The organism is Rhodococcus koreensis (assembly GCF_900105905.1).
Taxonomy (GTDB): domain Bacteria; phylum Actinomycetota; class Actinomycetes; order Mycobacteriales; family Mycobacteriaceae; genus Rhodococcus_F; species Rhodococcus_F koreensis.
The window spans coordinates 4,067,617-4,182,404 of record NZ_FNSV01000005.1 but is presented as its reverse complement, the minus strand read 5'-3'; the positions used below and the strand labels follow the sequence as shown (position 1 = coordinate 4,182,404).

Annotated in this window: 110 protein-coding genes and 1 riboswitch (2 of these 111 only partly in view); of the genes, 71 read left to right on the top strand and 39 right to left on the bottom strand. The window is 67.5% G+C overall.

Going from position 1 to position 114,788, the window contains the following annotated elements:
- The 4 genes in view from dacB to hpt are tightly spaced (at most 19 nt apart) and all read left to right on the top strand, a layout consistent with a single transcriptional unit that may run on beyond the window.
- Positions 1-1,330, top strand: partial view of a D-alanyl-D-alanine carboxypeptidase/D-alanyl-D-alanine endopeptidase gene (gene dacB, locus BLV94_RS23590; protein ID WP_072947397.1) — the 3' portion only. 56 nt of this gene lie to the left of the window's left edge; 1,330 of the gene's 1,386 nt are visible here — the last part of the coding sequence; its start codon lies beyond the left edge, outside the window; the stop codon is at positions 1,328-1,330.
- Positions 1,330-2,376, top strand: a complete 1,047-nt coding sequence (locus BLV94_RS23585) for a zinc-dependent metalloprotease (protein ID WP_072947349.1) — start codon at positions 1,330-1,332, stop codon at positions 2,374-2,376. The genes dacB and BLV94_RS23585 overlap by 1 nt, the downstream gene beginning before the upstream one ends.
- Before the next feature lie 19 nt (positions 2,377-2,395).
- A complete protein-coding gene (gene tilS, locus BLV94_RS23580; RefSeq protein ID WP_072947350.1) occupies positions 2,396-3,376 on the top strand; it encodes a tRNA lysidine(34) synthetase TilS in 981 nt (326 codons plus the stop codon).
- Between the two features lie 4 nt (positions 3,377-3,380).
- Positions 3,381-3,935: a hypoxanthine phosphoribosyltransferase gene (gene hpt, locus BLV94_RS23575; RefSeq protein ID WP_072947351.1), complete on the top strand. Its 555-nt coding sequence runs from the start codon at positions 3,381-3,383 to the stop codon at positions 3,933-3,935.
- 10 nt (positions 3,936-3,945) lie between these two features.
- Here hpt and BLV94_RS23570 read toward each other — a convergent pair whose 3' ends face one another.
- Positions 3,946-6,084, bottom strand: coding sequence for a serine/threonine-protein kinase (locus BLV94_RS23570; protein ID WP_072947352.1), 2,139 nt, complete (start codon positions 6,082-6,084; stop codon positions 3,946-3,948).
- 164 nt (positions 6,085-6,248) lie between these two features.
- Here BLV94_RS23570 and BLV94_RS23565 point away from each other — a divergent pair, with 164 nt between their 5' ends.
- The 18 genes from BLV94_RS23565 (at position 6,249) to BLV94_RS23480 (ending at position 24,604) form a co-directional block, all read left to right on the top strand.
- Positions 6,249-7,595 (top strand): amidase, encoded by a 1,347-nt coding sequence (locus BLV94_RS23565; RefSeq protein WP_072947398.1) that lies wholly within the window; start codon positions 6,249-6,251, stop codon positions 7,593-7,595.
- A gap of 212 nt (positions 7,596-7,807) precedes the next feature.
- Positions 7,808-10,096, top strand: a complete 2,289-nt coding sequence (ftsH, locus tag BLV94_RS23560; RefSeq protein WP_072947353.1) for an ATP-dependent zinc metalloprotease FtsH — start codon at positions 7,808-7,810, stop codon at positions 10,094-10,096.
- Positions 10,097-10,156: 60 nt separating this feature from the next.
- Entirely contained in the window at positions 10,157-10,774 is a 618-nt protein-coding gene (gene folE, locus BLV94_RS23555) for a GTP cyclohydrolase I FolE (protein ID WP_043826734.1), read from the top strand.
- The gene (gene folP / locus BLV94_RS23550) at positions 10,771-11,628 is read left to right on the top strand and encodes a dihydropteroate synthase (RefSeq protein ID WP_083395653.1); all 858 of its coding nucleotides are present in this window, start codon (positions 10,771-10,773) and stop codon (positions 11,626-11,628) included. Before folE ends, folP begins: the two co-directional genes overlap by 4 nt.
- Positions 11,621-11,983, top strand: coding sequence for a dihydroneopterin aldolase (folB, locus tag BLV94_RS23545; RefSeq protein ID WP_072947354.1), 363 nt, complete (start codon positions 11,621-11,623; stop codon positions 11,981-11,983). The genes folP and folB overlap by 8 nt, the downstream gene beginning before the upstream one ends.
- The gene (gene folK, locus BLV94_RS23540) at positions 11,980-12,492 is read left to right on the top strand and encodes a 2-amino-4-hydroxy-6-hydroxymethyldihydropteridine diphosphokinase (RefSeq protein ID WP_072947355.1); all 513 of its coding nucleotides are present in this window, start codon (positions 11,980-11,982) and stop codon (positions 12,490-12,492) included. The genes folB and folK overlap by 4 nt, the downstream gene beginning before the upstream one ends.
- Positions 12,493-12,512: 20 nt before the next feature.
- Positions 12,513-12,980 (top strand): DUF3180 domain-containing protein, encoded by a 468-nt coding sequence (locus BLV94_RS23535; RefSeq protein WP_179377657.1) that lies wholly within the window; start codon positions 12,513-12,515, stop codon positions 12,978-12,980.
- Positions 12,981-13,050: 70 nt separating this feature from the next.
- Positions 13,051-14,028, top strand: a complete 978-nt coding sequence (locus BLV94_RS23530; RefSeq protein WP_072947357.1) for a DUF6779 domain-containing protein — start codon at positions 13,051-13,053, stop codon at positions 14,026-14,028.
- 147 nt (positions 14,029-14,175) lie between these two features.
- Positions 14,176-15,102, top strand: a complete 927-nt coding sequence (locus tag BLV94_RS23525) for a Rossmann-like and DUF2520 domain-containing protein (protein ID WP_072947358.1) — start codon at positions 14,176-14,178, stop codon at positions 15,100-15,102.
- A gap of 5 nt (positions 15,103-15,107) precedes the next feature.
- A complete protein-coding gene (panC, locus tag BLV94_RS23520; RefSeq protein ID WP_072947400.1) occupies positions 15,108-16,043 on the top strand; it encodes a pantoate--beta-alanine ligase in 936 nt (311 codons plus the stop codon).
- Positions 16,044-16,061: 18 nt separating this feature from the next.
- Positions 16,062-16,508: an aspartate 1-decarboxylase gene (gene panD, locus BLV94_RS23515; protein ID WP_072947359.1), complete on the top strand. Its 447-nt coding sequence runs from the start codon at positions 16,062-16,064 to the stop codon at positions 16,506-16,508.
- Between the two features lie 3 nt (positions 16,509-16,511).
- Complete coding sequence (locus tag BLV94_RS23510) at positions 16,512-17,327, top strand: type III pantothenate kinase (protein WP_072947360.1); 816 nt, start codon at positions 16,512-16,514, stop codon at positions 17,325-17,327.
- Positions 17,328-17,449: 122 nt separating this feature from the next.
- Positions 17,450-17,983: a cysteine dioxygenase gene (locus BLV94_RS23505; RefSeq protein WP_072947361.1), complete on the top strand. Its 534-nt coding sequence runs from the start codon at positions 17,450-17,452 to the stop codon at positions 17,981-17,983.
- Positions 17,980-18,402 (top strand): rhodanese-like domain-containing protein, encoded by a 423-nt coding sequence (locus tag BLV94_RS23500; RefSeq protein ID WP_012691510.1) that lies wholly within the window; start codon positions 17,980-17,982, stop codon positions 18,400-18,402. The genes BLV94_RS23505 and BLV94_RS23500 overlap by 4 nt, the downstream gene beginning before the upstream one ends.
- Positions 18,403-18,545: 143 nt before the next feature.
- Entirely contained in the window at positions 18,546-20,057 is a 1,512-nt protein-coding gene (lysS, locus tag BLV94_RS23495) for a lysine--tRNA ligase (protein ID WP_072947362.1), read from the top strand.
- Positions 20,058-20,195: 138 nt separating this feature from the next.
- Complete coding sequence (locus BLV94_RS23490; protein ID WP_072947363.1) at positions 20,196-20,546, top strand: histone-like nucleoid-structuring protein Lsr2; 351 nt, start codon at positions 20,196-20,198, stop codon at positions 20,544-20,546.
- 99 nt (positions 20,547-20,645) lie between these two features.
- Positions 20,646-21,581, top strand: a complete 936-nt coding sequence (locus tag BLV94_RS23485) for an esterase/lipase family protein (RefSeq protein WP_072947364.1) — start codon at positions 20,646-20,648, stop codon at positions 21,579-21,581.
- 485 nt (positions 21,582-22,066) lie between these two features.
- Positions 22,067-24,604 carry an ATP-dependent Clp protease ATP-binding subunit gene (locus BLV94_RS23480; RefSeq protein ID WP_072947365.1) on the top strand — a complete coding sequence of 846 codons (2,538 nt, stop codon included), beginning with the start codon at positions 22,067-22,069 and terminating at the stop codon, positions 24,602-24,604.
- A 68-nt stretch (positions 24,605-24,672) separates the two neighbouring features.
- On the opposite strand, the gene BLV94_RS23475 is transcribed toward BLV94_RS23480, so the two are convergent.
- On the bottom strand, positions 24,673-25,254 hold the full coding sequence (locus tag BLV94_RS23475) for a TIGR03086 family metal-binding protein (RefSeq protein WP_072947366.1): 582 nt from the start codon (positions 25,252-25,254) through the stop codon (positions 24,673-24,675).
- Between the two features lie 61 nt (positions 25,255-25,315).
- Between BLV94_RS23475 and BLV94_RS23470 the strand changes: the two genes are divergently transcribed.
- Both BLV94_RS23470 and BLV94_RS23465 read left to right on the top strand, forming a co-directional pair.
- On the top strand, positions 25,316-26,266 hold the full coding sequence (locus tag BLV94_RS23470; RefSeq protein ID WP_072947367.1) for a helix-turn-helix transcriptional regulator: 951 nt from the start codon (positions 25,316-25,318) through the stop codon (positions 26,264-26,266).
- A gap of 39 nt (positions 26,267-26,305) precedes the next feature.
- Complete coding sequence (locus BLV94_RS23465) at positions 26,306-26,743, top strand: OsmC family protein (RefSeq protein ID WP_005244949.1); 438 nt, start codon at positions 26,306-26,308, stop codon at positions 26,741-26,743.
- Positions 26,744-26,750: 7 nt separating this feature from the next.
- Here the strand turns inward: BLV94_RS23465 and BLV94_RS23460 are convergent, their stop codons facing one another.
- From BLV94_RS23460 to BLV94_RS23440, 5 genes are read right to left on the bottom strand one after another with little or no spacing between them, the layout of a single operon-like run.
- Positions 26,751-27,086 carry an SH3-like domain-containing protein gene (locus BLV94_RS23460; protein WP_072947368.1) on the bottom strand — a complete coding sequence of 112 codons (336 nt, stop codon included), beginning with the start codon at positions 27,084-27,086 and terminating at the stop codon, positions 26,751-26,753.
- The gene (gene scnC, locus BLV94_RS23455; protein WP_072947369.1) at positions 27,083-27,772 is read right to left on the bottom strand and encodes a thiocyanate hydrolase subunit gamma; all 690 of its coding nucleotides are present in this window, start codon (positions 27,770-27,772) and stop codon (positions 27,083-27,085) included. Before scnC ends, BLV94_RS23460 begins: the two co-directional genes overlap by 4 nt.
- Positions 27,769-28,068, bottom strand: a complete 300-nt coding sequence (locus tag BLV94_RS51595) for an SH3-like domain-containing protein (RefSeq protein ID WP_072947370.1) — start codon at positions 28,066-28,068, stop codon at positions 27,769-27,771. Before BLV94_RS51595 ends, scnC begins: the two co-directional genes overlap by 4 nt.
- The gene (locus BLV94_RS51590; RefSeq protein WP_072947371.1) at positions 28,065-28,508 is read right to left on the bottom strand and encodes an SH3-like domain-containing protein; all 444 of its coding nucleotides are present in this window, start codon (positions 28,506-28,508) and stop codon (positions 28,065-28,067) included. Before BLV94_RS51590 ends, BLV94_RS51595 begins: the two co-directional genes overlap by 4 nt.
- A gap of 22 nt (positions 28,509-28,530) precedes the next feature.
- Positions 28,531-28,725, bottom strand: a complete 195-nt coding sequence (locus BLV94_RS23440; RefSeq protein ID WP_072947372.1) for a CbtB domain-containing protein — start codon at positions 28,723-28,725, stop codon at positions 28,531-28,533.
- A 236-nt stretch (positions 28,726-28,961) separates the two neighbouring features.
- On the opposite strand from BLV94_RS23440, the gene BLV94_RS23435 reads away from it, so the two are divergent.
- A complete protein-coding gene (locus tag BLV94_RS23435) occupies positions 28,962-29,627 on the top strand; it encodes a DsbA family oxidoreductase (RefSeq protein WP_072947373.1) in 666 nt (221 codons plus the stop codon).
- On the opposite strand, the gene BLV94_RS23430 is transcribed toward BLV94_RS23435, so the two are convergent.
- Positions 29,624-30,079 (bottom strand): hypothetical protein, encoded by a 456-nt coding sequence (locus tag BLV94_RS23430; RefSeq protein WP_072947374.1) that lies wholly within the window; start codon positions 30,077-30,079, stop codon positions 29,624-29,626. The genes BLV94_RS23435 and BLV94_RS23430 overlap by 4 nt on opposite strands.
- A gap of 143 nt (positions 30,080-30,222) precedes the next feature.
- Between BLV94_RS23430 and BLV94_RS23425 the strand changes: the two genes are divergently transcribed.
- A complete protein-coding gene (locus BLV94_RS23425) occupies positions 30,223-31,167 on the top strand; it encodes a DUF5996 family protein (RefSeq protein WP_072947375.1) in 945 nt (314 codons plus the stop codon).
- A 40-nt stretch (positions 31,168-31,207) separates the two neighbouring features.
- Here the strand turns inward: BLV94_RS23425 and BLV94_RS23420 are convergent, their stop codons facing one another.
- The 3 genes from BLV94_RS23420 to BLV94_RS23410 form a co-directional block, all read right to left on the bottom strand.
- Positions 31,208-32,008: a CbtA family protein gene (locus BLV94_RS23420; RefSeq protein ID WP_072947376.1), complete on the bottom strand. Its 801-nt coding sequence runs from the start codon at positions 32,006-32,008 to the stop codon at positions 31,208-31,210.
- Positions 31,999-32,193 carry a CbtB domain-containing protein gene (locus BLV94_RS23415; RefSeq protein ID WP_005244930.1) on the bottom strand — a complete coding sequence of 65 codons (195 nt, stop codon included), beginning with the start codon at positions 32,191-32,193 and terminating at the stop codon, positions 31,999-32,001. The genes BLV94_RS23420 and BLV94_RS23415 overlap by 10 nt, the downstream gene beginning before the upstream one ends.
- A 23-nt stretch (positions 32,194-32,216) precedes the next feature.
- A riboswitch (cobalamin riboswitch) is annotated at positions 32,217-32,349 on the bottom strand.
- 50 nt (positions 32,350-32,399) lie between these two features.
- Positions 32,400-32,714 (bottom strand): antibiotic biosynthesis monooxygenase family protein, encoded by a 315-nt coding sequence (locus tag BLV94_RS23410; protein WP_012691525.1) that lies wholly within the window; start codon positions 32,712-32,714, stop codon positions 32,400-32,402.
- Positions 32,715-32,746: 32 nt separating this feature from the next.
- Between BLV94_RS23410 and BLV94_RS23405 the strand changes: the two genes are divergently transcribed.
- From BLV94_RS23405 to BLV94_RS23385, 5 genes are all read left to right on the top strand, one after another.
- Positions 32,747-33,502: an alpha/beta fold hydrolase gene (locus BLV94_RS23405; RefSeq protein ID WP_072947377.1), complete on the top strand. Its 756-nt coding sequence runs from the start codon at positions 32,747-32,749 to the stop codon at positions 33,500-33,502.
- Between the two features lie 62 nt (positions 33,503-33,564).
- Positions 33,565-34,023 carry a helix-turn-helix domain-containing protein gene (locus BLV94_RS23400; RefSeq protein ID WP_072947378.1) on the top strand — a complete coding sequence of 153 codons (459 nt, stop codon included), beginning with the start codon at positions 33,565-33,567 and terminating at the stop codon, positions 34,021-34,023.
- A 19-nt stretch (positions 34,024-34,042) separates the two neighbouring features.
- Positions 34,043-35,233 (top strand): PIN domain-containing protein, encoded by a 1,191-nt coding sequence (locus BLV94_RS23395; protein WP_095863006.1) that lies wholly within the window; start codon positions 34,043-34,045, stop codon positions 35,231-35,233.
- A gap of 147 nt (positions 35,234-35,380) precedes the next feature.
- Positions 35,381-36,400, top strand: coding sequence for a methyltransferase (locus tag BLV94_RS23390; protein WP_072947380.1), 1,020 nt, complete (start codon positions 35,381-35,383; stop codon positions 36,398-36,400).
- A 58-nt stretch (positions 36,401-36,458) separates the two neighbouring features.
- On the top strand, positions 36,459-37,652 hold the full coding sequence (locus BLV94_RS23385; RefSeq protein WP_072947381.1) for an ATP-grasp domain-containing protein: 1,194 nt from the start codon (positions 36,459-36,461) through the stop codon (positions 37,650-37,652).
- A 25-nt stretch (positions 37,653-37,677) separates the two neighbouring features.
- Here the strand turns inward: BLV94_RS23385 and BLV94_RS23380 are convergent, their stop codons facing one another.
- The 5 genes from BLV94_RS23380 to BLV94_RS23360 form a co-directional block, all read right to left on the bottom strand.
- On the bottom strand, positions 37,678-38,937 hold the full coding sequence (locus BLV94_RS23380; protein ID WP_072947382.1) for an ATP-grasp domain-containing protein: 1,260 nt from the start codon (positions 38,935-38,937) through the stop codon (positions 37,678-37,680).
- 125 nt (positions 38,938-39,062) lie between these two features.
- Positions 39,063-39,881 carry an aminotransferase class IV gene (locus BLV94_RS23375; protein ID WP_244163653.1) on the bottom strand — a complete coding sequence of 273 codons (819 nt, stop codon included), beginning with the start codon at positions 39,879-39,881 and terminating at the stop codon, positions 39,063-39,065.
- 36 nt (positions 39,882-39,917) lie between these two features.
- Complete coding sequence (locus BLV94_RS23370; protein ID WP_072947384.1) at positions 39,918-40,844, bottom strand: hypothetical protein; 927 nt, start codon at positions 40,842-40,844, stop codon at positions 39,918-39,920.
- A complete protein-coding gene (locus tag BLV94_RS23365) occupies positions 40,810-44,253 on the bottom strand; it encodes an ATP-binding cassette domain-containing protein (RefSeq protein ID WP_072947385.1) in 3,444 nt (1,147 codons plus the stop codon). The genes BLV94_RS23370 and BLV94_RS23365 overlap by 35 nt, the downstream gene beginning before the upstream one ends.
- Entirely contained in the window at positions 44,247-45,299 is a 1,053-nt protein-coding gene (locus BLV94_RS23360) for a cupin domain-containing protein (RefSeq protein ID WP_072947386.1), read from the bottom strand. Before BLV94_RS23360 ends, BLV94_RS23365 begins: the two co-directional genes overlap by 7 nt.
- Before the next feature lie 217 nt (positions 45,300-45,516).
- Here BLV94_RS23360 and BLV94_RS23355 point away from each other — a divergent pair, with 217 nt between their 5' ends.
- Both BLV94_RS23355 and BLV94_RS23350 read left to right on the top strand, forming a co-directional pair.
- A complete protein-coding gene (locus BLV94_RS23355; protein ID WP_072947387.1) occupies positions 45,517-46,773 on the top strand; it encodes a tryptophan 2,3-dioxygenase in 1,257 nt (418 codons plus the stop codon).
- A gap of 23 nt (positions 46,774-46,796) precedes the next feature.
- Complete coding sequence (locus tag BLV94_RS23350; protein WP_244163651.1) at positions 46,797-47,771, top strand: methyltransferase; 975 nt, start codon at positions 46,797-46,799, stop codon at positions 47,769-47,771.
- Here the strand turns inward: BLV94_RS23350 and BLV94_RS23345 are convergent.
- Positions 47,749-48,651: an HhH-GPD family protein gene (locus BLV94_RS23345; protein ID WP_072947389.1), complete on the bottom strand. Its 903-nt coding sequence runs from the start codon at positions 48,649-48,651 to the stop codon at positions 47,749-47,751. The genes BLV94_RS23350 and BLV94_RS23345 overlap by 23 nt on opposite strands.
- Before the next feature lie 100 nt (positions 48,652-48,751).
- On the opposite strand from BLV94_RS23345, the gene BLV94_RS23340 reads away from it, so the two are divergent.
- Together BLV94_RS23340 and BLV94_RS23335 are read left to right on the top strand one after the other, a co-directional pair.
- Complete coding sequence (locus BLV94_RS23340; RefSeq protein WP_074933799.1) at positions 48,752-49,378, top strand: carbonic anhydrase; 627 nt, start codon at positions 48,752-48,754, stop codon at positions 49,376-49,378.
- 59 nt (positions 49,379-49,437) lie between these two features.
- The gene (locus BLV94_RS23335) at positions 49,438-50,202 is read left to right on the top strand and encodes a hypothetical protein (protein WP_072947402.1); all 765 of its coding nucleotides are present in this window, start codon (positions 49,438-49,440) and stop codon (positions 50,200-50,202) included.
- Here the strand turns inward: BLV94_RS23335 and BLV94_RS23330 are convergent.
- Genes BLV94_RS23330 through BLV94_RS23320 form a run of 3 tightly spaced genes read right to left on the bottom strand, consistent with a single transcriptional unit; the run spans position 50,195 to position 54,062 of the window.
- The gene (locus BLV94_RS23330; protein ID WP_072947403.1) at positions 50,195-51,157 is read right to left on the bottom strand and encodes an asparaginase; all 963 of its coding nucleotides are present in this window, start codon (positions 51,155-51,157) and stop codon (positions 50,195-50,197) included. The two genes, BLV94_RS23335 and BLV94_RS23330, sit on opposite strands and share 8 nt — an antisense overlap.
- Before the next feature lie 14 nt (positions 51,158-51,171).
- Positions 51,172-52,617, bottom strand: a complete 1,446-nt coding sequence (locus BLV94_RS23325) for an amino acid permease (RefSeq protein WP_072947404.1) — start codon at positions 52,615-52,617, stop codon at positions 51,172-51,174.
- Positions 52,614-54,062, bottom strand: coding sequence for an aspartate ammonia-lyase (locus tag BLV94_RS23320; RefSeq protein WP_072947405.1), 1,449 nt, complete (start codon positions 54,060-54,062; stop codon positions 52,614-52,616). Before BLV94_RS23320 ends, BLV94_RS23325 begins: the two co-directional genes overlap by 4 nt.
- 218 nt (positions 54,063-54,280) lie before the next feature.
- Here BLV94_RS23320 and BLV94_RS23315 point away from each other — a divergent pair, with 218 nt between their 5' ends.
- Positions 54,281-55,000, top strand: a complete 720-nt coding sequence (locus BLV94_RS23315) for a FadR/GntR family transcriptional regulator (protein ID WP_072947406.1) — start codon at positions 54,281-54,283, stop codon at positions 54,998-55,000.
- Between the two features lie 17 nt (positions 55,001-55,017).
- Here BLV94_RS23315 and disA read toward each other — a convergent pair whose 3' ends face one another.
- A complete protein-coding gene (disA, locus tag BLV94_RS23310; RefSeq protein WP_012691546.1) occupies positions 55,018-56,103 on the bottom strand; it encodes a DNA integrity scanning diadenylate cyclase DisA in 1,086 nt (361 codons plus the stop codon).
- Positions 56,104-56,188: 85 nt separating this feature from the next.
- Here disA and BLV94_RS23305 point away from each other — a divergent pair, with 85 nt between their 5' ends.
- On the top strand, positions 56,189-56,752 hold the full coding sequence (locus tag BLV94_RS23305) for a PaaI family thioesterase (protein WP_072947407.1): 564 nt from the start codon (positions 56,189-56,191) through the stop codon (positions 56,750-56,752).
- Between the two features lie 6 nt (positions 56,753-56,758).
- On the opposite strand, the gene radA is transcribed toward BLV94_RS23305, so the two are convergent.
- Together radA and BLV94_RS23295 are read right to left on the bottom strand one after the other, a co-directional pair.
- Positions 56,759-58,141: a DNA repair protein RadA gene (gene radA / locus BLV94_RS23300; RefSeq protein ID WP_072947408.1), complete on the bottom strand. Its 1,383-nt coding sequence runs from the start codon at positions 58,139-58,141 to the stop codon at positions 56,759-56,761.
- Between the two features lie 46 nt (positions 58,142-58,187).
- The gene (locus BLV94_RS23295; RefSeq protein ID WP_072947409.1) at positions 58,188-58,820 is read right to left on the bottom strand and encodes a copper chaperone PCu(A)C domain-containing protein; all 633 of its coding nucleotides are present in this window, start codon (positions 58,818-58,820) and stop codon (positions 58,188-58,190) included.
- Positions 58,821-59,083: 263 nt separating this feature from the next.
- Here BLV94_RS23295 and carD point away from each other — a divergent pair, with 263 nt between their 5' ends.
- Genes carD through rlmB form a run of 5 tightly spaced genes read left to right on the top strand, consistent with a single transcriptional unit; the run spans position 59,084 to position 63,124 of the window.
- On the top strand, positions 59,084-59,572 hold the full coding sequence (gene carD, locus BLV94_RS23290) for an RNA polymerase-binding transcription factor CarD (RefSeq protein ID WP_005262216.1): 489 nt from the start codon (positions 59,084-59,086) through the stop codon (positions 59,570-59,572).
- Between the two features lie 18 nt (positions 59,573-59,590).
- Positions 59,591-60,271, top strand: a complete 681-nt coding sequence (gene ispD, locus BLV94_RS23285) for a 2-C-methyl-D-erythritol 4-phosphate cytidylyltransferase (protein WP_072947410.1) — start codon at positions 59,591-59,593, stop codon at positions 60,269-60,271.
- The gene (gene ispF / locus BLV94_RS23280; protein ID WP_005244898.1) at positions 60,271-60,747 is read left to right on the top strand and encodes a 2-C-methyl-D-erythritol 2,4-cyclodiphosphate synthase; all 477 of its coding nucleotides are present in this window, start codon (positions 60,271-60,273) and stop codon (positions 60,745-60,747) included. Before ispD ends, ispF begins: the two co-directional genes overlap by 1 nt.
- 11 nt (positions 60,748-60,758) lie before the next feature.
- Positions 60,759-62,153, top strand: a complete 1,395-nt coding sequence (cysS, locus tag BLV94_RS23275) for a cysteine--tRNA ligase (RefSeq protein WP_072947411.1) — start codon at positions 60,759-60,761, stop codon at positions 62,151-62,153.
- A 2-nt stretch (positions 62,154-62,155) separates the two neighbouring features.
- Positions 62,156-63,124, top strand: coding sequence for a 23S rRNA (guanosine(2251)-2'-O)-methyltransferase RlmB (gene rlmB / locus BLV94_RS23270; protein WP_072947412.1), 969 nt, complete (start codon positions 62,156-62,158; stop codon positions 63,122-63,124).
- A gap of 13 nt (positions 63,125-63,137) precedes the next feature.
- On the opposite strand, the gene BLV94_RS23265 is transcribed toward rlmB, so the two are convergent.
- The gene (locus tag BLV94_RS23265) at positions 63,138-64,019 is read right to left on the bottom strand and encodes a 5-oxoprolinase subunit C family protein (protein WP_072947415.1); all 882 of its coding nucleotides are present in this window, start codon (positions 64,017-64,019) and stop codon (positions 63,138-63,140) included.
- 47 nt (positions 64,020-64,066) lie between these two features.
- Here BLV94_RS23265 and BLV94_RS23260 point away from each other — a divergent pair, with 47 nt between their 5' ends.
- Complete coding sequence (locus BLV94_RS23260; RefSeq protein ID WP_072947413.1) at positions 64,067-64,756, top strand: ZIP family metal transporter; 690 nt, start codon at positions 64,067-64,069, stop codon at positions 64,754-64,756.
- Positions 64,757-64,760: 4 nt separating this feature from the next.
- Here the strand turns inward: BLV94_RS23260 and ald are convergent, their stop codons facing one another.
- The gene (ald, locus tag BLV94_RS23255) at positions 64,761-65,867 is read right to left on the bottom strand and encodes an alanine dehydrogenase (protein ID WP_072947414.1); all 1,107 of its coding nucleotides are present in this window, start codon (positions 65,865-65,867) and stop codon (positions 64,761-64,763) included.
- Positions 65,868-66,164: 297 nt separating this feature from the next.
- Between ald and BLV94_RS23250 the strand changes: the two genes are divergently transcribed.
- Positions 66,165-66,692, top strand: coding sequence for a winged helix-turn-helix domain-containing protein (locus BLV94_RS23250; protein ID WP_208613698.1), 528 nt, complete (start codon positions 66,165-66,167; stop codon positions 66,690-66,692).
- Entirely contained in the window at positions 66,671-67,246 is a 576-nt protein-coding gene (locus tag BLV94_RS23245; RefSeq protein WP_143051382.1) for an IS630 family transposase, read from the top strand. Before BLV94_RS23250 ends, BLV94_RS23245 begins: the two co-directional genes overlap by 22 nt.
- A 40-nt stretch (positions 67,247-67,286) precedes the next feature.
- Here the strand turns inward: BLV94_RS23245 and BLV94_RS23240 are convergent, their stop codons facing one another.
- Positions 67,287-68,894 carry a PucR family transcriptional regulator gene (locus BLV94_RS23240; RefSeq protein ID WP_072939605.1) on the bottom strand — a complete coding sequence of 536 codons (1,608 nt, stop codon included), beginning with the start codon at positions 68,892-68,894 and terminating at the stop codon, positions 67,287-67,289.
- Between the two features lie 141 nt (positions 68,895-69,035).
- Here BLV94_RS23240 and BLV94_RS23235 point away from each other — a divergent pair, with 141 nt between their 5' ends.
- The 3 genes from BLV94_RS23235 (at position 69,036) to BLV94_RS23225 (ending at position 75,349) form a co-directional block, all read left to right on the top strand.
- Positions 69,036-70,553: a CoA-acylating methylmalonate-semialdehyde dehydrogenase gene (locus BLV94_RS23235; protein WP_074933797.1), complete on the top strand. Its 1,518-nt coding sequence runs from the start codon at positions 69,036-69,038 to the stop codon at positions 70,551-70,553.
- Positions 70,554-70,573: 20 nt separating this feature from the next.
- Entirely contained in the window at positions 70,574-71,962 is a 1,389-nt protein-coding gene (locus BLV94_RS23230) for an aspartate aminotransferase family protein (RefSeq protein WP_072939519.1), read from the top strand.
- A 129-nt stretch (positions 71,963-72,091) separates the two neighbouring features.
- Complete coding sequence (locus tag BLV94_RS23225) at positions 72,092-75,349, top strand: NAD-glutamate dehydrogenase domain-containing protein (protein ID WP_072939516.1); 3,258 nt, start codon at positions 72,092-72,094, stop codon at positions 75,347-75,349.
- Positions 75,350-75,411: 62 nt separating this feature from the next.
- On the opposite strand, the gene BLV94_RS23220 is transcribed toward BLV94_RS23225, so the two are convergent.
- Positions 75,412-76,908 (bottom strand): APC family permease, encoded by a 1,497-nt coding sequence (locus BLV94_RS23220; protein ID WP_072939513.1) that lies wholly within the window; start codon positions 76,906-76,908, stop codon positions 75,412-75,414.
- A 252-nt stretch (positions 76,909-77,160) separates the two neighbouring features.
- On the opposite strand from BLV94_RS23220, the gene BLV94_RS23215 reads away from it, so the two are divergent.
- Positions 77,161-77,622, top strand: coding sequence for an Lrp/AsnC family transcriptional regulator (locus BLV94_RS23215; RefSeq protein WP_072939510.1), 462 nt, complete (start codon positions 77,161-77,163; stop codon positions 77,620-77,622).
- 2 nt (positions 77,623-77,624) lie between these two features.
- Here the strand turns inward: BLV94_RS23215 and BLV94_RS23210 are convergent, their stop codons facing one another.
- A complete protein-coding gene (locus BLV94_RS23210; RefSeq protein WP_174705467.1) occupies positions 77,625-79,151 on the bottom strand; it encodes a gamma-aminobutyraldehyde dehydrogenase in 1,527 nt (508 codons plus the stop codon).
- A gap of 291 nt (positions 79,152-79,442) precedes the next feature.
- On the opposite strand from BLV94_RS23210, the gene BLV94_RS23205 reads away from it, so the two are divergent.
- The 7 genes from BLV94_RS23205 (at position 79,443) to BLV94_RS23175 (ending at position 87,703) form a co-directional block, all read left to right on the top strand.
- A complete protein-coding gene (locus tag BLV94_RS23205; RefSeq protein WP_072939507.1) occupies positions 79,443-80,822 on the top strand; it encodes an aspartate aminotransferase family protein in 1,380 nt (459 codons plus the stop codon).
- Positions 80,823-80,935: 113 nt separating this feature from the next.
- Complete coding sequence (locus BLV94_RS23200) at positions 80,936-82,423, top strand: APC family permease (RefSeq protein ID WP_072939504.1); 1,488 nt, start codon at positions 80,936-80,938, stop codon at positions 82,421-82,423.
- Positions 82,424-82,615: 192 nt separating this feature from the next.
- Positions 82,616-83,455: a polysaccharide deacetylase family protein gene (locus BLV94_RS23195; RefSeq protein ID WP_072939502.1), complete on the top strand. Its 840-nt coding sequence runs from the start codon at positions 82,616-82,618 to the stop codon at positions 83,453-83,455.
- On the top strand, positions 83,452-84,957 hold the full coding sequence (locus BLV94_RS23190) for a C45 family autoproteolytic acyltransferase/hydrolase (protein ID WP_072939500.1): 1,506 nt from the start codon (positions 83,452-83,454) through the stop codon (positions 84,955-84,957). Before BLV94_RS23195 ends, BLV94_RS23190 begins: the two co-directional genes overlap by 4 nt.
- Complete coding sequence (locus BLV94_RS23185) at positions 84,954-85,724, top strand: SDR family NAD(P)-dependent oxidoreductase (RefSeq protein ID WP_072939497.1); 771 nt, start codon at positions 84,954-84,956, stop codon at positions 85,722-85,724. Before BLV94_RS23190 ends, BLV94_RS23185 begins: the two co-directional genes overlap by 4 nt.
- A gap of 19 nt (positions 85,725-85,743) precedes the next feature.
- Positions 85,744-86,769 carry an aromatic ring-hydroxylating oxygenase subunit alpha gene (locus BLV94_RS23180; RefSeq protein WP_072939592.1) on the top strand — a complete coding sequence of 342 codons (1,026 nt, stop codon included), beginning with the start codon at positions 85,744-85,746 and terminating at the stop codon, positions 86,767-86,769.
- Positions 86,750-87,703, top strand: a complete 954-nt coding sequence (locus tag BLV94_RS23175; RefSeq protein WP_072939495.1) for a PDR/VanB family oxidoreductase — start codon at positions 86,750-86,752, stop codon at positions 87,701-87,703. The genes BLV94_RS23180 and BLV94_RS23175 overlap by 20 nt, the downstream gene beginning before the upstream one ends.
- A 41-nt stretch (positions 87,704-87,744) precedes the next feature.
- Here the strand turns inward: BLV94_RS23175 and BLV94_RS23170 are convergent, their stop codons facing one another.
- Both BLV94_RS23170 and BLV94_RS23165 read right to left on the bottom strand, forming a co-directional pair.
- A complete protein-coding gene (locus tag BLV94_RS23170; protein WP_072939492.1) occupies positions 87,745-88,365 on the bottom strand; it encodes a 5-oxoprolinase subunit B family protein in 621 nt (206 codons plus the stop codon).
- A complete protein-coding gene (locus tag BLV94_RS23165; RefSeq protein WP_072939489.1) occupies positions 88,365-89,123 on the bottom strand; it encodes a LamB/YcsF family protein in 759 nt (252 codons plus the stop codon). Before BLV94_RS23165 ends, BLV94_RS23170 begins: the two co-directional genes overlap by 1 nt.
- Before the next feature lie 129 nt (positions 89,124-89,252).
- On the opposite strand from BLV94_RS23165, the gene BLV94_RS23160 reads away from it, so the two are divergent.
- The 4 genes from BLV94_RS23160 (at position 89,253) to BLV94_RS23145 (ending at position 92,199) form a co-directional block, all read left to right on the top strand.
- Positions 89,253-90,431 carry a PPE domain-containing protein gene (locus BLV94_RS23160; RefSeq protein WP_072939590.1) on the top strand — a complete coding sequence of 393 codons (1,179 nt, stop codon included), beginning with the start codon at positions 89,253-89,255 and terminating at the stop codon, positions 90,429-90,431.
- Positions 90,428-91,189: an ESX secretion-associated protein EspG gene (locus BLV94_RS23155; protein WP_072939487.1), complete on the top strand. Its 762-nt coding sequence runs from the start codon at positions 90,428-90,430 to the stop codon at positions 91,187-91,189. Before BLV94_RS23160 ends, BLV94_RS23155 begins: the two co-directional genes overlap by 4 nt.
- Before the next feature lie 63 nt (positions 91,190-91,252).
- Complete coding sequence (locus BLV94_RS23150; protein WP_072939484.1) at positions 91,253-91,666, top strand: hypothetical protein; 414 nt, start codon at positions 91,253-91,255, stop codon at positions 91,664-91,666.
- Between the two features lie 23 nt (positions 91,667-91,689).
- Positions 91,690-92,199, top strand: coding sequence for a DUF3558 family protein (locus BLV94_RS23145; protein ID WP_072939588.1), 510 nt, complete (start codon positions 91,690-91,692; stop codon positions 92,197-92,199).
- A 74-nt stretch (positions 92,200-92,273) separates the two neighbouring features.
- Here BLV94_RS23145 and BLV94_RS23140 read toward each other — a convergent pair whose 3' ends face one another.
- The 3 genes from BLV94_RS23140 to BLV94_RS23130 are packed head-to-tail and all read right to left on the bottom strand — an operon-like array spanning position 92,274 to position 95,000.
- Positions 92,274-93,167, bottom strand: coding sequence for a metal ABC transporter permease (locus tag BLV94_RS23140; protein ID WP_072939481.1), 894 nt, complete (start codon positions 93,165-93,167; stop codon positions 92,274-92,276).
- Complete coding sequence (locus tag BLV94_RS23135) at positions 93,164-94,042, bottom strand: metal ABC transporter ATP-binding protein (RefSeq protein WP_072939478.1); 879 nt, start codon at positions 94,040-94,042, stop codon at positions 93,164-93,166. The genes BLV94_RS23140 and BLV94_RS23135 overlap by 4 nt, the downstream gene beginning before the upstream one ends.
- 13 nt (positions 94,043-94,055) lie before the next feature.
- Positions 94,056-95,000, bottom strand: a complete 945-nt coding sequence (locus tag BLV94_RS23130; protein WP_072939476.1) for a metal ABC transporter solute-binding protein, Zn/Mn family — start codon at positions 94,998-95,000, stop codon at positions 94,056-94,058.
- Between the two features lie 138 nt (positions 95,001-95,138).
- On the opposite strand from BLV94_RS23130, the gene BLV94_RS23125 reads away from it, so the two are divergent.
- Complete coding sequence (locus BLV94_RS23125) at positions 95,139-96,227, top strand: LacI family DNA-binding transcriptional regulator (RefSeq protein WP_072939473.1); 1,089 nt, start codon at positions 95,139-95,141, stop codon at positions 96,225-96,227.
- A 13-nt stretch (positions 96,228-96,240) separates the two neighbouring features.
- Here the strand turns inward: BLV94_RS23125 and otsB are convergent, their stop codons facing one another.
- Positions 96,241-98,781: a trehalose-phosphatase gene (gene otsB / locus BLV94_RS23120; protein ID WP_072939471.1), complete on the bottom strand. Its 2,541-nt coding sequence runs from the start codon at positions 98,779-98,781 to the stop codon at positions 96,241-96,243.
- A 68-nt stretch (positions 98,782-98,849) separates the two neighbouring features.
- A complete protein-coding gene (gene kstR / locus BLV94_RS23115; RefSeq protein ID WP_005566090.1) occupies positions 98,850-99,488 on the bottom strand; it encodes a cholesterol catabolism transcriptional regulator KstR in 639 nt (212 codons plus the stop codon).
- 94 nt (positions 99,489-99,582) lie between these two features.
- Here kstR and BLV94_RS23110 point away from each other — a divergent pair, with 94 nt between their 5' ends.
- The 6 genes from BLV94_RS23110 (at position 99,583) to BLV94_RS23085 (ending at position 106,600) form a co-directional block, all read left to right on the top strand.
- Positions 99,583-101,745 (top strand): acyl-CoA dehydrogenase family protein, encoded by a 2,163-nt coding sequence (locus BLV94_RS23110; protein ID WP_072939468.1) that lies wholly within the window; start codon positions 99,583-99,585, stop codon positions 101,743-101,745.
- 83 nt (positions 101,746-101,828) lie between these two features.
- Entirely contained in the window at positions 101,829-102,869 is a 1,041-nt protein-coding gene (locus BLV94_RS23105; RefSeq protein ID WP_072939466.1) for an acyl-CoA dehydrogenase family protein, read from the top strand.
- Entirely contained in the window at positions 102,854-104,005 is a 1,152-nt protein-coding gene (locus tag BLV94_RS23100) for an acyl-CoA dehydrogenase family protein (protein WP_072939465.1), read from the top strand. The genes BLV94_RS23105 and BLV94_RS23100 overlap by 16 nt, the downstream gene beginning before the upstream one ends.
- Positions 104,006-104,019: 14 nt before the next feature.
- Positions 104,020-105,015 carry a bifunctional MaoC family dehydratase N-terminal/OB-fold nucleic acid binding domain-containing protein gene (locus BLV94_RS23095; RefSeq protein WP_072939463.1) on the top strand — a complete coding sequence of 332 codons (996 nt, stop codon included), beginning with the start codon at positions 104,020-104,022 and terminating at the stop codon, positions 105,013-105,015.
- Positions 105,012-105,434 (top strand): MaoC family dehydratase, encoded by a 423-nt coding sequence (locus BLV94_RS23090; protein ID WP_072939460.1) that lies wholly within the window; start codon positions 105,012-105,014, stop codon positions 105,432-105,434. The genes BLV94_RS23095 and BLV94_RS23090 overlap by 4 nt, the downstream gene beginning before the upstream one ends.
- A complete protein-coding gene (locus BLV94_RS23085) occupies positions 105,431-106,600 on the top strand; it encodes a lipid-transfer protein (protein ID WP_072939458.1) in 1,170 nt (389 codons plus the stop codon). Before BLV94_RS23090 ends, BLV94_RS23085 begins: the two co-directional genes overlap by 4 nt.
- On the opposite strand, the gene BLV94_RS23080 is transcribed toward BLV94_RS23085, so the two are convergent.
- Complete coding sequence (locus tag BLV94_RS23080) at positions 106,572-107,681, bottom strand: flavin-containing monooxygenase (RefSeq protein ID WP_072939456.1); 1,110 nt, start codon at positions 107,679-107,681, stop codon at positions 106,572-106,574. The two genes, BLV94_RS23085 and BLV94_RS23080, sit on opposite strands and share 29 nt — an antisense overlap.
- Positions 107,682-107,790: 109 nt before the next feature.
- The gene (locus BLV94_RS23075) at positions 107,791-109,431 is read right to left on the bottom strand and encodes a helix-turn-helix transcriptional regulator (RefSeq protein ID WP_072939585.1); all 1,641 of its coding nucleotides are present in this window, start codon (positions 109,429-109,431) and stop codon (positions 107,791-107,793) included.
- A gap of 149 nt (positions 109,432-109,580) precedes the next feature.
- Here BLV94_RS23075 and BLV94_RS23070 point away from each other — a divergent pair, with 149 nt between their 5' ends.
- Complete coding sequence (locus BLV94_RS23070; protein WP_072939455.1) at positions 109,581-110,537, top strand: ATP-binding cassette domain-containing protein; 957 nt, start codon at positions 109,581-109,583, stop codon at positions 110,535-110,537.
- Complete coding sequence (locus BLV94_RS23065; protein WP_072939452.1) at positions 110,534-111,352, top strand: ABC transporter permease; 819 nt, start codon at positions 110,534-110,536, stop codon at positions 111,350-111,352. Before BLV94_RS23070 ends, BLV94_RS23065 begins: the two co-directional genes overlap by 4 nt.
- Before the next feature lie 80 nt (positions 111,353-111,432).
- Here BLV94_RS23065 and BLV94_RS23060 read toward each other — a convergent pair whose 3' ends face one another.
- Complete coding sequence (locus tag BLV94_RS23060) at positions 111,433-112,014, bottom strand: nucleotidyltransferase family protein (protein WP_072939449.1); 582 nt, start codon at positions 112,012-112,014, stop codon at positions 111,433-111,435.
- Positions 112,015-112,133: 119 nt separating this feature from the next.
- Here BLV94_RS23060 and BLV94_RS23055 point away from each other — a divergent pair, with 119 nt between their 5' ends.
- A complete protein-coding gene (locus BLV94_RS23055) occupies positions 112,134-113,078 on the top strand; it encodes an alpha/beta fold hydrolase (RefSeq protein ID WP_072939447.1) in 945 nt (314 codons plus the stop codon).
- On the opposite strand, the gene BLV94_RS23050 is transcribed toward BLV94_RS23055, so the two are convergent.
- On the bottom strand, positions 113,075-113,974 hold the full coding sequence (locus BLV94_RS23050) for a LysR family transcriptional regulator (protein ID WP_072939445.1): 900 nt from the start codon (positions 113,972-113,974) through the stop codon (positions 113,075-113,077). The genes BLV94_RS23055 and BLV94_RS23050 overlap by 4 nt on opposite strands.
- Positions 113,975-114,128: 154 nt before the next feature.
- On the opposite strand from BLV94_RS23050, the gene BLV94_RS23045 reads away from it, so the two are divergent.
- On the top strand, positions 114,129-114,788 hold the 5' portion of the coding sequence (locus tag BLV94_RS23045) for an NAD(P)/FAD-dependent oxidoreductase (protein WP_072939443.1). 645 nt of this gene lie beyond the right edge of the window; only the first 660 of its 1,305 coding nucleotides appear in the window; it begins with the start codon at positions 114,129-114,131; the stop codon falls past the right edge of the window.

The following is a 114,788-nucleotide window of genomic DNA, read 5'->3' as shown; positions in this document are numbered from 1 at the left end:
CGTCGTCGTGGTGCTCGCGATGGCCGCCGTGCTGGTGGTCGCGGTGAGCGCGCACAACGCGTCGGCGGGCCGCGGTGAACTGACGATCGCCCCCGCACCGGCGCCGATCATCGCGGCCCCGCAGGTCACGCCGGTCCCGGACGACGCGCCGATGCCGACTGCGCAGGGGATCGCGGCCGCGGTCGATCCGGCCGCCGCCAACCCCGACCTCGGCAAGTTCAGCGGAACGGTCGCCGACGCGGTCACCGGTCAGGTGTTGTGGAGCGTCAACCCGCAGACCCCGATGACGCCTGCGTCGACCACCAAGGTCCTCACCGCGGGATCCGCGCTGCTGTCGTTGCCGTCCGACCACCGCGTCACGACGAAGGTGGTGCAGGGGGCGACTCCCGGGGAGATCGTCCTCGTCGCCGGTGGTGATCCCACTCTCACCGCGAAGCCGGTCGGGGAGAACGGCTACTACCCGGGTGCGGCTCACATCTCGCAACTGGTCGATCAGATCCGGAACGCGGGCATCCAGGTGACGCGCATCGTGGTCGACACCGGCATCTACTCGGGCGACACCATGGCGCAGGGGTGGTTCCCGACCGATGTCGGCGCCGGATTCATCACCCCCACCGAGCCGATCATGATCGACGGCGGACGCGCCGACCCACTCGTGGACGAGTCGCCGCGCAGTTCGACGCCCGCGCTCGACGCCGGGCGGACGCTGGCCGGTGCGCTCGGCGTCGACCCGTCTGCGGTCGCGTCGGGCGTCGCGGCACCCGGCGCCGCCACCGTCGCGAGTGTGCAGTCCGCGCCGCTGCGCGACCGGTTGCGGCAGATGATGGAACACTCGGACAATGTGCTTGCCGAAGCGATCGGGCGGGAGGTTGCCATGAATGCCGGCGCGGAAGCATCGTTCGCGGGCGCCGTCGCGACCATCGGCCAGACCCTGTCCGGTGCCGGATTCGATCTGTCGGGGCTCACGCTGCACGACGCGAGCGGGCTGTCCGTGGACGACCGCATCGCACCGCACACGCTCGACCAGGTCCTGACGGCGTCCGCCGGGGAGGGGAATCCCGCCCTGCGGCCGATGCTCGACTACCTGCCGGTGGCCGGTGCCACGGGCAGCCTGTCGGACCGGTACGCGTCGGGGAACCGCACAGGCGCCGGATGGGTGCGCGCGAAGACCGGCACCCTGTCCACGGCCAGCGCCCTCGCCGGCTACGTGGTGGACCAGAACGGGCGCGTCCTCACGTTCGCGCTGATGTCCAACGACCGCCCGCCGGAGGTCAGCCGTCCCGCGCTCGACGCACTGGCGGCCGCGCTCCGCACGTGCGGGTGCGAGTGATGGCCGCCGAGGGAAATGCCTTCAGCGGTGCCGTCGACTGGAAACTCGCAGCCAGGACGGGAGTGAGGCTGGCGCGCAGCGGGCCCGCCACGTCGCGGTACACGGCCGAAACCGTGGTCGCGGAACTGGCCGACGCGTCGATGCGCGCGGAACTGCCCGTCCGGGAAGTCACCGGCCTCGCCGACGGACTGCCGGTGCCCACCGCCCAGATCCTCGATCGGGCGGGGTGGATCCACGCCGCCGCGCATTCGATGTCGCAACTCACCGGCGGCGACGCCGCCCCCGGCATGCTCCTCGGCAAGCCGGCGGGCATTCAGGCCGGCGCGATGCTCGCCTACCTGTCCTCGGCGATCCTCGGCCAGTACGACCCGTTCACCGGCGACAACGGGACCCTGCTGCTCGTCGCGCCCAACGTGGTGTCCGTCGAGCGCACACTGCGGGTGCGGCCCAGCGACTTCCGGCTCTGGGTGTGCCTCCACGAGGTGACGCACCGGGTGCAGTTCTCGTCGTCACCGTGGCTCACCGGGTACATGCAGGAGTCGGTGGAGACCCTCGGATCCGCCGAGGACGAGTCGATCACCGACATGGTCGGCCGGTTGTCCTCCGCGCTGCGCGACCGTGGGCGCACGGAGCCCGACGAGTCGGGTGCGCCGGGCGGCATCGTCGGACTCCTGCGCGCGACCCAGGCCGAGCCGCAGCGTGAGGCACTCGACCGTCTGCTGGTGCTCGGCACCCTCCTCGAGGGGCACGCGGACCACGTGATGGACGCGGTCGGTCCCGCGGTCGTGCCGTCGGTGGCCGCCATCCGCGCGGCCTTCGACAGCCGGCGCCGCCGCAAGAGCAACCCGGTGCAGCGCGTCATCCGGGCGCTGCTCGGAATGGACGCAAAAATGGCGCAGTACGTGCGCGGCAAGGCGTTCGTCGACGCTGTCGTGGACAAGGTCGGGATGGACCGGTTCAACGTCGTGTGGACGGGCCCCGACACGTTGCCCCGGCTCCCGGAGATCGACGCGCCGGACACCTGGGTGTCCCGGGTGCTGGGCTGATTCGCGAAGGACTGAGCCGGTGACAGTGCTTCCCGAGGAGCCGGCGATCCTCGAGGTTCGTCACGGGGTGCGGCGCTGGATCGCGGCACACGCGCCGGACGGCGACGTCGCGGTCGCTCTGTCGGGCGGCGCCGATTCACTGGCACTGACCGCGGCGGCCGCCGCCGAGGCGCGTTCGGCTATCGCCCTGGTCGTCGATCACCGGCTGCAGCCGGGGTCGGACGCCGTCGCCGACGAGGCGGCAGCGCGTGCCCGGGCCCTGGGCTGCGCGTCCGCCGAGGTGCTTCCCGTCGACGTCACCGGAACCGGCGGGCTCGAGGCCGCCGCCCGGCAGGCCCGCTACCGGGCCCTCGACTCGGCGCGCGGAACCCGCCCGGTGCTGCTGGGGCACACCCTCGACGATCAGGCCGAAACGGTGTTGCTGGGGCTGTCGCGCGGTTCGGGCGGTCGATCCATCTGGGGAATGAGCCCCTACGACAGCCCGTGGGGCAGGCCGCTGCTGGACGTGCGACGCGCGGTGACCCGGCAGACCTGCGCGGAACTAGGCCTGCGCCCGCACGAGGATCCGCACAACAGTTCACCCGACTTCGTCCGGGTGCGGCTGCGCGCCGAGGTGCTGCCGCTGCTGGAGGACGTCCTGGGCGGCGGCGTCGCCGGGGCCCTCGCCCGCACCGGCGAGCACCTGCGCGAGGAAGGGGCGGTCCTCGACGCGCTGGCCGCCGACGCCGGAGCGAACGTCGTGGTGGACGGCGAAATCGACGCGGCCGTGCTCGCTCTGTCGGCGCCACCCGTCCGCCGGCGGGTGCTGCGCAGCTGGCTCCTCGCCGCTGGTGCGCGCGGTCTCGGAGATACCCAGCTGCGGGCCGTGGACGACCTCGTCGCACGGTGGCGCGGACAGGGACAGGTAGCGATCGGGGGCGGAACTCCGGACGCGAGGTTGGTGGTCCGACGGCGACGTGGCAGGCTGAACGTCGGATTGGACGACCGACGAAGGGTTTGATCGCGTGTACGAAGGCGACATCGCATCGGTACTGATCTCCGAGGACGAGATCCGTCGACGTACCGTCGAACTGGCCGAGGAGATCGCCAAGCGCTACCCGGAGGGCGCCCCGGAAGGGGATCTGCTCCTGGTGGGTGTCCTCAAGGGCGCCATCTTCTTCATGACCGACTTCGCGCGGGCCCTCCCCATCCCCACCCAGATGGAGTTCATGGCCGTCAGCTCCTACGGGTCGTCCACGTCGTCCTCGGGTGTCGTGCGCATCCTCAAGGACCTCGACAAGGACATCGCCGGCCGCCACGTGCTGATCGTCGAGGACATCATCGACTCCGGTCTCACGCTGTCCTGGCTGATGCGCAATCTCTCGACGCGGAACCCGGCGTCGCTCGAGGTCGTCACGCTGCTGCGCAAGCCCGACGCCATCAAGGTCGACATCAACGTCGCGAACGTCGGCTTCGACATCCCCAACGAATTCGTCGTCGGCTACGGCCTCGACTACGCCGAGCGTTACCGCGACCTGCCGTACATCGGAACGCTCGAGCCCTCCGTCTACGGCGGCTGAACCCCGCCCGTCAGCGGACGGGTTCGTGGGACACGGCGAGCTCCAGCGCCCGCAGATCCTGCTCCAGCTGGCGGAACAGCCAGTACACACCGACGAACGCGAAGATGCCGCCGACGCACAGGATGCGGACGGCGATGATCACCAGCGTGATCTCGTCGGGCGACAGGAACGTCACCCCGGCCACACCGGCCAGCGGAACCGACGCGGCCACCGCGAGATACAGCGTGCTGCGGCGGTCGAGTCCACGCAGTTTGTGCGCGTCGGCACTGCTGGCGATGTCCTGCGGTAGCAGGGTCGGGTAGATGCAGCGCACCGCGAAGAACGCCACCACGAAGAACGGGTACGCCACCGACACCGCACCACACACGATCAGCGACGCGATGAAGTGCACGTACGCGCCCGGCGGCACGTTCCCCGCCGCCAATTGCAGGGAAATCGGATAGGCGATTCCCGCGATCACCCACAACCCGAACACCACGAGCACCACGCGGTCGCCGAGCAGCAACGTGTCGGTGCGGGCTCGGGCCAGGGTCTGGCGGTCGTACGTCCGGCCCTTGCGCAGACCCCGCGGAACCAGCAGCGGGTAGCGGCACCAGTAGAGCAGCATGATCGCGCCCAACGGGAACGCGATCGAGTTGATCACCAACTGGATCCCCTCGAACGACTGCTGCGCCTCCGGCGTCAGATTGCTGATGATCAGCATCTTGTTGTGGTGATAGTTGTACGCGCCCGCGAGCGCGTTCGGCACCGCGATACCGAAAACCAGAATCGGAAGCGCGAAGCGGCGCAACCGCATGCGCCAACTGTTCGGCGGCGGATCGACGAGATCACGGGCCCGCGGGTTCAGGCACAGGTCGAACTGCTGGGCCAGTTCGGCGCCGGACGACCACCGGTCCTCCGGCTTCGGCGCCAGACACGTCAGCAGTACCCGGCGCAGCGACGGCGGGCAGTCGGCGGGCAACTGGTCCAGGAACTCCGGGTCGACGTCGCGGCTGCGGCTGTCCAGCATCGCCTCGAGTGCGGCGAGCGACTCGCTCGACACGTCCTCGTCCTGGAACGGACGCCGCCCGCACATCAGCTCCCACAACATCACCCCGAGCGCGAAGATGTCGCTGCGGGTGTCGAGGTCCGCCGCCGTTCCCGGCATTCCGCGGTGACACGCCTCGAGTTGCTCGGGGGACATGTAGGCCAGGGACCCGCCGAAGTAGGCGAGCGGTGACGCCCCGGTGACGGTGTCGCTGAAACTGATGTTGAAATCGGCGAGCTTGGGCACACCCTCCGCCGTCAGCAGGATGTTGGCGGGTTTGATGTCGCGGTGCAGGACGCCGCGCTTGCCTGCGTAGTCGAGGGCCTCGGCCAGTCGCCGTCCCAGCCACGCGATCGTCTCGGGCCAGGTGAGGGACGCGATCTCGTCGCGCACACTCGAGTCGGTGGGCCTGAGTTCGCCCTTCTCCCGCATTTCCTCGTCGACGACGTCGAGCAGCAGGCTGCCGGTCCGCTCCCGCTCGGGGGTGACGCGCACGCGCCGCAGAACCCGCAGCAGGGTGCCACCCGGCAGGTACTGCATGTAGAGCAGGCGCAGTTGACGGTCCTCGAGCAGCCGCTGGTCGAACACGCGGACGATGTAGTCGTGGTCGAGTTGCGCGAGGGTCTGCGGCTCGTTGCCCTTGTCGTGGGAGATCTTCACCGCGACGAGACGCTGCATCGACCGCTGGCGTGCGAGGAACACGCGGCCGAACGCGCCGCTGCCCAGCCCCATCAGCAGATCGAAGTCGTCGACCTGCTGCCCGACCTCCACGTCGTCGAGCGCCGCATTGCCGGGCGGCATGGTGATGAGCGTGTCCGGCTGCCGGGCGGTCACGGTCGGACGGGCCTCCGCGGTCTGTTCGGCGGCAGCGGTTCGCTCGGCCTCCGCGGTCTGTTCGGCGGCAGCGGTTTGTTCGGACGCGGCGGTCTGTTCGGCGGACGCGGTCTGCTCGGCGGTCATCGTCCGTGCCGACAGTGCTTGCTCAGCCGTCACCGTCGACGGGCCGGCCGCGACCGTCGCTTCGCTGCTCTCGTGTTCGGAGTTCGTGACTCCGACGGTCCGTTCGGCAGAGTCCGATCCAGCGGCCGATCCGTCTCTGCCCGACCCGTTTCCTCTGGTCATTGCACATCGAGGGTTCTACTGGGCGGGTTCTCTGGGCACATCGAGGTTGTCTGGAGCGGTGTGAAGAGTCCCATCCAGGGACAAGCGAATGGTAACCCCGCAGACCTACCGTATCCAGCGCGAATACTCGAAATCGCTGCTGCGCTGCACCATATACTCGGATGATGGGGGACTCCCCGTTCACCTCAGCCGTCGTCGTCGCCGAGCAGGTCCGCTCGGGCGTCTCGAGCCCGATGGAGCAGGTCGAGGCCGCGCTCGCGGCCATCGCGGAGCGTGAACCGAAGATCCAGGCGTTCGCCGCGGTCCTCGGCGACCAGGCCCGAGCCGAAGCGCTGGCCCTGTCCCGCCGACCGGATCTGGCCACTCTTCCACTGGCCGGAGTGCCTGTCGCGATCAAGGACGTCATCCCCGTGGCCGGGCTGCCGATGCGCGAGGGATCAGGCGCGACCAGCGCCGAACCGAGGGCCGCCGACCATCCGGTCGTGGCGCGACTGCGGGCGGCGGGAGCGGTGGTGGTGGGGCTGACGACCCTCCCCGAACTGGCGGTGTGGGGAACCACCGACGCGCCCGGCCGCATCACCCGCAACCCGTGGAATCCGTCCCGGACCTGCGGCGGCTCGTCCGGGGGAGCGGCCGCCGCCGTCGCCGCGGGAATGGTGCCGCTGGCGCACGGGACCGACGGTCTGGGGTCGATCCGCATCCCGTCGGCGAACTGCGGAGTGTTCGGTATCAAACCGGGCAGGGGAGTCGTGCCGTCCGAACTCGGCGCCACCTCCTGGTTCGGCATGGCCGAGAACGGGCCCATCGCCACGACCGTCGACGACGCCGCCCTCATGCTGTCCGTGATCGCCGACCGTCCCGAACTCGCAAGGATCGGGCCGTCGGAGCCACTGCGGATCGCGGTGGCGTCGGGGTCGCCGACGTTCCTGGCCACGGTCGATCCGCAGTGGCGGGACGCGGCCGTGCGTGCGGGGACGGAACTGACCGGCTCGGGCCACGACGTGAAGCCCGCGACGTTGCCGTACCCGGTCAACCTGATTCCGGTTCTCGCCCGCTGGACGGCGGGAACGGCCGCCGACGCGGAGGGCCTCGACCGCAGGCGACTGCAGCCGCGGACCCGCAGGCACGTCGCGCTGGGTCGCGCGCTGGGCCGGTTCGTCCGCCCGCAGCAGGTGAACAGGCTCGAGGACTCGCTGCGCGCCTTCTTCGAGAACTACGACGTGGTGATCACCCCCGCGCTCGCGCAGCCGCCGCTCGCGGCGACGACGTGGAGCGAGCGGTCGTGGTTGTCGAACATCGTGGCCAACGTGCGGTACGCCCCGCTCAGCGCGCTGTGGAATCTCGTCGGCTGGCCGGCGGCCAGTGTCCCCGTCGGCACGCACTCGCATTCGGGCACCCCGCTGGCCGTGCAGATCGCGGCGCCACCCGGCGGCGAGGCCAGAATCCTGGCCCTCGCCGCCCACATCGAGCGGGTCGGCGGCGGCTGGCCGAGGGTCGCGCCTACGCGGTGAACTCCCGCACATCCGAACCCGGATCGAGGCGGAGGGAACCGATGGGCTGCCGCGCGCGTTGAACGAAATAGAGACCGCTCGCGACAGCGGTTGGCTGCTACCTGGAGTCGCCGGGGTGCCTTCGCGGTAACCTGGTTTGTCCGGTTGGCAGCCGGAAGGCGCACCCGGAAGACCCGCACTCTCGAAAGGACCGGCCATCTCGGCCGACCTGTATGAACCGTAAGACTGTGTTTCGAAACCTGGCGATAGTTGCCGGCATCCTGCTGGTGATCTACGCCTTCAGCTACTTCGGCAACGACACGCGCGGCTTCAAGGGTGTCGACACCTCCGTGGCGATCGCGCAGCTCGACGCGAACAACGTCGAGAAGGCGCAGATCGACGACCGGGAGCAGCAGGTGCGCCTGTGGCTGAAGGACGGCAACGACGCCACCGACGGCAAGACCGAGATCCTCGCCAAGTATCCGGCGTCGGCGTCGGAGCAGATCTTCAACGAGATCTCCGACAAGGGCCTGCAGAGCTACAACACCACGGTCACGCAGGAGAGCTGGCTCACGTCCATCCTGCTGTTCGTCCTGCCGATGGTGATCCTGCTCGGCATCTTCTTCTTCGTGATGAGCCGCATGCAGGGCGGCGGCCGCGGCGGCGTCATGGGCTTCGGCAAGTCGAAGGCCAAGCAGCTGTCCAAGGACATGCCGAAGACGACCTTCGCCGACGTCGCGGGTGCGGACGAAGCCGTCGAGGAGCTGTACGAGATCAAGGACTTCCTGCAGAATCCGGCGCGCTACCAGGCACTGGGCGCGAAGATTCCCAAGGGTGTCCTGCTCTACGGTCCTCCCGGAACCGGTAAGACCCTGCTCGCCCGCGCGGTGGCAGGCGAGGCCGGTGTCCCGTTCTTCACGATCTCCGGTTCGGACTTCGTCGAGATGTTCGTCGGTGTCGGTGCGTCCCGCGTGCGCGACATGTTCGACCAGGCCAAGCAGAACAGCCCCTGCATCATCTTCGTCGACGAGATCGACGCCGTCGGACGCCAGCGTGGCGCCGGTCTCGGTGGCGGTCACGACGAGCGTGAGCAGACCCTCAACCAGTTGCTGGTGGAGATGGACGGCTTCGGTGACCGCACCGGCATCATCCTGATCGCCGCCACCAACCGCCCCGACATCCTGGACCCGGCGTTGCTGCGTCCGGGCCGCTTCGACCGGCAGATCCCGGTCGGCGCCCCCGACCTCGCCGGCCGTCGCGCCATCCTGAAGGTGCACTCGCAGGGCAAGCCGATCGACCAGCACGCCGACCTCGAGGGCCTGGCCAAGCGCACCGTCGGAATGTCGGGTGCCGATCTGGCCAACGTCATCAACGAGGCGGCGCTGCTCACGGCCCGCGAGAACGGCACCGTCATCACGGAGGCAGCGCTCGAGGAGTCCGTCGACCGTGTCGTCGGCGGTCCGCGCCGCAAGAGCCGCATCATCAGCGAGCACGAGAAGAAGATCACCGCGTATCACGAGGGCGGGCACACGCTCGCCGCGTGGGCGATGCCCGACATCGAGCCCGTCTACAAGGTCACCATCCTCGCCCGCGGCCGCACCGGCGGTCACGCGATGACGGTGCCCGAGGACGACAAGGGCCTGATGACACGGTCCGAGATGATCGCCCGCCTGGTCATGGCGATGGGTGGCCGCGCGGCCGAGGAACTCGTGTTCCACGAGCCCACCACCGGTGCGTCCTCCGACATCGACATGGCGACGAAGATCGCCCGGTCGATGGTCACCGAGTACGGCATGAGCGCCAAGCTGGGTGCCGTGCGGTACGGCCAGGAGGGCGGCGACCCGTTCCTGGGCCGGTCGATGGGGCAGCAGTCCGACTACTCCCACGAGGTCGCGCGCGAGATCGACGAAGAGGTCCGCAACCTCATCGAGGCCGCGCACACCGAGGCGTGGGCGATCCTCAACGAGTACCGCGATGTGCTGGATATCCTGGCCACCGAACTGCTCGAGCGGGAGACCCTCACCCGCAAGGATCTCGAGAAGATCTTCCACAGCGTCGAAAAGCGCCCCCGGATTACGGCGTTCAACGACTTCGGCCACCGGACCCCGTCCGACAAGCCGCCGGTCAAGACGCCGCGGGAACTCGCGACCGAGCGCGGCGAGCCGTGGCCCCAGCAGCCCGAACCGGTGTTCGCGCAGCAGCAGTCGCAGCAGGCCCCGCCGCAGCAGCACTACCCGCAGCAGGCGCCCGCCAACGGCTACTCGCAGCCGGCTCCGGCCCGGCCGCAGGGCGGCATGACGCAGCCGCGTCCCGACTACGGCGCCCCCGCGGGATGGTCGGCTCCGGGCTGGCCGCCCCGCGATCCGGGCAACCAGAGTCCGGAGGGGCAGTACCCCGGCAACCAGGGGCCGGGGACCAACCAGGGTCCGGGGAACCAGTGGAATCCGCCGCACGAGCAGCGGGGCACCGGGGACGACGATGCGCAGACGAGGGCCTGGAAAGGACCGGACGGATCGAACTGATCCGCCCGACACTAGGCTGTTGCTTCGGGACGATCGGTCCCGGTACTGGAGGAGTTTCGGTTGTCGGTGAATCATCTCGGTAGTGAGCCCGTGGCACTCGAGACAGGCCGGGTGTTCGATCAGCCGCGTGCCGAGGCTGCGGTGCGGGAACTGCTGATCGCGATCGGTGAAGACCCTGATCGTCCCGGACTCCGCGATACGCCCGCCCGCGTGGCGCGGTCGTACCGCGAGGTCTTCGCGGGCCTGTACACCGATCCGGACACCGTGTTGAACACGACGTTCGACGAGGGGCACCAGGAGTTGGTGCTCGTCCGCGACATTCCGCTGTACTCCACGTGTGAGCACCACCTCGTGTCGTTTCACGGGGTCGCGCACGTCGGGTACATCCCGGGCCGGACGGGCAAGGTGACCGGGCTGTCGAAGCTGGCCCGCGTGGTCGACCTGTATGCCAAGCGCCCGCAGGTCCAGGAGCGTCTGACCAGCCAGATCGCCGACGCCGTCATGCGCAAGCTCGATCCGCGCGGTGCGATCGTGGTCATCGAGGCCGAGCACCTGTGCATGGCGATGCGGGGGATCCGCAAGCCTGGTGCGAGTACCACCACCTCCGCGGTGCGTGGTCTGCTCCAGTCCAGCGCGGCCTCACGTTCCGAGGCTCTGGACCTTATTCTGCGGAAGTGACCGTGATCGAGCTGCCCTCACCGGGCCGCACCGTGGTGATGGGGATTCTCAACGTCACCACCGATTCCTTCTCCGACGGCGGACGCTTCCTCGATCGTGACGCGGCGCTCGAACGCGGTCTCGCGTTGAAGCGTCTCGGCGTCGACATCGTCGACGTCGGCGGCGAGTCCACCCGGCCGGGCGCGGCGCGGGTCGATCCGGACGTCGAGGCCGGACGGGTCGCACCCGTCATCGCGGACCTGGTGGCCGAGGGCATCTGCGTCAGCGTCGACACGATGCGGGCGTCCGTCGCGGAGGCCGCGATCGGCGCGGGCGCGTCGATCATCAACGACGTCGCCGGTGGTCGTGCCGATGCGGCGATGGCGTCGGTGGTCGCGGATGCCGGAGTTCCGTGGATCCTGATGCATTGGCGTTCGGCCGGCGACTACGTGCACCGCGGTACCGCCGACCACTACGACGACGTGGTCCGTGAGGTCCGGGACGAACTGATGACGCAGGTCGACCTTGCCGTGAAGGCCGGGGTGGATCCGGGCTCGCTGGTGCTGGATCCGGGTCTCGGTTTCGCGAAGAACTCCGATCACAACTGGGCGCTGCTGAAGGCGCTGCCCGAGTTCAACGAGCTGGGATTCCCCGTTCTCGTCGGCGCATCCCGCAAGCGGTTCCTGGGTTCGCTGCTCGCGGATGCGGACGGCGAACCCCGTCCCCCTGCGGGCCGGGAGACCGCGACCGCCGTCGTGTCGGCGCTCGCCGCGACCCACGGAGCGTGGGGAGTGCGTGTGCACGACGCACAGGCCTCGCTCGACGCCATCGCGGTCGCCGAGGCCTGGACGAGGGGTGCAGCCGGACGTGAGTGATCGAATCGAGTTGCGCGGATTGAAGGTTCGCGGCAATCACGGTGTCTTCGACCACGAGAAGCGGGACGGTCAGGACTTCTACGTCGACATCACCGTCTGGATGGACCTCGCGCCCGCCGCGGCGTCGGACGACCTCGGAGACACCCTGGACTACGGCGGCCTCGCCGAGCGTGCGGCCGCGATCATCGCGGGCCCCTCCCGGGACCTGATCGAGACCGTGGCGGCCGAGATCGCGGACGGGGTGATGACCGACCCCCGCGTCCGGAGCACTGAGGTGGTGTTGCACAAGCCGTCCGCGCCGATCCCGCTGACCTTCGCGGACGTCGCGGTGGTGGCGCACAGGTCGAGACCATGAGTCGCGCGGTGCTGTCGATCGGGTCGAACGTCGGCGACAGCCTTGCCCACCTGCAGTCCGTCCTCGACGGTCTGGGTGACGCGGTCGTTGCGGTGTCCCCGGTGTATTCGACGGCGCCGTGGGGCGGCGTCGAGCAGCAGGACTTTCTCAACGCGGTCCTCGTCGCCGACGATCCCGCCCTCGACGGCTACGGCTGGCTGCGGCGTGGGCAGGAACTCGAGGCCGCCGCCGACCGGGTGCGGGTGAAGCGGTGGGGTCCGCGCACGCTCGACGTCGACGTCGTCACGTGCGACGACATCCGCAGCGACGACCCGGAACTGACGTTGCCGCACCCGCGAGCTCACGAACGTGCCTTCGTGCTGATTCCGTGGCTGGACGTCGAACCCGACGCCGCGTTGCCGGTCGACGGCACGACGACCCGCGTGGACGCGCTGCTGCCGCTGCTGGACGCCGAAGAGCGGGCCGGTGTGCACCGGACGGACCTCGCTCTGGACCGGCGGTCGCGATGAAGCCGGAGCCGACGGGCACGATGAAACCCACCCGCATCTGGGATCTGCTGTTCCTCGCCGCGCTCGCCGTCGCCGCCACCTGGATCCTGGTGCGCGTGTTCTACGGGTCGTTCCCGCCCATCCCCGTGTACGCGGGGGCGTCGTTGTATCCGGTCGCGCTGATCGAGGTCGTGCTCGCGTTCATGGTGCGATCCCGGGTCAGTAACCATCAGGTGGGTGACGGGCCGCGTCAGCTGCACCCGATCACCGCCGCCCGGGTTGCCGCTCTGGCCAAGGCATCCGCACTCGTCGGCGCCGCGACGGCCGGGGTGTGGGGAGGCTTCCTGCTGTACCTGCTTCCGCAGCAGTCGGTGTTGCGCGCCGCCGGCTCGGACAGTCCCGGCGCGTGGGTCGGTCTCGTCGCGGCACTGGCGCTCGTCGGTGCGGCGCTGTGGCTGGAACACTGCTGCCGCACCCCCGACGACCCCTCGGACGAGCCCGCGCATTAGGGCACAGGGGATCGCCGCAGGTCGGATGGAATGCGCGGTGCACCCTTCGCGGCCAAGTACCCTTGGCACCATGACGAATCCTGGTCGCCTCAAGTCTGCGCGCCGCAACAGGCGCAGCGCGAGCCAGATGATCGTTGCGGGTCTGCTCGCTCTCGCGGTGATCGCGTCCCTGTTCCTGATCTTCAGCGACAGCGTCCAACTCCTGCGCGTGGGACTGGTGGCCGCGCTCTGGGCCGCCACGGTCGGTGCCATCGCCATGACGAAGTACCGGCGCGAGTCGGCGCTCGACAAGGCGAAGGTCAGCGACCTGCAGACCGTCTACGAGTTGCAGCTCGAGCGGGAGATCTCGGCACGGCGCGAATACGAGCTCACCGTCGAGAAGCGGGTGCGCAGCGAAGTGCGTGCCGATGCAGAGGAACTCGCCGCGCTGCGCGCCGAACTCTCGTCGCTCCGCAAGAATCTCGAGGCACTGTTCGACGGCGCGATGCCGACCGAACGGATCGCGCTGCGGGCGGATTCGACGCGTGTGCAGGAACTCGCAGGCGGCTCGTACAGCAGCTATCAGCCGGCCGCCTCGGGCCTGTACATCCCGGGCGCGGGGCACGCCGCGGGAGCCGGGCATCAGAGCGGTTCCGCGCAGTCTTCGCATTTCGCGAATCCCGACGACGATCCGGTCACCGCCGAGACGTCCATCGTCGAGCCCGCCGGCGCCGGACAGACCGAACCCGAGATCGAGGTCGAACCGGAACCGGAGCCCACGCCGGAGCCTGTTGCCAAGATCGCGCCGGTCACCGCGCCCGCGCCCGTCGCGAAGGTCGCGCCCGCGCCTGTCGCCGAGCCGGAACCAGAGCCCACGGACCCCGAGCCGGAGCCCGAGGCGGCCGAGCCGGAGCCCGAGGGGCGGCGGGGCCGCAGGCGGGCGGCGGAGGACGACGACTCTTCGGGCGCGCACTCGAACGGGCTGTCCGTCGCCGAGATCATGGCCAACATGCAGTCCGCGTCGGGGGCGTCCCAGAGCGCCGGAGGCAGGCGTCGGCGGGCCGAATAGGCTCCGACTCGCCCGAGGATCAACCCGCACGGTGTGAGGCATATATCACTCTGCCTGCGCATGGCGGGCCGAGTTCGAGCCGGGCTATCCTCACCGTGGAACGTCTGGTACCCGCCGAGCGGGACTGGAACGAACGAGAGGACGAAGGTGACCTCTTTCGGGATCACTAATGGCCCTGCGCCTGCGAGATTGACGGTAGGAATCGTCTCCGCCGGCCGGGTCGGAACAGCAATCGGTGCCGCGTTGGAGCGGGCGGGTCACGTCGTCGTCGCCTGCTCGGCCGTCTCCGACGCGTCACGGCATCGGGCACGTACTCGGCTTCCCGAGACCGAGATTCTGCCGGTCTCGGAGGTCGCGGCCCGCTCCGAACTGCTCATTCTCGCTGTCCCCGACGCCGAACTGCCGTCGCTGATCGCGGGGCTGGCCTCGACCGGTGCCGTGCCGGGTCGCGCGATCGTGGCCCACACGTCCGGCGCGAACGGCATCGGGATCCTCGGCCCCCTCACCGAGCAGGGTGTCGTTCCGCTCGCGATTCACCCCGCGATGACGTTCACCGGCCACGACGAGGACACGGTCCGTCTCGCATCCGCCTGTTTCGGTATCACCGCCGCCGACGACATCGGCTACGCGATCGCGCAGTCGCTGGTTCTCGAGATCGGCGGCGAGCCGGTGCGGGTCCGCGAGGACATGCGGCCGCTGTACCACGCCGCTCTCGCTCACGGCAGCAACCACCTGGTCACGCTCGTCGTCGACGCCGTCGCCGCACTGCGAGTCGCGCTCGAAGGCCAGGAACTGCTCGGCCAGGAGTTGATCGGCGACGATCCGAACGGCCTGGCCGAACGAGTTCTGCAGCCGCTGCTGTCCGCGGCGCTCGACAACGCGCTGCGCCGCGGACCCGCGGCGCTCACCGGGCCCGTCGCCCGGGGCGACTCCGAGGCGGTGGCCACGCATCTGCGCGTCCTCGAGGAGGTCGATCCGCGGATTGCGGCCGGCTACCGGGCCCTCTCGCTGAGGTCGGCGCAGCGCGCCGGCGCCCCACCTGAACTGCTGGACATCCTGGAAGACCGGAGGTGAGCCCCGTGAGCGATCTGCAGGGCGGATACAAGCGCGGCGAACTGACCGTGCACCACGACCCGAGCGTGCTGACGCGGGTCTCGAAGGCGCTGCGCGGCGTCGGCCGCCAGGTCGCGCTCGTGCCCACGATGGGAGCCCTCCACACGGGTCACCTGGAACTGGTGCGGCAGGCCAAGCTCACCGGCGCGGTGGTGATCGTCTCGATCTTCGTCAACCCGTTGCAGTTCGGTGCCGGCGAAGACCTCGACGCCTACCCGCGCACCCTCGACGCCGATCTCGAACTGCTGCGTGAGGCCGGAGTCGAGCTGGCGTTCGTGCCGACCGCGGCCACCATGTACCCGGCCGGTCCGCGGACGACGATCCACCCCGGACCGCTGGGCGCAGAGCTGGAGGGCGCGTCCAGGCCCACGCACTTCGCGGGCATGCTCACCGTCGTCGCCAAGCTGCTGCAGATCGCCGCACCGCACGTCGCGTACTTCGGCGAGAAGGACTACCAGCAGCTGACACTGATCCGGCAGATGGTGACCGACCTGAACTTCGACGTCCGGATCTTCGGGGTGCCCACCGTGCGTGAACACGACGGACTCGCGCTGTCCTCGCGGAACCGCTACCTCGACGAGGATCAGCGGAACGCGGCGACGACGTTGTCCGCGGCCCTGATCGCCGGTGCCCACGCCGCGGCCGGGGGCGCCGAGGCGATCCTCGCCACCGCGCGCGAGGTGCTGGCGTCCACCCCCGAGGTGGAGGTCGACTACCTCGAGGTGCGGGGCGTCGACCTCGGTCCGGCCCCCGCGCGAGGCGATGGCCGGCTGCTCGTCGCCGCCAGGCTCGGAAACACCCGCTTGATCGACAACGTCGGTGTCGCCGTCGGCACCGGTTTCCTCGAACGTGACACCGAGGCCTCGGACGCGTCGGCGACAGACGAACTTCTTTCCCGCTAGAAGAGTAAGGACCGGAACATGTTTCGCACCATGATGAAGTCTAAGATCCATCGCGCCACCGTCACACACGCCGACCTGCACTACGTGGGCTCGGTGACGGTCGACCAGGATCTGATGGATGCCGCCGACCTCCTCGAGGGTGAGCAGGTGTGCATCGTCGACATCGACAACGGCGCGCGGCTCGAAACCTATGTCATCGCCGGCGAGCGGGGAAGCGGTGTCATCGGGATCAACGGTGCGGCAGCGCATCTGGTCAAGCCCGGCGATCTCGTCATCCTCATCGCCTACGGCGTCATGAACGAGCAGGAGGTGCGCGACTACGAGCCGCGCGTCGTGTTCGTCGACGCCGCGAACACGCCGGTCGAACTCGGTGCCGACCCGGCGCACGCGCCGGAGGGCTCCGGCCTGATCACCCCGCGCATGCTGTCGACGCTCGACGCCGAGCGCGAATCCAGTTTGGTGTAACCCGTGCTCCTCACCGTCGACGTCCGGAACACGAACATCGTTCTCGGACTGTTCACCGGTACCGGTGAACATTCGAAGTTGGTGCAGGACTGGCGGATGCGCACCGATGCGAGGATGACGGCCGACGAACTGGCGCTCATCTTCCGCGGGCTCCTCGGCGCGCACACCGATCAGATCACGGGGGTGTCCGCGCTGTCGACGGTGCCGTCGGTGCTGCGGGAGATCCGCGTGATGCTGACGCGGTACTGGGGGCACGTCCCGCACGTGCTGGTGGAACCCGGGGTGCGAACCGGTGTTCCGCTGCTCGTCGACAACCCCAAAGAGGTCGGCGCCGACCGGATCGTGAACAGTCTTGCGGCGCATCACCTCTACGACGCGCCGTGCATCGTGGTCGACTTCGGGACGTCCACGTGCGTCGACGTCGTGTCCGCGAAGGGTGAGTTCCTCGGCGGCGCCATCGCGCCCGGCCTCGAGATCTCCTCGGACGCACTCGCGTCGCAGTCGGCGGCGCTGCGCAAGGTCGAACTGGTGCGGCCGCGCTCCGTCGTCGGCAAGAACACCGTCGAATGCATGCAGTCGGGTGCGGTGTTCGGTTTCGCCGGCCTCGTCGACGGACTGGTCCGCCGGGTGCGCAGGGAACTGCCCGCCTTCTCCGGTTCCGACGTGGTGGTGATCGCGACCGGCGACCGTGCGCCGCTGATCATGCCCGAGACGGAGACCGTCGACGAGCACGAACCGGATCTCACGCTCGAAGGGCTGCGCCTGGTCTACGAGCGGAATCAGGCCCGCAAGGGAGCGCGTCGCAGTCCGCTCGACTGATGGGTTCCCTCTTCGCGGAAGTTATGTCAGAATGGTCCCCGTGAATCTCTGCACGAGTGCTCAGGAGTGTTGTCGAGGCTGAACGCTGCCTTGACCAATTCACACTTCTGGGAGTCTCTCTCGTGCTCGCAACGTATTCTTCTGCATCTGTACCCACCCGTCTTCGCCCGGCTGACCTGCTGCGCATCACCGATCAGGGTGCTTCCGAGGTCCTCGACGGCCGCCACGACGTCCTGCTCCCGCAGAGCTGGCCCACCGACGAGCGCTGGTCGACCCGGCTCTACTCGGACGACGACGTCGATGTCTGGCTGATCAGCTGGGTTCCCGACCGGAATACCGAATTGCACGACCACGCAGGATCTTTCGGTGCGCTCACCGTTCTCAGCGGCGCGCTGTCCGAGTTCCGTTGGGCGGGTGATCAACTGCGTCACCGCATCCTCGACGCCGGCGATCAGGCCTCGTTTCCGCTCGGCTGGGTCCACGACGTGGTGCGGGCGCCGGACGCACCCGGGGCACAGGCGGTGACGCCGACGCTGAGCGTGCACGCTTACTCGCCGCCATTGTCGGCCATGTCCTATTACGAGGTCACGGACCACGGCACGCTGCGCCGTACCCGGACCGAGCTCACCGATCTCCCCGAGGGCGGTTCGAAGTGAACATCGACCAGATGCTCGAAGAGGCCCGCACCAAGATCGACCGGATGTACGCGTTCGAGCTGCCCGAGGCCGTGGCGCGCGGCGCGATCGTGGTGGACATCCGCCCGCAGGCGCAGCGCGCGATCGAGGGGACACTGCCCGGCGCGCTCGCCATCGAACGCAACGTCCTCGAGTGGCGCTGCGATCCCACCAGCTCGGCGCACTTGGCGCTGGCCGTGGATCACGACGTCGAGTGGATCATCGTCTGCTCCGAGGGCTACACGTCGAGCCTCGCCGCGGCGGCCCTGCAGGAGCTGGGTCTCCACAAGGCGACCGACCTCGTCGGCGGGTACAAGGCGATCAAGGCGGCGGGGCTGCTGGGGTCGCTCATCGCGACGCAGCACTGCGTGCGGGAGTTGGCCACCGTCTCGGCGCACTGACGGCGAGCCGTCGGTCGGTGCTGACGGCGAGCCGTCGGTCGGTGCTGACGGCGAGCCGTCGGTCGGTGCTGACGGCGAGCCGTCGGGATGAACGCTGACCTCTGAATAGGGGCACGACCGGCTGTCGATTAGGCTGGTGACCCGTGAGTGAAGTAGCAGCCCAGCCAGTCGACGACACCCCCGAGCAGCTTCGGATCCGCCAGGAGAAGCGTGAGCGCATTCTCGCGGAGGGACGCCAGGCGTACCCGGTGTCGGTGGCGCGCACCCACTCGCTGGCGGAGATCCGCGCCAAGTATCCGGACCTCGAGCCCGACACGACCACGGGCGACCAGGTCGGTGTCGCCGGCCGGGTGATCTTCGTGCGCAACACGGGCAAGTTGTGCTTCGCGACGCTGCAGGAAGGCGACGGCACTCAGCTGCAGGCGATGATCAGTCTCGCCGCTGTCGGCGAGGACGCTCTCGTGTCGTGGAAGGCCGATGTCGACCTCGGTGACTTCGTGTTCGTGCACGGTGAGGTGATCAGCTCCCGTCGCGGTGAGCTGAGCGTGATGGCCGATTCGTGGCAGATTGCGTCCAAGTCGCTCCGGCCTCTGCCCGTTGCGCACAAGGAGATGAACGAGGAGTCCCGGGTCCGGCAGCGTTACGCCGATCTGATCGTGCGCCCCGAGGCGCGGGACAATGCGCGTAAGCGTGTGGCAGTGGTCCGTGAGCTCCGGAACGCGCTCGAGCGTCGCGGGTTCCTCGAGGTCGAGACGCCGATGCTGCAGACGGTGGCAGGTGGCGCGGCGGCCCGTCCCTTCATCACGCATTCCAATGCCCTCGACATCGACCTGTATCTCCGGATCGCCCCCGAACTGTTCCTGAAGCGGTGCGTCGTGGGCGGTATCGAGAAGGTTTTCGAGATCAACCGGAATTTCCGCAACGAGGGCGTCGACTCGACGCACTCGCCGGAATTCGCGATGCTCGAGACGTACGAGGCTTACGGCACATATGACGATTCGGCCGTCATGATCCGCGAACTCGTTCAGGAGGTGGCGCAGGCCGCTTTCGGTTCGCAGGTCGTCACTCTTGCCGATGGCACCGAATACGACCTGAGCGGTGAATGGAAGACCCTCGAGATGTATCCGTCGCTGTCGCAGGCGATCGGTGTCGAGGTCACTCCGGATACCACGGTCGAGGAATTGCTGGCTCTCGCCGAGAAGGTGGGCCTCGAAGTCCCGAAGGACAAGGGTTACGGGCACGGGAAGCTGGTCGAGGAACTGTGGGAGCACCAGTGCGGCGACCAGTTGTTCGAGCCGACTTTCGTCCGTGATTTCCCGGTCGAGACGTCACCGCTGACTCGTGACCACCGCAGCAAGGCCGGGGTGACCGAGAAGTGGGACCTCTACATCCGTGGGTTCGAGTTGGCCACGGGCTATTCGGAATTGGTCGATCCTGTGATCCAGCGTGAGCGGTTCGTCGATCAGGCGCGTCTCGCGTCGGCCGGCGACGACGAGGCGATGGCCCTCGACGAAGAATTCCTCGCCGCAATGGAGCAGGGAATGCCGCCGACCACCGGTACCGGAATGGGAATCGACCGTCTGCTCATGGCATTGACGGGATTGGGAATCCGCGAAACAATCCTCTTTCCCATTGTTCGGCCTTCTTCTCGCTGATTCGCTGGGGGTGAATTCGCGCGGATAAATTCGATCCATTCCTCGTATTCCGAATCGGAAGAACAGGGGTATGGTTACCTCGGGTCGTAGCTCACGTTGACGATGAGACGTCGCTTCATTCGAGAGGAATTTCATCCCATGGCTAAGAAGGTCACTGTCACCCTGATCGACGATGTCGATCAAGAGGCGTCTGCCGACGAGACGGTCGAGTTCGGACTCGATGGTGTTCAGTACGAGATCGACCTTTCCTCGGAGAATGCGGCGAAATTGCGCGAGCAGCTCGACGTGTGGGTTTCCCACGCGCGCAAGGTGAGCTCGCGCAAGCGCGGCAAAGCGGTGGCGGCCCCGGCCGTCACCAAGTCCCGAGTTTCGGTCGACCGGGAACAGAGCGCCGCTATCCGGGAATGGGCGCGCAAGAACAACAAAAAGGTTTCTGCGCGCGGCCGTATCTCCGCCGAAATTATCGAGGCCTACAACAAGGCGAACTGAAAGTTAGCTGGGAACAGAATTCGCTGATTCGCTCCGCAAGGCGACCTGGACTGTTACCGTCCCGCTCTGATCCGACATTCGGGGAGTCTGGGGGTAGCTGTGCGCCGCTGCGTGTCCGTTTCAGGGATTCTGTTCCTGGCTTTCGTTATGTGGGCCGGGGTGGCATCCGCAGCGCCTGCCTATCCGGTGCCGGATTCGTTCCTCGCCGGAGTGCCCCTCGAATTGGGAAATCCGGACGGTTCGGCCCCGGGCTCGAACGACTGGTCCTGCCGGCCGAGTGACGCGCATCCCGAACCGGTGGTCCTCGTCCACGGGACGGGAGGCGCGCGCCAGACCAACTGGGCGGTGTATGCACCCCTGCTCGCCAACGAGGGTTACTGCGTGTACTCCCTCACCTACGGCAACTTCCCCGACCTGCCCTGGCCGCTCGACGCGATCGGCGGAATGACGCCCATCGACACCGGCACCGCTCAGATCGCCGCGTTCGTCGATCAGGTGCTGGCGAGTACGGGCGCCGCGAAAGTCGACCTGGTGGGACATTCCCAGGGCACGGTGCAGGCGAACAATTACGTGAAGTTCTTCGGGGGTGCGGACAAGGTCGCGAAGATCGTGTCGCTCGCCCCGCCGTGGCAGGGCACGTACGGAAACGATCAGATCAGTGCAGGCCGGTTCCTGCGTTCGCTCGGCATCGACGACGCGGTGGCGGCAGGTTTCCCCGTCTGCCAGGCGTGTCCCGAGATGCTTCAGGGGTCGAAGTTCATCGACCGCATGCGCGCGGGCGGGGTCTACGTCCCCGGGATCGAGTACACGAACATCGTCACTCGCTACGACGAACTGGTCGTCCCGTACACGAGCGGCCTCGAGCCGGGGCCGCACACCATCAACATCGTCGTCCAGGACGGGTGCCAGCAGGACTATTCCGACCACGTCGCCGTCGCCGGCTCCGCCCGCGCCGCCGGTTTCGTCCTGAACGCGCTGGACCGCGACAATCCGCGCGTGGTGCCGTGCAGTTTCGTCGCCCCTGTCGCGGGGTAGCCCCCCGCGAGATCCATCTGCCGCCAGTTACCGGGGGAGGCCTGGGCAACCCGCTGGGTAACGCCGCCGACCCCGGCGGAAACGAATGGGTGGCGAACTCACAGCTCGTCGACATACCCTGTCCGGATACGCAGGTCTCGCCCCCTCGGGGAGCGGGCCGCCGGCCTCTATCGACCGGGTGCCCTTCACAGGCACCACCGGACCTGTTCGCTCCAGGCGTACAGCGAAGGGGAAACGATTGCCGGAGCTGGGGCGTTAAATACGAATAAGCAGGCGTGCTCGCCCACCTAAAGGGGTGGAGGGGCAGCAGGTCGATCGGCAGCCAACTAGAGTAATAGCTGGGGTCGTGGAACCTTCGTCGGTTGGGGGCTTCTGCCCTCGGAGCAGGCGCTGGCGATCTGCTTGTAGTGCCGGAGCGAAACGCGGCGAACAGGGACGAGACACCCGGTCTCGTGACTGCACGTCGGAAAGTGTGAGGGAGAGCGATGTTCGAGAGGTTCACCGATCGCGCACGGCGCGTTGTTGTCCTGGCTCAAGAAGAAGCCAGGATGCTCAACCACAACTACATCGGTACGGAGCACATCCTGCTCGGCCTCATTCACGAGGGCGAAGGTGTCGCTGCCAAGTCGCTGGAGTCGTTGGGCATCTCCCTCGAAGGAGTGCGCAGCCAGGTCGAGGAGATCATCGGCCAGGGCCAGCAGGCCCCGTCCGGCCACATCCCCTTCACCCCGCGTGCCAAAAAAGTCCTGGAGCTCAGCCTGCGCGAGGCACTGCAGCTCGGACACAACTACATCGGTACGGAGCACATCCTGCTCGGCCTCATCCGCGAGGGTGAAGGCGTCGCAGCGCAGGTTCTGGTGAAGCTCGGCGCCGATCTCAACCGGGTCCGTCAGCAGGTCATCCAGCTGCTTTCCGGTTACCAGGGCAAGGAGCCGGCCGAATCCGGCGGCACTCGTGGCGAGGCGGGCACCCCGTCCACGTCGCTGGTGCTCGACCAGTTCGGTCGCAACCTCACCCAGGCGGCCCTCGAAGGCAAGCTCGACCCCGTCATCGGCCGCTCGAAGGAAATCGAGCGCGTCATGCAGGTGCTGTCGCGCCGTACCAAGAACAACCCCGTGCTGATCGGTGAGCCCGGTGTCGGTAAGACCGCCGTCGTCGAAGGTCTCGCTCAGGCCATCGTCAACGGCGAGGTCCCCGAGACGCTCAAGGACAAGCAGCTGTACACGCTCGACCTCGGGTCGCTCGTGGCAGGCAGCCGCTACCGCGGTGACTTCGAAGAGCGCCTGAAGAAGGTCCTCAAGGAGATCAACACCCGCGGCGACATCATTCTGTTCATCGACGAGCTGCACACCCTGGTGGGTGCCGGCGCGGCCGAGGGCGCCATCGACGCGGCCTCGATCCTCAAGCCGAAGCTGGCCCGCGGTGAGCTGCAGACCATCGGTGCGACCACCCTCGACGAGTACCGCAAGTACATCGAGAAGGACGCCGCCCTCGAGCGCCGCTTCCAGCCGGTGCAGGTCGGCGAGCCGACGGTGGAGCACACCATCGAGATCCTCAAGGGTCTGCGCGACCGTTACGAGGCGCATCACCGCGTGTCCATCACGGACGGTGCACTCGTCGCCGCGGCCACCCTGGCCGATCGCTACATCAACGACCGCTTCCTGCCGGACAAGGCCATCGACCTCATCGACGAGGCCGGAGCACGGATGCGCATCCGCCGGATGACCGCACCGCCGGACCTCCGCGAGTTCGACGACAAGATCGCCGACGCCCGCCGCGAGAAGGAGTCCGCGATCGACGCGCAGGACTTCGAGAAGGCCGCGAACCTGCGCGACAAGGAGAAGACCCTCGTCGCTCAGCGTGCAGAGCGGGAGAAGCAGTGGCGTTCCGGTGACCTGGACGTCATCGCCGAGGTCGACGACGAGCAGATCGCCGAGGTCCTGGGTAACTGGACCGGCATCCCCGTGTTCAAGCTCACCGAGGAGGAGACCACCCGTCTGCTCCGCATGGAGGAGGAGCTGCACAAGCGGATCATCGGTCAGGAAGACGCGGTCAAGGCCGTCGCCAAGGCCATCCGTCGTACCCGTGCCGGCCTGAAGGACCCGAAGCGTCCGTCCGGTTCGTTCATCTTCGCCGGCCCGTCCGGTGTCGGTAAGACCGAGCTGGCCAAGTCGCTCGCCAACTTCCTGTTCGGTGAGGACGACGCTCTCATCCAGATCGACATGGGTGAGTTCCACGACCGCTTCACCGCGTCGCGGCTGTTCGGTGCCCCTCCCGGCTACGTCGGCTACGAAGAGGGCGGACAGCTCACCGAGAAGGTGCGCCGCAAGCCGTTCAGCGTGGTGCTGTTCGACGAGATCGAGAAGGCACACCAGGAGATCTACAACACCCTCCTGCAGGTGCTCGAAGACGGCCGTCTCACCGACGGTCAGGGCCGGACCGTGGACTTCAAGAACACGGTGCTCATCTTCACCTCGAACCTCGGCACGTCGGACATCTCCAAGGCAGTGGGTCTCGGCTTCACGTCCGGTAAGGGCGACGAGTCGAACTACGAGCGGATGAAGCTCAAGGTCCACGACGAGCTGAAGAAGCACTTCCGGCCCGAGTTCCTCAACCGCATCGACGACATCGTCGTGTTCCACCAGCTCACCACCGAGCAGATCGTTCAGATGGTGGACCTGATGGTTGCGCGCGTCGAGGTGGCCTTGAAGAACAAGGACATGACGATGGAGGTCACCGACAAGGCGAAGTCGCTGCTGGCCAAGCGTGGCTTCGATCCGGTCCTGGGTGCGCGGCCGCTGCGTCGCACCATCCAGCGCGAGATCGAGGACCAGCTGTCGGAGAAGATCCTCTTCGGCGAGGTCGGCCCCGGTCAGATCGTGTACGTCGACGTCGAGAACTGGGACGGCGAAGGCGCGGGCGAGGACGCGAAGTTCACGTTCCGCGGCGAGACGAAGCCGGTCACGGTGCCCGACGAGGTTCCGGTCGACCTGGCCAAGTCGGGCGCAGCCGACTCGGAGTAGTCGGGCAGTAGTCGAACGAGACGGGCCGCCGGTGGTTTCCACCGGCGGCCCGTTCGTGTGTGCGGGGTTCAGATGCTCTTGCGTCCCGACCAGTTGACGAGGCGCTCGGTGGGACCGGCGGTGGGGTGCGGCTCGACCACGTCCGCGAACGGCACGTGCCCGCCGCGTGGTTCCGCCGGGATCGCGCGCTGTGCGACGGCGAGCATGGCCTCCGCGAGTTCGGGGCGGGTTTCGGAGGGCTGGCCGGTGGCGACCGCCAGATCCCAGCCGTGCACGAGCGTCTCGTTGATGTAGCCCCAGATCGCGGCGCGGCCGGGGACGGTGCCCCACGGGGCGGTCACCGTTGCGTCGAGGCGGCTGTCGTCGGTCCAGACGGGCCACATGCGGTCGGCGGCCGACCGGTAGGCGTCCGCGTAGCCCTCGTCGGGGATGTCGGTGACGACGAGCGGAACGGTGGCCGGGTCGCCGCCCTCACCGATCACGCGGGCACGCTCCACGGTGGCGACGAGGTGGCCGAGCATGGTGCGGACGTCGAAGTCGGCGCACGGGGTGGATGCCGTCAACTGGTCCTCGCGGACGTTCTCGATGAGACCGGTGGTCCAGGTGAGGGCTTCGTGGTACAGGGGCCGGGGATCTGTCGTGTTTGTCATGAGGCAACTATCGCCGCAATACATGACATCCTCTGTCGTGTATTTCTGACAGACTTTCCGCATGCGCGCCGACCGTCTGCTCTCGCTCGTCCTCCTGCTCCGCAACCGTGGGCGAATGTCGGCTGCGGCGCTGGCCCGCGAACTCGAGGTGTCGCCGCGCACCGTGCTGCGAGACATCGATGCGCTGTCGACGGCGGGGATCCCGGTGTACGCCGAACGCGGCCGGGACGGCGGTTTCGAGTTGCTCCCGGGATTCACCACCGACCTCACGGGCCTGACCGTCGACGAGGCCAAGGCCCTGCTGGCGGCGGGCTCCGCGGTGACCTCGGAGTCGCTGGGCATGGCGCCGGCGTTCGCGTCGGCGATGCGCAAGGTGGTCGCGGCGATGCCGGACGCGCACCGGGCCGCGGCGACGAAGGTGGCGGAGCGGGTGTTCGTCACCCAGGGTTCGTGGCTGACCGATCCGGAACCGGTCGACGACCACCTCGGGCTGATCCAGCAAGCGGTGTTCGTGGGCAGGCGCCTGAGCATCCTCTACCCGTCGCGGGGCAACGAACCGGTGTGGCGGGTCATCGACCCGCAGGGTCTCATCCACGCGGGGGGACGGTGGTACCTGGTGGCGACGGACGCCGGCCGCGACCGGACGTACCGGCTCGAGCGGATCGCGGACGTCCGCGAACTCGACGAACCGGCACAGCGACCGGCCGACATCGACCTCGCCGCGATCTGGGAGCATCGCCGTTCGGCGTTCCGGGCACGCGGCACACCGATCGTCGTCGACGTTCTCGTCCGCCGGGAGTGCCGCGACGTTCTGGCGGAGCGTGCCTACGCCGTCCGATCCGAGCAGCCCGCCGACGGCGACCGGGTGCGCCTGGAAGTGGTGTTCGGCGACGACTCCCACGCGAGCGGCGTGCTGTGGTCGCTCGGCGAGGACGCAGAAGTGCTGGCGCCGGACGATCTGCGGGCCGCCCTGCGTTCCCGGGCGCTGCGGATGTGCGCCAGGTACGAGTAGGTTCGACACGTAAACCGAAGAACCACGAGAGGATGTGGCATGCCGACACGTACCGCACGGACCGCTTGGAACGGATCACTCGAACAGGGAAGCGGCCAGGTGGAACTCACCAGTTCCGGTGTCGCGACCTTCGACGTCTCGTTCCCGAAGCGCGCGGCGGAGGAGGCGGGTGGAACCACCAGCCCGGAGGAGCTGATCGCGGCGGCGCATTCGTCCTGCTACGCGATGCAGCTGTCCGCACTCATCGCGGAGGCAGGCGGAACCCCGCAGAGCCTCGAGGTGAAGGCCGATGTCTCACTCGGGCCGGACAACCCGGGTTTCAAGCTCACCGGCATCAAGTTGACGGTCCGCGGTGAGGTGGACGGGCTCGACGCAGACGGCTTCGCCAAGGCCGCTCAGGCCGCGAAGGAGTCGTGCCCGGTGAGCAAGGCACTCACCGGCGTCGAGATCACGTTGGACGCGGCACTCGAATCCTGAGTGCCGGCTACCGACGGTTGACCCGTGCGCGCACTTCCTCCATCTTCGCCTGGAGTTCGTCCGGGCTGATGACGCCCTTGTCCATCAGCGCGTGCGCGGTGGCGACGACGGACCGGGAGCGGACGGGGAAGTCGCGGTAGATGGTTTCGCCCAGCTGGTCCTCGGTGTGGCGCCTGTCGAGATTGTCCCAGGCGCCACGCCAGGACAGGCATTCCGCGGTGGCCTGCATGCTCGATTCCCACGGGTCGGGCTTGCGGTCGAGGTCCGGGAGCGTCACGTCGTCGCGAGTTGTCGCCGGTGTCAACGTGTTCAGGATGACGTCGTAGCCCCTGTCTGCCATCATCGCGCGGCTCCTCCGTTGTCCGAGGGTGGTGTGGTCGCCGTCCAGTCGACCTGCGGGACGGCGACGCCGATCATGGTGTCGCGGGTGACGATCGACGCCAGCTGTTCCTCACTCCACCCCTCGGTGCCTTCGGGGCGCATCGGCATCACCATAAATCGCGATTTCTGATTCGAATCATGCACGCGCACTTCGACGTCCGACGGGAAGTGCAGGCCGAACTCCGCGATCACCTCGCGGGGCCAGCGCACCAGCCGGCGGCGGTAGTTGGGTGTGCGGTACCAGTCCGGGGACATGCCGAGGACGGGCCGCGGATAGCACGAACACAACGTGCAGACGATGACGTTGTGCACTTTCGGGGTGTTCTCCAGTACGTAGAAGTACGTGTAGTCGCTCGGTGTGCCCGACCCGGTGGGGTCGCGCCAGTCGATCCCCACTTCCTTGCAGGTCTCGGTGCCGTCGGCCAGTAGGCGCTTCTTGAATTCCGGATCCACCCACGCCTTCGCGACCAACTTCGAACCACCCGACGGCCCTACCGATTCGGCCCATTCCGAGAAGCGCCGGTGATCCTCGCGGGAGAACAGTCCGTGTTCGATGGACAGTTCCCGGATGGCGGTTTCCAGGATCTCGAATTCGCTGACCTCCTCCGAGGCCTGGATCGGGGCGTGATCGTCGTGCGAATGCGTCATGTGTCGGCCTCTCCTGCCGGCTCGAGCCAGCGCTCGGAGCACTCGGTTTCCAAGGTGTCGATCTCGTATCCGGTGTAGCGGGGCCAGAGGTCGGTCTGCTGGAAGCGGACGACGTAGAACGGCTCGGTCCGGCCGTCGTCGACGCGTCCCCACGCCTCGTCCTCGGGGATCACCCACGCCGGGCGGTGTTCGACGACGACGCCGGTGTGCCCGCGGATGAATGCCTGCGTGCGGGTGTGGAACATCGACGTCGCATCCTTGACGGTGACGCGGTCGCCGATCTCGAACTTCGTCATGACCGGCCTCCCGCCGTAGGTCCGCCGGCGGTCCGGGCCCGCACTTCGTCGATCTTGGCGGAGAGTTCGTCCGGCGTGATCAGGCCCTTGTTGATGAGTGTCTTGGCAGCCACCGTGATCCACCGCGCGTAGTACGGCAATCCGAAGTAGAGCGTGGCACCCAGGTCGTTCTCGGCGCGACGGCGTTCCTCCGAGTTCCACACGCCCCGCCAGCCGAGGCATTCGCACGTGACGTACGTGCTCATCTCCCAGTCCTCTTCGACCTTCTCCTCGTACGCGACGGGAAGGGCGGGCTGGCCGCCGACGTCGTGCAGCACGTGCCGCAGCGCGTCGAACGCGGAATTGGGGAGGTAGTACGGCGAATCCATCTCTTCGTGATGGAGGGGGCCGTACCCCGCCACTCTGTTCGCCTGTGCTTCGAATTCTGCTGGAGAGTTCATCGCGCGCTCCGTAGGGGTGGAACTAGTGACAGGGGACTCCCAGGAGATGGCGTCCGTCGTGCATCAATTCGTGCAGGTACATGCCACTTCGGGAGATCGCACCCTGGTCGAAGCCGACCAGGTAGAGGGTGAGAAGTGAGAGCAGGACGACTCCGACGGCGATCAGCACGATTCCGACTGATTCGACGGACTTGCTCGGTGAAGAGACGTAAACCATGGCTACTCCTGGAGGAGTTCGGGTTCCGCAACCATCGGCCGTCGATTGTCCGGGCATCGCGACGAGCGCCCCTCGTTCAGCGGCACGATCGATACGACGTTACTCTCGCCGTGTCGACACCCTCACCGTACCGTTCGGTCGAATTCGGCGGGCGTAAATACACCACGGCGAGCCAAGACATCCTCTGAGCGGAACGAGCCGGAACAGAATCCGGCACCGATCTGTTCCACTGAACTGTGACGACACAGCAGAAGCACGACGGCGACATCGAGATCGAGATCTGGTCCGACGTGGCCTGCCCCTGGTGCTACATCGGCAAGCGCCGTTTCCTGTCGGCCCTCGACGAGTTCGAGGGGCGCGACCGGGTCAACGTGACGTGGCGGTCGTACCAGCTGTCCCCGGACACGCCGGTCGGGGAGCGGCGCACCGAACTCGACGCCCTGGTGGAGAGCAAGGGGCTGTCGGCGGAGCAGGTCCGTCAGATGTTCGGGCACGTCGCGCAGACGGCGGCCGACGAGGGTCTGCGACTGGACTTCGACACGGTCGTCGCCGCCAACACCTTCGACGCGCACCGGCTGATCCACCTCGCGGGCGACAGGCGAGATGCCGTGGTGGAGGGACTGTTCCGCGCCCACTTCGGTGAGGGCGCCGTGATCGACGACCGCGAGGTGCTCGTCGACATCGCGGCGCGGGCCGGGCTCGACGCCGACACGGTGCGCGCCGAACTCGATTCCGATGCCGGTGCGGACGCGGTCCGGGCCGATCTCGACACCGCTCGTGCGTTGCAGGTGTCGGCGGTGCCGTTCTTCGTCGCCAACCGCCGGGTCGCGGTATCCGGTGCGCAGCCGAAGGACGTGTTCCTGCAGCTCCTGACGCAGGCGAGCGCGGCGCCGGTCACCTAGCAGCGGGCGAAGTACCGGTTGGCGTCAGCCCGGAACATGAGTGCCAGTGCGGCGATCACCGCCGCGAGGTGCGTGAGCCGGGCGAGCGCGATCACCGCGACGTCGAGCGTCAGACCGGAGACGGCGGACATCGGGTCATCGCACGCCGTCATCCAGGCGATCGGCTCCGCCACGAGCGACGTGACGCCGAAGATGCCGAGGCTGATCGCGAGGACGCCCCGCGCCCACGCCCTGCCGCTGCGGAACCGGGTCATGACGAACAGCACCGCGGCGTAGACGAGAACACGGACCGCGAGTTGTCCGGCGAGCCCGGCGACGTCGGCGTCCGGATTCTCCAGTGCGGTGGACGCGTGTGCAATCGCCTCCACCACGCCGGCGAACAGGGCGAGCCCGAGCAGCCGGAACGCGTGTTCGACCGTCTGCGGGGCCGGTGGTGCGGTGCGAGTGGTCATGTCCCCAATGCTGGTATCGGTGACATCGCGGGCACATCACCCCGGGGAGTGGCGGCCACCCCTACTCGGGTATCGGTGCGGCACCTTGCCATCACTCCGGACGGGGAGCACATTGAAAAGCACGTCGTCGGCAGGGAGGCACTGTGCGCGAGCAGACACGATCCGGAGATGCATGGCCGGCGTTGAAGGTGGACGAGTGGACGTCGACGAGGGACACCCTGCACATGTGGACGCAGATCGTCGGGAAGATCCGCCTGGCCCACGCACCGCTGATCAACCACTGGTGGCAGGTGCCGCTGTACGTGAGCCCCCGCGGTCTCACCACGTCGACCGTCCCGTACGGCACCGAGTGTTTCGACATCGAATTCGACTTCGTCGACCATCGGCTGGTGATCCGCACGAGCGCGGGCGGAACCGGAACGGTTGCGCTCGAACCGAAGTCGGTGGCCGATTTCTATGCGGAGACGATGGACACGCTGGCCGAACTGGGCGTGACGACGACCATCCTGGCCAGGCCCAACGAGGTGGAGACGGCTGTTCCGTTCGCCGAGGACACGCAGCACTGCTCGTACGACGGTGAGTCGGTGCACCGGTTCTGGCGGCAGCTCGTGCAGGCGGATCGTGTGCTGCACGAGTTCCGTGCCCACTTCATCGGGAAGGTCAGTCCCGTGCACTTCTTCTGGGGTGCGCTCGACCTGGCCTGTACCCGGTTCTCCGGTCGAAGCGCGCCCACTCATCCTGGGGGAGCGCCGAACTGCGGCGACTGGGTGATGGTCGAGGGCTACTCACACGAGCTGAGCAGCTGTGGATTCTGGCCCGGCGGTGGCGTCGAGGGCGCGTTCTACGCGTACGCCTATCCGGAACCGGACGGCTTCGCCGACTACCCGGTCGGGCCGGACGGCGCGTTCTACAGCGCGGAGTTCCGGCAGTTCCTGCTGCCGTACGAGACCGTCCGCACCGCGGACGACCCCGATGCGGCTCTGCTGAAGTTCCTGCACAGCACGTACGATGCGGCCGCCGATCGGGGTGGCTGGGACCGGGCCGCCCTGGAGACGGACCCGGCCCGTTGGGACACCCATCCCATGTGAGTGGCACGGTGTGCTCCAGCACACCGTGCCACTCACATGGTCAGGCAGAGGCGTTCGCCGACGCGGGCGCCGTGGCCCGGGTGGCACGCTCCGTGAGGAACGCGAACACGAGTCCGAGAACCAGCCACAGCGTGGCCTGCGTCGCGAGGGACGACAGCCGGAACTGCCACAGCAGCACGGCGGGGAAGTCGTCACCCACTTCGTTGATCGTGGGCAGCACGAGGTATCCGATGGTCGCCACCACGAGGAACGCGACAACCGGCGCCGCGATCCGCACCGACAGGAACTCCTGCGCGGCGACGGCCTTCGCCGCGAAGACGGACGCCACCACGGCGAGCAGGCCCAGCGCGACTGCGGCAAGCCACAGCCAGGTGCGCTGGTTGATCGTCTCGGGGTCTCCGACGGCGGGCGGGTTGGCGGGGTACTTGAAGAACGGCACCGCCTCGATTGCCAGCCAGCCGAAGGCTGCCAGGCTCAGGCCGAGCGATGGTCCCGACAGCGTCGTCACCCGACGTGCGTAATTCGCGACGACGGCGAAGATCGCTCCGAGAGCCAGTCCGGCGAGGGACGTGGCGAGGAACAGTCCGAAGCGCTGCCCGTCGCGGCTGACCAGTGCGTCTTCCTCGTCGTGCGAGTGCCCGGCAGGCTCGTCCGCCTGGGTGGCGGCGTCGTGTGAGTGGCCTTCGGGTTCGGCGGCGCTGTGCGATTCCTCGATCGCGATGGCCGCGTCGATGTGCGACTCACCGAGAACGAACGCGACGCCACCGGCCAGGATGCCTGCGATCAGGCCGGCCAGCAGACCGCGGATGAGGAGTTTCGTGAAGGAATCGGTCAGTGGCATGGCAGACCCAGGAGGTGGCGGCCGTCGTGCATCAATTCATGCATGTACATGCCACTGCGCGAGATCGCGCCCTGGTCGAATCCCACGAGGTAGAGAGCGAGCATCGCGAACAGAACGATCGCGAAAGAGATGACGGCGAGACGGGTCGTGTCGACCGACGAGCCGGGTGCGTAGGCGAGTGCCATAGTTCCTCCTGGGATTTCGCGTCCCCTAGGTCCAGGCGATGGCCGCAGTATCTGGCTGTCGAGGTGGTTCCCGTGAAGGACTACTCCGATTTACAGTGGCGCGACCGCTCCGGGATTGCACCGGATTCCTGCCGAACCATCGCATTGTCCTGCGAACTTTTGCACCCGGCGGGCCGTCGTGTCAATCCTCGGCCCGCCCCCGCCGCTCAGCTCTTGTTCGCCGCCGCGACGTCGAGTACGACCTCGAACTCCAGCAGCGACGCCCCGGACGCCACCGGCTTCTTCCGCTCACCCGCATGTGCTTCCCGGGCCGGACCGTCGCGCCACGCCGCGAATGCCTCTTCGCTCTCCCACTGCGTGACGACGAAGTAGCGGTTCTCGCCCTGCACCGGACGCAGGAGCTGGAAGCCGAGGAAGCCGGGAGAGTTCTCCACGGCGTGCGCGCGCGCCGCGAAGCGCTTCTCGAGTTCGGGCCCCGCACCCTCGGGGATTTCGATTGCGTTGATCTTCACCACTGCCATGCGGGCGAGATTACTCCGCTAGCGTCGGAGTGGTGGCGGGTGAGAGTGCGTTGCACGACGAGGGTGGGACGGGACAGCCGATTCTGTTGCTGCACGGACTGATGGGCAGTGCCCGGACGTGGGGACGGCACGTGCCGTGGCTGCGCGAGCACGGCCACGTCTTCACGTTCGACGCCGCAGGCCACGGCAGGCCCGCGCCGTCGCGGTTGACGACGGAAGCATTCGTTGCAGATCTGTCCGCGGCTCTCGCGGCCTTCACCGAGCCGTGGGTGGTGATCGGCCATTCGATGGGCGCCCTGCACGCCTGGTGCCTGGCGGCCGAGCACCCGGACAAGGTGTCGGCGCTCGTCCTCGAAGACATGGCCCCCGACTTCCGTGGCCGCACCGCCGACGACTGGGCGGCGATGATCTCGAACTGGCCGCAGCCGTTCGCGACCCGGGAGGATCTGTTCGAGTTCTTCGGTCCGGTTGCCGGACAGTACTTCCTGGAGTCGTTCGAGAAGCGCGCCGACGGCTGGTACCTGCACGGCGACGTCGACACGTTCCGCGACATCTCGGCGGAGTGGGGCGACCGGCACTTCTGGGACCAGTGGGCGTCGATCACCGTTCCGGCCCTGCTGATCGAGGGGGAGTTCACCATCACCCCGGACGGTCAGATGCGGACCATGGCGGAGCGGCATCCCGGCGCCGAGTACGTCCGCATCGCGCAGGCCGGGCACCTCGTCCACGACGACCAGCCGGAGCAGTACCGGAAAGTGGTCGAGGAATTCCTCGACGAACTCGGCTGAGAGCCACCTCGTCCGCTGCTCAGGACATTGTGTGTTCGTTTTTTTCGTTTTATGGTTGAGGTATGGCCGCTCTGATGAACCACACGGTGTTGCCGCCGGGCGCCGACGATCGGGACCTTCTCACCGCGTTGAAGTTTGTTCTCGCTGGTCAGGGCGATGTGACGATCTCGACCCCGGAGGGTTCGGCGCCGTTGCCGGACAGTGTCCGCGGGTTGCTCGTCGACGCGGTCACGGCTCTGGATCGGGGGCAGGCGGTGACGGTGGAGCCGCACCGGACGGTGCTGACGACGCAGGAGGCAGCCGAACTGCTGGGCATTACCCGGCCGACGTTGGTGCGGTTGCTGGAGGCCGGGAAGATTCCGTACTCGTCGCCGGGCCGGCATCGGCGGGTGGAGTTGGCGGATGTGCTGGCCTTCCGACAACACGAGCGTGCGCGACGCGGTCAGGTGTTCGAGGAGATGGCGCACGAGGAAACCCCGGACCCCGGCGACGCCGCTGACGGCTTCGTCTCGACCCGCTGATCGAGGGGCAGGGCAACCGGTGGCTGCCTTTCGGGTGGTTCTCGACGCGTGCGTCCTGCTTCCGCAGGCTCTGAACAACCTGCTGCTCACCCTGGCCGATGCCGAGTTGTTCCGGCCGGTGTGGACGCCGGATCTGCTCGACGAGGTGGAGCACAACCTGGCCGGGGAGAGGTTCGGTAAGTCGCCGGAGCAGGCGGCGCGGCGGATCCAGCAGATGCGCAGAACGTTCCCGTTCGCGGAGGAGGAGTCACGCGGGTACCGCGAGTTGATTCCCGCGATGACCAACGATCCGAAGGACCGGCACGTCCTGGCCGCGGCGGTACGGTCCGGTGCGGCATTGATCGTGACCGCGAATCCGAAGGACTTCCCACCTGCGGCCCTCGACCCGTTCGACGTCGAGGCGATCCACCCCGACGAATTCCTCTGCGATCAGCTCGATCTGGACTCCGAAGCGGTGTTCGAGCGGATCCACGTGCTGGTCGCCCGGAATACGCTCCCGCCGCGCACGGTGGGGGAGCTGCTCGAGTTACTCGACCGGCTGACCCCACGGTTCGTCGACGCGGTCCGGGCATTGCTGGTCGACCGGGACGACGCCTCGGACCGCGGTGCGGTGCCGGCGGTGTCCGCCCTTCCGGAGCTGACCGACGAGCAGATCGACTCGTTGCCGCCCGAGGTGCGGCAGACGTACCGGCAGATTCGTGCGGTGGATCCGGCCGAACTGGTGCGGTTTCTCGGGCACACAGATCTGGTGAATGCGGCGTGGGCATTCCTGATGCCGGTGTGTGTGGACGGGGATCTGCTGTCGGTATGGCCGAACGTGGACCCCGACTTCCGGGCGGTACTCGCGCAGAAGTGGGTGCGTGACAACCACTATCAGATGACTGTTGACGGTTGGGACAGTGAAGCGGTTGAGGCGGCCCTTGCCGGGCCTGTGCCGGATCATCCGCTGTGGGTGCATTTCGAACGCGTGCATCTGCGGTCGTTCCGGGCGATGCTGCCGGATCCGGCGACGTGGGGAATCGGTTCAGCCACCAGGATGGTCGCCCCGGGGGTCGAGGCGCTCTACGTACTCGACGCCTCGGCGCTGGAGGGCGGCCTGTGGCAGCCGAACGATCCCCGGTACGTGTGCCCGGTCCTCATGCATCTCGTCGACGGGCGTTGGCTGGTGCGAAATCTGGGGTCGGAGTCGGACCCTGCGACTACCACCTGAACCTACGTCGGTGCGGGGCGGGGGTGAATGGTTGCCAGCCCCTGGGTATCTATCGCGCGACGCGGTGAAACCTCACGCTGGTTGAACGCCCGGGAGTCCGGGAGTTCCACGTATTGCTGTACTCCACGACCTATTCAAAGGCGCACAATGTACTTCGACTTCCGTGACAAGCCCGACCGTCTCTGTGTCAAAGAAATGGTTCACGGCTACAACATATCCAGCTGCTTGTTCGTAGCCGTCGAGCTGGAGCTCGCCGATCTGCTGGCGGCGGGCCCACTGGCGCTTGCCGACCTCGCCCAACGAAGCGGCACTGATCCCGATGCGCTGAATCGGATCCTCCGCCTGCTGATGAGCGCGGGGATTTTCTCCGTGGACGAGCAGGACAGATGCGCACTCACGCCGCGAGCCGAATTCTTGCGCAGGGATAATCCGGAATCGATCGCAAGCGAGGTGGAGCTCTTTGCCGGCGCAGAAACGTACCTGGCCTGGAGCGAGCTGCTCCAATGCGCTCGTACGGGGCAGACAGGATTCGGCCAGTTCTTCGGCAAATCCCTCTTCGAGTACCTGGCCGAGCACCCCGACTCCGCCCGGCGCTTCCATCTGGGCTGGCACGAGATCTCGATCCGCGCCGGTCTCGAGACCGCGGAGGCGATCGATTTCGCGGACAATCGGCACGTCGTCGATGTCGGCGGTGGCTACGGCATCGTGACCGCCCAGCTGTTGCGCAAATACGGTCATCTGCGGGGCACGATTTACGACCTGGAGTTCTCGCTGGCCAGGGCCGGTCACACCTTGCGGGAATATGGCGTCGATGAGCGGTGTGGCATTGTGCCCGGCGACGGTTTCACAGAGGTGCCTGGCGGGGGCGACGTCCATCTGCTCAAGAGCGTTCTCCACACGATGAACGACGACGACTCGGTACGTGTCCTCACCAATTGCGCGAACGCACTCGAGCCCGGCGGCAGGATCCTGGTGCTGGAGCGGGTGATCAGCGAGGACGGCGGATACGTCTGGGGAAATGTGGTGGACGTCGCCATGCTGGTCATGACGGGCGGCCGGGAGCGAACGATTCAGGACTACGCGCGCCTCTACGAGCGCGCAGGCCTCGGACTCACCGGCAGTACGCTCCTGCCCTGCGGCTTCAGCGTAATCGAGGGCCGGAAGTGAGACCGGCCGGACGAGCGCGACCTCCGGGAATCAGCGGACCTCGGGGAGCTGGGTCGGCATGGCTCACATCTTGATCGTCGGCGGACATGACGAGACTTTCCGAATGATCGAAGATCTACCGGTCGAGCTGTCTGTGTTTCAGAATTCCGAATCGGTCACCGCGCAGCAGGCCAGGCGCGCCCACCGGCTGTGCGTATTCGATTACCGCAACCATGCAGAGGCGCTCAGCATGGCGCGGGAGCTGCACGAGGTCGAACCCGTCGATGCCGTCGTGTCCTTCACCGAGCACGGCCTCATGCCGGCCGCCGTGATCAAAGAGGCATTGGGCATCAAGGGCAATGCGCGGGAAGCCGTCCGGTTGACCCGCGACAAGATCGCCATGCGCGAGCACCTGGCCGGTCGTGATCTCGGAGCTGTGCGGACCCGAAGCTGCCATTCGGCCTCCGAGGTACGGAGCTTTCTTCAGTCAGTGGGCGGCCCGATCATCGTCAAGCCGGCTGAAGGCGCCGGCAGCTCCGGTGTTCTTCGCGTCTCCAGCCTTGACCAGGTCGAATCCGCATTCGCCTGCTCTCGAGGCGAGTACCCCGGGCCGACCCTCGTCGAAGAGTTCATCGACGGCCCCGAATACAGCGTCGAATCCTTCACCATGGATGGCCGGCACGACATCATCGCAGTGACCGCAAAAACCACCACCGGCCCGCCACGGTATATCGAAACCGGTCATCTGATGCCGGCCGTGCTCGCGGTATCGGCCCTTGCCGAGCTCCGCGGTCTCGTCACCGATTTCCTCAGTTCGATCGGTCATTCCTTTGGGCCGGCCCATACCGAAGTGCGTATCGGTTCGGCCGGGCCCCGGATCATCGAGGGCAATACCCGTCCTGGAGGCGATTTCATTTGGGAGCTGGTGCACCGTGCGATGGGTCGCGATCTGGTCCGGGAGTCGATCTGTCATCTTGCCGGGCTGCCGCCGCAATCGCGAACACTCGGGCTTGGAGCAGGCTGCGTCGCATTCTTTGGTTACGAGAATGTGGTGATCGAACGCGTGCAGGGCATCGAGGCCGCGCGTCAGGCCGAGGGGATAATCCGGTTGCAGTGTTCTCTCGAACCAGGGCAACACCTCGGTCCGCTCCGGTCCTCTGCGGATCGTCAAGGTGTCATAGTCGCGGTCGGCACCGATCTCGTGGACGCCGAGCGCCGGTTGGCTGACGCGCAGGCTCGGATTCGGGTGGAGACGAGTCCGCTCCCGCACTGACCGGGCAGATTCATGTTCTGCCCGGTCAGCCAGGTGTGGGGCATTGCGTGGGCTGCTCGATCGGCACGACTTGCACGGTCGTCAGGATTTCGCGAATGAGTGAGGTCACTTCCGAGCTCGACCGGCCGGCGACGATGCCGCTGACGGGTAATTCGAAATCGAAATAGCTCACCGTCTCCGGAAGAGAAGCGCCCGCGTCCAGCTCCTTCCATCGAACAACGTCTGGGTGGGCTTGAAACCGTTCTCCACCCGATATCGCGCAGTACCGCGACGGAAGCAGGTGACCCGGGAACATGAAATCCCCGTAGACCGTGCTGCTCGCCGTACTTTCGAACCATCGTTTCAGTGGATTGATGTCGAGAGGTGACCAATCGAGGTTGCAGGCCAAACCGGCCGCGACCAAGTCGATGCCTGTGGCAAGCCGGAACGTCTCCTTGATATGTCCGCCGCCGGGGCGGGCGCCGACCTCCAGAAAAACCATTCCATCTGCGGCCTCGATCATTTCGAGATGAAATGGGCCATTGTCGATACCCACGGCCCGAAGGTACTCGACCGCTACCTTGCAACGCCCACCGTCGTCGTCGACTTGAATCGATCCCTGCGGAACTCCCTGGGCGAACTCGAGGCAAGTGCCCAGATATCTGCTGGCGACGATCGCCACCGGCGCACCGGCAAGCATCACGCCATCGAAGTGGAAGATCGGCCCCTCCACATATTCTTCGAGCTGGAAGCGTTCCGGATCCCAGTCCTCCAGACCTGTAGGGTGATTGAGAATCGCAGCGCCGGCGTCAGCGTAGGTGGCGAAAACGAAAACATCCTTGCTGGCGGTTCCATCGAGTGGTTTGAGCACCGTCTTCCCAGCCCAAGGAGCGACATCGGCGGACGCAGCGGTGAGCGCCTCGTCGCAGCGAACAAATCTGGGCACGCGAAGTCCGCATCCTGCGACCGCGGCTTTCATCGCTACCTTGTCGTTCACGATGTGGACCTGCTCCGGTGATGTCCCTTCTACTCCGAGGCTCCGTCTTATCTGCGCCGCCTCCATCATCTCGTATTGGGAGACGCTGATGACCCGGTCGAAGGCATCGTCGGTGGAGAACAGGGTGCGAACTTCCTCGGCCAGACCTGCTCGACCCGGGCGTTCAACCCTCGTGCAGGGAAGGTCGGGCGGCAGGGTCGCAAGTTGCGCGCTCGAGCCCACGTAGACGACATCGTGAATTCCATGATCGATGACACGATGGTATTCGATGAAGGAATACGGAACGCGATGGAGGATGAGCAGTTTCATTCGGAAGACCCCGCTGGATGGAATACCGTTCGGCAAATAGGACTTTCACCTTCCAGTACTATCCCGAGCCGACGGCCGTGAAGCAAGGAACCCTGGGGGGAAAGATCGCCCACCTTGTGTGGTCGTCATCGGATCGCGGACCGGCCGTTGGTCAAGCGCCGATACTCGGTTGCAATCGCATCGACCACTGCGGACTTCGCATACCGGATCTCGTCGATGTCGGAAACCCCCATGATTTCGATCGCAGTGCCACACAGAAATGCGGCGTCGAACGATCCGATCTCGTCGTAGGCGATGTCGCGTTCCGTTACCGAGAGCTTCAGTCGCGGACACAACTCATCGATGACCACCCTTCGGGTAATCCCGTCGAGGGCCAATTCGGCAGTGGGCGTGAACAATGCGTCTCCCTTGACGAAGAACACATTCGAGCCGCTCGACTCGCACACAGCGTCGGCTGTCGAGAGGAAGAGCACATCATCGTAACCGTCGGCCCGCCCGCGGTGGCTCAAGTAGCTCAACGCGTAGGTAGACGACGTTTTCGCCTGATACGGGTGGCACGAGGCGGGTGCACGCCGCCACGTTGCCGTAGAGAGCCGATAGTGCTCCGCGGCCGAATACGAAGGAAAGGGCAGCGCAAACAGGACCACCTTGCTGGACGAGCCCTGCGCCTTGAAACTCACATCGGTGTCGTCATAGAAGACCAAGCACTTGATGTACGCATCGGTAAGGTCGTTGGCCCTCACCAATTCGCGGCAAGCATCGGCCAAGTCCGCATCCGAATAGTGCACGGTGTGCCCGAACAACTCGGCGGACCGCCGCAACCTCGCTATGTGGTCGTCACATTTGAAGATGCTGCCGCCGTACGTGCGGATACCGTCGAACACCGATGTGGCATACGACAACCCATGGGTGGCAGGTGACAGGCTCACCTCGTCGAATCGCACGCATCGTCCATCTGCCCAGGCTATTTCGCTGATCATCTAGTCTCCAAGTCGCGATCTCGCGTAGTCCCGCATCGCCTGCGTACGCCGCGTGTTGACCGGAATCAGCCAGTTGTCCAGGTCGACAATGTGAATTGCGCCTACCCGGACCTTCGCGTCGATGGCGCCTCGGCCGAGGCAGACGTCCGCGAAACCCAGCCGATCCGCGAAATGATACATTTGGTAGTAGTCGGCGATGTACAGATTCAATCCGCGCGGAATTCGGTCATGGTCCAGTCCCCGAACGAGTTTCGTAAACACGCCACGGTGGTCGTCGGCGTAGCTCAGTGATCCGGCCAACGGAGTATTCGAATACTTGTCGTAGTCCAGCTTCACGAAGTATTTCTCACCTTCGGACGAGCCTGCCAGCATACGCAGCACATCGTTCGTATAGAGGTTCTTGGCGTGTCCGTATTTGGCCACATTCAAGGCCTGAAGGCAGGCGAAATCGCGCAGGACCCGATTGTCTTCTGCCACGTCCGAGAGACGGTGTATCTCGGTTGTGCACGCCGCCTCGGCCTTCCTCGTGAGCCTGACGATCGATTTGTATTGGCTGGCTCCTACCGCGGTTCGCAGGGCGAGGTCCACACTTCGCGAAGACCGGAAGAATGCCGCCTTCATGAATGGAACTGCAATGACGTCGGCGCGCCGGCGGCGATCGGATCTGCGAAGGGAAGGGACCAGCAACCAGTCGGCGGTTGACGCCAGGCTCGACAACTCCGCCAGTGCCCGATCGTCGGGCTCGTCGCACACGGGCATGTAGAAGTATCCGGGTGCGACGTACGCTCGCTCGTGGTGCAGGGCGTCATCGCTGCTCACGCTGCCCTGGAGTACCGCGTTCCAGTGCGCGATGTTCCTCAGCGGAAGTTGTGGCCGTGGAACGTTGTGACTGTTACAGAACGCATCGCGTTGGGGCAGCCATTCCATGGTCGTCCTCCTTTCCATTCCAGTTCCGATCGGCTCTCGTGTGCGACTGGCCGGAATTCTCGAGGAGGCGTCGCTCGCCGTTGAAGTGGAAGACTCGGCTGGCAAGTTCGGTCAGCCCGGGATTGTGCGTGATGATGAAGAAGAGCGTGTCCGGCAAGGCAGAAATCACGGCCTGCAATATCGAGAGCTCTGCTGCTGTACTCAACTCGGATGTTGCTTCGTCGAGAATTGCGATCGCCGGGCGATTGATCAACAGGTCGAGGAGCGCCAGCCGCTGCAGTTCCGTCTTGCTCAGATTCAACTGACCGGTGGCGGGGACGGGCTCGTCGAATCCGGACGGTAGTCGCCCGACGACGTCTGCCACGTCGAGATAGTCGACGACGCGAGCCAATTCGAGCGGTAACGGGCTGTTGAAGTGTTCGATCAATCTGCCTGGCTTGAAGATCGGACTCGACGTCAGGAGGAGGATGTCTCCGGCGTGGGAATTCGAGACGTATCCCGTCGTCCGGCCCAATGTCGAGAGGACGCCTGTTGTCGGCTGCAGACTGCCCACAACCAGCTTCGCAAATGTCGACTTGCCGACCCCGCTCGGCCCCATGATGACCACGACGTCTCGGCTGGCAAAGGACTCGGAAAGCTCTTCCAGCAGCACCGCCCCGGTGTGCGGCGCGACGTACGCTACCTCCGAAAACGACACGAGCGCTGCGTCGTCAACTGCTGAGCCGGTCCAGCACGGCGCCGGGCGGGTCGGAGGCGTGAGGAGGCGATCCGCGCTGTCGAGAACCTGTCTGAGGTCCACCAGGCAACGGCCCACTCGGGCGAAAACGGCGATGAGGCTGTACGAGAGACTGAGCGCGAGAACACCGCTGAGGCCGGATCCGCCGCCGACCTGGACAAATACGGTGGAGCCGACGACGACCGACAGGAAGAGCACACCCATCAAGTCGAGCTTGTAATTAAACCAGCGGCGCGCGCCCGCATTGTCCATCGAAGCGAAGGCGCGATTCATCAAACTCTTGTTCAGCCAATTGACGAGGGCCGAGTTGTCGCGTGCCAAATCGAATCTCGCTGAGCTCCAGGTAATGGCCTCGACCCGCTCCAACACGGTCGACGTCGTACCGATCTCTCTATCGTTGAAGTCCTGCAGTCGCCTTCCCGATCGCTTCGAACTGTGCCAGTAGGCGAAGCACATCCCGACAAGGGGCAGTAGGACGAAAATGTTCTTGCTCAATACGAACGCGGCGGTCGTGAGCAGCAATGTAACCGCACCCAGCGTATTCAGAAGTACTTCTGGCAGAAGTTCGTCGATACGTCGTTGATCCCATGTCAGTTTGCTCTGATAGTCCTGATCGACCTCGTCGAAGGCCGACCTGGAGGGCTTTGGACTCATGACGGTCGAGAAGTAATTCCGACACTTTCGGGATGCCGCCATGATGCTGCGTTTGACGATGAACAGGGAGGTGAAAATCGACAGGAGTGCCCCGGCGGACAGTGCGGCGATGAGGATTGTCGCTGCTGTCCGCGCATTCGTGGTCGAAATTCCGCTGGCAGCTGTGTAGTCACCGACAATTGTCAGAACGTCGCGGCACGCAAACAGGACGCATGCGACAACCGCGACCTTCGCGACGCCCAGGCTCATCAGACTGCGGCGTGACGAGGTCGAGAATTCCGGTCGGTCCACGCCCTGGGGACGGCGAGCGACCGACCGATCCTCGTGAGCGAGAGCCCCTGTACGGTCTCGAACAGGATTCGCCGCACGTGGTGTGAGGTTTCGCATCACCTCCACGACCTCGCCTCCGGCCACTACCCATATCTCGTCTGCGGCATCTTTTTCATCGGGCTTGTCCGTTGCATAAATGACCGTGGTGTCGTGCCACGGCCCGCGTAGAAGGGCGGCCAGCAGCCCATTCGCCAGGTCGTCGTCCAGCCCTGCTGTGGGCTGATCCAGGTACACGAACTTCGGTTCGGCCAATAGTGCCCGTGCCAGTTCCAGTCGCTTCCCCTGCCCGCGGGACACGTTCCAGCCCTCGGTCCGGTCGCGTGACTTGCTCGAGAGGTAGTCGCCGTAGAAGGTTTCGGGAAGTCGGGACAGTGTCAAGGCTCGACGGGCCTCGTCGTCGGTGAATTCGCTTCGATAGAGACACAAATTCTCGTAGAGCCCGCCAGGGAATATCCACGGTTCATCCGGTACGAAGAACGTTTTGCTGTTCACCTGGCTGCTGTGACGTGCACCGATTTTCAGAACGGATGTCTTGCCACTGCCCGCGGCGCCGACGACGGCGATGTGCTTGGCCGTTGTTGCCGGTAGGCGCGTTGCGGTCGCATCGGTGTCCAGCGGGTGCGGACTGGATAGATACTTCGCAACGTTGGTGTGCCCGACAATGCCCTGGGACAGACTCTGAACAATGAAGGGAATATTGTTGGCGACGGATTTCAAGCCTCCGACCAGCGCCATTGTGGACAACAGGCCTGCTGGATCGACGTAACCAAGGTGGGCCAGCTGGGTGAACACCGCGGCAAGCATGGCAACGATCGGAGTGAGTGTCGATATGAGGTTGATCCGCGCGATGAGACGCGCCGCTTTCAGGAGCGCGCGCTCCTCGCCATCTCGCTTGTCGGCATAGCGCCGAAACAGTTCGTCGTTCCAGTTCTTGAGCCACGCGAGCAGGCGATTGTTCAGCGAGAACAGGCCGACTTCGATGCGATCTGCCGCCGTCGCCGACAGTGCAGCGTGCGCGGCATTCAATTGTTTGGCGTTCCAGTAGATCACCGCGGAACTGACGAGAATCACCGACAGTGCCGCCAGAGCGCTCAGTCCCAACGCCACGAAGAAGTACGCGGACGTGAAGGTGATGGTTGCGAGTGCCAGAATGATGAAAATGAGTCCGGACCACGCGTTTTCGACGCGTGCTGCCTCCCGGTCCAGCAGCGTGACCAGGTCGGCCGGTTGGTCGGAAGGGGCATTGCTGCGTTTCTTGCGCAGCAGCCTTTGTTCTATGTATGTCCGGGCTCCGATGCCTACCACGTCGGCTTGCATGAAGGTGTGATTCAAGGCAAGCCACGCCAAGTAGGTCAGCACGATGCAGGTGATACCGAGCGTGAGGTTCGTCGTGAGTGCTGAATCGCCGGTGACGAGGTGCTGGATCAGCGATTTCAGCGTGATCGCAGCACCGAAGGCGCATCCTGCATTAATCGCGATGGCCACGAGCCCGAGCATGATGTCACGACGAAGTCCGCCGAAGACGGATCTGCTCAGTCGCTCGCCTCGGGGCGCGTTCACGCTGTCCCGCTGCGCCGCGTCACACCACCGCTGCCATCTGGCAAGGTGTGAGGCGTTGGGCACCGGGTCGAGTCGAGTTCGGGGTGTGGGAACCTCGAACCAGACGATTTTCCTGAGGACGCTCAGCATGTGGAGTACGTGGGGACCGCCGTGTCGGCCAAGGCGATCGACGCGATTCTGTCGCACAATTGCGTGATCATCTTCCATCCCTCGGCAAGTGCTTCACGGAGTTCTCGAATCTCGGCCGGCGTTGCTCGATCGAGCAGATCGATCCCCATACTCACGTGCTCGCCGTCTTCTTCTCCGTGTTCTTGGAAGTGCGGAATTGCCGGAAACGCTCGCGCCGCTTCCCGGTGCCAGATTTCGCCACTACCTTCCAGCACCACATGCATCAGCAGAGTGCGCACCATGTCGCTCCGGTACAGCATTTGATGCCTGAACCACTCCATTGTCGATACGAACGTCTCATCGGTGACCGGCGCGTGCGCTGAACCCCGTTGGTTGCGCAGGTTGTCGTTATGGCCCAGTTCCTCGACCAGATGGTCGAGCGCCACCTGCTTGTGCGCCGTATCGGTAGTCATCGCGACACGCAGGTGCAGCAGGTCCTGAAACACGTCCGACCAGGTCTGCTGGCAGTCGAGCAGCCGTTCCCGAACGTGTGGGTTGTCGAACGAGGGGTCGTCGATCAGCCGCAGCAGGCTGCTGGTTCCGAATTGCTGCAGGTACTTCTCGTTGTCCGCCAGGAGCACAGCCGCCCGATTCGGTACCTCGCCTGCAAACACTGCGTTGGGCTGCTCGGCGTCCTCGTAGAGTGCCTTGCCGTCGAACTGGATCGAGAGCGCCCAGAAACCGTCCTGGGTTCCTTCGAAGCCGTGCCAGGTGTCGCCGGGGACGAGGATCATGTCTCCCGCACCGACCTCCTGCTCTGCACTGCCCATCGTTCGTCCGGAGCCCTCGCAGATCAGGATCAGGCTGGGCTCCGGGTGCTTGTGCACCGCCAGCACCTCACCGCACTCCAACCTGACCCAGCTGATCGCCAAATTGCTGGAAGCAGGAATGAATTGCGCCAACTGAGGGTGCTGGCTGAATATCTTGACGACACCCAGGTTGTGGACGCTCCCGCCGACAACGGCTTCGTTGATCGTCTCGAGTGCGCTTCTGGCGATTATGTGCATAGATTTCTTCCTTCTGTGGGATCGACCTGCCTCGAGTTCTGTATCGCTCCCAATCCTGGGCACGTGCCTGCGGGCGGAACAGGCACCCCAGGGTTGAAAACGTCACCCCCCCAGCGGAAAGGGTGCCGCAAAGTCTCCCTAGGGTGTCTATCCGCATTCGCCGCGCGTCGTCGAAGATTGCTGAACACCGCAGTAAGGATGAGAGGCGGGTTTCGCATTGATTTCCGAAACGCTGCTCGAAGCCGAGCAGAAGTTTGTTCGTTCCGGCGTGATCGGCGTCGGGGGCACGTGCGTTCAGGCTGCTGAAGCGACGACCGATGAATTGTCTGGACGCAATATCGAGAATGCGCTCCGACAATGGGAGGCGGGGGACGCGGAGTTTCCCCATGCGGCCGTCGCGGCCCATTATCAGACGGTCGGGCGTAACGGGGTCCGGCCCCGCCTGGTCGCCATGCTGCAAAACTTCCATGACAACAACCGTGCGCATCATGTTCTCGGTGCCTGGCTACCGATGACGTTCGATGCCCAGAATGGCGACTATCTGTCATATGTCGGGCTCGACTATTTCGACCAGGTCGTCCGGTCCGATGACGCGCAGCGCGTGGACGCATTCGTTGCTGCCGCGGCCATGGACCTCGCGTTGCTGGAGGCGCGAGCACTCGGGAGGTCGGCACACGCACCCCAGGTGGTCCGGACGCGCGCAGTGACACGGGTCGTGACCCAACTCGACAGGCTCGCACCCGATTTCTCGCTCGAACCTTCCGTCGCTGCGGCCGGTCTCGCGGCGCTGGCTCAGCCGGGCGCCGACTACGGCCCGTTTGCTTCAGTCGCTGCGCCGGCGCTGAACAGTGTGCCCGAAGAGATCGGAAGTGCAGTTCGGCTGACGTTGCTGCCGACGACGCGCCTGCACGACGAGCAGATGTTCATCCGCTGCATCCAGATCTTCGAAGGTCTGTATCGGCAAGTCGCGACGGCGATTTCGAGGTCGATCCGTGACCTGCGCGACGGTCTTGCTGCAGCGGCGAAGGATCGCCTCGACCGGGCGTCGATCCGCCTCGAAGCGGTGCCTGCGCTCTTCCGGGTTCTCACGACGATGCCGGTTGACGCCTTCTCGATTATTCGCGGCTTCACGCATGGGCGGAGCGCGGTGCAGTCGCGCGCGTTTCGTGAGGTCGAGTTCGCTTGCGCTCCACCTGAGTCCCGTGACTTCGAGCACGTTGGGAAAATCGATGTCGGGGAGGATACATTGCAGGACGTCTATCTCGCGATGCGCAAGACGCATCCGGATGCACACGTTCTCGAGGAGGCGATGCGGCGCCTGGACCGTGCGTGGGTTGCGATGAAGCGCGGCCACTGGGGCATCACCCTGAAAGTCATCGGAACGGTGCCTGGCACCGGCGGGACGGCAGGCGCGTCGTATTTAAAACATGCTGCGATGACGTCACTCTTCCCGCGGCTGTCCGAGGTGGCGTGAACATGAGCGATATCAACCACCGAGTGAGAAAACAGATCATGGGATACATCGTGTCCCAATCTATTTCAGCCGTCTGTGAGCTGGGTGTGCCCGACCGACTGGCGGACGATGCGTGCTTGCTCGGCGATCTCGCGGCGAGCGTGGGCGCCGACGCCGACGCACTCGGTCGATTCCTGCGGGTCCTCGTCGCGGAAGGCTTGTTTGCGGAAGACGGTGGAGGGCGATTTGCGTTGACGGAGGCCGGTGAGCTTCTGCGGACAGACACTCCGGGCTCGCTTCGTCACTTGGTCGGCTTGATGTCGAACGAGGCCTACCTCGTGTGGGGGCACGCAGCGCATTCGATCCGGTCGGGGAAGGAATCGTTTTCAGCGGCGTTCGGCAAGCCGTACTTCGAATGGTTGTCCGAGAATCCGTCGGCAGCCGATGAGTTCGCACGGGGCCAAGCAGGGCTGGTCGAGCTGCGTTTGCTGCCCTTGCTCGACCACGACTGGTCTGACGTGGGAACGGTCGTCGACGTCGGTGGCGGGACCGGCGCGCTGATCACCCGGTTGCTCGATCGGCACGAGCATCTACGCGGAATTCTGTTCGATCTGCCTCATGTGGTAGCGGAAGCGCCGTCGACGTTCGGTTCGGCCGGCATCGGTGAACGAACGACAGTCGTGGGCGGAAGTTTCTTCGACGACGTCCCAGGCAATGGTGACGTGTACGTGCTGTCTCAGATTCTCCACGACTGGGATGACGCGTCCGCAGGCAAGATCCTCAGCAGTTGCCGGCAAGCGATCCCGCCAGGCGGACGATTGATGATTGTCGAGCAGGTCCTGCCGGAATCGGCGACAACCCACCCTATGGCTCTGCTGGATCTCCACATGCTGGTTCTCCTGGGAGGTCGCGAGCGCACGATCACCGAATGGCGCCGACTGTTGACCGACCACGGATTCACGCTGGATTCGATCACGCAAGGTCCGCGGTCATCCGTCATCGAAGCGGTTCCGGTGTGAGCTGGCTGCCCTCGCCCGCGAGGGCGAAGAGCCCGTCGTCGGTCTGCTCGACGAGGCCGTCGATCAGCAGGGAGTGGAGGGCGCGGTCGCGTTGCCCGGGGTCGTCGAGCCACACCTGGTCGAGCAGGACGCGTTCGACCGGGGCGGTGCTTTCGCGGAGTACGGCCATGAGCTTGCCGCGCACCTGACGGTCGGTGCCTGCGAATTTCTGCACCTTCCGGCGCTCTCCGGTGTGCGCGGGACGTCCGGCGTCGACCCAGGCGCAGTTCGGCAGCGGGCAGCGGGAGCATTCGGGGGAGCGGGCGGTGCAGACGGTGGCGCCGAGTTCCATCAGGGCCGCGGAGAACGTGGCGGCCCGGGCACGCGTCCGGGGGAGCAGGGTGGACACGTCGGCGAGGTCACGGGTCGTCGACGGGTTCCCGGGCTCCGCGCTGCCGTGCACGGCCCTGGCGACCACCCGCCGGACGTTCGTGTCGACGACGGGGACCCGCTGTCCGTAGGCGAAGCAGGCGACGGCCCGCGCGGTGTAGGCGCCGATGCCGGGCAGGCCGAGGAGGGTGTCGACGTCGCTCGGCACCACGTCGCCGTGTTCGGAGGCGAGCACACCGGCGCATTCGTGGAGTCGCAGCGCACGACGCGGGTAGCCGAGCTTCCCCCACGCGCGCAGGACGTCGGCCTGGCTCGACGCGGCCATGCGGGAGGGGACGGGCCAGCGCTGCACCCATTCCTCCCAGATCGGGGCCACCCGGACGACCGGTGTCTGCTGCAGCATGATCTCGCTCATCAGGATGTGCCAGGCGGTGACGCCGTCGCGGCGCCACGGCAGATCCCGGGCCTGGGCCTCGTACCAGTTGATCAGCGCGGAGGAGTCAACGGCCACTTCGTCCTCACAAGTCCCTTCGTTCACGGGTGAAACAGAATTTCCGGGGTCGTCATAATCCCGTCGCGACGGTGCCACACGCCCGGTGCACAATGATCCCATGCCTAATTCGAACCCGGTGTCCGCATGGAAAGCCCTTCGTCAGGGTAACGACAGATTCGTCAGCGGCACCTCGCTCCATCCCAGCCAGGGCGTCGCCGATCGGGCGAAGCTCGTCGGCGGCCAGCACCCCACGGCCGTCCTGTTCGGTTGCGGAGACTCCCGCGTCGCCGCCGAGATCATCTTCGATCAGGGTCTGGGCGACATGTTCGTCGTCCGCACCGCGGGTCACGTGATCGACGACGCCGTGCTCGGGTCCATCGAGTACGCGGTCGGCGTGCTGAACGTCCCGCTGATCGTCGTGCTCGGTCACGACAGTTGCGGTGCCGTGAAGGCGACGCTCGACGCCCTCGACGACGGCAACGTGCCGCCCGGCTTCATCCGCAGCATCGTGGAACGCGTCGCGCCGTCGATCCTCATGGGACGGCGAGAGGGCCTCAGCACCGTCGACGAACTCGAGGGTCGCCATGTGGTGGAGACCGGTGCGCTGCTCATGCAGCGTTCGCGGATCATCGCGGACAAGGTGGAGAGCGGCGCGTGCGCCATCGCGGGCGTCACGTACAAGCTGTCCGACGGCCGTACCCACCTGCAGGGCGCTGTCGGGGACATCGGTGAGCTCACGGACTGACCGCGACACGCCGCAGCCGCTGAGCCGTTGCCGCGCGACGCCGAACTACCGTTGACGTCGTGCTGGAACCGAATGGACCGTTGCCCCCCGAGATTTACTGGCGCCGCAGGGCGCTGGCGATCGGCGGCGCCATCGTCGTGTTGCTGCTCGTGGTGTGGTTGATCAACTCGCTGCGTGGTGGCGGTGACTCCGAGACGGATCCGGCGGCAGCGAGTTCGTCGTTGACCACTCCTGTGTCGATTTCCCCGACAGCCTCGGGTTCGTCCACGTCCAGCGGTGGTTCGGGCGGTTCCGGTGGCGGCGGCGGTGGCGCCGCTGCCGCCGGCGGCGAGGCGTCGTCGGGCACGTCCGGTTCGTCGGGGGCGTCGAGCAGCGGCGCCTCGAGCAGCGCAGCTCCCAGCGGTCAGCCGGTCGCTGCGGGACAGTGCCCGGACCAGTCGCTGGCCATCAAGGTGGCGGCAGACAAGCCGACGTACCTGCCCGGTGAGGAGCCGAGCTTCACGACGGTCGTCACCAACATCGGCACCACGCCGTGCGAACGCGATCTGGGCAGCAGCCTGCAGCAGGTGCTCGTCTACACGATCGACGGTGCCGTGCGCCTGTGGTCCAACATCGACTGCTTCCCGCAGTCCGCGGCCGATGCGCGCACCCTCGCCGCGGGCGAGCAAGCCCAGTTCACCGTGAAGTGGTCGGCCAAGACGTCTGCGCCCGACTGCCTGACGCAGCCGGAACCCCAGCGTGATCCGGTGGGGCCCGGCGCGTACACGGTGGTCGGGCAGCTCGGTCAGCTCCGCAGTGCGCCGGAGCCGTTCAATCTCAGCTGATCCTCGGTGCGGGGTCGATGCGTGAGCGTCGATCGAATTCCTTGTCGAGGTCGGTGTGCTCGGGGTCGGCGAGCAGCGCCGCGAGCAGGATGCGGGCCTGACCTGCTCTGAGGTCGGTGGAGAACAGTGCCCCCGCCGAGATGAGGTCGTGTCCGCCGCCCCCGCCGCCATACGTGGCGGAGGTCGGGCCGTGCGGCACCCGGGTGGTGACCACGACCGGGATTCCGGCGGACGTGCAGTCCCGGACCGCCTCGACGATCGCGGGGTTCGCGTTCCCGGATCCGAGCCCGTCGAGCACCAGCCCCCGGGCCCCGGCCGCAAGGCACGCGTCGATCTGGACGCGATCCGCGCCCGGATAGGCGGCCACGATGTCGACGCGGGTTCCGGAGATCGGATGCCACGACAGCGGATCGGGACGTTGCGGCAGCAGGTCGCCGGTGGGGTGGACGGATCGGAACGCGTCGAGGGACGTCGTGTCCGCCTTGCGCGTTCCGGACGCCCGGTGCAGGGCACCTCCGAACGCGATGAGGACACCCGCTCCGCGCAGGGCGGGGTTCGTTCCCGCGGCGATCGCGTCGGTCAGGTTGGCGCGGGCGTCGGATTCCGGATGGTCGAAGGTGCGCTGCGCACCCGTGAAGACCACCGGCCGCGGGTCGGCGTGGTGGAGGTCGACCAGGAATGCGGTCTCCTCCATGGTGTCGGTTCCGTGTAGCACGACCACCGCGTCGAGATCGGGGTCGCTCAGCTCCGAGGTGACGGTGTCGCGGACCCGGTCCATGTCGGCGAACGTCATGCTCGAACTGTCCTTCGACATCACGTCGACGACACGAATTTCCGTTCCGGCTCGGGTGCTGCCCAGCAGATCGGAGCCTGCGACCACGGGCCTGCTGACACCCTGCCCGTCCCGGGTGCTGGCGATGGTGCCTCCGGTGGTGACGACGGCGACTTTCGGCACTGTTGTCCTTCCTGCTAGGCGTTGGGGCGGTCGGATGCCAGGGTCCGGATGCGGTTCCTCGCGCCGTACCATCCGATCACCAGCAGCGGGGCGATGATCGCGATGGATCCGACGGTCCAGGTTCCGACCGGGTGATCGAATGCCATCAGTATGACGACGCATCCGAGGAAGACCAGGGTGAGGAGCCCGGTGTAGGGGGCGCCGAACATCCGGAAGCCGGGGCGGGTGAGGGTGCCGTCCTTCGCGAGTTTCCACAGTTTCAGCTGGCACAGCACGATGACGGCCCAGGCGCTGATGATCCCGAGTGCGGCGAGGTTCAGAACGATCTCGAATGCCTGCGTGGGAACGACGGCGTTGAGTCCGACGCCGAGCAGGATGACGAATCCGGTGAGGGCGATGCCGCCGTACGGAACTCCGGCCTTGTTCATCCGGGCGGCGAACGACGGGGCCGACCCGGCCATGGCCATCGAATGCAGTATTCGTCCGGTGGAGTACAGGCCGGCGTTGAGAGACGACAACGCGGCGGTGAGCACGACGAGGTTCATGATCGCGTCGGCGCCCTGCACATTGATGGAACCGAAGAACGTGACGAACGGGCTTTCGCCGGCGTGGTACTCGGTGTAGGGGAGCAGTAGCGACAGCAGCAGGACGGATCCGACGTAGAAGACGAGGATCCGGACGATGACCGTGTTGATCGCCTTCGGGATGACCTTCTGCGGGTTCTTCGTCTCGCCCGCAGTTGTTCCCACGAGTTCGATCGAGGCGTAGGCGAAGACGACGCCCTGGATCACCACGACGGCGGGCAGGATTCCGTTGGGGAAGAGTCCGCCGTTGTCGGTGATCATGCTGAAGCCCGACGAATGTCCTTCGATCGGCGTTCCGAACAGCACGAAGTAGATGCCGAAGCCGAGGAACGCGGCGAGGGCGACGACCTTGATGAGGGCGAACCAGAACTCCAGTTCGCCGAACACCTTGACGGAGACGAGATTCAGCCCGAGGACCAGTACGACTGCGGCGAGGGCGAAGACCCATTGGTCGACGTTTCCGAGCGGTGCCCAGTACTTCTTGAAGAAGTTCATGTACAGCGCGACTGCGGTGACGTCGACGACGGCCGTCATCGCCCAGTTCATCCAGTACAGCCAGCCCGCGGCGAAGGCCATCTTCTCGCCGAAGAATTCCCGCGAGTACGACACGAAGGACCCGGACGTGGGGCGATGCATCACGAGTTCGCCCAGGGCCCGCAGGATCAGGAAGGCGAAGAACCCGCAGAGGGCGTAGACGAGGACGAGTGCGGGGCCGGCCTGCTGGAGGCGTCCGCCCGCGCCCATGAACAGGCCGGTGCCGATCGCACCGCCGATCGCGATCATCTGGATCTGTCTCGGGCCGAGCGCTTTCCGGTAGCCGAGGTCTTCCTCGACGAAGATGTCGGCGCCGGAGGTGTCGTCCTTCTCGATCGTCACGAGACCACCTCCGCGGCAGCGGCGACGGGTGTCTGCCGTGGCGAACCGGACGCTCTCAGATTCGCGAGATGCTCGGGACTGAGGAGGCGGTCGAGTTCCTCACGGTCGAGCAGGCCCGCCTCGATCACGAGGTCGGCGACCCTGCGGCCGGAGACCAGCGCTTCCTGTGCGATCCGGGTCGAGGCGGTGTAGCCGATGTACGGGTTGAGCGCGGTGACGAGTCCGATGGAGTCCTCGACCCGGGCCCGCAGCAGATCGGCGTTGGCGGTGATGCCGAGTACGCAGCGGTCGGCCAGGATCCGGCAGGCGGCACCGAGGTGGCGCATCCCCTCGGACAGGGAGTGCACGATGATCGGTTCGAATGCGTTGAGCTGGAGCTGGCCGGATTCGGCGGCCATCGTGATGGTGACGTCGTTGCCGATGACCTCGTAGGCCACCTGGTTGAGGACTTCCGGGATCACCGGGTTGACCTTGCCGGGCATGATCGACGAACCGGCCTGTACCGGTGGGAGATTGATCTCGTTCAGGCCCGCGCGCGGCCCCGACGACAGCAGGCGGAGGTCGTTGCACACCTTCGACAACTTGACCGCGATCCGCTTGAGCACGCCGGAGAGGTGGACGAACTGACCGACGTCCTGGGTTGCCTCGACCAGGTCCGTGGCGAGGACGAGGGGGAGTCCGGTGAGTTCCCGGAGTGTGTCGCACGCCGCCTCGGCGTAGCCGGCGGGTGCGTTCAGGCCCGTGCCGATCGCGGTGGCGCCGAGGTTGATCTCGTGGACGAGGAGAGCGGCCTCGCCGAGACGGGCGCGGTCCTCGTCGATCATCACCGAGTACGTGGCGAACTCCTGGCCCAGCGTCATCGGCACCGCGTCCTGGAGTTGGGTGCGCCCCATCTTCACGGTGTCGGCGAACTCGACTGCCTTGGTCGCGAAGGCCTCCTGCAGGACCCGCATGGCGTCCAGCAGGTCGTCGATCGCGAAGATCGTCGCGATGTTGACCGCGGTGGGGTAGACGTCGTTGGTCGACTGGCTGAGGTTCACGTGCTCGTTGGGATGGAGTTCCGTGTACTCCCCGCGCCCGTGGCCGAGGATCTCGAGTGCCCGGTTGGCGATCACCTCGTTGGCATTCATGTTGGTCGACGTCCCGGCGCCGCCCTGGATGACGTCGACGACGAACTGCTCGTGCCAGCGGCCGTCGACGATCTCCCGGCACGCCTGTCCGATCGCGTCGGCCTGGCGGTGATCGAGGATCCCGAGTTTCTCGTTGGCGCTCGCCGCGGCCCATTTGACGTACGCGAGTCCGCGGATCAGGTAGGGGTTCGTGGAGATCGGCCGGCCGGTGATCGGGAAGTTCTCCACGGCCCGCAGCGTGTGGATTCCCCAGTAGGAATCCGCAGGCACTTGGCGGTCGCCGAGCAGATCGTGTTCTGTTCGCGTTTCGAGCACTTGATCATTCCTCACGGGGATTCGCGCGAGCCGTTGCTCTGCACGGATGCGGTGGACGGAGTCTGCTGCTCGAAGAGGTAGACTCCCCGGTCGAGCCACCCGGCTATCCACCTGCCAGGCTGTCAGACAGGTGCAATTGTTACCTCGCTCACTCGCAGGCGTCAACCCCGGGGTGTCCCGTATTGACGTTGCGGTCGGTGCGTGAGCAGAATGTCTGTATGAACCTGTCGGACAGCTGGGCAGCCAGGCGCCCTGTCACGGCGCGGGTCAGCGCCGCGGAGGCGGTCCTCGCAGACCTCCGTGACGCGATCACCTCGGGTGAGCTGTCGGTCGGTGAACGACTTCCGTCCGAAGCGTCCCTCGCGGCGCGGCACGGGGTCAGCCGGTCGGTGATCCGGGAGGCCCTGCGGTCCTGTCATGCGCTCGGACTCACGGAGACGAAGTCGGGCCTCGGGACGTTCGTCGTCAGCGATTCGATCGCCCGCGACCTCGACTTCGGGAACTACGCGGCCAACGAACTCGTCGAGGCACGCCCCCACGTGGAGATTCCCGCCGCCGGATGGGCGGCGCAACGGCACACCGGCGAGGACCTCGCCGCCCTGCGCGGCCTGGTGGACCAGATGCGGGACGAGGACGACCCCCTCGTGTGGGTGTCGCTGGATGCACAGTTCCACGCGTACATCGCCCGGACGAGCCGGAACCGCGTATTCGAATCCGTGATCGTCGACATCCGCGAAGCCCTCACCCGCCAGTCCGAAACGCTGAATCTGGTTGCGGGACGGCAGCAGAAGTCGAACGACGAGCACGACCGGATCGTGGACGGCATCGCATCCGGAAGCTACGACAAGGCCGCCCGCGCCATGGCCGAACACCTGGACGCGGTGCGGGTCGCACTGGAATCCGTGGTCGGAGAAGACAGCCCGGACCACCGACGGTGAACTGCGACCACCGACGACTAGTCGTACGGGCCGGAGATCGACGTCTCGGCGAGCCGGGACAGGCCCTCGCGGATGTGGCGCGCCCACAGCCCGCCGATCCCCTCCACCGACTGCAGGTCGGCGGCCGTCGCGGCCAGCAGTGACTGCAGGGTTCCGAACGAGCCGACGAGCCGGTGAATCTGGTTGAACTGCAACCGGGGAACGCGAGTGAGGACGCGGTAGCCGCGGGGGCTCATCGGCGCCTCGAGCGCCTCGATGGTGCCCGGGTAGCCGAACGCCCGCGCCAGCGTCGTGAGGTCGAGAAGGTCTGCGTCCGTGATCCTGTCGAGCGCGGTGAGCGACTTCTCGACGTCCTCGGCGGGCGCCGGGCCGGAACCGGCCAGATAGTCGCGCACGATGAGTTCCCTCGCCACGTCGTTGTCGCCGACGAGTTCCTCGAGTTGCAGTGCGAGCTGCCGCCCGTCCGTCCCGAGTTCGAGCACGTCCTGCTCGATCTCGACGGACACGCGCCGCACCATCTCCAGGCGCTGCACCACGGTCAGGGCGTCGCGGAGCGTGACGAAATCCTCGATCTCCACCACCGACAGCTGGCGGGTCACCTCGTCGAGCCGCGCCTTGTACCGCTCGAGGGTGGCGACCGCCTGATTGGCGCGCGACAGGATCGTGGCGGACCCGTCGATGACGTGCCGGATGCCGCCGACGTACACGCTGACGATGCTCATCGACTGGCTGACCGACACCACCGGGTATCCGGTTTGCATGGCCGTCCGCTCGGCGGCGCGGTGACGGGTGCCGGACTCGACGGTCGGGATCTTGTGGTCGGGCACCAGTTGGACGTTGGCGCGCACGATGCGGGACCCGTCGGTGGACAGGACCACGGCGCCGTCCATCTTCGACAGCTCACGCAGGCGGGTCGGGGCGAACTCCACGTCGAGTTCGAAGCCGCCGTCGCAGATCTCTTCCATCTGCTCGTCGTAGCCGAGGACGATCAACGCACCGGTGCGGCCGCGCAGAATGCGTTCCAGGCCGTCGCGAAGTGCAGTTCCGGGAGCCAGCCGGGCAATCGTTTCGCGCAGTGCAGACGACGACTCGGCATCGTTCATCGCGCAATACTCCCGCTGAGGTAGACGTCACTTGTCGGGGACCGCCGCGGAAACACGTCCGGACCCGCGTTTAGATTACCTATCCATGAGTGGTACCTGGACTTTGCCCGACGACCTGACCCTGCCCGGCCGGGTCGGCAGCTTTCCCGCCGCAGGTCAGCCGGTGCCGCACCACTGGTCGAGGTGCTTCGGGTGCGGAGACCAGTCGCCCGCCGGCATGTCGATGAGCTTCACGGCCGGGAACGGGCTCGACGTGTGGGGCCGGCTCGAGGTGGCACCCCGCTACCAGGGCGGTCCGGGAGTGATCCACGGCGGCATCCTGTCGACAGCGTTCGACGAGGCGCTGGGCATGGTGTGCCGGTCGATCGTCGACGGACCGGTGGTCACCGGGCATCTCGAGATCGACTTCGCCAGGCCCATACCGCTGGGTTCCGTCCTCGAATTCCACGCGCGGGTCGACGGGTCGATCCGGCGCAAGGTGTACGCGAGCGCCGAGGCGCGCATCGTCGAGGGGCCCACCGCCGACCCTGGCGTGGTGGTGGCGACGTCGAGGGGGCTGTTCCTCACCGTCACGGCCGAGCACTTCGAAAAGACGAAGGACTTCGTGGACGGCGTGCCGGAGCGCCCGTTCGGAACCTCGTCGATCTGAGCAATCTCACCGCAGCGACGCGATCGCTGCTCCCAGGTTCCCGACCTCGGTGACCTTCATACCCTTCGGCGCCGCCCCGGAGTCGAGGGGAACGATGGCGCGGGTGAACCCGAGGCGGTGCGCCTCGGCGAGCCTGCGCCCGACGCCGGGCACCCGGCGAACCTCACCGGCCAGTCCCACTTCGCCGAGGATCACGAGCCCGTCGGGAACGGGACGGTCCTTCACCGCGGACGCGACGGCGAGGGCCAGCGCCAGGTCAGCGGACGGCTCGGTCATCCGCATCCCGCCGACGGTGGCGGCGTAGACGTCGTTCTTCGCGATCGGCACCCCGCACCGGCGGTCGAGCACGGCCAGGACCATGGCCACCCGGGCGCTGTCGAGTCCGCTCACGGCGCGCCGGGGTGCGGGCATGGACGTGGCCGCGACGAGTGCCTGCACCTCACCGAGGAGTGGCCGTTTGCCGTCCATCATGACGGTGACGGCGGTTCCGGGAACGGCTTCGGCGCGGTGGTGGAGGAACAGTCCGGACGGGTCGCTGATTCCGGCGATGCCGTCTTCGCGCAGTTCGAAGCAACCGACCTCGTCGGCGGCACCGAAACGGTTCTTGACGCCGCGCACCATCCGCAGCGTCGAATGCTTGTCGCCCTCGAAGTGCAGCACCACGTCGACGAGATGCTCGAGCGACCGCGGACCGGCGACCGCACCGTCCTTGGTGACGTGGCCGATGAGGAGCACCGGCACGCCGCTGGCCTTCGCGAGGGAGGTGAGGGCGCTGGTGACGGCCTTCACCTGGGTGACGCCGCCGACCACGCCGTCGACGTCGGCGGCCAGCATGGTCTGCACGGAGTCGACGATCAGCAGGGTGGGACGCACCTGCTCGACGTGACCGAGGATGGTCGCGAGATCGGATTCGGCGGCGAGATAGACCCGCTCGTGGACGGCGCCGGTGCGGTCGGCCCGCAGTCGCACCTGCCCGGCGGATTCCTCGCCGGTGACGTAGAGCGACCGGTCGTCCGGGCCTCGCCGGGCCCACTGGTGGACCACCTCGAGGAGCAGGGTCGACTTGCCGACGCCGGGTTCGCCTGCGAGGAGAACGACGGAACCGGGCACCACACCGCCGCCGAGAACACGGTCGAGTTCGTCGATGCCGGTGGGCTTGGCGCGGGTGGACGTGCTGTCGATCCGCGTGATCGGAGTGGCCGGGGTGGACGGAAGGACCGCTCCGGCTCCCGCTTTCGCGAGCGAGGCGCCGGAGCGGCTCGCGACGGCTGCGACGATCGGGGCCTCGTCCATCGAGCCCCAGCTACCGCATTCGGGGCACCGCCCGACCCATTTGGGAACCGTGCACTGGCACGACGAGCAGCGGAAGCTGGATTTGAGTTTGGCCACCCGGCCAGCCTAGGTATCGGGTCCGACAGCGGACCCGATACGGCTGCTAGTGTCCGCCGCCCTCGGCTTCGGTGCCGGGCGACTTGTCGGAGACGTGCCGCTCGGTCTCGTGGCCCGCGTCGACGGGAACGGACACGGTGATGTCTCCGGCCTTCTCGAACGAGAACGTGACGGGGAAGGTGAGGCCCGGGCGGACGCCTTCCTTCAGGCTGTTCAGAGTCACCAGGACGACGTCGGTCGGCGCGTCGGCGCTCTTGTCCGTCTCGGCGGCGGCGTCCGCGCCGGCTTCGGCGTCCCCGACCGGCAGGCCGGCGACGAGCGCGCTCTGCGGCGGAATCTCGAGTCCGCCGGACTTCTCGCCGAGCGTGACGGACTGCGCGAAGTCGGTGCTGATGCGGGTCAGCGTGTCCGGGGTGTCCTCGTTGTTGTTGATCGCGGTGAACGCCAGGACGGCGTTGCTCCCCGGCTCGAGGCTGTACTCGGCGGAGTTGGGGTAGACGACGTGCACGTTGCGCAGGGCGATCGATCCGGCCTCCGCGCTGTTGCCGTTGACCGCGGCGACCTGACTCGACGTCTGAGTGATCTGGCCCGCACTGCACGCGGACAGCACGAGGGCTGCGCCGGCAGCGAGAGCGACGGCGATAGCGACTCGGCGAGTCGACTTGTCGAGAGCAGTCACGAGTTGTCCTCCGGTGTCAGGTTCGCACTTCAACTAGGCAGAGTAGTAGTTCCCCCGCGTGGCCTGCTCGCTGGGTACTCACAATGGTTGTCTGCGTGCGGTTTCGGTGCCGGAGAACGGCCGGATCGGGGTGTCCGGAATGCACGTATCGGGACCCCTGTCAACCCCTAGGGTCAGGCCATGATGCCCCTGACCTGCACCGTTGATGCGACCAGGATCCGGACACGTGTTAAACTCGAATGATCGAAAGGGGCACGGGACAGATGATTTTTAAGGTCGGAGACACCGTCGTATACCCCCATCACGGTGCGGCGCTGATCGAAGCTATTGAAACCCGCACCATCAAGGGTGAGCAGAAGGAATATCTCGTTCTCAAGGTTGCTCAGGGCGATCTCACCGTACGGGTTCCCGCAGACAACGCAGAGTACGTGGGCGTACGCGACGTCGTCGGCCAGGAAGGTCTCGACAAGGTCTTCCAGGTACTGCGGGCTCCGCACACCGAAGAACCCACCAACTGGTCACGCCGCTACAAGGCGAATCTCGAAAAGCTCGCGTCCGGTGACGTCAACAAGGTCGCCGAGGTCGTTCGTGACCTGTGGCGTCGTGAGCAGGACCGCGGTCTGTCCGCGGGAGAGAAGCGCATGCTCGCGAAGGCGCGGCAGATCCTCGTCGGCGAACTCGCACTCGCCGAAGGCACCGACAGCGACAAGGCCGAGACCATCCTCGACGAGGTCCTCGCGGCCGCGTCCTAGACAGTCGCGATACACACAGTGGCCGAGGGACAAGGTCCTGTAGTCGCGCTGGTTCCCGCCGCAGGTCAGGGAGTGCGTTTGGGTGAGAACAAGCCCAAGGCATTCGTTGATCTCGGGGGGACGACCATGCTGACACGCGCGGTCGACGGGCTCCTGCAGTCGGGGGCTGTCGACCGCGTCGTCGTGATCGTCCCGGAGGAACTCGTCGAGTCGACGCGCAGCCTCCTCCCCGGTGACGTCACCGTCGTCGCCGGTGGGAGTGAGCGGACCGATTCGGTTCGCGCCGGACTCGCCGTCGCGGACGACGCCGAATATGTCCTCGTGCACGACGCCGCCCGCGCTCTGACGCCGCCGTCGCTCATCGCGCGGGTGGTCGCGGAGCTGCGGTGTGGCCGCACCGCGGTGATTCCCGTCCTCCCGGTGGCGGACACCATCAAGACCGTCGACGTTCTCGGTGCGGTCACCGGCACCCCCGAACGGTCCGAACTGCGGGCGGTGCAGACGCCGCAGGGTTTCACCGCGGAACTGCTCCGCCGCGCGTACGCCGCCGCCGACGGCATCGCCACGGACGACGCCGGCCTGGTGGAGCGGCTCGGGGAACGGGTCCGCAGCATCGTCGGAGAACCCACAGCATTCAAGATCACCACGCCGCTGGACCTCGTCCTGGCCCGCGCGCTGGTGGAAGAGGGAGCGCACTAGTGCGAGTCGGAATCGGGACGGACGTCCACCCGATCGAGCAGGGACGGCCGTGCTGGATGGCGGGCCTGCTGTTCGAGGACGAGAACGGCTGCGCGGGTCACTCCGACGGCGACGTCGCCGTCCACGCACTCTGCGACGCCCTGCTCTCCGCCGCCGGCCTCGGCGATCTCGGCTCCGTCTTCGGAACCGGCAGACCCGAGTGGTCCGGGGTGAGCGGCGCCGCGATGCTCGCGGAGGTCCGCCGGCTCCTGGAAGAGGACGATTTCGGTGTCGCCAACGCCGCGGTCCAGGTGATCGGGAACCGGCCGAAGATCGGCCCGCGCCGGAACGAGGCCCAGAAGGTGCTCAGCGACATTCTGGGAGCCCCGGTTTCGGTGTCCGCGACCACCACGGACGGGCTTGGTCTCACCGGCCGCGGCGAGGGGATCGCCGCGATGGCCACCGCATTGGTCATTCCCGATCGAAGCGCCAGGTAGGATCGCTGGTCGTGACCCTGCGCCTATTCGACACCGAGACGCGGGCCTTGCGTGACTTCGCTCCGCTGGCCCCTGGACACGCATCGGTGTACCTGTGTGGCGCCACGGTGCAGGGCGACCCCCACATCGGTCACGTACGCAGCGGCGTCGCCTTCGACGTGCTGCGACGCTGGCTGCTCGCCCACGACTACGACGTGGCGTTCGTCCGCAATGTCACGGACATCGAAGACAAGATCCTGAACAAGGCCGCCGAGGCGGGCAGGCCGTGGTGGGAGTGGGCCGCCACGTTCGAGCGGTCCTTCACGTGGGCCTACCAGCAACTGGGTGTGCTGCCGCCGTCCGTCGAGCCGCGCGCCACCGGGCACATCACGCAGATGGTCGAGATGATGCAGCGCCTCATCGACAACGGCCACGCGTACGCGGCGGGCGGCGACGTCTACTTCGACGTCCGCAGCTACCCGCAGTACGGCAGCCTGTCCGGGCACAAACTGGACGACGTGCACCAGGGCGAGAGCGCCGGCGAATGCAAACGCGACCCCCGCGACTTCACGCTGTGGAAGGCGGAGAAGCCGGGCGAGCCGTCGTGGCCGACGCCGTGGGGCCGTGGCAGGCCGGGCTGGCACCTCGAGTGCTCCGCGATGGCCGAGTTCTATCTCGGGGCGGCGTTCGACATCCACTGCGGTGGCCTGGACCTGGTGTTCCCGCACCACGAGAACGAGATCGCGCAGGCCAAGTGCTCCGGCGACGACTTCGCGCAGTACTGGCTGCACAACGGCTGGGTCACCATGGGTGGCGAGAAGATGTCGAAGTCGCTCGGCAACGTTCTCTCCGTGCCGAACGTGCTGAAAAAGGTTCGGCCGCAAGAGCTTCGGTACTATCTCGGCAGTGCCCACTACCGGTCGATGCTCGAGTACTCCGACACCGCGCTCGACGAGGGCGCGGCCGCGTACCGCCGCATCGAATCGTTCGTCACGCGCACGCAGGAGCGCGCCGGTGAGGTCGCGGTCGGCCGGTGGACGGACGCGTTCGCTCGCGCTCTCGACGACGACCTCGCCGTCCCCGCCGCACTCGCCGAGGTGCACGGCAAGGTCCGCGAGGGCAACATCGCGCTCGACGGGGGAGATCTCGAAGGCGCGCGCGCAATCGCGTCGCAGGTCCGGGCCATGCTCGGAATCCTCGGCGTCGACCCGCTGGACGCGCACTGGACTCAGGAGACCGCGGACGCGTCCGCGGCAACCGATGCCCTGGACGTTCTGGTCCGGGCCGAACTCGAGCGCAGGCAGACTGCCCGCGCCGAGAAGAACTGGGCTGTGGCCGACGAGGTGCGTGACCGTCTCATCCGGGCGGGCATCGAGGTCACCGATACCCCCAACGGGCCCGAGTGGTCTCTCAAGGCAGGACAGTAGTAATGGCTGGAAATTCGAGTAGGCGCGGAGCCATCCGCAAGGCCGGCACCAAGAAGGGCCAGGTCGCCGGTTCCGGTGGCCAGCGTCGCAAGGGGCTGGAAGGCCGTGGCGCCACGCCGCCCGCGGAGGCCCGCACCAAGCACCCCGCCGCGAAGCGGGCCGCCCGCGCCGCCCGGGACGCCGAGAAGCAGCCGGGCCGCGGTCGTCAGACCGCGGGTCGCAAGGTGCTCGACGGCCCCGAGAACGTGCTGGGCCGCAACCCCGTCGTCGAATGCCTGCGTGCCGGTGTCCCCGCGACCGCACTGTACGTCGCGGTCGGGACCGAGAGCGACGACCGTCTGAAGGAATCCGTCCAGCGGGCGGCCGACGCGGGCATCTCCATCCTCGAGGTTCCCCGCACGGATCTCGACCGGCTCAGCGCCAACGGCATGCACCAGGGCATCGCGTTGCAGGTGCCGCCGTACCGCTACGCGCACCCCGACGACCTGATCGCGGAAGCCCGCAAGCACCAGGAGGCGCCGCTGCTGGTGGCCCTCGACAACATCACCGACCCCCGCAACCTCGGTGCCGTCGTCCGGTCGGTGGCTGCGTTCGGTGGTCACGGTGTGGTCATCCCCGAGCGGCGCAGTGCGTCGGTCACCGCGGTGGCGTGGCGCACGAGCGCCGGCGCCGCCGCGCGTCTGCCCATCGCCCGCGCCACCAATCTCACTCGCACGCTGAAGGATTGGGCGTCCAAGGGCGTCCAGGTGGTCGGGCTCGACGCGGGTGGCGACACCACGCTCGACGAGTTCGACGGCAGCGGCCCGGTGGTCGTCGTGGTCGGCTCCGAGGGCAAGGGACTGTCGCGTCTGGTGCGCGAGAACTGCGACGCCATCCTCAGCATCCCGATGGCAGGCCCCGTCGAATCGCTCAACGCGTCCGTCGCCGCGGGTGTTGTGCTCGCCGACATCGCCCGGCGCCGCCGGAGTTAGATTTCCGCCCCGATCACTTCGGGATCGGCGACGTCACCACCCGGTGGAAGCGCACCCGGTGCCCGGGTCGCAACTGCGCGGCCATCGGCAGGTCAGCCTCGGCGACCACGGCGATCACCGGGTAGCCGCCCGTCACCGGATGGTCGGCGAGGAACAGGATCGGCTGACCGTTCGGGGGCACCTGCAGGGCACCCGCCACCATGGCCTCGCTCGGCATCTCGTCACGCACGGATCGGTGCAGCGCTCCCGGGCCCTCGAATCGCGCCCCCACCCGGTTGGTGTCGGAACTGACCGTCCACGTCTCGCGGAGAAGGGCGTCGACCGACGCGGGCGTGAACCAGTCGTCCCGCGGTCCGAGGCGGACGCGCATCGTCAACGGATCCTCGGGGGTGACCGGTGGCGGGATGATCTCGTCCGCGGGCCAGTCGCCGGCATCCGCACCCACGAGCAACCGGTCACCCTCGGCGACGGGATCGGGGCCGAGGCCCGACAGTGTGTCGGTGGACCGGCTCCCCATCACCGCGGGTACGTCGAACCCTCCCCGCACCGCGACGTAACTGCGCAGCCCCTCGGTCGCGAACGCGATCTCCAGTAGATCTCCCGTGTTCAGGTGGAGCATCGTGTAGTCGGGTCGGGGTTCGGAATTGACGGTGACGGGGTTGCGGGCGCCCGTGACGGCGACGGAGACGGTCCCGGTCGCCCGCACGGCCAGCCCGCCGAGCGTGACCTCCAGTGTGGCTGCGCCGGAGTGGTTGCCCACCAACCTGTTTGCGCTGTCGTGCGCCTCGCGGTCGGCGGCACCCGACTCGCCGACACCGATGGACGCATAGCCGGGGCGGCCGCGATCCTGCACGGTGGTGAACGGTCCGGTGCGCACGACCTCGAGCCAAGCCATCGTCCGATTGTCCCGCATCCCGGCGTCGTCTGGATACGCTCTCGACCATGTTGACCGCGACTCTGTACGGCCTCGGCACGGCCGTACCCTTGCTGATCGGTGCCGTCGTCGGGCTGCGCTACGACCTGCCGCGGCCGGTCCTCGCGGCACTCATGGCGTTCGGTGCGGGAACGATGGTGGCCGCCGTGTCCACCGAATTGTTCCAGCCCGCGTTCGAGACCGAAGGGATCTGGACGGCAGGCGCGGCCCTGTTCACGGGGGCACTCGTCTACGTGGTCGCAGACCGGCTCATCGAGCAGAAACTCGGTGCCGCCGCTTTCGGCTGGGCGTTGATGCTCGGTGCGCTGCTCGACGGCATCCCCGAGAACACCGCCCTCGGGGTGACGATCAGCAGCGCAGGCGGGGTGGTGCTGCTCGTCGCCGTCGCGGTCGGAAACGTGCCCGAGGCGGTCGCGGGCGCGGCGTCCATGCGGTCCCAGCCGCACTTCAGCCGCGGCCGCGCCCTGTCGGTGTGGGTGGCGACCGCCGTCCTGCTGGTGCTGGTGGTGATCGGTGCCGATGCCGTGTCCGACACCATCTCCGACGGCACCATCGCGACCATCCAGGCGTTCGCCGGTGGCGCGACCATCGCCGTGCTCGCGGACTCGCTGATGCCCGAGGCCTACCGGGAAGGTGGGTGGTGGGTCGGGTTGTCCACCGCGCTCGGGTTCCTCGTCGCGTTCGGGCTCGGCGCCTAGCGTCTCAGGCGGGCAGTGTCGCGGCCGGGTAGCCGTGCGCGGCAGCGACTTCGGTGGACAGCAGCTTGCCGTCGTGGGTGGACAGTCCCTCTGCGAGGCCGGGAACGGTCGCGGTCGCTTCCTGCCAGCCCTTGTCGGCGAGGGCGACGACGTACGGCAGGGTCGCGTTGGTGAGCGCGTAGGTCGACGTGCGGGGGACGGCGCCGGGCATGTTGGCGACGCAGTAGAACACCGAGTCGTGGACCTGGTAGGTGGGTTCGGCGTGGGTGGTGGGACGCGAGTCCTCGAAGCAGCCGCCCTGGTCGATGGCGATGTCGACGAGCACGGAGCCGGGCTTCATCCGGGAGACCAGGTTGTTGGAGACGAGGGTGGGGGCCTTGGCGCCGGGGACGAGGACAGCTCCGATGACGAGGTCGGCGTCGAGGACGGCCTGCTCGAGTTCGAGACTGTTGGAGACGATGGTCTTGACCTGGCCGTGGTACTGGGCGTCGATCTCCCGGAGGCGGGCGATGGACAGGTCGAGGACGGTGACGTCGGCGTGCATGCCGTGTGCGATGGCGATGGCGTTCTTGCCGGAGACGCCGGCGCCGATGACGACGACCTTGGCCGGTCGCACCCCGGGGACACCGCCCATCAGAACGCCGCGGCCGCCGCCCTGGCGCATCAGGTGGTAGGCGCCGGCCTGCGGGGCGAGGCGTCCGGCGACCTCGCTCATCGGGGCGAGCAGCGGCAGGGAGCCGTCGGCGCCGGTGACGGTTTCGTAGGCGATGGAGGTGGTCTTCGACGCCAGCAGTGCGTCGGTGCACTCCTTGGATGCGGCGAGGTGCAGGTAGGTGAACAGCACCTGGTCTTGGCGGAGGCGGGGGTATTCCTCGGCGATGGGTTCTTTGACCTTCAGTAGCAGGTCGGCACTCTCCCAGACCTGGTCGGCGGTCGAGAGGATCTGCGCGCCTGCGGCTTTGAAGTCCGCGTCGGCGAAGGACGAGCCGACGCCGGCCCCGGTTTCGATGATCACCTCGTGGCCGCGGCCGACAAGTTCGTGGACACCGGCGGGGGTGATGGCCACGCGGTATTCGTGGTTCTTGATTTCGCGGGGGATACCGACCTTCATGAGAACTCCGTGCTGTTGGAAATTCGATTGGTAGGTGCCAATAGTGAAGAAAGCGATCATTCATGCCAACAGTTCTGAAGATAATTCTCAATATCGGGGTTCCGGATCGCGACTATTCGGATGTTGGCACCCTGAGCCGGTTCTCGTCGAACGATGTTCGAGAGTGGCTACGCCCCGTGAGTACTTATTAACCGCCCGACGTTAATAAGTACTCTTAACCGCCCGACGTTAAAGATGTTTCGGTAATAGGGTGTGTCGTTGCGCGTGATTCGCACCGTGCTGCTTGATCATTGATGAATGGCAGGGAAGGAAACCGGTTCCGGCGTGGGGTCCGACGCCCGGAAAGTCAAGCGGCGCGGCGGTCGCCGTGACCTCGGGGCGTTGCGTGACCGGCGGATGCAGGCCGCGGAGATGTTCGCCGCAGGGCGGCGGCAGGTGGATGTCGCGGTCGAGTTGGAGGTCTCCCAGCAGACCGCCTCACGCTGGCATCGACAGTGGATCGAAGGAGGCAACGAGGCATTGGAAGGTGCCGGTCGCGCGGGACGTCGGTCCCGGCTCGATGACGCCCAGATCGCCGTGATCCGAGAGGAATTGCTGAAAGGGCCCCAGGCTCACGGCTTCGCGACCGGGGTGTGGACGCTGGGCCGGGTCGCGATCGTGATCGAGCGGCTCACCGGCGTGACCTACGGACCCACCCAGACCTGGACGATCCTGCGGACCAGGCTGGGCTGGAGCCGCCAGCGTCCCGCACGGCGGGCAGTCGAACGCGACGAGGACGCCATCGTCGCCTGGCGCGAGAACGAGTGGCCGCGGATAAAAAAATAGCGCGGCGCCAAGGTGCATGGATCTGCTTCCAGGACGAAAGCGGTGTGTCGCTGCTCCCGGTGGTCCGAGCAACCTGGGCGCCGAAAGGCGTGACACCGGTTCTGCATCATCGATTCTCCTGGAAACGCATGTCCATGGCCGGGGTCCTGGCCTATCGACACGACCGCAGTCGCAGCGCGTTCGTGTTCTCCATGACCGACGGCGCCTACAACACCGACAAGCTCATCGAGTTTCTCACCGAATTACGCACCCATTTCGCCGGCGAGAAGGTCATCGTGATCTGGGACGGGCTCATGGCCCACCGGTCCCGCGCGATGACCGCGTGGCTGGCCACCCAACGCGACTGGCTCCACGTCGAACGCCTCCCTGCCTATGCTCCTGAGCTCAACCCGATCGAACAGGTCTGGGGCAACATGAAATCCACCGAACTGGCCAACCTGTGCCCCGATACCCTCGACGAGGTCCGCGTGGCGACCGAGTTCGGGCTGACCCGAGTCGGCTCGAGCTACGACCTGTGTCAGAGCTTCCTCGACCACACCGGACTTTCCTTATGATCAGTTCTCACTCAATTACCGAAACATCTTTAATAAGTACTCACGGGCGGCGGAGCTGCAGGATCAGCATGGCCGTGTGCAGCGACGTCCGGGACTCGGCGTCGTCGAGGTCGACACCGAGCAGTCGCTCGATCGTGGCCAGCTTCGCGTAGAGCGTGGGGCGCGAGAGGTGGAGCCTCTTCGCGAGTTCCGTCTTGTTGCCGCCGAGTTCGAGGAAGCTCCGCAGGACTTCGACGCTGTCGCCGCCGTGGCGCGCGCGATGCTCCAGCAGGCCGCGGAGTTCGGTTTCGGCGAACGCCTGCACCCGCGGATCGGTCCGGATGAGGGCGAGGAGCCCGCGCAACCGGATGTCGGCTGCCCGGTGAAAAGCCTTGTCGTCCGGTGGCAACGACAGCGCGACGTCGGCGATGTGCGCGGATTCCGCGAGGCCGCCCGCGGCGTCCAGCAGCCGGGTCGATTCGGGGCCGACGCCGATCGTGCAGTGCAGGACGCCGTCGAGCCGGGCGAGTGCGGCGCGGATCGCCCCGCAGAGTTCGGTCAGCGCGCCGGGTGCGGACACCGGCGGATGGGACAGGAGCAGGTCGATCTGCCCGGCCCGGGTGTTCGCGGTCAGTGCCGTCTGCCGCGACGTCCGGACCGCGTGACGCACGGCGTCGAGCATGGTGATCCGGCGTCGCTGTGCCAGAACCTGGTCGGCGCTGGCGGTTTCGCCGACCCGGACCGTCATCGGCAGGTAGGTCAGTGCCGGCCGGAGACCGAGTGCGTGGGCGCGTGCGGTCGCCTCGGCCTCGTCCTGGATGCGTCCGCGGCGGAGTTCGTCGATGAGCCCACTCTGGGCCTGCTGCTCGAGTGCGGTTCGGTCCTGTTCGACCATGCGGTGCAGTGCGAGCGCTTGGGCCGCGCGTTCGAGGGTCATCCGCGCACGACCTTCCGCGGCGACGGGGCGGGGGGCGACGAGTCGTCCCCATTCCTGCCGATGTGCGCCGACGGGGGTGGTCGTCCACGACTCGGGCCCGTCGACCGCGGTCTGATGCGACACGGGCGTGAGCCGCGACCGGCGTTCCCACTCGGCGAGGAGGTCCGCCGTCGCGGTGCCCTGCGCCGCGAACGCCAGCACCTGCCGGTTGAGGTCTTCGAGCACGATCGGGGCGCCGAGCATGCCTGCCGCGGCGTCGACGATCTCGCCGAGCGACGCCCGCTTCATGCTGAGGTCGGTGAAGACCTCGTGGGCGTGCCGTGCGAACGCGACCTCGTCGTACTGCTCTGCGACGATCGATCGGTGCACAGCCTCCGTGACCTCGACGAACTTGATCTGACGGTGCAGCGCGATCAGGGGGAACGACAGTCTGTCGGCGGCGCGTGCCACCCCGTCCGGGACGGTGTCGACGTGGACGCCGAGTTCGACGACGAGTCCGGCTGCGCCCGCCGCGGCCAGCCCTTCCAGGTATTCCACGCTCGACGAGTCGTCGGCGAGGGGTTGCCCGGTGGTGAGGACGAGTTCGCCGCCCTGGAGGAGGTTCGACAGGTCGGGTAGATCGCTGACGTGCACCCATCGCACCGGCCTGTCGAGTGTTCCGCCGCCGATCACCTCGGGCGTCCCGGCCTGGACGACCGGGAGCGCCAGGATGTCGACGATGGTGGGCAGCATTTACGCAGTGTAAATCAGAAGGCGGATTGTTATACAGATCGTCGGGGTCTGGGGGCTGGTTCACGGACCAGAGTGGAGGCATCACGCGATCCGTGCGGATCGCCCCGGTATCCGCTCTCTCCCGGTTAGGACACCCATTTCATGACACACAGCGACGGCGCCGCGCAGACCCGAACGATCTCGCACTGGTTCGACAACAAGAGCTTCGCGGGCACCAGCGGGAACACCGCCCCCGTCACCAACCCGGCGACCGGCGCCGTGACCGGTCAGGTCGCCCTCGCCAGCGTCGAGGACGCCCGCGCGGTCATCGACTCGGCCGCCGCCGCCTTCCCGGCGTGGCGTGACACCTCGCTTGCCAAGCGGACGCAGATCATCTTCAAGTTCCGGGAACTGCTCAACGAGCGCAAGGGTGAACTCGCCGAGATCATCACCTCCGAGCACGGCAAGGTCGTCTCCGACGCCCTCGGTGAGGTGAGCCGCGGCCAGGAGGTCGTCGAATTCGCGTGTGGCATTGCGCATCTGCTCAAGGGCGGCATGACGGAGAACGCGTCGACGAATGTGGATGTGCATTCGATCCGTCAGCCCGTCGGACCGGTCGCGATCATCTCCCCCTTCAACTTCCCCGCCATGGTCCCGATGTGGTTCTTCCCCGTCGCGATCGCCGCCGGCAATACGGTGGTGTTGAAGCCGTCGGAGAAGGACCCGACCGCCGCGATCTGGATGGCCGAACTGTGGGCCGAAGCCGGCCTGCCCGCCGGGGTGTTCAACGTGCTGCAGGGCGACAAGACGTCCGTCGACGAGCTCCTCACCAACCCGGCCGTCAAGGCGATCAGCTTCGTGGGGTCTACCCCGATCGCGCAGTACGTGTATGCCACCGGCACCGCCCACGGCAAGCGAGTTCAGGCATTGGGTGGGGCGAAGAACCACGCCATCGTCCTGCCGGACGCCGACCTGGATCTGGCCGCCGACGCCATGGTCAACGCCGGCTTCGGATCCGCCGGCGAACGCTGCATGGCCATCTCCGCCCTCGTCGCCGTCGGGGACATCGCCGACGAGTTGGTCGCGAAGATCACCGAACGCACCAACACGTTGAAGATCGGCGACGGCACCAAAGATTCCGACATGGGACCGCTGGTGACGAAGGTGCACCGCGACAAGGTCGCCTCCTACATCGACGCCGGCGAGAAGGACGGGGCCACCATCGTCGTCGACGGCCGGCAGGTGCAGGCCGACGGTGGCGAGGACGGGTTCTGGCTCGGCCCGACGCTGATCGACCACGTCACCACCGACATGAGTGTGTACACCGACGAGATCTTCGGACCCGTCCTGTCCGTGATTCGCGTCAAGAGCTACGACGAGGCGCTGGAACTCATCAACTCCGGCCCGTTCGGCAACGGCACCGCGATCTTCACCAACGACGGCGGCGCCGCCCGGCGGTTCCAGAACGAGGTCGAGGTCGGGATGGTCGGCATCAACGTGCCGATTCCGGTCCCGACCGCGTACTACTCCTTCGGTGGCTGGAAGAACTCGCTGTTCGGCGACACCCACGCCCACGGCGCCGAAGGCGTCCACTTCTTCACCCGCGGCAAGGTCGTCACCAGCCGCTGGCTCGACCCGAGTCACGGCGGCATCAACCTCGGCTTCCCCCAGAACAACTGAGCAGGAAAGGACCCACGGTCATGACGACGACAGTCTCCCAGGAACTCCTGCCCACCGGTCAGCCCCTCGACGCGGCCCGTGCCGAGGGCGAGCGCGCCTACGCGCTCGACCGCGCGCACGTGTTCCACTCGTGGTCCGCGCAGGAGCAGATCACACCGATGACGATCCTCGCGTCCGAGGGTTCGTACGTGTGGGACGGTGCCGGGAACCGCATGCTGGACTTCTCGTCCCAGCTGGTCAACACGAACATCGGGCACCAGCACCCCAAAGTCGTTGCTGCCATTCAGGACCAGGCCGCGAAGCTGTGCACCATCGCACCGCAGTATGCGAACGACGCCCGCTCCGAAGCCGCGCGGCTGATCGCCGAACGAACCCCGGGCGATCTGAACAAGGTGTTCTTCACCAACGGTGGCGCCGACGCCAACGAGCACGCCGTGCGCATGGCCCGCCTGCACACCGGCCGGTACAAGGTGCTCTCCCGCTACCGCTCGTACCACGGTGGCACGGACACCGCGATCAACCTCACCGGTGACCCGCGTCGGTGGCCCAACGACTACGGCAACAGCGGAGTCGTCCACTTCCACGGACCGTTCCTGTACCGGTCGCAGTTCCACTCGGAGAACGAGCAGGAGGAAACCGAGCGCGCGCTCGAGCACCTCGATCAGTTGATCCGCCTCGAGGGGCCGAACTCGATCGCGGCGATCGTGCTCGAATCGGTTCCCGGGACCGCGGGGATCATGGTGCCTCCGCCCGGTTACATGGCCGGCGTCCGCGAGATCTGCGACCGCTACGGCATCGTGTTCATCGCGGACGAGGTGATGTCGGGGTTCGGCCGGACCGGAAAATGGTTCGCGATCGACCATTTCGGTGTCATACCCGACCTGATCACGTTCGCGAAGGGGGTCAACTCCGGCTACGTTCCGCTCGGCGGTGTCGCGATCAGTGAGAAGATCGCGGCGACGTTCGCCAACCGGCCGTACCCGGGCGGACTCACCTACTCGGGACATCCGCTCGCCACCGCCGCCGCGGTCGCGACGATCAATGCGATGGAGGACGAGCGGATCGTCGAGAACGCGGCCAGGATCGGCAGCGAGATTCTCGGTCCCGGACTGCGTGGCCTCGCCGACCGGCACCCGTCGATCGGTGAAGTGCGCGGGCTCGGCGTGTTCTGGGCGATCGAACTCGTCGCCGACCGTGCCACGAAGGAACCGCTCGCCCCGTACGGCGCGTCCAGTCCGGCGATGAACGAGGTGATCGCGGCCTGCAAGGCAAGTGGACTGCTGCCGTTCGCCAACTTCAATCGTATTCACGCGGTGCCGCCGTGCACCGTCACCGAGGCCGAGGCCCGTGAGGGTCTCGCGGTCCTCGACACGGTTCTCGACATCGCGGACGCACACCGCAACTCCTGACACACCCCGTCCGACGACACACCCGTGTCCCGGCACTCGATCCGCCCCGCGGTCAATGGCGCCCGCGGGGCGGATCTTTCTCTATTCCACGACAACCACTCGGCGCCCGGATCTCAACGGAGAGAATCTATGAGCTCGATTTCGTCCACGATCGCCCTGTCCCTGCCGGAAGGCTATGTCGAAGAACGGGATCGGCCACCGCTTCCCGACGTCGCCATCCTCGACCGACTGACCGCCGACGCCTTCGACCTGCACGTCGACACCGCCGGAACCGGTGAGAATCCGCAGTTCCGGGTCACGCTCTACAGCGGCGGCTCGACCGTGTCGCTCGAGCGGGTGCTCCGCCTCCTCGGGAGTCTCGACCTCGCGGTCGACGACCAGCGGACGTCCGTATTCCGCCGCGCCGACGGACTGGTGTGCCGGCTCTACGACTTCCGGGTGTCCGCGGGACCGCTCGTCGCGTCCGCGATGGCCGCGGGATCCGTCGAGCCCGAGGCCGTCGTGGAGACGTTTCGGGCGATGTGGTCGGGCCGGGCGGAGGCGGATCGGTTCAACGTGCTGGTGCTCGCCGCCGGCCTCGACTGGCGGGAGGTCGTGCTCCTGCGCGCCTACGCGCGCTTCCTGCGGCAGAGCGCTCTGCCCTACGACCAGGGCCGGATCGAGGCGGTGCTGTTGTCGCGTCCCGAGTTCGCCTCTGCGCTCGTGGGTCTGTTCCACGCGCACTTCGATCCGCGCGGGCATTCTGCCGGCGACGTCGAAACCTGCCGAGCCACGGTCGAGTCACTGCTCGAAGAGGTCGAGGGCCTCGACGCCGACCGGATCCTGCGCGCGTACGTGAATCTCGTCTCGGCGACGACCCGCACCAACTTCTACCGGGACGGGACGCTCGGCCCGGCCCGGCCCCAACTGTCGCTGAAGTTCCGCTCCGGCGAGATCGACGAACTTCCGCGGCCGCGGCCGTTCTACGAGGTCTTCGTGTATTCACCGGACATGGAGGGTGTGCATCTGCGATACGGACCCGTCTCGCGCGGCGGCCTCCGCTGGTCCGACCGCCCCGACGACTATCGCACCGAGATCCTCGGACTCGTCAAGGCGCAGGCGGTGAAGAACGCCGTGATCGTGCCCGCAGGCGCCAAGGGCGGTTTCGTCGTGCGCAATCCGTCGTCCACCGGCCTGGACTGCTACCGGCAGTTCATCTCCGGGTTGCTCGACGTCACCGACAACCGTTCGGACACCGCCGAATCGGTTCACCCGGACGGCGTCGTCTGCCGCGACGGCGACGACCCCTACCTGGTGGTGGCGGCGGACAAGGGCACGGCCACGTTCTCCGACGCCGCCAACGAGGTGGCCCGGAAATACGACTTCTGGCTCGGTGACGCGTTCGCGTCCGGTGGTTCGGTCGGCTACGACCACAAGAAGATGGGCATCACCGCGAAGGGTGCCTGGGTGAGCGTCACCCGGCATCTTTCCGAACTCGGAATCGACGTCGATCGTGACAGCTTCACGGTGGCGGGGATCGGCGACATGAGTGGCGACGTCTTCGGCAACGCCATGCTGGAGACGTCGAGCATCGGGCTGGTTGCCGCGTTCGACCACCGGCACATCTTCGTCGACCCCACTCCCGGCCGCGAGCAGGCCTGGCAGGAACGCCGTCGGTTGTTCGAGCTGCCGAGGTCGTCGTGGGCCGACTACGACCGGACGCTCATCAGTGCGGGCGGGGGTGTCTGGTCGCGGGAGAGCAAATCGATTCCGGTGAGCAGCCAGATGCGGACTGTGCTCGGTCTCGCTCCGTCGGTGACGACGCTGACGCCGCCGGAGATGATCCGCGCCATCCTCGCAGCCCCGGTGGATCTGCTGTTCAACGGCGGCGTCGGGACGTACGTCAAGGCCTCGTCGGAGTCGCACACGGACGCGGGGGACAAGGCGAACGACAACGTCCGGATCGACGCCGGCCGGCTGCGCGCACGGGCCGTCGCCGAGGGCGGGAACCTCGGCATGACCGCACTCGCCCGCATCGAATTCGCCCGCACGGGTGGACGCGTCAACACGGACGCACTGGACAACTCGGCCGGCGTGGACTGCTCGGACCACGAGGTGAACATCAAGATCCTGCTCGACTCGCTGCCGGTCGACCGGCGGCTCGATCCGGCCCGGCGCTCGGACCTGCTCGGGACACTCACCGACGACGTGTCGGAACTCGTCCTCGCGAACAATCGCGCACAGAATCGGGTTCTCGGCGACGCCCGGTCGAACGCCCACCGGATGGTGGACGTGCACGCACGGATGGTGGGCGACCTGGTCGACAAGCGCGGCCTGGACTGCGAACTGGAGGCGCTGCCGAACGCCGACGGCTTCACCGAACTGTCGGAGGCGGGGCTCGGGTTGACCTCACCGGAACTGGCGACCCTCCTCGCGCACGCCAAGCTGGATCTCAAAGCGGAACTGGTGGATTCGGCCGTCTTCATCGACGGGTACTTCTCCGGACGGCTCGGCGCGTACTTCCCGGCTGCACTGCGCTCCGTCCTCCCCGTCGACGCGCACCCCCTCCGCCAGGAGATCCTCGCCACCGAGATCGTGAACGACATCTTCGCCCGCGGCGGGCTCAGCTATGCGCACCGGTTGCGCGAAGAGACGGGGGCCGGGCCCGCGGATGTGGTGCGCGCGTTCGTCATCACGTCGGAAGTGTTCGGGCTTGCGGAACTCTGGTCCGACATCGCCGCGGCGAAACTGCCGCCGGCGACGGAGTACGAGCTGGTCGTCGAGGCCCGCAGGTTGCTCGACCGGGCGTCGCGGTGGTTCCTCGCCAACCGACGCCAACCGCTGTCGGTGGACGCCGAGATCGACGACTTCCGGCGTGCCGTCCACACGCATTCCGGCGACGTCGGCGGATGGCTCCGCGGCGCCGAGGTACTGGCGATGGAGGAAACGCGGCGAATCTACGACGAGGCGGGCGTCGAGACGTCCATCGCCCGGCGGATCGCGGACGGCCTCTACCGGTTCAGCCTGCTCGACATCGCCGACGTCGCCCGCGAACTGGACCACGACGTCGCCGAGGTGGCGCCGCTCTATTTCGCGCTCTCCGATCACCTCGGTGTGGATCGGTGGCTGATCAAGGTGTCGGCGCTTCCACGGGGTGAACGGTGGCACACCCTCGCCCGGGTGGCGCTGCGTGACGACCTGTACCGCTCCGTCCGGCTCCTGACCCGCGACGTGTTGTCCTCGGGTGAATCCGGAGATTCAGCGGACTCCCGGATTCTTCTGTGGGAGAGCACGAATCGGGCGAGAATCGAGCGCGCTCGCCGGACGCTGGGGGAGATCGACGCCGCGTCCACCCACGATCTCGCGTCACTGTCGGTCGCGGCGCGCCACGTGCGCTCCATGGCCTGATGCGCTTCGCGCCTGTGAGTACTTATTAACCGCCCGCGGTTAATAAGTACTCACAGGCGAAGCTATACGGTGCGCGCCGGGTCGGCGGCGGGGGCGTCGTCCTCGTCGTCGTCGGGCACGAAATCGGCCTCGACGGCGGACGCCGGTTCCTTCCAGACCCACGGCTGACCGTCCTGGACGACGCGCCGGTAGGCGTACAGCACGATCGACAGGGACAGGACGAAGACCCCGACGATCAGTTCCTTCGTGCTGCCGTAGCCGGTGATGGAGGCGCTGAGAGCGCCGACGACGACCATGATCGTGTCGACGACCACGAGGACGCCGGCGATGTACACCCACTGCTTGCCGAGCTTGATGGGGCGATGGGCGTCCGGTTCGTCGCGGCGCAGGTTGAGGAAGCCGGTCAGCGACAGGATGTGGCAGATCAGGTAGCCGACGATGCCTGCGACGATGACGGCGAGGGCCTCGCCGACGAACAGGATCAGGATGACGTTGACGAGCAGGTCGAGCGACATGGCCCGCCCCGGGACCTTGAAACGGTTGAGTTCACCGAGTTGCTTGATGGTGAGGCCCTCGCGGGCGCTGCCGTGGAGCACGCGTCCGCCGTCGGCGGTGGTCATGACCATCAGGAGAACGAGGCCGGCGATGAGGCAGATCGCCATCACGATGTCGCCGCCGGGGAGGAGGCTTTCGAACACGGTCAGGTAGAAGGAGACGGGGTTCTCGGCGACGTCCGCCTGGTCGACGAGTCCGCCGACGCCGAACGGGACCAGGATGTAGACGGCGATGACGAAGAAACCGGCCAGTCGCAACGCAATTCGGCTGTCGCGGATGGTGTCGCGGAACTCGGGCACGAACGAGGCGACCGCCTCGATGCCGTAGACCGACCAGGCGAGGACGAACATCCAGGCGATGGCGGTGCGCCAGCCCGCTTCACCGCTGGCGGCGATATCCCAGTGCAGGTTGCTCATCGACCAGGTGTCGGATAGGAGCGGAGCGGCCGCGAAGACGACGATCGGGACGAGGACGAGGGCACCGGTCGCGTACATCAGCCACATCGCGGGACGCATCCCGAGGACGTTCAGTCCCCAGCCCATGAACAGGACACCCAGTGCGATGACGTGGGGTAGTCCGATGGTGGCCAGGCCCGTGGAGAACGTCCACGTCTGTTCGGGGAACCACTCGGCCTGGACCAGTTTCCCGATCTGGAGGCCGTAGATGGCGAGCGAACTGGACCACGAGAACCAGTAGCCGTAGGTCGCGAGCGGACCGACGAGGGTCGAGCGGGTCCGCCAGCCCTGATGGGCGTACATCGAGATGCCGCCGACCTTGTCGACGAACATGCTGGCCATCTCGGAGTAGATGAAATTCTGCAGGCACGCCAGGACGGCGACGGCGCCGAGGAGGACGAGCGTCGTCCAGGCGCCGATCAGGCCGATTGCGTAGCCCATGCCGACGAACAGTGCGGCCGGGATGGAGAGGCTGATGGTGAAGCCGTCCCACCACCGCAGGTTCTTCTCATAGGTGTGGTCGTCGGCGAAGGAATCGTGCAAGCTCACGGGATTCTCCAGTTCTGGGCCTTGTCGGCGCAGTGTGTGTATTCAGAATGCGGCCCTCGGTGACTCGAGTCGAGTGGGGTGGAGGCCGACGGGCCGCCGCAAGTATGTGATTCAAGACACTAACACCGCGCAATGCGTCGCACAAGACAAGATATCAACGCAATGCGCATCAACTGAGGCTTTGCGTCCATGAAATGCAGTCTTTTGTCCCCGGAACGCCACTGATCTCGTCGTTCTGGATAGAGTCGGTCCATGTCTCAGCACACTCTGGACGAACTGGACCGCGCGATCCTGCGGCAACTCGAAGACGATGGGCGGCGAGCGTTTCGGGAGATCGCCCGCAACCTGGGTTCGTCCGAGGCGACGGTACGGGCCCGCGTGAAGCGTCTGCAGGACCTGAACATCCTGCGCATCGTCGCGTTCGCCGATCCCGAGCGGCTGGGCGACTCCCAACTGGCTCTCGTGTTCCTCACCGTCGACCCGGCCCGGCATCAGGACGTCGTGGACACGCTGACCGAGATGCCCGAGATCACGTACGTCTCGACGCTGCTGGGGCGGAGCGACATCTGCGTCGAGGTCGGCAGCGCCAACAACGCCGAACTGTGGGCCTTCCTCAATCAGCACGTCAGCGCCATCGAGGGCGTGCGCACCACGGAGACCATCTCGATCCTCAAAGTGCACAAACTGCGGTACGGCACGCCCTCGAAGGAGTAGCCCTACTGCGTCGCGCCGAACACCGTGCGGTGCCACGCTTTCCGCGACACTCCGGTGATGTCGCTCATGACGTGCTTGACGGTCAGGTACTCCTCGAACGAGTACGTCGACATGTCCTTGCCGAAGCCGGACGCGCCGACCCCGCCGTGCGGCATCTCGCTGATGATCGGGATGTGATCGTTGACCCACACACAACCCGCGTCGATCTCCCGTGATGCGCGCTGCGCGCGGTACAGGTTCGTCGTCCACGCCGACGCGGCGAGACCGTAGTCGGTGTCGTTGGCGCGGCGGATCGCGTCGTCGTCGCCCGAATGACGGCTCACGGTGAGCACCGGTCCGAACGCCTCGTCGCGGTACACCTCCGCATCCTCGGTGACGTCGGCGATCAGGGTGGGGAGGTAGAACGCTCCGGGCAGGTCGGGGGCGGATCCGCCCGTCACGATCCGGAAGCCGGCGGCGCGGGCGCGCTGCACCATGCCGTCGACCCGGTCGCGATGCGCGAGCGTGATCAGCGATCCGAGGTCGGTGTCCGGGTCGTAGGGATCGCCCACCACCACCCGTTCCATCAGTTCGGCCACACCGGCGACGAAGTCGTCGTACAGCGAGTCCGCCACGATTGCGCGGGTCGCCGCGGTGCAGTCCTGGCCGCCGTTGATCAGCGACGCCGCGACCGCGCCGTGCACTGCCGCCTCGAGATCGGCGTCGTCGAACACGACGAACGGGGCCTTGCCGCCCAGCTCGAGCTGCACGCGGGTGCCGTTCGTCGATGCCTGCGCCATCACCGTGCGGCCCACGGCGGTCGACCCGGTGAAGGTCAGCATGTCGATTCCGCGGTGTCCGGCGAGCGCGGCGCCCACCTCGGCGCCGGTGCCCGTCACCACGTTGAACACGCCGTCGGGCAGCCCGGATTCGGTGGCCAGCCGGGCGAGGCGGAGCGTCGTGAGGGGCGTGAGCTCGCTCGGTTTGAGCACGACCGTGCACCCGGCGGCCAACGCCGGAATCACCTTCCAGACCGCCATCTGCAGCGGATAGTTCCACGGCGTGATCGACCCGACGACGCCGACGGCGTCACGCCGGATGCTCGACGTGTGGTCGGGGGAGTACTCCGCGGCGGCCTTGCCCTCGAGATTGCGGGAGGCTCCGGCGAAGAAGTCGATGTTGTCGATGCTGCCCGGGACGTCGAACTCGCGAGCGAGCCGGATTGCCTTGCCGGTCTGCGCGACTTCTTCGCGGGCGAACAGTTCCGCGTCGCGCTCGAGTGCGCGGGCAAGGGTGGTGAGAACTGCTGCGCGCTCGGCCGGGGCGGCACCCGACCAGCCGGGGAAGGCGGCACGCGCCGACCGGACGGCGGCGTCGGCGTCCCGGGCGGTCGCGAGGGTCAGTGCCGTGACGGGGGCGCCCGTCGCCGGATCGACGATGCGGTGAATGGCGCCGGAGCCCTCGGCCGGGGATCCGGAGATCCAGCAGCCGGGCACGGTGGCGGGCAGGTCGAGCGAGGTGGACGGCGGAAAAGGGACCGAGACGGTCATGAGATCACTCCAAGACGGGGGCGAGAAAAAAGATTCACCCACAGTAGAAGAGCGCACTCGTGTTGGCTACCCGACGCCACGAATTCGGTCATCAAACCGGAACATTTCCTGCGCATTGCGTCAATATTTATCAAGTTGCTACTTGAATTCGCGGGCAGAAGGCGTCACGATTGACGCATGCCGGATCGGACCTCGGCGTTCGACGGCCTGCCGAGGCGATCGGCCCGGATTCGGCCGCTGATGCTGGAACAGTCCGAATTCGACTGAACCGAAACACAATTGAGGACTACGATGACTGCAGTCACCGAAAGAACCACGACCGGACTCGAAGCGTCCGCCCGCCGCCATCTGTGGGGGCATTTCTCCCGGCACGGGGACAACATCACCCCGCCGATCATCACCCGCGGCGACGGCGCCCGGATCTGGGACTCCACCGGTAAGAGTTACCTCGACGGGCTGTCCGGGCTGTTCGTCGTGCAGGCCGGACACGGCCGGGCCGAGCTCGCCGAGGCCGCCGCCAAGCAGGCCGAACAGTTGGCGTTCTTCCCACTCTGGTCCTACGCCACCGAACCCGCCATCGAACTCGCCGAACGCCTCGCCGGCTACGCCCCCGGCGACCTGAACCGGGTGTTCTTCACCACCGGCGGCGGCGAGGCCGTCGAAAGCGCCTGGAAACTGGCCAAACAGTACTTCAAGAAGGTCGGCAAACCCGGCAAACACAAGGTCATCTCCCGCTCCATCGCCTACCACGGCACCCCCCAAGGGGCCCTGGCGATCACCGGCATCCCCGCGCTGAAGGCCCCGTTCGAACCGCTCACCCCCGGCGCGTTCCGGGTCCCCAACACCAACATCTACCGCGCCCCCGACCCCCTCGGCAGTGATCCGAAGGCGTTCGGGATCTGGGCCGCCGACCGGATCGCCGAGGCCATCGAATTCGAGGGCCCCGACACCGTCGCCGCCGTCTTCCTCGAACCGGTGCAGAACGCCGGCGGCTGCTTCCCGCCGCCGCCCGGCTACTTCGAACGGGTCCGGCAGATCTGCGACGAGTACGACGTGCTGCTGGTCTCGGACGAGGTGATCTGCGCGTTCGGGAGGATCGGGTCGATGTTCGCGTGCGAGGACTTCGGGTACGTGCCCGACATCATCACCTGCGCCAAGGGCCTGACCTCGGGGTACTCGCCGATCGGGGCGATGATCGCCTCGGACCGGTTGTTCGCACCGTTCGCGGACGGGACGTCGATGTTCGCGCACGGCTACACCTTCGGCGGGCACCCGGTCTCCGCGGCGGTGGCATTGGCGAACCTGGACATCTTCGAACGCGAGGGCCTCAACGCGCACGTCGCCGAGCAGGCGCCGGCGTTCCGGGCCACCCTCGACCAGCTCACCGATCTGCCGATGGTCGGGGACGTGCGCGGGGAGGGGTTCTTCTACGGCATCGAACTGGTCAAGGACAAGGCCACGAAGGAGTCGTTCAGCGACGCCGAGGCCGAGCGGATCCTGCACGGGTTCCTCTCCACCGCCCTGTTCGACGCCGGCCTGTACTGCCGGGCCGACGACCGCGGCGACCCGGTCATCCAACTCGCACCGCCGCTGATCTGTGGGCAAACCGAATTCGACGAAATCGAAAACATCCTCCGCGGCGTCCTCACCGAAGCGTGGACCCTGTTGTAACGCAACAGGCCCCACACGAAGGCGGCACTTCGACAACGGCGTCGAGGTGCCGCCTTCGTGTTTCCGGTGCGCCTCACGCGCGCATCGCACCTTCTCACGAGAACGGCAGAATCATGACTTCCCACTCCTCGCTGTCCGCGAACGGCGGTGCCGGCCCGGACGGCCCCGATCGCGGCGAGAGCATGCATCCCCTGAACCGCGGATTGGGCGTCGGCGCCATCGTCTTCATGGTGGTGGCCGCCGCCGCACCGCTCGCCGTCGTCGCCGCCCAGGTGCCCATCGTCATCGCGTTCGGCGGCAGTATCGGTGCGCCGCTGTTCTTCCTGATCGCCGCTGTCATCCTCACCTTGTTCGCGGTCGGGTACACGCTGATGAGCAGGCACGTCCGCAACGCGGGGGCGTTCTACTCGTACGTCCAGGCCGGGCTCGGACGGATCAACGGGCTCGGTGCCGCGTTGCTGGCGCTCGTGTCGTATTCGATGCTCCTCATCGCCGTCTACTCCTATCAGGGGGTGGCGGCGAGCAACGCCGCCGCGCAGTACCTGCATGTCGACGCCCCCTGGTGGGTGTTCTCGTTCTCAGCTTTCGGGATTGTCTCCGTGCTCGGGTACCGCGACATCGAGCTCAGTTCCAAGGTTCTCGGGGTACTCCTGATCGCGGAGGCGCTCATCGTCGTCGTGCTCGACGTCGCCATCCTGGTCAAGGGCGGCGCAGCAGGACTGACAGCCGCCCCTCTGCTGCCGACCACGGTGTTCGACGGCTCGCCCGGGCTGGGTCTGATGTTCGCGTTCTTCGCCTTCTTCGGGTTCGAGGCCACGGCCGTGTTCCGGAACGAGGCGCGCGACCCCGACCGCACCGTTCCGCGCGCAACGTACGTCGCGGTCGTGTCGATCGGTGCGTTCTACGCGCTGTCCGCGTGGGCGGTGGTCGTCGGAGCCGGTGCGACCGATGCGGTGGATACGGCATCGGACGATCCCGTGAACATGGTGTTCGACCTCGCCACCCGGTACGCGGGGACGGTCGTGCACGACATCATGCAGCTTCTCGTGGTGACCAGCGTCTTCGCGTGCGTGCTGTCGTTCCACAACGTCATCACGCGATACCAGTTCACTCTCGGCTCGATGGGAGTGCTGCCGTCGGCGCTCGGCCGGGTCAGCCCGAAGTACGGGGCGCCCTCGCGCTCGTCGATCGTCCTGACCGCGATCTCCGGAGTGCTGCTCGCGGTGGTCGCGGTCAGCGGTATCGATCCGATCACCCAGGCCTACACGTGGCTGTCCGGTGCGGCGACGCTCGGGATCGTCCTGCTCATGGCGCTCACCAATCTGGCGGTCATCGTGTTCTTCCGCAGGCACGATCTCGACAAGCGCCGGTGGCACACGGTGGTGGCACCGTCGCTCGCGATCCTCGGTCTGCTCGCGGTGGTCGCTCTCGTCGTGACCAACTTCGAACTCCTCATCGGAGATCGGCTGGGCGCGTTGATCATCGGAGGCCTGGTGCTCGCCGCGTACGGCGTCGGTGTGGTCGTCGCCCTGCGGATGCGACGGTCCCGCCCGGCTGTCTACGCGGCGCTGCGGGACGGCGAAACGCAGACCGGCGACTGACGCTGCGCAATGCGCAGCAGGACCGACGAAGTTCGACGCAAAGTTTCGGTGTTTCTAGGGTTGTGTGGCGGTTTGCGCGCTGTTAATGTGGTCTGCAACACGCAAAGCGTTGAATCAATCCGCATTGGCTGCCGAAATGCGCAGCATCGAGTCGAATCCGCCGCCGAAGCGGCGCAATCAGAGGAGCGTGTCTTGACGATCCAGGACTTTCCCACCGCAGACTGGCCGGGCGGCAAGGCCGCCGCGGTGTCGTTGACCTTCGACGTCGACGCGGAGGCCGGCTGGCTCGGGGAGGGCGACGAGTACGCACGCCGTCTGACCATCCTGTCCGAGGGCCGCTACGGCGTCACGCGCGGAGTGCCGCGCATCCTCGACCTGCTCGCCCGATACGACATCTCGGCCACATTTTTCGTCCCCGGACACACCGCGCAGCATCACCCCGCGATGGTGGAGAGCCTGCTCGACGCGGGGCACGAGATCGGACACCACGGACACCTGCACCTGCGCAGCGACAAGGTGAGCGAGCAGCAGCAGATCGACGAGATCGACAAGGGCCTCGAAGCCCTCGAACGGCTCGGCGTCCCGCGGCCGCAGGGATACCGCTCCACGTCCTGGGAACTCACCCCCGAGACATTCGGACTGCTCGTCGACCGCGGATTCCTCTACGACTCCAGCTGCATGGGCGACGACCGACCGTACGTCGAGTCCTGGGACGGCCTCGAGATCCTCGAACTGCCCGTGCACTGGTCGCTCGACGACTGGCCGCGCTTCGGCTGGAACATCGACGGAGGCGGCAACGTCGCCGACCCCGAAGAGCTGCGTCGTTGCTGGACAGCCGAATTCGAGTCCGCCCGCGCCGAACGTCGGCACACGAGCTTCACGATGCACCCCGAGGTCATCGGACGCCCCTACCGGCTCGGCCAGTTCGAGCAGGTGGTGGCGCACATGGCCGAATCCGGCGACGTGTGGTTCGCCCGCCTCGACGAGGTCGCCGAGTTGGTGGCGCCGCGACTGCTGCGGGTGGCGTCGTGACCCGCCGGTTCCGCTCCACGCAGACCCGGCCGTGGGACCGCGGACACGAATTCGGCAGTGCCCACGCGGAACAGGTCGGCGCGTCGGTGGCCGCGTACCAGCAGCTGTTCGACCGCGCTGCCGGCTCGGCCGTCGACCTCGACCACTGGGGGACCCTCGCCCTCGAGCGGATCACGGCGGCCGCACCCGCACTCGCCGACGAGATCGCCGGCATCGCGGACGGCGCCGGTCTGTCGGTGGCCGCGGTCGCGGCGATCAATGCGCGTACCGAAGTGCTTGCGGCGGTTGGCTCGATCACGCCGAGTGAGTGCTCGACCGTCGTCCGACTCCGGGACGGGGCGCCGCCGGTCTCCGTGCAGGCATGGGACTGGTTCGCCGAACTCGCCGACCTGTGGCTCGTCTGGGAGATCCCGCACGAAAGCGGTCACGTGACCACCACCGTCACCGAATACGGCATCGTCGGCAAGATCGGCGTCAACGACCGCGGCCTGGGCGTGCACTTCAACATCCTCCACCACACCGGGGACGGGAACGGGATCGGCGTCCCGGTGCACGTGCTCGCCCGCGCCGTGCTCGACGAATCACGCGACCTCAACCACGCGCTCGTCCGGCTCGCCCAGGCGGAGGTGTCCGCGTCGACGTCGCTGACGCTCGTCGCGAGCACCGGCGGCGAATCCGCGGCCGTGAGCGTCGAACTCAACCCCGGCGGAATCGGGTACGCACTGCCGGACCCCGACGGCCTCCTCGTCCACACCAACCATTTCCTCAGCAGCCCGGCGAACCTGCACGACAGGGAACTCCGGGACGGACCGGACACCGTGATCCGGTTCGACATGCTCCGCCGTCGACTGGCCGGCAGACCGGACGTCGACGCCCCCGCGGTTGTCGAGGCGATGACGTCGCACCTGCTCGGCGGCGGGGCGACGTGCTGCCACGTCGACCCGGCCCTGCCGGCGTCGGCACGCTTCGAAACCCTCGCCACCGTCTCGCTCGACGTCGAGAACGGAACCCTGACCGCCCATTCCGGTGGGCCCTGCACCATTCCTGCCGATTTCGCGGCACCGACCAAGGAGAACACCGTGCTGAAACTGAAGCGCATCGACAACATGGACATCCTCACCCGCGATGTCGACGCCCTCGTGGAGTTCTACCACGGCGTCCTCGGGCTGCCCTTCCACCTCCCCTACGAGAAGGACGAGGAGTGGGCGGCGATCGACATGGGCAACGTGACGCTCTACATCTTCAAATCCGAAGTGGGCGAACATGCTCCGCGCCGCACCGCGGTCAACCCCGACAACGCACCCGGCTACGACTCGATCGCGTTCGAGGTCGACAGCCTCGACGAGGCCGAGGCCGCGCTCGACGGGCGCGTCGAGTGGGTCGACGAGCGGATCCAGTGGAAGCACCCCAGTGGCACCTGGTACCAGTACCGTCCGTTCTTCGACCCCGACGGCAACATGCTGTACATCACCGAGCCGCACATCGTGGGGGCGGGAGCATGAGTGTCACCGCCATCCCGGGTGTTCGGCTGGACGACCGTGTCGCGCTGGTCACCGGCGCCGCACGGGGCATGGGAGCCGCACATGCCCGGACCCTCGCGGCCCGCGGCGCCGACCTGATCGTCGCCGATCTCGACGCCGCGGAACTGTCGGCGGTCGCCAAGGAGATCCGCGACAGCACCGGCCGCCGCGTCGAATGCCTCGAACTGGACGTCACCGCACCGGACGTCGGCGAACGCGTCGTCGCCGTCGCGAACGACAACTGGGGTCGCCTCGACATCCTGGTCCACAACGCCGGCATCATGCACGACTGGAAGTCCCTCGGCGACACACCTGTCGAGAACCTCCGGCCGTACCTCGACGTCAACGTCCTCGGGCCGTACGCCATCACCCGCGCCGCCGCGCCGCTCCTCGCCCGCAGCGAGGCACCGCGCGTCATCTTCATCTCCTCGCAGTGGGGGCAGGTCCCCGGCGGCCACTCCTACGGCTACATGGTGTCCAAGACCGCGCAACTCGGGCTGATGAAGGCGCTTGCCTCCGAACTCGTCTCGCAGAAGATCCTCGTCAACGCCGTCGCACCGGGCGCGATCCACACCCGGATGGTCCCCGACGACGTCTACGCCGAAGAACTCGCCGCCGTTCCCCTCGGCCGTCTCGGTGACGCCCACGAAATCGCCGCGGCCGTCGCCTTCCTCGCCTCCGACGGAGCCGCCTTCATCACCGGACAGACCCTCGCGGTCAACGGTGGAGCGCTCGTCGTCGGCGCCTGAACTCCCCGAAAGGACCCTCGTGACCACCTCGATCCCCACCCCCACCAAACGCGAACTGGCCGAAGCGTCGATGCGCCGCTCCTGGTTCCCCGTCGCCCGCCTCTGCGACCTCGACAAGCCCCAGACGGCCACGCTTCTCGGCGTCAGCCTGGTGATCTACCGCGACGGCGAGGGGCGGATCTCGGTGCAGTCGCGGCGCTGCCCGCACCGCGGCGGCGACCTGTCGATGGGCGAAGTGCACCAGAGCTCCATCGGCTGCCCCTACCACGGCTGGGAGTTCTCCAGCACCGACGGCAGCTGCAGCCGCATCCCGTCCCTTGCCGATCAGGGCAAGATCCCACCGCGCGCGTCGATCGCCACCTACCCCGCCGTCGAACGGTTCGGTCACGTCTGGACGGTGCTCGAAGACCCGATCCGCGACATGTACGAGATCGAGGAGTGGCAGGGCCTCGACCTCGAATGGCTGGCCGCCGACCCGATCGACTCGTCGGTCGGAGTCGGGGTGACGATCGAGAACTTCCGCGACGTCGCGCACTTCCCCTTCGTCCACAAGGTGTCGATGGGCCCGACACCGGAGATCGTCGAACCGCTGAACGTCAACCGGGACGGACTCGACGTGTGGATGGACCGGCCACTCGACGCCGGCTCCGGCGACTGGGCCAACGACGGCGACTGCATGATGCGGTACCGCTGCTCCGCACCGGGTCTCGCGTCCATCACGTACCACTACGAGAAGCTGGGCCGCCGCGTCGTCGCCGGGTTCCCGTCGCCGATCGATTACGAGCACGTCAAGATCTTCTGGGGCGTCGCCAACGAGGTCGGCTACCGCGGCGCGGACCTCGAGGAGTGCCTGCGCGTCGAGGAGATGGTGTACCTCGAAGACATCCCGATCGTCGAATTCATCGAACCCCGTGAAATCCCGTGGGATTCCGAGTTCCAGGAATTCTCCGTTCCCGCCGACCTGTTCACCCTCAACTACCGGCGCTCGTTCACCGAGCTGATGAACCGCGTCAAGGACGGCAGCCATGTCAACGAGTTCGTCTGATCCGCAGACCCTCCCGCTGCGTGTCGTCGCTGCCCGCTGGGAGGCGGAGTCGATCACGTCGTACGAGTTCACCCGTTCCGACGGCGGCGAGCTGCCGGCCTGGGAACCGGGCGCACACGTCGACGTGCACCTGCCGTCGGGGACGGTCCGGCAGTACTCGCTGTGCGGCGACCCCGCCGACTCGAGCCGCTACCGCATCGCCGTCCTCGAACTGCCCGCGGGCAGGGGTGGCTCGGTGGAGGTCCACCGCGAGCTGCGTCCGGGTCGCGTGGTCGAGATCGGCTGTCCCCGCTCAAATTTCGCGTTGACCGAGGCGGACCGGTACGTGTTCGTCGCCGGCGGCATCGGCATCACCCCGATGCTGCCGATGATCCGGGAAGTGCAACGCCGCGGCGGAACCTGGGAACTGGTGTACGGAGCGCGCACCGCCGAGCACTTCGCGTTCGTGAGCGAGCTGGACGCGTCCGCGGTGCGGTTGGTGCCGCAGGACACGGACGGTCACCTCGATCTGGCGTCCGTCGTGGCGTCCTCGTCGGGGGCGGCGGTCTACTGCTGCGGGCCCACACCGCTCATGGACGCGCTGGTGGAACGGATGTCGCAGGCGGGGCGCGCCGGCGATCTCCACCTCGAACGGTTCGCCGCGGCGGCCCCGGCGGTCGGGTCGAGTGGTGAGTTCGAGGTCGAACTCGCCCGCAGCGAGAAGGTGCTCCCGGTGCGTCCCGACCAGACCGTGCTCGAAGCGGTCCGCGACGCCGGCATCGACCATCCGTCGTCGTGCGAGATGGGCATCTGCGGGTCCTGCGAGGTGAAGGTCCTGAGCGGCGACGTCGACCACCGCGACGACCTCCTCACCGAAAGCGAACGCGCGCAATGCAACAGCATGATGATCTGCGTGTCCCGGGCGAGGGGTGATCGTCTGGTCCTGGACCTGTGATGCGGCTCCGCCACCCGTGAGTACTTATTAACCGCGGGCGGTTAATAAGTACTCACGGGCGCGAAGCGCACGACGACGCCGGGACGGAGCAGGGCAGGGGGAGTGCGCCCGGCATCCCAGATCGGTTCGTCCGTGGTTCCGATGAGCTGCCATCCGCCGGGCGAGGAGCGGGGGTAGATTCCCGTGAACTCCCCTCCGAGCGCCACCGTCCCGGCGGGGACGGAGGTCCGCGGCGTCGCGCGGCGCGGCACGTGCAAGTCGGGTGCACCGCCGGTGAGATAACCGAAACCGGGGGCGAAGCCGCAGAACGCCACCGTCCACGGCGTTCCGGTGTGCGCCGCGACGACGCCGTCGACACCGAGCCCGGTCAGTTCGGCCACGTCCTCGAGGTCGGGGCCGTCGTAGCGCACGGCGATCCGGACCTCCTCCGGGGCGCCCTCGGCGACCGCCGCCGCCGGTTCCGTCGTCCGCACCCACTTGGCGACGCGGTCGCGGCTCGTCGCGCCGTGGTCGAACCGCACCAGGATGGTGCGCGCCGCCGGTATCACCTCCCGGACCCCGGGTGGCCGGGAGTCGTCCAGAGCACGGAAGTGCGCGAGCACGGTGCCCTGGTCCTCGAACTCGGCGAGGATCGCGCTTTCTCCGACGTCGAGGATGCGCATCACACGAACGGCTCCACCGTGACGCCCTCGGCGTCGAGCAACGACCGGATGGCGGTGGCCATCTCGACGGCGGCGGGCGTATCGCCGTGTACGCAGACGGATTCGGCGGTGACCGCGAGGACGGTGCCGTCGACGGCTTCGAGGGTGTGATCGACGACGAGTCTGCGGACCCGCTCCGCCACGACCGCCGGATCGCGCAGGACCGCGCCGTCCGTCGTGCGGGGCACCAGCGTTCCGTCGGGCGTGTACGCGCGGTCCGCGAACGCCTCGATGACCGTCCGCAGCCCGGCCTTCTCGGCCTCCTCCAGGAACACCGAACCGGGCAGACCGAGAACCGGAAGCGTGTCGTCGTACGCGGTCACCGCCGCGACCACCGCGCGGGCCTGCTCACGGTGATGCACGATCGCGTTGTACAGCGCGCCGTGCGGTTTCACGTACGCCACCGCGGACCCGGAGACCTGGGCTAGACCGTCGAGTGCGCCGATCTGATAAACGACGTCGGCCGTCAGATCACGCGGGGCGACGTCGATGAACCGGCGCCCGAACCCGGCGAGGTCGTGATAGCCCACCTGCGCGCCTATCCGGACCGTCAACTCGGACGCCGCGGAACAACAGGCCCACAGCGTCGCGGGGTCGCCCGCATGAAAACCGCAGGCCACGTTGGCGCTGGTCACGAGCTTCAGCATCGCCACGTCGTCGCCGAGGGTCCAGGCACCGTAGCTCTCGCCGAGGTCGCTGTTCAGATCGATTGCCGGCACATATTCGATACTAGGGTTCCGAATGCCGTCTTGTAGATTCTCTCGCGGGGGCGGGCGGAACCGGTGAGGGTCCTGCTGCGTCAGAACAATTGACCGTGTGTGGCGGACCGCGCCATCGGAGGGGGAAACGTGACCGACCCGGCATACATCAAGGATCCCGAGAACTTCCACTCGGACCAGTGGGACCACGCGAGGATCGCGAGTGCCGTCGCCGGCATGGACGTCGAGCACGTGAGCGGCATCGCGCGAGCCTGGACCGAACTGGGGACGACGGCCCACGACGCGATCGTCGAGTTCAGCGACGCGATCAAGAAGGCGATCAGCGAGAGCTGGCAGGGGGCTGCCGCGTCGGCGGCCTATGGCGAGACCGAGCGGTACTCGACGTCCGCGCCGGAGGCACAGGATCAACTTCACGGAGTGGCGGCGGCGCTGACCCCGCTGGCGGAGACGGTCGCGTCGCTGCGGTCGCAGGTCCCCGAAACCATCGGCACCGGACTGTGGGACAAGCTGACCCCCTGGGACACGGACACCGAGGACGAGTACTACCGGCGCGAGGGCGAAGCGCGCGAGAGGATGGCCACGATCTACAACCCGGGGCTCGCGACTTCGGACGGCAACGTCCCGGCGTTCACGAGACCGGAGAGCCGGGTCGATGTTCCTTCGGGTCCGTCCGCGCCCGGCGTCGATTACTCGAGCGGCGCCCCCAGCTCGAGCGAGCGGTTCGGGGGACCGAGCGCCGGCCGGCCGAATTCCGGCGACGCTCCGGATATCGACAGTCCCGCCAGCGACGCGTCCGCTGCGCCCGGCACCCCCGCAGCGGACGGCGCGCAGCAGAATGCGGAAACTGCGCCGTCGTCGGCCACCGCGCCCGCGGCGACGGCCCCGGCCTCGGTGTCGGGTGATCAGGCGCAGAGCCGATCGGTCCTGCCGCCGGGTGCCGACTCGTCCTCGGGCGCCGGTTCACGATCTGCGGGTGCGGGTGCGGGTGGGGGTGCCGGTGCGGGCGGATTCGGCGTCGGCGGGCTCGGCGGCGCCAGCGGCGTCGGTGCCGGAAGTCGGGCGGGTGCCGGTGCCCGGTCGGGCTCCACACCCGGGGTCGCGGGGGCCGCAGCCGGTGGTCGCACCGGCGCCGGGATTCGGGGTACCGGCCCGATGGGCGGCGGAATGATGGGCGGCGCCCCCGGGGCTGCCAAGGGCGGCGGCGAGGACAAGGAACACAAGACGCCCGACTACCTGATCACCCTCGACAACGGCAACGAGCTGATCGGCAAACTGCCCCTCGTCTCGCCGCCGGTGATCGGCGCATGAGCATGCGCAATTGGCGGCTGCGTCCCGAACTGTTCGAAGCCCTGTGGGCAGGCACCGGGCAGGACCGCATCCCGTACCCGTTCCGGATCGTGAGCGCACACCCCGGGCTCAACGCCTATGTGGCAGAGCAGAACCGGATTCGAGAAGCCTTCGCGGGAGCCGAGCACGACGACGTGAAGTCGGCGTTGGGCGTGCTCGCCGAGCCCGACGTGTATGTAGAGATCTCCGGTTCCACCGCCGACGAGACACCGATCCGCATCATCGGTGCCCAGCACCGGCAGTGGGTCGTGATCGCGTCACAACTCCTCGGCCGGGCACCGCGGATCGGCGGCGACGTGGTGATCGGCGCCGGGCAGGCCGGAAAACTGGGCGCGCAACTGATCGGCCTCATCCCGCAGAACGCCGCCGGCAGGCGCCGGTTCCAGCGACGGGACGACGAAGATGCCCACTTCTCCCAGGGAATCCTGCAGGAGGTCAACCGGGCGGCTCCCGTCCCCAGACTCGAATCCGCCGTGCAGAAGGGATACGCGGGCCGCGGCAAGATCCGAGTCTTCCGCGGCCCCCGCTACGGCACCGGCCGCGACGTCGGCGTCATGCAGTGGATCGACATCGCCGGCGACGGCCGCTACGTGATCGGCCCGCACGATCCCGCCGCCGCGCACCCGGCAGGTCCTGACCAGCTCGTATCCTCGCTCGACACCCTGATCAGGGTGGGTACGACTCCTCGGGCAGGCTCGGTCGGTGCCCGCGGTTGGTAGATTGCCACGCGCCGGCGATTGCACAGGTGGGGACACAGCACGACACACGGAGGGGGCACGAACATGGCGGGGCCAGAAGCACCGGAAGCCGGTTGGAAGGCTTTCACCGAGAACATCGTGGGGGGAGGCAGGCTCGAACTTGACCCGGCCGGGTTAGAACAGTGCATCAAGCTGTGCCAGGACCATGCGGATCGCATGAAGCTTCTCGGAGGCCGAGCGCGCCGAGAACTGCGCGCTACGGACCTTGGACTAGGGGAAAAAGACATCGAGTCGGCCAAGCAACTCGCGCGAAAGTTCGATGAAAAGGCGATCGGCGGAGATGACATCGAGTTCGCAAACACTGCGGTCGGCTTGTTTCTGGCTCACGAGACCTACGCGTCGGATATGAAGTCGATGTTCGAGGCCGTCTTGGCGAGCTACAGAGAGCAGGACGCTGCAACCGCCGCGCGACTGGGATCCGTTGGAGTGCAACTGTGAAGCGTGTCGCGGTCCGCGCGACGATGGTGACCTTGAGTCTCCTGTCGGTTGTCGGGGTCGTCGCATGCTCTCAGCCGGTCGACGGGGAGCCTGCAGGAGAGCCCGCGGTCGAGATCACTTACCAGCCATGCGACGCCTTCTCGCCGGAAGCGCTCGCCGCGGCGAGGATCGATGCGGCACCGCCTGACCGGATGCCAGATCGAGATGACCCCCCAAATCATGCATGCGGGTTCTTGTCTCGAAATCCCTCCTACGTGGTCGTGACTTCGGCGATCGGCACACCTTTCAGTGGTATCGCGAGCGACGAGCGCTTCAACGTTCTGAGTGAGACGGAGATTGGTGGACGGAGTGCGCTGGTGTCGGATTTCCGCGGTGGTAGTGCGTGCACGGTGTCGGTGGCGATCGAGCCGGGGATTCTGGAGTTCATGATCGGGTACAGCGAGTTGGAGGATTTCACGACTGTCGACGCGGCGTGCGATCAGGCAACGAAGGTGGCGACGGCGCTGGCGCCGTATTTCCCCGACCACCTCTAGGCCCGCTTGCACTGAGCCGCCACCCTTCGGCGTGTGAGGGCCGATTCGGCCGCCGAGCGGCGAATAGTGGCGGCTCAGTGCGTGTGTGCGTGGGTGTGGGCGATGCGTCCGGCGTTCTTGCGTCGTGAGGAGCCGCTGAGTCGGCATGCGAGGTAGATGACGAACGAGATCGTGGTGACGAAGCTGGACACGGGCACGCCGGGTGCGAGGGACAGCAGGATGCCGCCGACGGCGGCGAGTTCGGCGAACACGATCGACAGGATGGTCGCCTTGAGGGGGCTGGCGGTGACGTAGGCGGCGGCTGCGGCGGGGGTGATGAGGAGTGCCATGACGAGTAGTGCGCCGACGATCTGGACGCCGAGGGCGGCGGTGATGCCGACGAGGACGGCGAACACGATCGACAGGGCGCGCACGGGGACTCCGCGGGCTTCGGCGACGTCGGGGTCGGTGCTCGAGAAGAGGAGGGGACGGTAGATCAGGCCGAGGACTCCGATGACGAGCACGGCGCAGAGCAGCAGCAACTGCAGGCCGCTGTCGCCGGGTGCGACGATCTGGCCGATCAGCAGCGAGAAGCTGGTGCCGGTGCGCCCTTGGTACGACCAGATGAACAGCACCGACAGGCCGAGCCCGAACGCCATGATCACGCCGATCACGGAGTCACGGTCGCGGGCCTTCGCGCCGAGCAGCCCGAAGAGGACGGCCGCGACCACCGAACCGGCGATGGCGCCTGCCCCGACGCTGACGCCGATGAGCAGGGCTGCCGACGCACCGGTCAGCGACAGCTCGCTCGTGCCGTGCACGGCGAACGACATCTGCCTGCTCACGATGAGCGGTCCGATGGCTCCCGCGAGGAGGCCGAGGATGGCGCCCGCGATCAATGCCTGCTGCACGAAGTCGTACTGCAGGAGGTCGACGGTGGCAGAGACGTCGAACATGCGTGACATGGCGTCGGTGAACTTGTTGCTCATGCGTGTCCCTCGTCGGTGTGGTGCACACCCTCGCCGGGGCGGAGGCCGCCCGCGCTGCCGAGGGCGTCGATGGCGTCGCCGGTGCCGATCACGACGAGGCGGCCGCGCACGTGCAGCACCTCGACGTCGGTGCGGTACAGCTCGGACAGCACCTCCGACGTCATGACCTCTTCCGGTTTGCCGATGCGGAACTGGCCGTCGACGAGGTAGAGCACGCGGTCGACGAGGGGGAGGATCGGGTTGATCTCGTGGGTGACGAACAGGACCGCGGTGTCGTGGGTGCGGCGCCGCCGGTCGATGAGTCCGGACACGAGGTTCTGGTTGGCCAGGTCGAGGCTGAGCAGCGGCTCGTCGCACAGCAGGATCTGCGGGTTGCCGACGAGGGCCTGCGCGATCCGCAGTCGCTGCTGCTCACCGCCGGACATGGAACCGATCGGCGCGTCCGCGTAGTGCTGGGCGCCGACTTCGGCGATCGCCGCATCGACGATGGCCCGGCGCCGGCCTCGCCGGAGGAGACCGGTTCCCCACTGGTGGCCGTCGACGCCGAGCCCGACGAGGTCGCGGCCGCGGAGCGGCAACCCGTCGTCGAGCGACTTCTGCTGGGGGATGTACCCGACGTGCGAATTGCCCTTTCGCGCCGGGGTTCCGGCGATGCGCGCGGTGCCGGAGCTGAGGGCGAGCTGACCGAGCAGCACCTTGAGCAGCGACGTCTTGCCCGACCCGTTGGGTCCGAGGACGGCGACGAATTCGCCGGGTTCCACGGTGAGGTCGAGGTCCTGCCAGAGTGTGCGTTCGCCGAAGGACAGTCGCGCCCCCGTCAGTTCCAGTGCGGGGACGCGACCGTTGCCGGCGTTCTTCGAAGTGGGTTCTGTCACAAGCCGATCAGTTCTATTGCAGAGCCGCGGCGAGCGACTCGGCGGTGTTGGTCTGCCACTGAATGTAGTCCAGGCCTTCGGGGAGGGTTTCGGTCACCTCGACGACGGGGATGCCCGCCGACTCGGCCGTGGCCCGCACGTCCTGGGTGACCCGGTCCTGCGTCTGCACGTTGTAGACGAGGGCCTGCACCTGCTTGCCGGTGAGCAGCTGTCGCGTGGCGGCGATGGCGGCGGGCGCGGGGTCGTTGCCGTTCTCGATGGCGCTCGTGAAGTCGGGCGGGGTGACGTCCTTCAGGCCCGCGGACTGCAGCAGGTAGTAGGCGATCGGTTCGGTCTGGGCGACGGGCGCGTCCTTGTGGGCGGCCGCGATGCCGTCGGTGATCGCGGAGATCTGCTCGAGCTGACCGTGGAAGGTGGCGGCGTTGGCCTTGTAGGCGTCGGCGTTGTCGGGATCGAGTTGGCCGAGCTTGTCGGCGATGGACTGCGCGGTGGCATCGACGGTGTCGACGTCGAACCAGACGTGTTCGTTGACGTCGCCGTGGTCGTGGCCCTCGTGCGAGTCACCGCCGCCCTCGCCCGCGTGCGCGCCACCCTCGAGGAGGTCGAACGCGTTGACCGTGAGCTGGTCGCTGTTGCCGGTGCCGATGATGTCGTCGACGAAGTGGTCGTATCCGCCGCCGTTGTAGACGATCAGCGAGGCGTCGGTGAGCTTGGCGGCGTCGGTCGGGCTCGCCTCGAACGAGTGCGGATCGGACGACGGTTCGGTGATGATCGAGGTGACGTCCACCTTGTCGCCGGCGACGGCCTGCGCGACGCTGCCCCACACGTTCGTCGATGCGACGACGGTCAGGGTGCCGTCACCGGTCGTGTCGGAGCCGCACGCGGTGAGGGTGAGGGCCGCGGCGAACGACAGCCCGACGGCCGCCGTGACGGCACGAAAACCTGAGGAAGCGCGCACAGAAAACTCCTGACCGAATACGAACGCTAAACGCTATTGGAAACCGTTACCGTTGCACTTTAGCGGATAGGTCCTGGTAGTGCACTTTCGGTGCAGCCCCGACGCGCCCGAACGCGGGCCAGGTACTAACGTCCCCCTATGCCCAGGTCTCGACAGCCTCGTCGCCAAGCCACGCTGGCGTCGCTCGCGGCCGAGCTCAATATTTCGCGAACGACGGTGTCCAACGCCTACAACCGGCCCGATCAACTTTCCGCGGAACTCCGCGACCGGGTGCTGCAGGCGGCCAAGCGCCGCGGCTATCCCGGCCCCGACCCGGTGGCCCGATCCCTGCGCACCCGCAAGGCCGGGGCCGTGGGACTGCTGCTCACCGAGGCCCTCAGCTACTCCTTCCGCGACCCGGCCGCGATGAGCTTTCTGTCCGGACTGGCCGAGTCGTGCGAGGCCGCCGGGCAGGGGCTGCTCCTGATTCCGGCGGGTCCGGGTCGCGAGGAGGCGGACGCCGCCGCGGTCGTGCAGCAGGCGGGCGTCGACGGGTTCGTCGTGTACTCGGTGGCGGACGACGACCCGTACCTCGCGGCGGTGTGCGAGCGGCACCTGCCGATGGTCGTGTGCGATCAGCCGCGGGAAATCCCGGGTGCGTCGCTCATCGGCATCGACGACCGCGGCGCGATGCGCGGACTCGCCGACTACCTGATCGGCCTCGGCCACCGCGACATCGGCGTGCTGAGCATGAGGCTGGGGCGCGACCGCGCGGACGGGGTCGCCGACGCGGAGCGCCTGCGGTCGCCGAACTTCCACGTCCAGCGCGAACGCATCGAGGGCGTGCGCGACGCCATGTCCGACGCCGGCCTGGACCCCGCCACCCTCACCGTCATCGAGCGGTTCGAGCACACCGGGAAGTCGGGGCACGCCGGTGCCGCACAGGCGCTCGCCGTGAATCCCCGGATCACCGCGCTCGTGTGCACCACCGACGTCCTCGCTCTCGGCGCACTGGACTGGGCGCGCTGGCAGGGCATCGACGTGCCCGGACAGCTGTCGGTCACCGGATTCGACGGCGTCGACGACGCACTGCGCGAGGGCCTGACCACCGTGCGGCAACCTCAGGAGGAGAAGGGCCGCCGCGCGGGGGCCCTGCTCATGTCGCCGTCGCACTCCGGGGTCGCGACCGTCGAAATGCTCGAGACCGAACTGCTGCGCGGTTCGACGGCCGGGCCCGCCAGACGCTGACCCGGCCGCCGGCTCAGGCCAGGAGCTGAGCGCAGCGCAGCAGTCCCAGGTGGCTGTACGCCTGGGGGTGGTTGCCCAGCGACCGCTCGGCGACGGGGTCGTACTCCTCGCTGAGCAGTCCGGTCGGTCCGGCGGCGTCGACCAGTTGCGCGAACAACGCTTCCGCCTGCGACCGCTGACCGATCAGCAGGTACGCCTCCACCAGCCAGGCCGCGCAGAGGTGGAACCCGCCCTCGGTGCCGGGCAGTCCGTCGTCGTGGTGGTACCGGTACACGGTGGAACCGCTGCGCAGTTCCGCCTCGGTGGCCGTGACGGTGGCCGCGAACTTCTCGTCCGACGGGTCGATCAGCCCGGACAGTCCGATGTACAGGGTGGCGGCGTCGAGGTCGGTGCCGTCGTAGGCGGCGGTGTACGAGCGGACCTCGTCCTTCCAGCCTTTCTCGCGCACCTCGTCCGCGATCTTGTCGCGCAACGGCGTCCACCCGGGCTCGATGTCGCGGCCGAAGTGCTCGGCCAACGCCACCGCACGGTCGATGGTGACCCACCCCATCACCTTGGAATACACGTGGTGCCGGGGGTTGTCGCGGATCTCCCAGATGCCGTGGTCGGGTTCGAACCAGCGACGTTCGACGGCCTCGACCATGGCGCAGACCAGTTCCCAGTCCCGGTCGTTGAGCGCCACCTCGGCGCCCTGCTTCTCGCGGGCGTGGGACAGGTCGTGGATGAGCTCGACGATGGGTCCGAACACGTCGAGTTGGACCTGCTGATTGGCCGCGTTGCCGATGCGGACCGGCCGCGAGCCCGCGTAGCCGGGCAGCGAGTCGATGACGGCCTCGGGCGGCAGACCGCCACCGTGCAGCGTGTAGAGAGGGTGCAGGCGTTCGGGGCCGGGCAGCGTCTCGAGGACGTCGTGCACCCAGTCGAGGTAGCCCTCGGCCTCGCTGAGGGAGCCGAGGCTCACGAGCGCGGACGCGGTGAGCGCCGCGTCGCGGAGCCAGCAGTAGCGGTAGTCCCAGTTGCGGACGCCGCCGATCTCCTCGGGCAGCGAGGTGGTGGCGGCCGCCATGATCGCTCCGGAGTCGACGTGCACCAGACCGCGGAGGGTGAGCGCGGAGCGCTTCATCAGGTCGGGTTTGAGCGTGGGCAGGGTGAGGCTCTTCGCCCAGTCCGACCAGTACGATTCGGCCAGTGCGCGACGCTCCTGCTCGGGCGTCTCCGACGGTCCGAGTTCTTCGGTGCCGCACCGCAATTCCAGGACGACGTCGCCACCGGACGGATCGACGACGGCATGCGCGGTCTGCTGGTTGCCGTCGGAGGTGACGTTCCACTGCACGCCGGGGGAGCGCAGCACGATCGGCTCGTTGGTGCCGTGCACCCGCAGTCCCTCGCTGACCGCCTCGAGGATGACCTGGCCCTGACCGAACTCGGGCCGCGGTGCGAACGTCACGACGGCGGCGGCCTGCCCGCTGATCACCCGGGTCAGGTCGGTGCGGCCCAGACGGACGTCGTGCGGCAGGTAGTCGGTGACGGACAGGCTGGCCCACCGTGTCTGCACGGTCATGGTGCTGTCGATGTACCGCTGGCTCAGCGGCAGGGCGCTGCGGTGCGGGCCGACGCTGAAATGGCCGGCCTCCGGTCCACCGAGCAGGTGCGCGAACACGGACGCCGAGTCGGGTTCGGGATGACACAACCAGGTGAGGGTCGCGTCCGGCGTGACGAGGGCGACGGTCCGCGGGCTGGCGAGCATGGTGAGGCGCTCGATCGGCGGCGCGTGGGCCCCGGACAGCCAGGTGCGGCGCTCCTCGAGCAGGAACGCGAGGGCCGCGGCGACATCTTCGGTGCTCGACACCCGGAATTCGGCGAGACTGTCGCCGGGGCCGACCTTCACGCCGAGGTCGGGGCCCTGGAGGCGTGCGAACGCCTTCTCGTCGGTGACGTCGTCGCCGACGAACACTGCCGCGGTCGCGCCGTCCTGGTGGCGGATCAGGTCGAGGGCATGGCCCTTGTCGGTGGCGACGACGGCCAGTTCGATGACGGACTTGCCCTCGGTGACCTGCACGCCCACCCGCTGCCCGGCGTCGGCGCGCACCGCGGCCAGTGCGCGGGCGCCTTCCTCGGCGTCGGCGTTGCGGACGTGCAGGGCGACGCTCGCCGGCTTCGCCTCCACCGACGTGCCGGCGTGCAGGGCGGAGATCCGCCTGAGTTCCTCGGTGATCTCTCCGAGAAGTTTCTTGGCGTCGGCGTCGATCGCATGGATGAAACCGATGTCGAATTCCGAGCCGTGGCTGCCGACGAGTTGAACCTCGGCGGGCAGCCGCGACAGCGCGGCGAGGTCTTTGAGTGCCCGGCCCGAGATCACGGCCGCCGTGGTTCCGGCGAGGCTGGCCAGGGCGCGGAGAGCACGTACCGATTCGGCGTGGGGAAACGCCTTTTCGGGGTCCGAGACGATGGGGGCCATCGTGCCGTCGTAATCGGACGCGACGAGCAGACGAGGGGTCCGCGCGACCCGGGAGAGGGCACGACGAAGTTCGATGGGCAGATCATGGGCGCTCACACGTTCAAATCTAGGGGATGTGACGGATGTGAGCGCGTTCTCGGCCGGGGCTGTGCCCCGATCGCGTCCTACTCGGGTCTGCGGCTCCCGTCACCGAGCAGCAGTTCGACGGTGAGTTCGAGCCGATTCGCGACATCGGTCGCGGACGAGCGGCGTGTGAGCCAGGCCACCAGGTTCGACAGCCACACGTCGGAGATGACGCGGGCGACGGCCAGTTGGTCCTCGGTGGGTTCGGTGTCCGTCATCGCGCGGGCGAACAGCCGGTCCATCAGCTTGCCCACCTGATCGACCTCGGCGGCGGCGGACGCGTCGGCGAACATGAACGCGCGCGTCATGGCCTCGGTCAGCAGCGGGTCGCGCTGCATGGCCCGGGTGATCTGGCTCAGGATCAGCTGCATCCGCTCGAGGGGGTTCCGGCCCGGCGGGTTCTTTCCGCGGGAGTCGATCCGCTCGAACTCGCGGGCGAGCGCCGACACCAGCAGGTGCACCTTGGACGGGAAGTAGCGGTACAGCGTTCCCACGGCGACGTCGGCGCGTTCGGCGACGGCCCGCATCTGCACGGCTTCGTATCCGCCCTTGGACGCCAGGGCCAGGGTCGCGTCGAGGATCCGCTTGCGCCGTTCCTTCTGCGCGTTGGAACTGAGATCGTCCTCGCCCAGCGTCGCCGCAGCGACCGTCGTGGACCGTGATCGAGAGCTGGTCGTCATTACCTGTTTTCCTTCGCGCCTTGACTCATGGCCAGGTGTCATATTAGAACACGTTCTAGACGAATGTGTCATTCAGGAGAGGCGGATACCCGTTGTGACTATCGCCACCACCGAGGAACAGAGAGCTGCAGCGGGTGCGATCCAGGCTTGGGCGCGGTCGACGGACCCGCTGGTCACAGTACGGCAAGGACCAGCAGATTCGTGGCACACGTCGTGGCCGTCCTTCTCTTCGCTCGGAATTTTCTCGGTCGCCGTGCCCGAAGAGGTCGGTGGGTCGGGGGCGGAGATCGTCGATCTCGCCGCGATGCTCGAACAGGCCGCGACCGAACTCGCCCCGGGTCCTGTTCTCTCCACCGCTCTGGCCGCTCTCGTCGTCGGGCGCAGCTCCGGCGCCGCCGCGAAACGATGGTCCGAGGATCTCGCCGACGGCGCGATGCCGTGCGCGGTGGCTCTCGGCAACTCCCCGGTGAACGCGACCCTCGGGGCCGACGGCGGGTTGACGGTCACCGGCGACGCCGGCTTCGCGATCGGCGGCGACGCGGGCATCGCCGTGCTGTTGCCGGCCGACACGGGCGAGCAGGTCGTGTGGTGCCTGGTCGACGGTGAATCCGACGGCCTGAACATCGCGGTCGCCGACACGATCGACAAGAGCCGTCCGCTCGCGCGGGTGCGGTGCGACGGGGTGGCGGTGGCGGCCGACCGCGTGGTCACGGGGGTGCGGGACGGGCTGGTGTCCGACCTCGCCGCGACCCTGGCCGCCGCGGAGGCGTCCGGCATCGCGGCCTGGTGTCTGCGAACGGCGGTGGAGTACGCCAAGATTCGCGAGCAGTTCGGAAAACCGATCGGATCGTTCCAGGCGATCAAGCACCTGTGCGCGGAGATGCTGTGCCGCGTCGAACAGTCCGGGGCCGCGGCGTGGGACGCGGCCGTTGCGGCGGAGGACGCGTGGAATGCGGACGGTGGCGAGCTCCCGGTGGCGGCGGCGGTGGCGGCGACGATCACGCTCGACGCCGCCGTCGAGACCGCCAAGGACTGCATCCAGGTGCTCGGCGGAATCGGCTTCACGTGGGAGCACGACGCCCACTTCTACCTGCGCCGGGCGACGTCGCTGCGGCAGCTGCTGGGCGGCTCCGCCCGCTGGCGGTCGCGGGTCACGGAACTGACCCGGGCGGGCGCTCGCAGGCACCTGTCGATCGACCTGACGGGCCTTGGCGCCGAGCGGGCCCGGATCCGCGCCGACATCGCCGCACTGGTGGCGCGGCCGGAGCCGGAGCGACGCGCGGCCTTCGCCGAGTCGGGCTACCTGGCCCCGCACTGGCCCGCGCCCTACGGGCGAGGTGCGCGCGCCGCGGAGCAGATCCTGATCGAGGAGGAACTGGCGGCCGCCGGGATCGGCAGACCCGACCTCGTGATCGGCTGGTGGGCCGTGCCGACCATCCTCGAGCACGGCAGCGCCGCGCAGATCGAGCGTTTCGCCACCCCGACGCTGCGCGGCGAGATCATCTGGTGCCAGCTGTTCAGCGAACCCGGCGCCGGCTCCGACCTGGCGGCGCTGCGAACGTCGGCGGAGAAGGTGGACGGCGGGTGGCGGCTGAACGGCCAGAAGGTGTGGACGTCGAGGGCGCAGGAGGCGGACTGGGCGATCTGCCTGGCCCGCACCGATCGGGAGGCGCCCAAACACAAGGGCATCAGCTACTTCCTCGTCGACATGACGAGCCCCGGCATCACCATCTCGCCGCTGCGCGAGATCACCGGCGACGCCCTGTTCAACGAGGTGTATCTCGAGGACGTGTTCGTGCCGGACGACCTGGTGGTCGGGAATCTCGGCGACGGCTGGAAGCTGGCCCGCACCACGCTGGCGAACGAGCGGGTCGCGATGGGCGGGGGCTCCTCGCTGGGCGCGGCGATGGAGGAACTGCTCGCACTCGCGGGTGACGGCGACCCGGTCACCGACGACACGCTCGGCCGGCTCATCGGCAACGCGCTCGTCGGCTCGCAACTGGAACTGCGCACCACCCTCCGGCAGCTGGACGGCCAGGACCCCGGGCCCGAATCGAGCGTCCGCAAGCTGGTGGGCGTCCGGCAGCGGCAGGCGGTCGCGGAATTCGCGATGGAACTCGGCGGCACGGACGGCTGGGTGGAGGGACCGCTCGCGCGCGAGTTCCTGAACACCCGCTGCCTCTCGATCGCGGGCGGAACGACGCAGATCCTGCTGACCGTGGCGGCCGAGCGCATCCTCGGGCTGCCGCGCGGCTGAGCCGGGCCGGGCTCGGCCTTTCGCGGGGTCCGGGATGGTGATACAACTAGAACACGTTCTAAATCGAAAGTGGGATTGTCAGCGTGGACTTCACTCGAGACGAAACCCAGGAGGCCGTGGCCCAGGTCGCGGCCGGACTGCTGGCCCGCGACCTCGACGGCGACGCCCTCTGGGCCGCCTTCGCCGACGCCGACCTGCTGACCCTCGCACTGCCGGAACGTCTCGGAGGCGAAGGGCTCTCGGTCACCGACGTCGGTGCGCTGCTCACCGAGGTCGGGCGGCAGGCGGCGCAGGTCCCGGCCCTCGCGACGCTCGGATTCGGGGTGCTGCCCATCGTCGCGCTGGGCGACGACGCGCAACAGGACGCCCTGCTCACCGGTCTCGCCGGCGGTCGCACTTTCACGGCGGCGCTCGCCGAACCCGGGGCGCAGTTCCCGGCACGGCCGTCGGTGACCGCGGTCGCGGAGGGCGACGGCCACTCCGTCACCGGTCGCGTGCTCGCGGTCCCGTACGCCGAGCGGGCGCACCGGATCCTGGTGCCGACGGACGCCGGGGTGGTGCTGGTGGATCCGGGCGCGGACGGCGTCGCGCTCACACCGACGCCCTCGGCGTCGGGCAGCCCCGAATTCGCGATCACGTTCGACCGGGCGCGGGGCGATCTGCTCGCGGCCGGCGACAACGCGGTGCAGACGCTGTACCGGATCGCGCTGGCCTCGATCGGGGCGGTGGCCGACGGACTGCTCTCCGGTGCAACGGTTCTGGCGGGCGAGCACCTGGCCACCCGGCACCAGTTCGGCAAGCCGCTCGCGACGTTCCAGGCCGTCTCGCAGCAGATCGCCGACGTTTACGTCACGTCCCGCACCCTGCACGTGTCGGCGCTCGCGGCGTCGTGGCGGGTGTCCGAGGGCCTGGACGCCCAGGACGATCTGGACGTGATGGCCTACTGGATCGCCGCCGAGGTGCCCGCCGCCATGCAGGTGCTGCACCACCTGCACGGCGGGATCGGCGTCGACGTGACGTACCCGCTGCACCGCTACTACTCGACCGCCAAAGACCTGGCCCGCCTCGTCGGCGGCGCCTCGTATCGACTCGACCTCGTGGGGGCCCGGTGTTCATCGATCTGACCGACGAGCAGCGGGAGCTGCAGGCGGAACTCCGGCGCTACTTCTCCGGGCTGATCTCCCCGGCCGAGGCCGAGGTGATGCGCACCGAGCGCCACGGCGCCACCTACCGCGAGGTCATCCGCCGGATGGGTAAGGACGGCTGGCTCGGGGTGGGCTGGCCGGTGGAGTTCGGCGGTCGCGGCTTCGGAGAGATCGAGCAGCAGATCTTCGTGAACGAGGCTGTGCGCGCCGATGTTCCGCTGCCCTCGGTGACGCTGCAGACGGTCGGGCCGACGCTGCAGACCTACGGCACCGAGGAGCAGAAGCGCAAGTTCCTGCCCGCGATCCTGGCGGGCGAGGTGCACTTCGCAATCGGCTACACCGAACCCGAGGCGGGAACCGATCTGGCGGCGCTGCGGACCACGGCCGCCCGGGTGGGGGACGAGTACATCGTCAACGGCCAGAAGATCTTCACCACCGGCGGCCACGACGCCGACTACCTGTGGCTCGCCGTCCGCACCGGTTCGGCCGACTCGCGGCACCGCGGCATCTCCATCCTGATCATGGACACCAAGGACCCCGGCTACAGCTGGACACCGATCATCACGTGCGACGGCGCGCACCACGTCAACGCCACGTACTACTCCGACGTCCGGGTGCCCGCGAACATGCTGGTGGGCGAGGAGAATCAGGGTTGGCGCCTGATCACCACCCAGCTCAACCACGAACGCGTCATGCTCGGACCGGCAGGCCGGGTCGGGGGACTGTACGACCGCATTCGCAACTGGGCGGTCGCGCACGACCTCCTGGGCGAACCGGACGTGCGGCGCGCGCTCGGCGAGATCCACGCGACGTACCGCCTCAACGAACTCCTCAACTGGCAGGTGGCGTCCAGTGAGTCGGACGCCGTCGACATCGCCGACGCGTCCGCGACGAAAGTGTTCGCCACCGAACGCATTCAGCGCATCGGCAGGCTCGCGGAGGAGATCGTCGGACGTTACGGCGACCCGTCCGAGCCGGCGACCGCCGACCTCGTGACGTGGCTCGACATGCAGGTGAAACGCAACCTCGTCATCACGTTCGGCGGCGGCGTCAACGAGGTGATGCGCGAACTGATCGCGACAGCCGGCCTGAAGCTTCCCCGAGTCCCGCGATAGGAGCGCCGCGCGATATGAGTTCCGAACAGATTCTCGCTGCCGCAGAGGAGGTCCGGTCGGCGGGCCCGAGTGCTCCCCGGCCCGGACGGGACCCGATCAACCTGCCGATGATCCGCAATTGGGTGGAGGCGATCGGCGACAAGAATCCGATCTACGTCGACGAGGCGGCCGCGCGGGCAGCGGGACACGACGGCATCGTCGCCCCGCCCGCGATGGCGCAGGTGTGGACGATGCAGGGCCTGAACGCCGTTCGGCAAACCGACGACCCGCTCGGGCGCATGACGACCATCCTCGACGAGGCCGGGTTCACGTCCGTCGTCGCCACCAACTGCGATCAGATCTATCACCGCTACCTGAAGGTCGGGGAGGAGGTCACCATCACCACGACCCTCGAGGATGTGGTGGGCCCGAAGAAGACGGGCCTCGGCGAGGGATGGTTCTTCAACACCCGCAGTGTGTGGCGCGACGCCGCAGGCGAACCGGTGGCCGAGATGCTGTTCCGGATTCTGAAATTCATGCCGAAGACCGACCGGCCCGGGCCGTCGGGGAACGGGCAGGGTGCGTCCTACGACGACCTGGACCCGTCGAGGATGATGCGGCCCAGCGCCTCGCCGGACACCCAGTTCTTCTGGGACGGCGTGGCCGCGCACGAACTGCGGATCCAGCAACGCGAAGACGGGTCGCTGCAGCACCCGCCGGTGCCCGCGCTGTGGAAGGACAAGTCGGAGGCGACGGACTACGTCGTCGCGTCCGGCCGCGGCACGGTGTTCAGTTACGTCGTCCACCACGCGCCGAAGGTCCCGGGACGTTCGCTGCCGTTCGTGGTGGCGCTGGTCGAACTGGAGGAAGGCGTCCGCATGCTCGGCGAACTGCGCGGGGTCGAGCCCGCCGACGTGACGATCGGGATGCCGGTGGAGGCGATCTACCTCGACTTTCCCGGTGACGACGAGACGGGCGGCGCGCCGTGGACCCTGTACGCGTGGCAGCGCGGAGCGAAGGAGCAGTCATGACGTCCACTCTCGATGTCGTCGTGGGAACGACGCTTCCGGAACTGTCCGTCACCGGCGACCCGACGTTCGTCGTCTCGGCCGCACTCGCGACGCGCGACTTCCAGGACGTCCACCACGACCGCGACCTGGCGCAGCAGCGCGGATCGAAGGACATCTTCGTCAACATCCTCACCGACACCGGTCTGGTGCAGCGGTTCGTCACCGACTGGGCGGGACCGACCGCGGTGATCACGTCGATCGCGCTGCGCCTGGGGGTGCCGTGGTACGCCTATGACACGCTCACGCTGAGCGGCACGGTGGCGTCGGTGGACGACGGCGTCGTCACGCTCGATGTCGTCGGGAAGAACGGTCTCGGCAACCACATCACGTCGAAGGTGACCCTCGTCCTGGACGGACGCACGAACGGAGCGGGTGCATGAGCGGGTTGTCGGGCAAGGCTGTCATCGCCGGGATCGGCGCCACCGACTTCTCGAAGGATTCGGGCCGGAGCGAATTGCGGCTGGCGGCGGAGGCCGTGACGGCGGCGCTCGAAGACGCCGGGCTGACACCGGCGGACGTCGACGGGCTGACGTCCTTCACGATGGACACCAACACCGAAGCCGCCGTGGCCCGTTCGGTCGGTATCCCGGATCTGAAGTTCTTCAGCCGCATCCACTACGGCGGGGGCGCGGCGTGCGCGACCGTGCAGCAGGCCGCGATGGCCGTCGCCACCGGCGTCGCCGACGTGGTGGTGGCGTACCGGGCGTTCAACGAGCGGTCGGGGATGCGGTTTGGGCAGGTGAACTCCGGTCTGGTGCAGCAGGTGAACTCGTCCGGTACCGACAACGCGTTCTCCTACCCGCACGGCCTGTCGACGCCTGCGGCGTTCGTCGCGATGGTCGCGCAGCGGTACATGCACGAATACGGCGCCACGAGTGAGGACTTCGGACGGATCGCGGTCACCGACCGCAAGCACGCGGCCACCAATCCGAACGCCTTCTTCCACGGCAAGCCGATCACCCTCGAGGACCACCAGAATTCCCGCTTCATCGCCGAACCGCTGCACCTGCTCGACTGCTGCCAGGAGTCCGACGGCGGCATCGCGATCGTGGTCACGTCGCCGGAGCGGGCGAAGGATCTGAAACAGAAGCCGGCGGTGATCGCGGCGGCGGCGCAGGGGAGCGGCAGCGACCAGTACATCATGACCAGCTATTACCGGCCCGAGCTCGCGGGACTGCCCGAGATGGAACTGGTCGGCAGGCAACTGTGGGATCAGGCCGGACTCGGCCCGCAGGACATGGATCTGGCGATCCTGTACGACCACTTCACACCATACGTATTGATGCAGCTCGAAGAGCTCGGCTTCTGCGGTCGCGGCGAGGCCAGGGACTTCATCGCCGACGGCGCCATCGATCTCGACGGCAGCCTGCCGCTCAACACCCACGGAGGCCAGCTCGGGGAGGCCTACATCCACGGCATGAACGGCATCGCCGAGGGGGTGCGGCAGATCCGCGGCACGTCCGTCAACCAGGTCTCCGGTGCGCAGAACGTCCTCGTCACCGCAGGCACCGGAGTGCCTACGTCAGGGTTGGTGCTGACGGCCTGACACCGGCCCGGGACTGCCTGCGCGCGATGTGTTTCGCGACGTAGGCGGCGTCGCGGCCCACCCCGCCGGTGAGCATCGACGCGAATGCCTGCAGGAACGGCAGACCGACGAAATACAGTCCGGGATGGTCGGGTGAGACTCCGCGGGACTGCTCGGGCCACCCGTCCGCACCGGTGACGGGGATCTGGATCCAGGTCGTGTCCTTGCGGAACCCGGTGCACCAGATCACGTTGCGGACGTCGAGAGCGGTGCCGTCGTCCAGGATCGGTGTGCCGTCGCGCACGTCGGTGACCTTCGCCGGGAAGTGCTCCACACCAGCCGCGGCCAGGTCGGCGCGCTTGACCCGGAGCAGTGGGCCGCCACCCGAGCGGACGTGGGTGCGCATCTTCCGGCCGATGGGGGTGCGTTCGGTCAGAACGTGATTCGCCATGAACCACATGATCGGGATCGCGACGTGCGCGGCGCGCCCCTCGAGGTCGAACGGCACCTCACCGCGGACGGGACCGCAGATCGTGGTGCGATGCGAACGGGAGGCCTCCAGGGCGATGTCCGCGCCGGAGTGGCTGCACCCGACCACCAGCACCGGCCCGTCCTGCAGTTGGGAGGGATTGTGGTAGTCGCTGGAATGCAGTTGCCGGATCCGGGGGTCGAGGCGGTCGGCGAGGTCGGGGATGACCGGGGTCTGCCAGGTGCCGGACGCGACGACGACGTTGCCGGCCTCGAATCGGTCCGTTCCGGCGGTGACGACGTAGCGGTCGCCGAGACGGGACAGTCCGTCCACGGTGACGCCGGTCCGGACCGGCAGCGCGAACCGCTCCGCGTAGGCCTCGAAGTAGTCGGCGACCTCGTCCTTCCCCGGCCAGGACCAGGCGGGGGCGGGAATTCCCCAGCCGGGCAGCCCGTCGTACCGGGCCGGACTGTAGAGCCGGAGCGAGTCGAACCGTTCCCGCCACACGTCCCCGACGCGGTCGTGGGCGTCGAGGATCACGAAGTGCTGCCCGCGTTGGGCGAGGTGGTAGCCGGTGGCGAGGCCGGCCTGCCCGGCACCGATCACGATCGTGTCGAAACGTTCTGTGGACATCGGGTGCCTTCTTCCCTCGGCGTTCGGTGGTTGTGCTCAACGCTAGGAGCGAGGCCGACCCGGGCGCGTCGGGAGAAAGGCGCAAATACGTACGACCGTATGGGTACTTTCATGTAGCCGGGCCGACGAGGTGATGCTCGTAGGCATAGGCCGTGGCCGCCGACCGCGACGAGATTCCCAGCTTGACGAAGATGTTGCTCAGGTGCCGGGCGACCGTCTTCTCGCTGAGGAACAGTTCCGTCGCCACCGCCCGGTTACTCTTGCCCGCCGCGACGAGGCGGAGCACGCACACTTCACGCGGGGTCAGCGGAGTGGAGTCCGCGGAGCCGGGACGGAACTCCGCCCGTAGTCGTTCGAGGTCGGGGAGCGCGCCCAGTTGCCGGTACGTGGCGGATGCGAGGTCGTGCTCCATCTGCGCGGTGTCTTCGTCGCCGAGGTCGCGGCACACCAGCGCGACCGACTCCCGGACCCGCGCGCACTCGTAGGGCGCGCCGATCTCCTGCCAGCGCCGCCACGCGTCGCGCAGAACGGTCAGCGCGTCACTGCCCCGCCCCTCGGCGTGCAGCACCGATCCTGAAGCCTGCGCCGCCAGGGCACACAGATAGGGAATCGCGAACCCGGATGCCGTCGAGTCGAGTTCGTCCGCGGCCGATCTCGCCGCCGGGACGTCGCCCGAGGCGAGCAAGATCTCCACGCACGCGGGCAGCAGCCGGGCGCGTTCCACGGCGCCGGTGGCTTCGTCCAGAGCACAGCGGATCGACGCGGCCGCGCTGCCGACCCGCCCCTGCGCCATCCGCAGCAGCGCGAGTCCGGGTTGCGGGCGCCTGCCCAAGCGGTTCGCCTCCAGGAACAACTTCTCGGCCTGGGCGACCTCGCCGCGCAGGCGGTGGAGGTCGGCCATCACGTAGGCGGCGGACCCGGCCGCGGGTTGCGAGGCGAGTCGTTCGTGCGCCCGCCGCGCCGAGTCCATCGCCGTCGGCCAGTCGCCCTGCAGTTGCAGGATCTCGGCACGGTGGACGAGGCATTGGCCGCGGTAGGGGACGAGGCCGGGTTGCGAGGAGCACCATTCCTCCAGCGCCACAGTCCATTCCCGGGACCGGCGGAGGTCGCAGATGTTCTGGCACTGCTCGATCACGGCGCAGTACACGATCCCCGCGACCACCGGGGACACGTTGTCGGACGTCACCCCGACCATCGCCTCGTCGAAAGCGGACACCGCCTCCGCGACGTGCCCCAGCAGGACGAGCGAATGGCCGGTGCCCAGCACCCCGAGCGTCGTCAGATCCGGGTCGGCGAACCGGATGCCCACGTCCGTCACCGTGCGGAAGATGTCCTGGGCCGCGGTGCCGTCGCCGTCGTCGATCCGGCGTAGCCCCTGCGGCACCAGCAGGTAGCCACGCTCCGCGCAGTCCACGCCCGCGGTGTCCAGAAGTCGCTGGGCCTTGCCCAGCCAACCGCCGCCGCGGGCGTGCTCGCCCCGCATGAGCAGGCCGAACGAGAGCCAGAACGCGCACCGCGCCGAGCGCACCGGTCGACCCGTGCGGGTCCACTCGTGCACCGCCCGCTCCCACCATTCGGTGCTGGCGTCGTCCTCACCGAGCAGGTAGGCGGCGGTGGCGAGCAGTTCGAGGTCGTCACCCGGCAGCGGGTCCCGCCGATCGGCGCTCGACAGGCGGGTGTAGGTGTCGCGCCAGTCTCGCCGCTCGAAGGCCGCACGGCCCGTCCGGAGTTCCGACGCCGCATCCGACATCATGGTCTCCTGCCGAAGATCTGCACGCTGACCTGCCCGAATTTCAGACTACCGCCGCACAGGGCCTGCCCGGAACGTCGAATATTCCGCTGTACCTGTCGGTGCCTCGAGTCACACTGGGTCGACACGCCAACGGATGGGAACTTCTGATGGTCGATGCGATAACGGCAGAGGGTCTGGTCAAGAAGTACGGCAAGGTCACAGCGCTGGACGGGGTCGACCTCGCGGTCCCCGCGGGAACGGTGATGGCGCTGCTCGGCCCGAACGGCGCAGGCAAGACGACGGCGGTGCGGGTCTTCACCACCCTCCTCGTCCCCGACGCCGGCCGGGCAGAGGTCGCCGGTCTCGACGTCGTCCACGACGCGCGGGTGCTCCGGTCCCGGATCGGCGCGTCGGGTCAGTACGCGGCCGTCGACGAGTACCTCACCGGTTTCGAGAACCTCGAGATGGTCGGTCGGCTCTACCACCTCGGGGCCAAACGCAGTAAGGCGCGAGCCCGCGAACTGCTCGAACAGTTCGACCTGGTCGAGGCGGGAGATCGCCCCGTCAAGGGCTACTCGGGCGGCATGCGCCGGCGTCTCGACCTCGCCGGAGCGCTGGTGGCCGAGCCGGAGGTGCTGTTCCTGGACGAACCGACCACCGGGCTCGACCCCCGCGCCCGGCTGGCTCTGTGGGACGTCATCGACAATCTGGTCGCCCGGGGCACCACGCTGCTCCTGACCACCCAGTACATGGAGGAGGCCGAGCGCCTCGCCGACCAGATCGCGGTGATCGACCACGGTTCGGTCATCGCCCGCGGAACCGCCGACGAATTGAAGGATCGCGTGGGCGGTGAGCGCATCGAGTTGAGCGTCCGGGAGGGCATCGACCTCTCCGTCGTGCGCGACGAACTGGCCCCGCTCGCCGCAGGCGAGATCCTGCTGGAAGAGAACGTCCGCCGGGTGACGGTGCCGGTGACCGGCGGTGCGGACGCCCTCGTCGAAGCGCTGGGCCGACTCTCCAATCGAGGAGTGAAAGTGTTCGACGTCGGTCTGCGCAGACCGACCCTGGACGACGTCTTCCTCACCCTGACCGGACACGAAGCCGAAGAGGAGCACGTCTCATGAGCGCACCACAGACGGCGTCCGTGCACACCGCGCTCGCGGACGGGCTCACGATCGCCAAACGCAACATGATCAAGATCAAGCGCGTCCCCGACCTCATCGTGTTCACCACGTTGTCGCCGATCATGTTCGTGCTGCTGTTCGCGTACGTCTTCGGCAGCGCGATCCAGGTTCCCGGAATGTCGTACCGCGAATTCCTGATCGCCGGGATCTTCACGCAGACAGTCATCTTCGGGGCCACATGGACGGGCCTCGGGATGGTCGAGGATCTGCAGAAGGGGATCATCGACCGATTCCGGTCGCTGCCGATGGCCCCGTCCGCCGTCCTCCTCGGCCGCACGTCCACCGACGTCCTGATCAACATCGTCAGCCTCGTCGTGATGTCGCTGACCGGTCTGATCATCGGGTGGCGCATCCACTCGAGTCTCGGCGAAGCAGTTCTCGGCTACCTGCTCCTGCTGTTGTTCGCCTACGCCCTGTCCTGGGTGATGGCGGTGGTCGGACTCTGGATCCGCACCCCGGAAGTGTTCAACAATGCCAGTTTCATCGTCATCTTCCCGCTCTCGTTCATCGCGAACACGTTCGTCGAGACCACCAACTTGCCCGGCCCGCTCAAGGTGATCGCCGAATGGAACCCGGTGTCCGCGGTGACACAGGCCGTGCGGGAACTGTTCGGAAACACCAACCCGGCCATGACCGTTCCCGACGCCTGGCCGTTGCAGCACCCGGTCATCGCCTCACTCCTGTGGTCGGCGGTCCTGCTGGTGATCTTCGTACCGTTCGCGATCCGGCGGTACAAGAAGGCGGTCAGCCGGTGAACGGTCGCGGCCGTGCTGTCGCCGGACGAACGGGACGCTCGTTGCGTCAGATCGAACGAGCGTCCCGTTCGTCCGAGGCGCTAGTGGAGTTCGCGCGGCGAATCGACGTCGCGTCCCGAGCCCAGATCGGAGCAGTCGACCGCCTCGGCGCCGTGTGCCGCGAGGTACTTCCGCGCGCCGGAGTCCCCGGTGAGGCTGTGCCGCAACGGGAGCCAGTGGTCCCGGCCGATCAGAACCGGGTGACCCGGGCGTCCGCTGTAGTGGGCCTGGCGCAGCGCCGACCGGGCGTCGCCGGGCGGCACCGACACGATCCGCCGGACGGCGTCGACACCGAGGTCGGGGAGGTCGACGAGGGTGATGACGACGGCGTCGACGTCGTCGAACGTCGCCGCGACCTCCAGCCCCCGACGCAGGGACGCGGACATTCCCGACTGCCAGTCGTCCGCGATCCCGACGGTGACGGGGACACCGCCGGGCAGGAGGTGCTCGGCCTCGTCGGCGCGGGCACCGAGCACCACGACGGTCGGCTCGCATCCGGCCTCCGACAGCACCCGGACCCCGCGCGCGAGCCACGGTTCTCCGTCCGCGCCGACGACGAGCGCCTTCGGCATGCCCATGCGCGAACCGGCCCCGGCCGCGAGCAGCACGCCCCCGATCGTCATCGAACTCTCACCGTCCCACGCTGCATGCGTTCAAACATACGACGGTACGGCCGTAGACTGGCCGGTGGCCTCGGCAGGCCCAACAGACGGCACGCCCAACAGTCGGAACGGACGGACGCATGGTTGATCCGAACAGAGTCGGCGAACCTGCCCAGCAGGAGTTCGCGCAGCGATGGGGTGGCGCGGGCAGCATCGTCGACCTCGACGGTCCCGTTCACTGGGTCGAATACGGCGAGGAGACCGAGTTCCCTCCGGTGGTCATGGTCCACGGGCTCGGCGGCTCGCACCTGAACTGGGTGCGGATCGCACCGGTCCTCGCCGAGCGCACCCGCGTGCTCACCGTCGATCTCCCCGGGTTCGGGCTCAGCCCGTCCGGACGACGCCGCACAGGGGTCGGCGCCAACGCGAAGGTGCTGCACCGTTTCCTGCGCGACGTCGTCGGCCGTCCCGTGATTTTGATGGGCAACTCGATGGGCGGCATGATCTCGCTGTTCGAGGCGGCGGCGCACCCGGAGACGGTCTCGGCGCTGGTCCTGGTCGACCCCGCACTGCCTGTCGCGCAACGGATCCCGGATCCGCGGATCGCCGCACAGTTCGCGATGTACTTCACCCCGTTCGTGGGGGAGCGGTTCCTGCAGTACTCGAGCCGGAAGTTGACGGACCGGCAGTTGGTCGAGCGGATGATCGACCTGTGCTTCGCCGATCCGAGCCGAGCGTCGGAAGATTCCCTCGACGCCGCAGCGGCTCTCGCGGGCTACCGGCGCGGGCTGCCGTCCGAGGACGCGGCGTTCCTCCAGGCCAGCCGCTCACTGATGCGGGTCCTGGCCCGCCCGCGCCGGTACCTCGACACCATGCGGTCGATCGCGCAGCCGGTCCTCCTGCTCCACGGCGACCGCGACCGGCTGGTTCCGGTCGCGGCGGCCCGCAAGGTGGCGACCGCGAATCCGCGGTGGGACAGCGTGATTCTCGCGGATGTGGGGCACACTCCGCAGCTCGAGGTCCCCGACACGATGCTCGACCGTGTGCTGACGTGGGTCGACCGGCACGGTCTGATCGACGTTTAGGTTTCGGCCGCTCCGCCGGTCCCGGCGATCGACTGCGCGAGCGCACGGAACAGGTGCGTCAGTTCGGGCCGCGTCGCAGTTCCGCTGCGGACGACCCCGCACACCGGGATGCGCAGTCGATCGTGCGCCTCGCGCAGGAAGCTCAGCCCGCGGCGGGGCGTCGCGTCGGCGGTGTCGGCGTACAGCACCGTCCACGACCGCGGGGTGGTGAGGACGTCGAGGGTGGCCGTGTGGTCGCTGGGGATCGACGGTCCGAGCATCACGCGCTGCCCGACCTGCCGGAATGCGTCCTCGACGACGTTGTGGATCAGGATCTGACTGCTGCGGGGCGGCAGTAGCAGGGGGTAGGGCGCCAGTTCGCTGAGGTCGACGGTCGAGACCCCGGCGAGTGGGTGTTTGCTCGACGTCACGATCACCAGGTCCTCGAGCCCGAATTCGACGGTTTCGAGGCCCGGCCGGTCGACGCCGCCGCGGATGAGTGCGAGGTCGGCGTCACCCGACGCGACGGCGGTCATCCGGTCGGTGAAATCCTTGATGACGAATTCGATGTCGAGCTGCGGGAAGTCTTCGCGGACAGCCGATATCGCCTCCAGGCTCTGCGTCGCGAAGCTCATGCTCGCGCTGATCCGGAGCCGGTTGCGGGGGTCGAGTCCCACCGACAGCGCGCGCGCCTCGAGGCCCATCATCTCGGCGGCGATGGGCATCAGTCGTTCGCCCGCCGCGGTGAGCCGGGTGGCGCGTGTCGAGCGTTCCAGCAGGGTGGTGCCCAACTCGGTTTCGAGTTTGGCGATCTGATGGCTGATCGCCGACTGGGAGATGAAGCAGCGTTGTGCCGCGCGCGAGAAACTGCCCTCCTCGCCGACCGCGAGGAAGTAGCGAAGCTGTCGGAACTCCATGACCTGAGGTTACGTCCTTCGGGGAAGACTTATGAGCAATCGAGATAACACTATTTCGATTTCCCCAGCTTACTGGCAATTAACAACGGTCGATCCCTAATGTGGAGCTCATACGCGGAGCTAAGTAGACGCATGAAGCAGTAGGAGGTTTTCGGTGGATCGCACACAGGTTGTCATCGTGGGATCGGGATTCGGCGCACTCGCGGCGGCGAAGAAGCTCGGCAAGGCCGGCACGCCGTTCGTGCTGATTTCCGAGACCACCGAGCATCTGTTCCAGCCCCTTCTGTACCAGGTCGCGACCGGTGTCATCTCGCCCGGCGAGATCGCCCCGTCCATCCGCGCGATCCTCGCCAAGTACCCCAGTGGCGACGTCCGCCTGGGCCGCGTCGTCGACGTCGACCCGGACAAGAAAGAGGTCGTCTACGAGGCCGGCAGCATCCGCCACACCATCGGTTACGACAGCCTCATCGCCGCGACGGGCGCCCGGCAGGCCTACTTCGGGCGCGACGAGTTCGCCGAGGTCACGTACGCGCTCAAGACCGTCGCCGACGCCGACCGGCTGCGCAGGCAGATCGTCCGCTGCTTCGAGGAGGCGCACACCACCTCCGACCCGGAGCGTCGTCGCGACCTGCTGCACTTCATCGTGATCGGTGCCGGCCCGACCGGTGTCGAACTGGCAGGTCAGATCAAGGAACTGGCGGGCCGCTACTTCGAGAAGTCGCTTCGCGACATCACGTCCGAAGAGGTCACCGTCACGCTCGTCGAGGGTGCGAACGAGACGCTACCGGTCTTCGGCGGCAAGCTCAGCAAGTAC

Coding starts and splice junctions, on each gene's coding strand:
- BLV94_RS23535 (WP_179377657.1), top strand. CDS start 12,513: ATGAAACCCACCCGCATCTGGGATCTGCTGTTCCTCGCCGCGCTCGCC.
- BLV94_RS23385 (WP_072947381.1), top strand. CDS start 36,459: ATGGCTCACATCTTGATCGTCGGCGGACATGACGAGACTTTCCGAATG.
- BLV94_RS23125 (WP_072939473.1), top strand. CDS start 95,139: ATGCCCAGGTCTCGACAGCCTCGTCGCCAAGCCACGCTGGCGTCGCTC.
- BLV94_RS23260 (WP_072947413.1), top strand. CDS start 64,067: ATGTTGACCGCGACTCTGTACGGCCTCGGCACGGCCGTACCCTTGCTG.
- BLV94_RS23205 (WP_072939507.1), top strand. CDS start 79,443: ATGACTGCAGTCACCGAAAGAACCACGACCGGACTCGAAGCGTCCGCC.
- BLV94_RS23570 (WP_072947352.1), bottom strand. CDS start 6,084: ATGACCAGAGGAAACGGGTCGGGCAGAGACGGATCGGCCGCTGGATCG.
- BLV94_RS23400 (WP_072947378.1), top strand. CDS start 33,565: ATGGCCGCTCTGATGAACCACACGGTGTTGCCGCCGGGCGCCGACGAT.
- BLV94_RS23490 (WP_072947363.1), top strand. CDS start 20,196: ATGGCTAAGAAGGTCACTGTCACCCTGATCGACGATGTCGATCAAGAG.
- BLV94_RS23185 (WP_072939497.1), top strand. CDS start 84,954: ATGAGTGTCACCGCCATCCCGGGTGTTCGGCTGGACGACCGTGTCGCG.
- BLV94_RS23440 (WP_072947372.1), bottom strand. CDS start 28,725: ATGGTTTACGTCTCTTCACCGAGCAAGTCCGTCGAATCAGTCGGAATC.
- BLV94_RS23210 (WP_174705467.1), bottom strand. CDS start 79,151: ATGACCGTCTCGGTCCCTTTTCCGCCGTCCACCTCGCTCGACCTGCCC.
- BLV94_RS23050 (WP_072939445.1), bottom strand. CDS start 113,974: ATGGAGTTCCGACAGCTTCGCTACTTCCTCGCGGTCGGCGAGGAGGGC.
- BLV94_RS23480 (WP_072947365.1), top strand. CDS start 22,067: ATGTTCGAGAGGTTCACCGATCGCGCACGGCGCGTTGTTGTCCTGGCT.
- BLV94_RS23475 (WP_072947366.1), bottom strand. CDS start 25,254: ATGACAAACACGACAGATCCCCGGCCCCTGTACCACGAAGCCCTCACC.
- BLV94_RS23415 (WP_005244930.1), bottom strand. CDS start 32,193: ATGGCACTCGCCTACGCACCCGGCTCGTCGGTCGACACGACCCGTCTC.
- BLV94_RS51595 (WP_072947370.1), bottom strand. CDS start 28,068: ATGACGAAGTTCGAGATCGGCGACCGCGTCACCGTCAAGGATGCGACG.
- ald (WP_072947414.1), bottom strand. CDS start 65,867: ATGAAGGTCGGTATCCCCCGCGAAATCAAGAACCACGAATACCGCGTG.
- BLV94_RS23340 (WP_074933799.1), top strand. CDS start 48,752: ATGCCTAATTCGAACCCGGTGTCCGCATGGAAAGCCCTTCGTCAGGGT.
- BLV94_RS23230 (WP_072939519.1), top strand. CDS start 70,574: ATGACGACGACAGTCTCCCAGGAACTCCTGCCCACCGGTCAGCCCCTC.
- BLV94_RS23380 (WP_072947382.1), bottom strand. CDS start 38,937: ATGAAACTGCTCATCCTCCATCGCGTTCCGTATTCCTTCATCGAATAC.
- BLV94_RS23250 (WP_208613698.1), top strand. CDS start 66,165: ATGGCAGGGAAGGAAACCGGTTCCGGCGTGGGGTCCGACGCCCGGAAA.
- BLV94_RS23410 (WP_012691525.1), bottom strand. CDS start 32,714: ATGGCAGTGGTGAAGATCAACGCAATCGAAATCCCCGAGGGTGCGGGG.
- kstR (WP_005566090.1), bottom strand. CDS start 99,488: ATGACGACCAGCTCTCGATCACGGTCCACGACGGTCGCTGCGGCGACG.
- BLV94_RS23460 (WP_072947368.1), bottom strand. CDS start 27,086: ATGATGGCAGACAGGGGCTACGACGTCATCCTGAACACGTTGACACCG.
- BLV94_RS23175 (WP_072939495.1), top strand. CDS start 86,750: ATGTCAACGAGTTCGTCTGATCCGCAGACCCTCCCGCTGCGTGTCGTC.
- BLV94_RS23170 (WP_072939492.1), bottom strand. CDS start 88,365: ATGCGCATCCTCGACGTCGGAGAAAGCGCGATCCTCGCCGAGTTCGAG.
- BLV94_RS23360 (WP_072947386.1), bottom strand. CDS start 45,299: ATGCACATAATCGCCAGAAGCGCACTCGAGACGATCAACGAAGCCGTT.
- BLV94_RS23390 (WP_072947380.1), top strand. CDS start 35,381: ATGTACTTCGACTTCCGTGACAAGCCCGACCGTCTCTGTGTCAAAGAA.
- scnC (WP_072947369.1), bottom strand. CDS start 27,772: ATGACGCATTCGCACGACGATCACGCCCCGATCCAGGCCTCGGAGGAG.
- BLV94_RS23465 (WP_005244949.1), top strand. CDS start 26,306: ATGCCGACACGTACCGCACGGACCGCTTGGAACGGATCACTCGAACAG.
- BLV94_RS23215 (WP_072939510.1), top strand. CDS start 77,161: ATGTCTCAGCACACTCTGGACGAACTGGACCGCGCGATCCTGCGGCAA.
- disA (WP_012691546.1), bottom strand. CDS start 56,103: ATGAACGATGCCGAGTCGTCGTCTGCACTGCGCGAAACGATTGCCCGG.
- BLV94_RS23200 (WP_072939504.1), top strand. CDS start 80,936: ATGACTTCCCACTCCTCGCTGTCCGCGAACGGCGGTGCCGGCCCGGAC.
- carD (WP_005262216.1), top strand. CDS start 59,084: ATGATTTTTAAGGTCGGAGACACCGTCGTATACCCCCATCACGGTGCG.
- BLV94_RS23070 (WP_072939455.1), top strand. CDS start 109,581: ATGGTCGATGCGATAACGGCAGAGGGTCTGGTCAAGAAGTACGGCAAG.
- BLV94_RS23060 (WP_072939449.1), bottom strand. CDS start 112,014: ATGACGATCGGGGGCGTGCTGCTCGCGGCCGGGGCCGGTTCGCGCATG.
- BLV94_RS23530 (WP_072947357.1), top strand. CDS start 13,051: ATGACGAATCCTGGTCGCCTCAAGTCTGCGCGCCGCAACAGGCGCAGC.
- BLV94_RS23430 (WP_072947374.1), bottom strand. CDS start 30,079: ATGACCACTCGCACCGCACCACCGGCCCCGCAGACGGTCGAACACGCG.
- panD (WP_072947359.1), top strand. CDS start 16,062: ATGTTTCGCACCATGATGAAGTCTAAGATCCATCGCGCCACCGTCACA.
- BLV94_RS23095 (WP_072939463.1), top strand. CDS start 104,020: ATGAGTTCCGAACAGATTCTCGCTGCCGCAGAGGAGGTCCGGTCGGCG.
- BLV94_RS23420 (WP_072947376.1), bottom strand. CDS start 32,008: ATGCCACTGACCGATTCCTTCACGAAACTCCTCATCCGCGGTCTGCTG.
- BLV94_RS51590 (WP_072947371.1), bottom strand. CDS start 28,508: ATGAACTCTCCAGCAGAATTCGAAGCACAGGCGAACAGAGTGGCGGGG.
- ftsH (WP_072947353.1), top strand. CDS start 7,808: ATGAACCGTAAGACTGTGTTTCGAAACCTGGCGATAGTTGCCGGCATC.
- BLV94_RS23140 (WP_072939481.1), bottom strand. CDS start 93,167: ATGAGCAACAAGTTCACCGACGCCATGTCACGCATGTTCGACGTCTCT.
- BLV94_RS23155 (WP_072939487.1), top strand. CDS start 90,428: ATGAGCATGCGCAATTGGCGGCTGCGTCCCGAACTGTTCGAAGCCCTG.
- BLV94_RS23365 (WP_072947385.1), bottom strand. CDS start 44,253: ATGCTGAGCGTCCTCAGGAAAATCGTCTGGTTCGAGGTTCCCACACCC.
- BLV94_RS23565 (WP_072947398.1), top strand. CDS start 6,249: ATGGGGGACTCCCCGTTCACCTCAGCCGTCGTCGTCGCCGAGCAGGTC.
- BLV94_RS23235 (WP_074933797.1), top strand. CDS start 69,036: ATGACACACAGCGACGGCGCCGCGCAGACCCGAACGATCTCGCACTGG.
- BLV94_RS23150 (WP_072939484.1), top strand. CDS start 91,253: ATGGCGGGGCCAGAAGCACCGGAAGCCGGTTGGAAGGCTTTCACCGAG.
- BLV94_RS23585 (WP_072947349.1), top strand. CDS start 1,330: ATGGCCGCCGAGGGAAATGCCTTCAGCGGTGCCGTCGACTGGAAACTC.
- BLV94_RS23085 (WP_072939458.1), top strand. CDS start 105,431: ATGAGCGGGTTGTCGGGCAAGGCTGTCATCGCCGGGATCGGCGCCACC.
- BLV94_RS23470 (WP_072947367.1), top strand. CDS start 25,316: ATGCGCGCCGACCGTCTGCTCTCGCTCGTCCTCCTGCTCCGCAACCGT.
- BLV94_RS23055 (WP_072939447.1), top strand. CDS start 112,134: ATGGTTGATCCGAACAGAGTCGGCGAACCTGCCCAGCAGGAGTTCGCG.
- rlmB (WP_072947412.1), top strand. CDS start 62,156: ATGGCTGGAAATTCGAGTAGGCGCGGAGCCATCCGCAAGGCCGGCACC.
- BLV94_RS23315 (WP_072947406.1), top strand. CDS start 54,281: ATGAACCTGTCGGACAGCTGGGCAGCCAGGCGCCCTGTCACGGCGCGG.
- BLV94_RS23090 (WP_072939460.1), top strand. CDS start 105,012: ATGACGTCCACTCTCGATGTCGTCGTGGGAACGACGCTTCCGGAACTG.
- BLV94_RS23065 (WP_072939452.1), top strand. CDS start 110,534: ATGAGCGCACCACAGACGGCGTCCGTGCACACCGCGCTCGCGGACGGG.
- BLV94_RS23240 (WP_072939605.1), bottom strand. CDS start 68,894: ATGCTGCCCACCATCGTCGACATCCTGGCGCTCCCGGTCGTCCAGGCC.
- BLV94_RS23305 (WP_072947407.1), top strand. CDS start 56,189: ATGAGTGGTACCTGGACTTTGCCCGACGACCTGACCCTGCCCGGCCGG.
- BLV94_RS23075 (WP_072939585.1), bottom strand. CDS start 109,431: ATGTCGGATGCGGCGTCGGAACTCCGGACGGGCCGTGCGGCCTTCGAG.
- BLV94_RS23225 (WP_072939516.1), top strand. CDS start 72,092: ATGAGCTCGATTTCGTCCACGATCGCCCTGTCCCTGCCGGAAGGCTAT.
- BLV94_RS23265 (WP_072947415.1), bottom strand. CDS start 64,019: ATGGCTTGGCTCGAGGTCGTGCGCACCGGACCGTTCACCACCGTGCAG.
- BLV94_RS23080 (WP_072939456.1), bottom strand. CDS start 107,681: ATGTCCACAGAACGTTTCGACACGATCGTGATCGGTGCCGGGCAGGCC.
- BLV94_RS23370 (WP_072947384.1), bottom strand. CDS start 40,844: ATGGAATGGCTGCCCCAACGCGATGCGTTCTGTAACAGTCACAACGTT.
- BLV94_RS23145 (WP_072939588.1), top strand. CDS start 91,690: ATGGTGACCTTGAGTCTCCTGTCGGTTGTCGGGGTCGTCGCATGCTCT.
- folK (WP_072947355.1), top strand. CDS start 11,980: ATGAGTCGCGCGGTGCTGTCGATCGGGTCGAACGTCGGCGACAGCCTT.